The sequence below is a fragment of the Paenibacillus sp. JNUCC 34 genome (genome assembly GCF_058269055.1).
Genome location: NZ_CM177770.1, coordinates 710,172 through 825,514, shown reverse-complemented (window position 1 = coordinate 825,514; position 115,343 = coordinate 710,172). Strand labels below are relative to the sequence as shown.

Genomic DNA, 115,343 nt, shown 5'->3' with positions numbered 1-115,343 from the left:
AGGATGAGTGGCTTGCTAGGCCAGCATAGCTAACCCATTCCACAGCATCGTGGTTCTCCAGGTATTGTGCCACCTTAAGTGCATTCTGGCTATGGCGTTCCACGCGCAGATGCAGTGTCTCAAGGCCCTGCAGTAGCAGCCAGGAGTTAAACGGAGAAATGGATGCCCCGATATCACGGAGCAGCTGTACGCGAGCTTTAATAATATAAGCTATCGGTCCAACCGCTTCGGTGTACACCACACCATGATAGCTTGGGTCCGGCTCAGTCAAACCCGGGAATTTACCGCTTGCCGCCCAATCGAATTTACCTCCGTCTACGATGACACCGCCAATTGAAGTTCCGTGACCACCGATAAATTTAGTAGCGGAGTGCACAACGATATCAGCACCATACTCAATCGGACGAAGCAGATACGGACTTGGAAAGGTGTTGTCAACAATGAGCGGGATACCGTTCTCATGTGCAATCGCAGCTACCGCTTCCACATCCAACACGTTACCCTGCGGGTTGCCAATCGTTTCGGCAAATAAAGCTTTCGTCTTATCGTTAATGTGTTTACGGAAGTTTTCCGGATCTGTAGAATCAACAAAATGAACTTTAATACCCAGTTTCGCAAATGTATTGGAGAACAGATTATATGTGCCACCGTACAGGCTCGAAGAGGAAACAATCTCATCGCCTGCGCCCGCAATATTCAGAATCGAGAACGTGATGGCTGCTTGCCCGGAAGCTGTAGCCAACGCGCCCGCTCCGCCTTCCAGTGCTGCAATACGCTGTTCAAAGACGTCCGTTGTTGGGTTCATAATTCGGGTGTAGATGTTGCCGAATTCTTTCAGCGAGAACAGGTTGGCTGCATGCTCACTATCCCGGAATCCGTAGGATGTCGTCTGATAAAGCGGGACCGCACGGGACATCGTTGTCGGATCGATCTCCTGACCTGCGTGTACGGCTAACGTTTCAATAGAAAATTTGCGTTCCTCTGACATAGGTATTTCCTCCCTTTGCTTCCGATGGAAATTTTATGATGCAAATAATTTCTCCCATTCTCTCATACTTTCCATCGTTTGAAAAGAGGTAACTCCAATTAAATTCATCGGAATTATTATATATAACTTCTTCTTCCATCTCCGTTAAAATCGTGTGGTTTCCGATTTGTCCCTGATAGAACTTTTTAAGAAATAATGAAACATGGGCCCTCTTTACCCGTATTAATAGTAATTCGCGTAAAATAATCCCACAAAAGGGAGTGTGAAACGTTGGACATCACCATTTGGATAATTGCCGGCGTTCTATTTTTGCTGTTCCTTGTTATGATTCCTGTCCAATACAATTACATTAAGGCCTTGAATGAAGATCCTAGAAGAAAAGAAAAAACCCAGAATGAGTACTACGAAGACATGTCATTTCAGGAAGAACAACTTCATTTCAACTCACAAGGAGGCTTGTTCTGGCCATCATCTTTTGTCGCTTCTCTCATTTACAAATTCAAACATAAGAAGGAAAATCCGGAGTAAGTGCAAAAAAACATCTCCTGAACTAGGAGATGTTTTTTGTGTTTACGATCTTTGAGTGAGGGCATCCATATGAACGAAGAATGTATCCTCAAGTGTCGGTTCCTTTTCATAGAATTCCGGACCCGGAGCACTACTGCCCATCAATCTCACCCGGACACCGTGCGGCAGCATTCTGAAATGGATAATGTTCTGTTCTGGAATCTGTTCGAATTCCGTCAGGCTGACCTCTCCTTCCCATACCCGTAAGGGAGCGGCCAGCTTCCAGTTCCGTGGAGGCCCGTTGTAACGAATTCGTCCACGGTGAATCCAGATAACCGTGTCAGTGGCATCCTCCCACTCATTCAGCTCATGGGCGGCTACAACCACCATTCTGCCTTTGGCATACCGTGTTAAATAAGTAATCAGAAACTTCCGTTCTTCTGCATCCATACCGTTCAACGGCTCATCCAAAAATAAGAAAGACGGTGAAGCAAGAAGAGCCTGAACAACCGCGATCCTGCGTTGTACCCCTTGTGACAGGCTTTTGACTTTAGCTCGCCGATGCACTTCCAGACGGAAGTCCTCCATGAGACGCTCTATGACCTCAGGAGAATATACCCCTTTCATTTCAGCCAAATACGTCAGCAGCTTTCCAACTTTCATATCACCATACAATTCAATATCCGACGGAACATACCCGATCTGGCTGCGAACAAGCGGCAGGTGATCTGATGCCTTACGCCCTTTGTACAAAATTGTTCCCTCATCCGGAGCTTGAAGCGTCGTTAATATTTCCATCAACGTCGTTTTTCCTGCGCCGTTCGCGCCGACGATCAAGTTCAGCCCGGAATTAAATCTGGCATTGCCGATTTCAAGCCGGTATGTTCCAGCCTGGCGTGTAAGGTCCTCGATACTAATCATGAGCTGTTTCCCCGGGGAATATTATCTCTGCGGCTGTGTCCATAAGATGAAATTAGCAGAGCAGCTCCAATAAGGAGGATTGTTACATCTACGGGTATTTTAATGAAATGCGACACTCCATAGCCATTAATTTGTCCCTGCAGCACAATCCACATGCCGTACACCAGTATAGCTGACAGCATGGACGCCGCCATACCCTTTCGGAACATCATATACATCGCAGCACCGCCAGTTAAGAGCAGAACGCCCATCCATTCAAGTACAAAGGGCCCAAACAAAAAATGAGACGACTCCGCATTCATGGCCCTTATTCCGAGAACCAGCGTACTGATCAGCGCCATACCGACCACCATACCAGTAACCATGAGAAGTCTGCTGTATAGCACAAGCGCTGGTGGATAAGGGGTAATGGTCTCTACAGCCCTCATCCCCCGATCCCATGTCCGGCTGCTGAACAGCATTGATACGATCAGCAGAAGCGGTGTGATAAGCGGAAATATTCCTCCCGGAATGCCGCCGAAATTATCCAGCGGATACTCCGGATCAACCAGCAGAATCAGCATACTAAATACAGCCGCACTTGCGAGAAGGATCGACTTCTGATTGAGACGAAGCTGACTACGTAGCAACTGCTTCAATGAGGGGGGATCCACCTGAGGGTTAAAATCCAGCTTAGGAGGCGCGGCCTCCAGCTTAAGCTGGTCAAATTCCCCCTGAAGTGAGGCAATCAGCTGTGCAGTTTCACTCGGGAACGGCGGCGGCAAAACGGCACGGGTAAGCGGTCCTCTAAGCTCCTCTTCAAGCCTTCTTAATTCATTATCGGAAGGATGATCCATGGGAATACACCTCGCTTTCTTTTTGTTTGACTTGCCGGCCATCTTCAATCTCAGATCTCCCCCGGGTACCGCCCGGTGGTCCTCCTGAACGGGCAGTAATCGCCGGAGCATAGGAATCCTCTACTGTCATCACCTTTTTAAGCTTTCTCAGTCCATTGTATAAGTTTGTCTTCACTGTACTTAGGGGGAGATCTAGCAGCTCCGATATTTCCTGCAACTTCATGTCATGAAAGAACCGCAAGGATATAATGTTCTGCTGGACATCCGGCAGAGTTTCTAGAGAAGCCGCGATTTCCGCCGACGTTTCCTGCCTCTCGAACAGTTCTACAGCACCCGCTGAAGGATCGGAGCGTTCAGGAAACTCTTCACCAGCCAGACCTTCTGACCGGTAAGTCGAGCTTTTCCAATAATCCTTGCACTGGTTTAAGGCAACACGGTAGAGCCAGGATCTGACATGTTCGAGAGCCCCATGCTGCCTGAGATGACGGATCAGTCGGATAAATGTCTCCTGGACGATATCCTGCGCCTTCTGACGGTCCTGCAATTGATTGGATGTATAACTGAGCAATGGACCGTGATAACGGGTTACTAACATCTCAAATGCGTCCTGATCGCCGGCCGCCATTCTCTCAGACAACTGCTGATCGGAAATCATGCCTTACTCCCCCTTTCCGTGTTAATATGCTTTCTTTTTCCCATATCATTACTTCTATTATTCGTGGTTATGACTTCGCACGACCTGATTCCATTCCTGCCTCCATTCTTTATAAGAAATTGGCTGCTCTTTAAGGAAATAATCGTCTCGTCTACCCGGCTGGCTGATTCCCTGTTCATAAAAATGTTGCAGAAGCTCTTTAACTTCAGCTTCCTTTCCTCTATTCAGCGCTTTCGAAACCTGCCTCAGCATCTTACGGCCAATACCTTTTGGATCATAATCCGTATCTTTCATCGTTAACATCTGAATGGATCTTGCCCAACCATATTGGTCCATCAACTCTTCGTCACTTACACCTTGCGCTTCCCGGTAATATAAATACCAGAACAGACTGCTGATTCTTCCGCGAACATCTTCCTCTACATCTTCCCCTGAATACATTTGAAGTCCTTCTTGACCCCCAAAGAGCATGGCATTCATCCATTCCCCCGGCAGACCGCTTCCCGAATCGTAAAAAGAAGTTCGTGAAGCAAGGATTAATCCATTGTCCACCTTGCCGCTTTCATCCTGCAGGCTCTCTGCACTCGTTCCAAAATACATAATCTGTGTAGAGACAGGCTTTAATTCAGGAATCCATTGTGTAAAGTAATCATACTTTTCTTTTAATTCCGCCAGCTGTATCTGTGCATTCTCCCGGTTATAATGCGTTGTTACTAAGGTAACAGGTAAACCTTCCTCCTTCAGTTCAATCCAGCTTTCACTCCCGAGCAGAGTAAGGCCCATCACACCCTTACCTTCAAATTGCTGATATCCTACCTCTCGTTCAATCTCCGGCATTCCGGTATACAGTGGAACCGAATATCCCTCAACGGTAAGTTTCATTTCTGCGGGTGGAAAATACATGCCTGAATACCTGTTACCGGTATGAATCCGATTTGCCGGATCTTCAGTCTTCACATACACATCTTGATGTCCAGGAAGCGGATACCAAGCCATATATCTCGGAAGATAAACTTCACTTCCTACACTGAAAACAGGATACCTTTCTCTGTTATAGTCCGATAGGAAATCCTTTATATTCCCGGCATAAAACACTTCGATCTGGAGCTTATCAGCTGCTTCATTCGGAATCTCAACATTCAAACGTTCCCCTTGACGTTGGTAGGGTGTGTCCATTCCCTGAACAAGGACCTTATTCACTTGAAAGTTTCGGTGAAGTGTAAGCGGAAATGAAGATTTCCCCGACCATTCTTCCGTTGGGACCTCCAGCTTGACTTGGAATTGTAGCAGATTATCTGGTCTTCGCTTTAGGGTTATGTCATATTTAGATATGTTTAACCTTACGTCTTTTGAAAAATCCGTCTCAGATAATCGGATCGTAGAATCATTCAATTTCTCATTAATACTTGCATAACGTTCCTGCCAAATGGAGCCGTATGGAACAAAGGCCGCAACACTCAGTACCGCAGCGCCTACCGCTGCCAGCCAGCACCATTTGATGTTCATCGTAGGCCGAGTACGGTTCAGCAGTAGAAGACTGACCACCAACAATAGAAGCGTGAAAGCTAAGACGAACAGCCAGGAACTGAAGAGTTCTCCCCTGAACAATTCATATCCCCAGGTCTCATCCCCAAGCAGATTGTTTGTCACAAAGAACTGGTTAAGATGAAAGGTTTTGAGCGGTAAAAGCCTAAGTTGTTCAATAAGAAAAATATCCATGAAAAAGGTGCCGAACATCCAAGCACAAAATCCGATCAAGTACACCACCCGGTTCGGTATACAAACACCAAGTAGCATCGCAAGCGCAAAAGTGACCAGGTAAGATATCTCCGATTGAACCACAATATTCATGGTATGCCGCATGACGACGCTACTATCTACTCCAGCCCCTATCGAAATCATATAAAAGATGAAGGATGCCGACAGTGTAAATAGCGACATGTAAATGATGCCTACAATATATTTGGACGACAACAGCATCCCAAAGGAAACCGGCAAACTGCGGTTCCATTCATAGGAAGGCCGCCTAATATCACGGCGGACTGTCAGGATACCAAGCAGCATCGCCGGTCCAAGCGATATGGTATGAGCGAAGGAATAATACTGATATAGCATGTTATATATTTTGGGATTGGCATAATCTCCTGCTCCCAGAGCGAATAACAGAAATATAACGGCATAGATGACAGGGAACAGCACAAACAGAGGGTTGCCGAAAACCAGTCGGAGTTCAAGCACAAACTGCTTCAGCCATTTATTCATTACGATCCCTCCGCAGCAGCGCCAAATAACCATCTTCCAGGGTAGGTTCAACCGGAATCGCGTCATTCATCGGCGGTCTGTCTCCTGTCATTCTGCACACCGTCCCTTCCGGAACAGTACGGGTTGACACGATGAGGGCTGGATCAATCCTAGCAAATTGTACAGGGCTTAATACCGCCTCCCATACGTATCCATCTCCGCATGCCTGAAGCTCAGCCAAATCCCCTGTCATCAACAGGCAGCCTTGATTCATCACAGCAACCCGGCGGCAGTTGCTCTCAATGTCGGCCACTATATGTGTCGACAGCAGTACCGTCCGGTTTATACTGAACCGGGTTAGCAGATTGCGGAACCGGACCCGTTCTTGTGGGTCCAGCCCCGCCGTAGGCTCATCCACGATGAGCACATCCGGGGAACCAAGCAGAGCCTGAGCAATGCCGATACGCTGCTTCATGCCTCCCGAATAAGTACGGACTTTTTTGTCCGCTTTTTCTTGCATATTGACCATTTCCAAAAGCTTTGAAATTTCCTTACGTCGCACCGCTTTATCTGTGATTCCTTTCATTACACCGACATAGTCAAGATAATCACGACCGGTCATCTGTGGATAAATGTGAAAAAACTGTGGAAGATATCCAACCATTCTGCGGATTTCTTCCGGTCTCCCAAGTGGAATTCCATTTATCATCACTTGTCCTGAAGTAGGCGTCATCAGTGCGGCCAAAATACGCATCAGCGTCGTTTTACCTGCACCGTTGGGCCCGAGAAGACCCGTCATGCCTTTATCAAATGTAAGTGAAACGTCCAGAAGCGCCCATGCGCCTTTTCGGTAGGTTTTGGATAAATGCTCAATCGTAATCATGTACAATGCCCTTTCATAACTTCAAAAATAAAATAAGTCCGCGCGGTTCTTATTGTGGAAACGAAATGAACAAAAAAAAGTTTGCATTTATATCTTTTACCAGAGATAAATTTTCTATCGTAATGATCAGTGGTGCTGCTCATACCGATTCGCACGGCTAATAACCTGAATTCTCTGAATCTCCTGAGGCGTCAATTGCTCCGTTTCCCCTGCTGCAGCATTATGCCGCAGCTGCTCCACTGAGCTTGCTCCCGGGATAGCGCATGCTACTACGGGATGCGAAAGAGCGTAACGGATCGCTGTATGAGACAGATCGTGAGAGGAAGTAAACTCCTTATCCACTTGTCTTGTTACATCGAGCAGTTCTTCTTTCGTATAGTCGAGGTAGCCTTCTTCCGCTTTCGCTTCGCTTCGATCACTCAGGATCCCTTTGGCTAGCGGTCCTCGGACAATGACGGAAATTCCATGCTCTGCAAGCAATGGCAAGACCTCCTCCTCCGGCCGCCGGTCCAAAATACTGTACTGCATCATGACGCTAACAATATTCGAACGCTTCACATATTCCCGGATGACATTTGGGCGAATCGATGATATTCCATAGTGACGGATCCACCCTTCTTTTTTCAACTCCTCAAAAGCTTCAATCGTCTCGTCGATCGGATCGTCCAATGTCCCACCATGCAGTTGATACAAATCGATATAGTCTGTCCCAAGCCGGCGCATACTGTCTTTCACTGCTGACTTGATATACTCCTTCGATGGATCCCAAGCCCAGCCCTCTTGGCCAGACATACGGCGGTTTCCGACTTTTGTGGCGATAATAATATCTTGACGCCGCCCCTTAATGGCTTTCCCGACCAATTCTTCATTCATCCCGGCATCATACAGATCGGCGGTATCCAGCAGATTGATCCCCAGCTCCAGTGCCTCGTGAATGAGACGCACAGCTTGTTTTTCTTCGGTACCTAAAGACATACAGCCCAGCCCGATTTCACCTACATATAAATCCGATGAACCCACACGGTTTTTCTTCATCCTAATATCCTCCTTGTTCATTTATCCATTACCCTTGCAGTTATATCAAAATATCCATCCATATTTTCACGGCCGTTACTGCGATTAGAACAACCAGCGCATAGCGCAGTATCCTGACGTTCAATCTCCGACTTAGATAGGCACCGAGCGGAGCGCCAAGCAGACTGCCAATTACCGCAAATACTGCCGGCCATAGCGGTATGCCACCTGCTGCTATTTTACCAATTACACCGCCAACTGCTGACAGAAACACAATGGCGAGTGAAGAGGCTATCGTGATTCTCGTTGGGATTTTGAGCAGGGTCAGCATAATCGGAATAAGAATGAAGGCTCCGCCGGCCCCCACAATGCCTGAGACAATACCCACTAGGAAGGCTGAGATCACAGCGAGCAGCGTGTTATAGGTTACTTGTGAAACGGGCGTGTTTTCTGATGAAGCTTTAGTGGGGATTACCATCATGAAAACGGCTATAACCGCAAGGAATCCGTAGACCACATTAATCGTTTCGCTGTTGAGGTATAAAGAAGATACACTGCCGATCAAACTACCTATCAATGTGCTCAGGCCCATCTGAATGACAAGCTTTTTGTGGACAAGTGTGGTTCCTCCCTTGGCGCTTAAACGATTAGAAATTACGCCTGACAGTGAAGCGAAAAACACCTGCAGCATGCTGATTGAAGCAACCTCTTTAGGGGTGAAACCTGTAAATCCAAGCCACTCCGGTACATATAGCAGCAATGGAAAGTTAATAATAGCACCGCCTATTCCGAGCAGCCCGGAGAAAAATGACCCTACCAGGCCGATTAAAACCATAATGACATGCTGTATAACCATGATGACCGATCTCCATTCGTAATTTTTTAAATATTTGGGCAACTTTAATACTGTACGAACGATAAACTATGAATTATAATAAAACCAAGTAAATACATCGGAAAACCGGAGGTGCATATCATTTGTTCAGCAAATTAAAATCCCTGTTCCAAGACAGATGTCCCGAATGCGAACAAAAACTGGTTTCGCATCATGACAACATGTCGCTGACCAAGCACTGTCCAGATCACCACTATACCGAAGAAACCTATCGACATCTTGGCGTGACGATTGTATATAAAACGGACCATCAGGACAATGATATCCGTTGATTATTAATAGAGGTTGTTCAAAAAGCCCGCTTTTGATAAGAAAACCTCTAACGAGGCCATTCAAGGATGAGCGACCGCGATTCAAAGGTTGGTTTTCTTGCGATATAGAATTTCATCAGCGTAGCAAGATAACTTATAAATTCTATATCTAACACGAAGTGAATCAGGAAGTGGGCTCGGCATCGAATCTTGAATTCAGCCGGTCCTAAGTGGATGCTTCCGAAGTATGTTTCCTTCGGAAACATTTTAGGTGCTCACGTACCCAAAACAGCTGATGCTTCCGAAGACGTTTTCTACGAAAACGTGCAGCTCCGCTCCTCAGTCCCTAGCTTCATCCAACTCAAGCGTTTTGAAAAAACGCACATCGGAAGCATATGCTTCGGCGCTGAAAACCGACCTTTTTGAACACGCACTAATAATGAACGCTTTTTTAATGTTATCATATTTTTCAGGGCAACAAATTCTAACCCTTGCAGCTCTCCATTCCTTCCCCGCAGAACTTTTGAAATAAGCAGGACGGTTTTGGGTAATGACTACAAGTACAACTATTTTGTACAGAAGGAAGGTGTAGGAGCATGAAACATCCGCTGGAAGACGTATCAAAATGGCTACAGTCACATTCAAATCAAAATATACTTATCCAAAAACGCGAGCAGGATGATCTGGATCAGGTTCGCCTGATGCTAGAATTTATCGGGTACAGAGATGGCGATAATTGTTCAATTGATGACTACGTTGCTTGTAAAGCACTTCTGCTTCACGGAAGCGGAGTTGTCATAACAGACGGTCATGAGGCCCCCCTCCCAGACAGCACCTTTACCATTGCTGTGGACGGTCTATCCTCAACAAACGTTGAAGATCATCAGGTAACGCTGCAAACCGGACGGGGTGCATATACCATAATGCCTCAATAATAAATAATGTCCATATACAATAGCAGCCGGTAAGCCAGCAGGGACCTCCCTGCCGGTTTGCCGACTGTTTTGGTTATTTAAACATGAAATGCCCAGAACCCAGAACACAAAATATCCGACATCGCTATAGATGTCGGATTCGGACATATGAATTGCACACCTTCTGAATTTCGAAAAAATTATAATTTCGGTAAAACCGGAATGCTCTGGCTGCAGTTGCCATTAAGAGGCAGATTGCTGCATACATATTGGCCGGCACTGTTCTCTGTTGCTGCTCCCGTCGGGGCAGGTTGATGAACACGCTGTTTCCACAGCTGCCACAGCATGAATCCGTCATTAGCTCTTCCCTTGTTCTTAATATATTGAACCAGTGTTTCTACATTATAATACCGGGTTGCGATATTGTTCTGTCCTGTCAGCATTTCTGCATCATATACTGTACCCGGTTCTGCATTCAGCTTCAGGACGTTACCGCCGGAGCCTTCCGGAGCGATTTGCATCCCCATATTGATCGGCCCGTTATAAATGGCACGGTAGGATTCATATCCTTCCCGCGGATCAAAATATTGACCGCCGTCGTAAGACATCAGGTTGATAAAATCGATCTTGCTGCCATGATCCTTCACGACCCTGTACATGGTTCCTCCAAATGGTGAACCCCACTGTACTTTTCCTTCTTCAAATGGTGTTCCTTTCACATAATAAGCTCCTGTTGACCAACCCGCGATAGAAATTTGCAGATTGGAATTTCGAGTATTAATCTCTTGATCTAGACTTGTAATGATGCCTGCGATTTCTCCGTCCTTACTGCAGCTGAACTGGCTGTCTACTTGCTTGTTGCAGTTACTACTGCTGGACTCCCAATCGATATCTACTCCAGACGCCCCGAGATCCTGTGCCAGATCCACGATATTTTTAACGTTGAAACGAGACCACTGCGTACCTTGGCTGTATGACCATCCACCCACAGACAGAAATACCTTCATTCCGCGAGCTTTCAGAGCAGCAATATTATTGCGGAGATCCTGTGACTGCTCGGCTGTAAACTTCTTCTGTCCATTAGGCGTCGTAGCACCTTCGTAAAATTCCAATCCAGCAATCTCCTGGTCAAATGCATAAGAGCCTTGGGCATACGTCGTATCCGGTCTCACAAAAGCAAGATTTAAATGCGTTATATAATCTGGTATGTTCGCTGTACTCAGATCATAAATGCTTGTATTCCATGAGCTGGCATAAACTACATACATTCGGTCACCTAGAACCGGATTTACCGGTGGGTCTATCGGTGGGTCTATCGGTGGGTCTATCGGTGGATCTACTGGAGGATCTACTGGAGGTGTTCCGGTATCACAAGCTCCCAGGTCCTGCCACGCTCCCCACGACCCTCCAGAGCCAGGCGCTTCGCCCTGTGTCCACCATCTCGCTTTCCATGCATGCTCGTTGTCGGAGACTATATTTCCTTCGGTATAGATACCTGTGCTGCTCCAGGCTGGATCAGTACAGGCTGACGCTGCTGCTGACTGGGATGCAGGGAACACACTCAGCAGCAGCATTACAATCAACCCCAAAAGAAGCGCTTTCATTTTTATCGTCTGTTTGTTCGTCATTTCATCTCTCCTTCACATATTAAAATAAAAAGACTCCTAAGCCCTCTTTTAAACTTTCTTCCTCCACACCTCCCCATAAAAGTGTTAAACTTAAATAAGTTCAGTTTCAGTGTAACTCGGTAAAATTTGGAACAACAAGGATAAGATTTGCTAATTCGGGGGCAAAATTGTACAGACACCCGATCACCTTAGCCCTTCTTCAAATATCTAGCCAGTCAAAAAAGGCGCCACTCCAAATGCTGAAGGGCACCTTCCAATGATTATTTAGTAACCAGCTGACGATTGATTTTATAGAATTACGTCTTGCTCTCATAATTAGGATACATACGCATGAATGGACATGATGACAGCGAATTGCCACTGTCACGTAAAAAATATTGTCTCCACTCATAATTGTCTTCCGCCCCATACATCTTCAAATCCGGATGTGGAGATGCAGGGTCATAAGCGTAGAGCCGTCTTCGGATCATCTGTTTCGTCTTCTCCATCTGAAGCGGTGCCGAATTAAACTTCTCAAGGACCCATCGCGGCGTAAAGGCGAGGACCATGTAAGGAAAGCTGCGGCTCCGTCTAAGCTTGTGAGCGGGTGTTCCGCAGTATACAAAATAAGGTTCACCGTCATAGCAAAATTCCCAAAGATGATCTGATGGATCATCCGGTAAATGAGCAGGCCATGGTTTACGATCCATCGCTGTAGTACGGCTCAAAATAGACCAAAATAATCGTTCGTAATACTCTACACCGTCCTTTCGGTACGGCTCAGCTTTACTGTGAATAAATACGACCAGTGAAGTATACTGACCGAACACTCTAGATTGCTCACCATAGTTCTGCAGTAGAGCGGCCAGTTGCTCCGCTGCGGCGAAATCTTCAGCTTGTTGAACAAATCCGTACCTCAGATGATTAAAAGCATATCCTTGAACAGCCGGAATACAGGGGAACTTGGATTCGCGGTCCGTCATTTTTGCCGTCCATTTATTTATGGCATCCAGCTGCCAGGTGTTATGATTTTCCGGTACCAGAAGAATATCTTCAATCTTCAACGGCTTTATCATGGGCAGCCCTCCTCTTCCTACAGATTATAAAAAAGAGGAAAATGGGTGACTGTCCTTCGTCTGTTTGTGCTAAATTAACCTTTTGTCCGGGCTGTATTTTAGAAATACGTTTCAATAAGTTTGTACTTTCTGATATCTTAGTTAGAGGTACTTATCATTAAATCACATATATCCGGGCACTGCCCTTAATTACCATAGAGAGGAATACTTCTACATTATGTCTAAACCCCTTCTAACAGAAAAGATCCAGACGGTTCCTTCCAAAAAACCTAAGCCATCGTCACCTCCTGTACGCATATTTTCGCTCGGAGGTCTTGGTGAAATCGGCAAGAATATGTACGGTGTTGAGTTTAAAAATGAAATTATTATTATTGATGCCGGTCTTAAATTTCCGGACGCTGAAATGAGCGGCGTAGATTATATTATTCCGGATATCCGCTACCTGATTGAGAATAAGAGCAAGATCAAAGGACTGTTTCTCACGCATGGCCATGAAGACCATATTGGGGCAATCCCTTATGTACTACGCCAGATTCAGATGCCGATATACGGCGGCCCGCTAACGATAGGTCTTGTACGTGCCAAGCTGGAAGAGCACCGGTTACTGGATCAAAGCGATTTGCGTATTTTCCATGAAAGCGAGACTATCTCTTTCAAGCATCTTTCCGTCCATTTCTTCCGGACAACGCACAGTATTCCCGATGCTTTTGGCATCGTGGTCGAGACACCTTATGGGCCGGTCGTACATACTGGAGACTTTAAGTTCGACTTTACACCGGAGGATAAACCCGCCGATATTCACAAAATTATGAGCATCGGTCAGAGAGGTGTACTGGCTCTGCTTGCGGACAGTACAAACAGTGAGCGTGAAGGCTTCACCCCTTCTGAACGAACTGTAGGCGATTCCATACTTAAGCAGTTTCAAGAATGCCCTGGCCGGATATTATTCGCAACCTTTGCCTCCAATGTTCATCGGCTGCAGCAAGTTGTGGATGCTGCGATCCGCACGAACCGTAAAATCGCTATTGTCGGACGCAGTATGGAAAAGGTATTTGTCATCGGACAGGAGCTTGGCTATATTCGTGTTCCGGACGGTATGATAATTGACGTCAAAGCCGTTAATCGATACCGTGATGAGCAGGTTTTGATCATCTGTACCGGCAGTCAGGGAGAGCCGAATGCTGCGCTTACCCGAATTGCCTCGGGAGCACACCGTTCCATTCAAATTCATCCTGACGATACCGTCATCTTCTCATCTTCACCGATTCCGGGCAACACGCAGAACGTCAATCGCAGCATCGATCTGCTGATGCGTGCTGGTGCAGATGTACGTTACGGCTCCATACTGGACATCCATACGTCTGGGCACGGATGCCGGGAAGATCTGAAGCTGATGCTCAGCAGCTTGCGTCCAAAGTATTTTGTACCTATTCACGGTGAATACCGGATGATGCTGAATCACCGTCAACTGGCCATGCAGGTCGGTGTACCGGAAAATCATGTGTATCTTCTAAATATCGGCAACACGCTGTCCTTGTACCGGAACGGAGCCCGCAAAGGCCGAAATATCCCTTCCGGGGACGTGTATATCAACAATGGCGAACTTCGCACCCATGAAAAAGAACTACTAGAGGAACGAGTTCAGCTCGCGCATGACGGTGTTGTCATTGTTGCAATTACGATCAACCGTGAAACACGTAAGCTGCTTGCCGGACCTGAATTGATCACCCGCGGTTTTGTATACATGCAGGATTCCAAGCCGCTGCTGCGCCGTGCTGAGGCTATGTTGCGTAAGCATCTCAATAAGGCAGGTGATCAGCGGGAATATGACCGTGCAGCCTGGGAACAGATCACCACAACAACACTGAACCGCTATTTCAAAAGAGAATTGGGACGAAGTCCATTCATTATGCCTTCCATCATGGAGGTATAACAAAATACCATCACACAAAGAGGGGCGGCCTCAAGGTTTAATCCATGACCTTGAGGCCGCCCCTCTTGTTAGGTTATTCTCCTAATCTCCGGTTCGGTTATTCGCTAATCAGCTAACTCCTGCCCCTTTGTCTCCTTACCTAGCAGCATTACGCCGAATGCCCCGATCAAAATCGTAATAAAAAACATGATAAAAATCGATTCAATACTTGTGCCTCCGCCCTTCAGGAAACCGACCAGCAGAGGTGCGATCACACCGCCGATACGTCCGAAGGATGTTGCCAGCCCGACTCCAGTGGAGCGTACGCGCGTCGGGTACAATTCTGGAGTATACGCGTACAATCCACCCCAGGCACCCAAATTAAAGAAAGAGAGGCTAATGCCTGCAGCCATCAGAGTGCCAACGGAATCAGCATAACCGAACCATATGGCACTAAGAGCCGTACAAATTAAGTATGTAACAAGCACAAATTTTCGACCAAACTTTTCAATGAAGTAAGCAGCTGTGAAATATCCGGGTAGCTGTGCAAATGTCATAATCAACACATACTGAAAGCTTTTGACCAGGCTAAAGCCTTTGTCCAGCATGACGGTTGGTAGCCAAAGGAACATTCCATAGTAAGAGAATACAACCGTAAACCAGAGAAGCCATAACATGATAGTCGTTTTACGGTGTTCCTGAGACCAGACGGATTGTACACGTTGAATGAATGTCAGCTTGCGGGCGCTCTTTTGCTGGAGATACCTCGGGGGATCTTCAATCGCTTTCCGTAAGTATAGCGCGTAAAACGCAGGTAAAGCTCCAATGACAAATGCCATCTTCCATCCATAATCCGGAATGATAAAGTAAGCGATCAACGCTGACAAAATCCATCCCGCGGCCCAGAAACTTTCGAGCAGTACAACCGCTCTGCCGCGGTCTTCCACCGGCATACTTTCAGACACAAGAGTCGAAGCTACTGGCAGTTCACCTCCCAGCCCGAAACCTGCAATAAATCGAAAAATACAGAGCATAACAAAACCTGTGGCGAGTGCGGATAAACCACTTGCTGCTGAGAAAATAAGCAGTGTCCACAGTAAAACATTCTTCCGGCCGTACTTATCCGCCAAAAAGCCTGCAAGTGCAGCACCAAACACCATTCCGATGGAAGTGGTGCTTGTAAGCAAACCAATCTGCTGTGAGCTAAGCGACCATTCTGTAGCCAGTGCAGCTACAATAAATGAGATCATGCCGACGTCCATAGCATCAAACATCCAGCTGAGGCCGGCGCTGAACAGCAGCTTACGCCGTTTGGGATCGTTCATCAAGTGAGTATGACTCATGAACAGCCCTCCTTCTTCCTGTATCTTTCTATAATTTAGGATTAAGGATACATCTGGTCAAGAGTTTTATTAAACCTAAAACGTCAGAACATGTCAGTTACGTGTTCATTTGCCGTATGTGCAAGCGGTAGTGTAACCTTTATCGTTGTTCCCTCATTGGGCTTACTGAATACAACAACTTGACCGAAGTGATCCTCGATCATTTTTTTACTGATCATAAAGCCAAGACCGGTTCCTTTTTCTTTTGTCGTATAAAACGGTTCACCCAGGCGGGATAAAATAGATTCAGGAATGCCGCAGCCCTCGTCCACAAAAACAATGACAAGCTGATCTATACCGCTGCATTCGATATGAATTGTAAGTTTTCCCCCACCCGGCATGGATTCCACTGCATTCTTAATAAAATTTATGAACACCTGTTTCATTTGATTTTCATCACATTTCACATAAGCCGGTTCCGGGCCAAATCCCGTGATAATCTCTACATTGTTGAGGATGGCCTGTGTATTAAGGAGGGTTAGAACCTGTTCAAGCAGAAGCCGAATATCTTTCCGCTCATATTTGATACCCTGGGGCTTAGCTAATAACAGCAGTTCCCCGAGGATCAGCTCGATACGTTCAATTTCGGAGGATATAATGTCAAAATACTCCTCTTTACTTCCTGAGCCTGAACGCATAAGCTGAACAAAGCCCTTGATAGATGTCATCGGATTTCGGATTTCATGAGCTATACCAGCTGCCAGCTGTCCTGCCATCGACAGCTTGTCAGATTGAATCGTCACTTCCTCTGCGTAATGATAAGCTCTCTTCTGCGCCGTCAGATCGATTAAATGCACCACAAATCCGAGGATTCTTCCTTCGTCATCTTTTACCGCAGACAATGTGGAAGACACCCATAGCATATGACCCAATTTATGAAGCATCCTTAGCTCAACCTGATTGGTATGCTGATCTCCCTTTAACAGCTCAGTGAGGCGGGAATGAACCAACAAAGCATCATCCGGATGGATCCAGTCATGAATGGAGCGATTCATAAGCTCATCAGCTTCGCATCCCACAAGTAAACATGCGAAAGGATTAACATTTATGATGTATCCTTCGGAATTAAGAAATAACGTTCCGATCGGTGCCCTCTCTATAGCCTGAATCATGAGATCGCTGCATAGGCTTTTGCCATTAATCATCGTCTGAAGTTCCCCCAGTCTCTCGTTGTACAATTATTGTACATACAATTCTAGATTGGGATTCCGTTCTCCTTCAACGTGTTGCAGTAGCGGAGATTTTTTAAGAAAATCATCTGTTCTTGAGAGATTATCTCTTCCAGTGCGTGTTCAAAAAGGTCGGTTTTCAGCACCGAGAAGGTTGGAAGAAGCTAGGGACTGAGGAGCGGAGCGTACGTTTTGGGTACGTGAGCACCGGAAGGGCCGGCTGAATTCAAGATTCGATGCCGAGCCCACTTCCTGATTCACTTCGTGATCAAAAGCGGACTTTTTGAACAACCTCTCCAATAAACGCCGTTTAATTAGCTCTCTTCACCTTTTCGTCGCTCTTCTGAGAGCTCATTTTAAATAAGTGGTATAATAACTGATTTGAAAGAAAATGGTTTTTTTTAACTTGAATAGCACGCTCTTTTCGTTTATTGTGAAAGGAGCAAGCATATATATGAGTACAGGTATGGACCGTTAACAAAGGAGTTTGCGAGTATGTATACGGAACAAAATATTTGGATTGTGCTTACAGGCACAGGCACCTGGTTCAGCAGGATGATCCGATGCTTTACGAATGCCCCGCTGAATCACGCTTCTATCGCGTTTGATTCCGATCTGCATGAAGTTTACAGCTTCGGTCGTAAACAAGCGAACAATCCGTTCGATGGAGGTTTGGTCCGCGAGAATCTTAGAGCACCTTTCTTCCGCACATCAGAATGCGCTGTTTACCGCTGCCGTGTCAGCTGTGAAGATTACCAGCATATGTACAACCTGGTCAAAGAAATGATGCACGATCAGGATCGGTATAAGTACAACCTGCTTGGACTGCTGGGTATCCTATTTAGAATTCATATCGATCGCGATGATGCCTACTTCTGTTCCCACTTCGTAGCGACTGTCTTTGAGCAAGCCGGACTGCATCTGGTTAATAAACCTCCGCACCTCGTCACGCCAGAGGATTTCTCCAATTCACCGCAATTGAATGAAATATATCGGGGCCCTCTTGATGGTTATTTGAATAATTTGGTGAACTCATCGTTATCCTCTACTTCAACCTTCCAACCTGTGACGGACACCAAAGATAGAGGAAAAATTTTCAGATTCGGAAAGACTGGTTAGTCGGGCTTCGTAGCAACGATAATTTACCTTCTCTGAGACAGGAGATGCCAACCCAGGCTCTCTCCTGTCTTTTGTATTATGACGAAGGCAAATGGTATGATTTTGAGGAACTATAAAATGCAATCTGGAAGTTAAACAAATAAATATAAGCCAAAAACGCTTGGAAATTTGTCCAAGCGTTTTTGTATGCTAAATTATCACTAATTCAGCTTAAAAATCAACTGTGATTTTATGTGTTCATTATGCTGATGGAGTTTGTTGATCTGGGACTTTAGCTTCAAGGACGGGTTTCTCAGTCTTCGTCTCAGACTGAAGAACTTCATTACGTTTGCGTTTACGTCTCCGGTTCCAGTACACACCGAGCAGCAGTAATGGAACTGCTATGATGAATATATAAAGGGATACGTTCTTCACCATGCCTTCAGCTGCATTTCCGTATAAGTAGAACAGTATTCCCACGACATAAAATTTTGTCGCTCTGCCTATTGCAGCGTAAACCATAAGGCGCCATAGCGGAAAATTCAGACAGCCAGACAGAATCGTAAACACTTTGAATGGTATCGGCGTAAACGAACCGACCAAAATAGCAGCCTCGCCGTTTTTTTGAAATCGGTCAGTAGCAGCGTCAATCCACTCTTTTTTTAATATTTTGTAAAGTACTGATTTGCCTAGCAATTTACCGATTAGATAACCGACAGGCGTACCGAGCAGACAGCCGATAAAGCCGTAAGTTGCCAGCCATAGGGCAGTTGACGGGTGAACAATACTTAAAGAAACTTGTAGAAAGAACGCAGGAATCGGAAAGATTACAGCATCCAAAAATGAATGAATAAACAATCCCCATGGACCAAACTTCATTAAAAAATCCAGAACATCCTGAAACATATCTCAACCCCTAAACATTTTCTCAATTCTCTAGAAGACCCTTAACTTGAAGTATATCACATAATGATGGATGAGGGCGCCTAACATCTCAATTACGAATGAATCAGCAGTTGCCCTTCGTTGTACAAGTATATATATGCACAAAACTGCACAAAAAAACAAAAGCCTTTCATAAAGAAAGGCCTTTGTTTCGTTATCGTAGTCCAATGATAAACCGTCGGCTTCTACCGTTATCTATAAGCTACTCCGGTGTGCGGAGTGACGTGTTGGACCAACAAATTCGTTCAATTGGAAGCCGTTTGAAATGGCTTGAGTAATAAATACCTTAGCTTGCTGAACTGAATCCCGAACGGTAAGCCCTTTGGCAAGACCGGCTGTTACTGACGCGGAGGAGGTGCAGCCCGCACCATGCGTGAATTGCGTAACGATAGCATCCGCTTCAAACCACTCAAAGTTTTTGCCGTCATACAGAAGATCCATTGCTTTGCCTTCCTGGATCTTTCCTCTGTCTTTAATCAGGACGTTCTTGGCTCCCTTGCTGTGGATCACTGCTGCAGCTTCCTGCATTTGTTCCAGAGTCTTGATCGGACCGGATTTCGCGAGCTGCGAAGCTTCGAACAGGTTCGGTGTTACCAGATCCGCCCGCGGCAGCAGGAACTCAATCATCGCTTCCGTGTTCTCTGGTTGAAGCACTTCATCGGTGCCCTTGCATACCATCACGGGATCGATAACGACCCGTTTCAGGTCATAACGGTCAATATACTGTGAGACAAGCTCAATAATCTCAACGGAACCGAGCATGCCCGTCTTCATAGCGTCAATTCCGATTCCTTCAATCACCGTCTTGAGTTGTGTTTCCACAATATCCAGAGCCACTGGGAATACCTGATGATTCCACGTTTCCGGCTCCATGCACACGATAGTAGTCAGTGCCGTCATGCCGTAAACATCAAATTCCTGAAATGTTTTCAAGTCTGCCTGGATACCAGCACCACCGCTTGTATCCGAACCGGCAACCGTTAAAGCTTTTTTAATCGTCATGTTCTTTGTCCCTTCATACGTGAAATATAAGTCAAGTATAAGTCAAAACTTATACTTGATTTATATTTTAAAAAATTTAACGATTATAAGCCACTGAAAAGTGATTAAGCATCCTGTTCCGTAAGGATCAACGGGCCATCCTTGGTAATAGCTAGCGTATGCTCATACTGCGCTGACCATTTTCCGTCAACCGTCCGGGCAGTCCAGCCATCCGGATCGATCTTGCAGCCATAGGAACCGATATTGAGCATCGGCTCAATCGTAATGACCATTCCCTCTTTCAAGCGAGGACCGCGGTGAGGAGGTCCATAGTGAGGGACCTGAGGTTCTTCATGCATATCCTGACCGATCGCGTGGCCGACAAAATTCCGTACTACAGACAAGTTCTCCGATTCAGCATACGACTGGATTGCATGTGAGATATCTCCAATCCGATTCCCGATAACAGCCTGCTCAATGCCGAGGTAAAGTGCTTTTTTGGTTACGTCTAGCAGATGTTGTGCTTCTTCGGAGACGTTTCCGACAGCGTAAGACCAGGCGGAATCCGCCAACCAGTCATCCAGTTTAACGACCATATCAATGGTAACGATATCTCCGTCCTTCAAAGGCACATCACTTGGAAATCCATGACAAATGACGTCGTTTACCGACGCGCATGTAGCAAACGGATAACCATGGTAACCCTTCTGCTCAGGATGCGCTCCATGTTGTTTAAGGAATTTTTCGACAAACTGGTCGATTTCCATAGTTGTAACTCCGGGCTTAATCATTCCGGCGATTTGCCGGTGGCACTCGGCAAGCAGTTGCCCAGCTTTATTCATTTTTGCAATTTGTTCTTCCGTTTTAATGATGATCATGATTGCACTCCCATCCTTATTTTTCTCATATAAAAGCTCAAAAAAGCCTTAATGGCTAGCGTGCTTCGAACAGGCGCTTGCCTATTCCGAATACATCGGCCAATAAGGCTGGTTCACTTCTAAAAAGGTGTTGCCTGATACTAACATTCTACTCCTCTATTGTAGTAACCACAATAAGCACACGCCTATAAAAAATATTTCCTATACTCTTACAGGTTATGCAGCGACAAGTCATTATTCCAACTGCTTTTGTTCTGTCTTCGTAAGCTCGCTTTTGTCCTTAGACAAGAACCAGCCGAGGACAGCGATCAGGATCAGAACCCCCCAGAAAATGAGCTTCCAGCCTGTACTTTTCGGAAAACCCTTATCAATCATTGCGATGTCAGGATGTGCCAGCGTATATACGGCCAGCTTTATCCCAACCCAACCGACAATCATGAATGCTGCTGTTTCCAGACCAGGTCTTCGGACGAGAAGCTTGCTAAAGTATGTTGCAGCAAAACGCATAATAATAAGTCCAATGATCCCGCCAGCTAAAATAACAAGGAACTGTCCGCCATCCATTCCACCGATTTGCGGCAAACTCGTTTCCGGCAAGGTCAGCGCAAGCGCAACGGCTGCCAAGATGGCGTCAACCGCAAAGGCGATATCCGCTAGCTCTACTTTAAGTACGGTGACCCAAAAATTCTCTTCTTTTTTCGTAGCCTCTTTCATGTGAATCTTCTTCTTCACAAAGAACTGCTTCACGATATGATTGATACTGATATACAGTAGGTAAGCTGCCCCCAATGCCTGAACGTACCAAACATCCGCCAAATACGAGATAATAAAGAGGGAGGTAAAACGAAACACAAATGCACCAGCTAATCCGTAAAATAAAGCCTTCTTTCTCCGCTCTTCCGGCAGATGTTTAACCATGATCGACATAACTAGCGCATTATCCGCTGCAAGAATCCCCTCCAAACCAATTAACACCAAAAGAACCCATCCGTACTCCAGTAACAGTCCCGTGTTCAACAGCATCCTTCCCTTCTATGTGATAGTCCGCTCTTTTCAGATCAAGGGAAACAAAAAAATACCCTTACCCCGAAAAGTCGGCGATAAAGGTATTTACCCGTAAATATGAAGCAGGAATAGATACCTTTACCGAATACGGCAAAGGTCTCGCAAACAACTTTCGTTGCCAACAAAGCCGGAGACATGCGTTGTCACGTAATGACGACTTTGTTGTAGAGCTACTCCCCTTTACTAATTACGAGCATTATAGCATGTCGCCCAGAATCATGCCAAGAGAAAATCATTTAATTTTTATGGGTTTTTACCGGAATGATTTCGTATAGTTCTTCCACACGGCAGTCAGTCGTATCTGCGATCGATAAAGCAACCTTCAGCGGCATCACCCTCTTATTATCGATATAGTCGGACAATCGTTCAGGTTTGTACAGCAGTTTTCGGGAAAGGTCTACCGTCGTCATTTCAGCCTTCAACAGCACTTCGTTCAACAGACAACGGCCAAGCTCAACTTTCATCAAATCCCTCTCTTCCTAAAATCAGTTAAACATATTATGAACGCCTGCTTCTTATCTTAGTCAGACATAAGTTTTCGAACATAAAAAGACTCTCCCTATTCCCGCAACCATTGCGGAAAGGGAGAGTCTCTTTATGGTATTTCGTATTATGTTCCGTTTATTTAAATGAAGGCAGCCAGTTGCCGTGCGCTTCGATCAATTCGTCGCAAAGCCCCACGATATCGTCGAGAGACAATTCGGCTGCTGTATGCGGATCAAGCATAGCAGCGTGATAGATATGTTCTTTTTTGCCGGTGATGGCCGCCTCGACGGTGAGTAGCTGAGTATTGATATTGGTTCGGTTCAGCGCAGCGAGCTGCGGAGGCAGATCCCCCACGTACGTAGGCGTAACACCCGACGAGTCTACGAGACAAGGCACTTCTACACAGGCTTCCTTCGGCAGGTTCGTAATCAACCCAGTGTTCATGACATTGCCGCCGATTTTGAACGGAATGTTCGTCTCCATCGCCTCCATAATGTAGGAAGCATATTCCTTGGAACGCGAATGCTCGATACTCTGGCTTTCAAACAGTTTCCCGCGCATTTCCTTCCAACCGTTAATCTGGTTAATACAGCGGCGTGGATACTCATCCAGTGGAATATTGTACTTCTCGATCAATTCCGGATAGCTGCGCTTAATAAAGTACGGGTGATATTCTGCGTTATGTTCGGAGGATTCAGTCACATAATAACCGAAGCGAAACATCAGCTCATAACGGACCATATCCCAATGCTGTTCTTTCTGTTTCTCAGCTGCACGGCGTTTAATTTCTGGATACAGATCGATTCCATCCTTTTTGACTTCTAGCAGCCAGGCCATATGGTTAATCCCGGCAATTTTGGACTCTACACCGGTCTGATCCATGCCGAGCGATTGAAACAATCCGTCCACACAGACCTGAACGCTATGGCATAACCCTACCGTCTTAACGCCGCCTGCAGTATTCATGACATTCGTTAGAACTGCCATCGGATTCGTATAGTTAAGGAACCATGCATCCGGACAAACCTCCTGTATATCCCTTGCAAAATCAAGCATAACCGGAATCGTACGCAGGTTGCGAAATATCCCGCCAATGCCAACTGTATCGGCAATCGTCTGACGCAGACCGTATTTCTTCGGAATTTCAAAATCCGTAATCGTACAAGGATCATAACCGCCCACCTGAATTGCATTAATTACATATTTGGCCCCTCTCAGCGCTTCCTTGCGGTCTGAATATGCCTTGATAACACAGGTGCTGCCAAGTGTATTCTTCATGCTGTTAAGCAGCCGCTCCGAATCCTGAAGACGCTCGGGATCAATATCAAACAATGCAAGCTCAAAGCCTTGCAATGCAGGTGTTGCCATCACGTCACCTAGCACATTTTTGACAAATACGGTGCTGCCCGCACCAATAAACGTTATTTTAGACATGAATGATTCCTCCTAAGGTTCTGGCCTCACGCTTGATCTAACTATAACCGCCCTACAGCCCAAAAAACATGGAGAAACCCAATCAATACATGTCATAATCCCATTTCCGTATCCGCTTTCGGATGAGTTATTGGATATAAAGAAAACCCCCGGCACATAGATGCAGGGAGCAATCGAATCGATAGTATCATTGCACTTTCATTTTAATCATCTTGGTCCTTATCGTGAAGGTGGACACGCTCAGTCAAAAAGTCCACGAGGTGAACAGCTTCAACATGGTCCTGAACTCTAGCCCGTTCAATCCCCCACTTCATTTGAAGCAGACAGCCCGGATTGGACGTAATCACTACCTCCGCACGGGTATCTTTTACATGATCCATTTTATGATCTAGCAGATCCATCGACATTTGAGGCTGTGTCATATTGTAGATACCCGCCGAGCCGCAGCAGACCTCAGATCCCTGAAGCTCGCACAGACTCACACCCTGCATCTGATGAATCAGTTCTCTCGGCTGTCCCTGAACACGCATAACATTCCGCAGATGACACGAATCCTGATATGTCACTTTCACCGGTGCAGTCTCATCCGATTTATCCTCTATCGGTATAAGTGGGCGGCCAATATCCTGTAGCAGCTCGGAAATATCCTTTAACTGCCCAGCGAACTGACGTGCATCGGCTTGCTGCCCGGCATCGGCTGCATCCTTCATCAAGTGGTCGTATTCCTTCAGCAGCGCTCCGCAGCCGCCGGCATTGCTTACGATGTAGTCGACCGCTGCCTCCTTAAAAGCGATCAGGTTTTGTCCGGCCAAATCACGCGCATCCTCCATCTCACTGGCATGTGCGTGCAACGCCCCGCAACATACCTGACTGTCCGGGATCGCTACCTCGAAGCCAGCCTGACGCAACAATCGAACTGTATTCACATTCGTTTCAGCAAACATCACATCCATAATGCAGCCGCGGAACATGCCGACCCTTGATACCTTCTCACCCACCGCTGGAATGATCAGTAAATCCGATCCAGACGAGGTCTTCTCTGTACGTAGCGGGAACCCCGCTTTTTTCCAAAGATCTGCTAGGCCGTCTCCCGTTACCGTCGGAAGCACCTTCTCCAACTGACGGAGATGCTCAGGAAACATCTTCATTGCGCCAGAAGTACGGGCGAATTTCTGCAGACCTGACGTTTGATAAAATTTAAGAGTCTTGCCCATAAACTTCAGCCGGCCTTTATGCGGAAATATCCCCTGCAAAAAAGTCTTTCGGGCAAGCTTCACAGGTACGGAAAATTTCTTCTCCTTCACAATAGCTTCCCGTGTCTGTTCAATAAGCTGTCCGTATTTCACATCGGACGGACATGCAGGCTCACAGGCACGACAGCCGAGACATAGATCCATCTGGCTCTGGAAGCTTTCATCAGGTTCCATAATCCCGTCCACGACCGCTTTCATGAGTGCAATCCGACCCCGCGGCGATGCCGCCTCGAGTCCAGTCTCCAGAAAAGTCGGGCAGGCCATCTGGCAAAAGCCGCAACGCATGCAGTTGGTCAGCTGCTCTTCATCCAGCGTCAGCTTCATGCGCTGAGCGAGCGCGCCATGTGATTGTTCCATTCCAGTCATTCCCTTCATACTCCAGTTAACTTAGGCTGCTCCTGCATCACAATCCGTTTTCTCGTCTCCGCAAACATTTTGCCGGGGTTCATAATACCAGCCGGATCAATGGCATCCTTAATCCGTTTCATCATATCCAATCCGGCAGCGCCAACCTTCCACTCCAAATACGGAGCTTTTACAATACCTACGCCGTGTTCTCCTGTAATCGTACCGCCCAGCTCAATCGCTGCTTCAAATATCTCAGCAAAGGCTTGCTCTACTCTGTGGATCTCCTCGGGATTTCTCGCATCCGTCATAGCCGTCGGGTGAAGGTTTCCGTCCCCTGCATGGCCGAACGTACAAATCTGCACATCATATTTCTCAGCTATACGCTGAACTTCGAGCACCATATCGGCAATCTTGGAGCGCGGAACGGTCGCATCCTCTAGGATCGTTGTCGGACGCAGACGGGACAAGGCCGCGAGCGCACTGCGCCGGGCTTCCATAACCTTGGCCCCTTCTTCCGGCGAAGCCGCAATCTTCATCTGGGTAGCTCCTGATTCCAGGCAAATTTCTTCGATTCGTTTCAAATCACGTTCCACGTCTTCCTCACTGCCGTCCTGCTCAATCGCCAGCATCGCCTTTGCGTGCACTGGAAGACCAATCTTCGCAAAATCCTCCACGACCTGAAGCGTCGGCTGATCCATAAATTCCAATGTACATGGAAAAATATGATTGGCAATAATGTTCGACACTGTACGTGCCGCCGCATAAATGTCATCGTACATGGCGACCATTGCACGCCGGTACGGCGGCTTCGGAATCAGCTTTACCGTTGCTTCCGTCAATATTGCCAGCGTTCCTCCCGATCCGACCAAGAGACGGGTCAAATCGTATCCAGCCGCGTCTTTCACCAGCTTGCCACCCGTGCGCATAATACTTCCATCCGGCAGGACCGCTTCGAGTCCCAGTACGTAATCCTTGGTTGTACCGTATTTAAGTCCTCGCAGTCCGCCTGCTCCAAGCGCAATATTTCCACCCATCGTACAAATGATCATGCTGCTTGGATCCGGCGGATAAAATAGTCCAGCACGCTCTACTGTTTGATGAAATTGCTTCGTATTCAGCCCTGTCTGAAAGGTTGCGGTCAGGTTATCCGCATCAATCTCAAGCAGCTTGTTCATCCGGGTCATCACAATAATGAGCCCGCCTTGAAGCGGTACGGTTCCCCCGCACAGATTGCTGCCGGCCCCTCGTCCGACAATCGGAATTCCATTCGCGGCACATATTTTCACTATGTCGGAAACCTCTTGAGTGCTCCCTGGAAAAACAACACCATCCGGCATAGACTGATAAAGCGGTGTAGCATCGTAACTGTAAGAAACAAGGCTTTCCGCGTCGTCTTTCAGCCATTTTTCCCCCACGACCGCAGCCAATTGTTCACGTATAAGTGGCTTAAGCACAGTTTTTCATCCTCTCTTTTGTGGTACTTTCCTGATCCCTTCGGAATCCTCTATGGCAATGCCAATTTTCCCATGACTGTTGGACGCTCTGCACCTGTTGCCGCAGGCAAATTATTCGGAATGCCATGCATGAAATCATTACCCAGCAGTGCAAAAATGACGGCTTCTTTTGCATCATCATGAAAGCCAAGCTGTGCCGAGGTCAACACCGTCTGCTCCGGTAGCAGTCCGGAAAGCATCCGTAGCAGCTCTAAATTATGAGCCCCGCCGCCGGTAACGATCACTTCATCAATTTTGCAAACCGGAAACACATATTTCTGGTAACTGTCTGCTATCGAATGAGCGGTAAATGCTGTCGCTGTTGCAATGATGTCCTCATCCGAAAGGTTCCGCTCCTTGGCCTTGTCTAAGAACCAAGAAGCGTAGCTCTTACCGAACAATTCTCTGCCTGTGGACTTGGGAGGTGCCATATGAAAATAAGGGTGTGACATCATTTCAGCAAGAAGAGCATCGTCGGCCCTCCCCTGTGCCGCCCACCGTCCTTCTTCATCGTAAGACAGACGGCCCCCGGACAAGACATGAACGACTTCATCCATAACCATATTGCCCGGTCCTGTGTCGAACGCGAGCACTTCTGTGGGATCTGCACCACCCGGGATGGCCGAGCAGTTCCCGATACCGCCGATATTTTGGAGCAGACGCCCTTTACGCTCATCCCGAAACAGAATAAAATCACCGTATGGAACAAGAGGTGCGCCTTGTCCACCGACGGCCATGTCCGCAGGCCTGAAATCGCCCACGACCATTGTTCCGGTGTGCTTGGCTATAACCGATATATCACCGATTTGCAGTGTAGAAGGAACCGAGTAGTGATCTCCACTCTCTCCCACAGGAATATGCCACACCGTTTGACCGTGCGAGCTAATCAAATGAACGTCATCGATTTGAAGCTTGGCTTCCGAGACGGCTTGAAGAACTGCTTCACCGAACAGACCTCCCAAATAGGTATTCATGCTGCATATCGAAGCGCTGCTGGAATGCTCTACACTGCATAGTGCCTTCAGTTTCTCTCTGGTTGAAGCATCGTACGGTGTACTTGCGTAATGAATAAGCTCCACCTGTGACTGCAATCCGCTTCCGGTAATCCGCACAACAGCCGCATCTATGCCATCCAGGGAAGTTCCCGACATAAGTCCGACTACGATTACCGGAAGATCCTTTTCCCAACCGGATACGATCATGGCTTGCCCCTCCTTCTACTTTCAAATGACGTAAAAATAACGGCCAAACGTATATCAAAAATCAAAATTCGACAAATAAATGATATCGCTTTCAAAAAGTTAGATTGTGTTTATTATAGAATGTATGAAATATTATTTCAATTCATTATTATATTTTTAAAATTTTATTTTACATCACTATGGTTTTCTCCTATACTGAAATGGAAAGCGAAGTGATTAGCGATGGATATTTTTTTAGGCGTTGACGGAGGCGGTACTAAAACGGAAGCGGCCGCCATAGACAGCCATGGTAAGGTATTGTCCCGATACTCGGGAAGCTCCACCAATCCGTATGTCGTCACTTTTAATGGTGCCATGCAGGAGCTTTCGAATGTTCTTAACCGTGTGGTAGAGCCTTTATCCTTATCCTTGTCTGGTGCAGCAATCAAAGGTATATGTTTGGGTATGTCGGGCGTAAGTACGTCGGAAGAAAAAGATAACGTTATTTCCTTTCTCCGATCTTATCAGCAGCAGCATAACTTTTCATTTCCCATATCCATCACAACCGAGGCAGAAATATCATTAATGGCTTCACTGGAACGGGAGTATGGCATTTTGGTCATTTCAGGAACCGGATCCAATACATATGGAATCACCAAAAAAGGTGAGCGCTACCGCGTCGGTGGCTGGGGCCATATCCTCGGCGACGAAGGCAGCGGCTACCAGATCGGTCTTCTTACCCTGAAGACGGTAATCAAGAGTCTTGAAGGTATGCTACCGGCTACGTTGATGTCCCAGCGTATTACGGATGCTTATAACTTCGGACATATTTCAGAACTGAAAGCCTATGTCTATCAGTCTTCTATTGGAAGAAATGACATTGCTGCATTTGCCCGCTATTGCGTGGAGGCTGCGAAGGATGGCGATGATCTGGCCCAAGGCATTTTGAGGGATCAAGCGGTAGAACTTGCGGAGACCACGGCGGCCCTGATCGGGCGGGACCCAGAGCTTACAGAAACCGAGGTTGTTTGTACTGGCTCTATATTCAACCATTCCGCTATTTTCCGTGATGCCTTTCGTGAAGCTCTGTTAAGCCGCTTCCCCGGCTTGTCTTTCATGGAAGGGAAAAATGATCTGACACCGGCAGATGGTGCAGCTTTATTAGCCAGAAAGCTATACTCAAGAAAAGTTTGAGGAAAACAGACCGCAGGGCTAACCGATGATGCCTATCACTGCGGTCTTACAATTTCCGGATGAAACACAAAAAAGCTTTGCCACTTCCATTGGAAGGGCAAAGCTTTTTTTCTATCTTAGTAAATACGATATAACCAACTAAACTCCAGCTTCATTTAACGCAAGGATAATCGCTGTCAGACCAAAACACAGATTCAGCAAGCACAAAAAGATGAGTGTCTGCTTCTGGTTCAGTCCTGTCGCAAGCAGCCGGTAATGTGCCTGAGACGCGTCCGCTTGGTAGATCGGTTTGGACTCACGTAGTCTACGGATGACCACAATAATGTTGTCGAATATCGGTACGCCCAGAGCGAAGATCGGAACGAATAATGAGGCAAGCGTAGCACCCTTAAAAGCTCCGTCCAAAGCGATAATGCCGAGAATAAAGCCAAGGAACGTCGCCCCCGCATCACCCATAAACACTCTGGCCGGTGGTTTGTTATATCGCAAATAGGCTAGAGCCGCACCCACCAGTATGACGGCAAGCAGTGCCGAATCCCCTCTTCCCAGCGTCAAAGCGACCACGAACAAGGTTCCTCCCGAAATAGCCGAGAGCCCGCCAGCCAATCCGTCGATACCATCCGAAAAATTGATGACCGTGGTAACGCCGAAAATCCACAGAATTGTAAGCACAAGCTGCAGCCATTCCGGCAAATTGATGTACTGGCCGTTGAACGGATTGTTAAATCCCTCAAATGCAATACCGGAACTGTACACGATAATTGCTGCACATACCTGAACAATCAACTTCGGTAGTGAAGCCAGCTCCTTGCCATTGGTTTTATACCAATCATCCACAAGGCCGATCCCAAGTATTAGTACACTGCCGAGAAAAATCCCGACGGCTTCTGTCGTAATTGAGCCTATGAACACAAAATATGTAATAAAAAATCCAAGGAAAATCGCTATACCTGCGGTAAGCGGAATAGGTTCACGGTGAATTTTACGTTCACTGTCGGGCCTTGGTTTATCAACAAAGTCGATTTTGACAGCAAGCTTGCGAAACGGCGGAATTAGTAGAAGCACTAGCAATATAGAAACGACAAACGCTGATACATAGAGCATGACTTCCTCCTATGAATTGATGAAATATGGAGAACATTGCAACCACAGTATATGACTTTCTGCGAAATCTAGCAATATAGCACCAGGTACTAGAGTGGAAATAATATGAAGATAGCTTCAAAGAACACAAAAAGAAAGAGGGCAATATCTGCCCTCATCCGAACTTGCTTATGATTTGCTCTTGTTCACCACAAGTCCGATGATCATAACGATAAGTGCCAGCAAAGCAATCAACTGATCGATTGTCATAGCCGCCCGCCTCCCTAATCAGGATGGCTCTTACGGACGGCTTCTCTCTCCCATCAAACTGCCTTACTTACCTTTCCCCATTAGCAATATATGAGCGACGCGCAGACGATATGATCTATAAGCCAACAAAAAAACTGTCCCCCCGGAAATACAATGGAGGGACAATCATATTTCACATTTATGTTAAGACGGTTACGTCTATTCAGTTACGATGTCATGCACCAACATAGGAGCTTCTGCGTGATCCGAGATGCGGATGTTTGCATACAGCTTTTCTTTTACATCATCCACGTTTTCACGGTTTGCGTGAATCGTCACCAAGGAATCACCTTTTTTCACGGTGTCACCAATCTTCTTGTTCAGCATCAGGCCAACAGCCAGATCGATTTCAGATTCCTTCGTTGCGCGCCCTGCTCCGAGCAGCATAGCAGCTGTTCCGATTTCATCGGCAACAAGCTCGGCGACCATACCGTCTTCAAGTGCAGGAAGATCGATTTTGTACTTCGCTTGTGGCAGCTTTTCAGGGTTATCCACAACGGAGGCGTCTCCACCCTGGTTTGCGATGAACTCCTTGAATTTCTCAAGCGCCTTACCGTTACGCATAACTTCCTTCAGCTTCTCTTCGGCTTCTTCCAGTGATTCTGCTTTGTTCGCCAGAAATACCATTTGTCTTCCCAGTGCAAGACACAACTCTTCCAGATCCTTCGGTCCTTCACCTCGAAGTGTATCGATAGCTTCTTGCACCTCCAGAGAGTTACCGATAGCTACTCCAAGTGGCTGGCTCATATCAGAAATGACCGCCATCGTCTTACGGCCGACATTGTTACCGATGCTAACCATCGCATGTGCCAGTTCCCTCGCATCTTCCACCGTTTTCATAAATGCACCTGCACCAGTCTTTACGTCAAGTACAATAGCATCCGATCCAGCTGCAATCTTCTTACTCATGATAGAGCTTGCAATCAACGGAATGGAATCAACGGTTGCGGTAACATCGCGCAGTGCGTATAACTTTTTGTCAGCAGGAGTCAGGTTACCCGTCTGACCGATAACAGCAATTTTATGTGTATTAACGAGATTAACAAACTCATCTTTGCTAATCTCCACATGGAAGCCTTCAATGGATTCCAGTTTATCAATCGTTCCGCCGGTGTGGCCTAGACCACGTCCAGACATTTTTGCTACCGGAATATCGAGAGCAGCTACGAGAGGTGCTAGCACGAGTGTCGTCGTATCGCCTACGCCGCCAGTAGAGTGTTTGTCGACCTTGATGCCTTCAATCGCAGACAGATCGATCGTCTCACCAGAGTTCACCATAGCCATCGTCAAATCTGCACGCTCACGGTCTGTCATATCTTTGAAAAAGATAGCCATACCCATCGCGCTGACCTGATAATCAGGAATTTCACCCTTGGTGTATCCGTCGATAAAGAAATTGATTTCTTCTGTTGTCAGTTCCTTGCCGTCGCGCTTCTTCGCAATCAAATCAACCATTCTCATCGTACATTCTCCTCACTGTTCGCGTTGATATTCTCTATAAAATAAGTAGAATTTCAGTAATCTTTGGCATATTAAAGCGAAATTGCTGTATCCAAAGCCACTTCCATCATGTCGTTAAAAGTCGTCTGACGCTCTTCCGATGTCGTTTCTTCCCCGGTCAGGAGATGATCGCTTACCGTCAGAATCGTCAGGGCATTTACACCTTTTCTCGCCGCAATTGTATACAAGGCCGTCGTCTCCATCTCTACACCCAGAACCCCGTGATCCATCAGCTTTTGAACAGCTGATTTGTCTTCACGATAAAACACGTCGGAAGTGAATACGTTGCCCACATGCATATTCAGACCCTTTTCAACGCCACGCTCGTAAGCTGCTTTCAACAGCGGGAAGCTCGCAATCGGTGAGAAATCGTAACCTTGGAAATGATGGCGGTTCATTCCTGAATCCGTACAAGCAGCCTGTGCCAAAATGACATCACGAACATGTACATTTTGCTGCATTGCACCGCAGGTGCCGACACGGAACAGATTTTTCACACCATATTCGGAGATAAGCTCATTGACATAGATACCGATCGAAGGCACACCCATGCCTGATCCTTGTACCGATACACGTTTTCCTTTATACGTTCCTGTAAAGCCAAGCATACCGCGTACTTCGTTGTAGCAGTTAACGTCCTCCAGGTAGGTTTCAGCAATAAATTTCGCGCGTAACGGATCTCCAGGTAGCAGTATGGATTCAGCAATATCTCCCGGTTTTGCTCCAATATGTGTACTCATGTTCCATTCCTCCACATTCAGATATTATTTGAGATCATTTAAAAAGCTCGTACCATACTCAGGTTTTGTTACACCAAAGTTGTCGGCTACCGTAGCTCCGATATCCGCAAACGTCTTACGGAGCGGCAGTTCCTTCCCTTCTGCAAAGCGTGGAGAATATATGAGCAGCGGCACATATTCACGGGTATGGTCCGTTCCTTTATAAGTAGGATCATTACCATGATCCGCTGTGATAATCAACAGATCATCATCCGTCATTTTATTGAGCACCTCAGGCAGACGTACATCATACTCTTCCAGAGCCTGACCGTAGCCTTTCGGATCGCGGCGATGTCCGTAGACAGCATCGAAGTCGACAAGGTTTATGAAGCTTAGACCGTTAAAAGATTTATCCATGGTAGCCACCAGTTTGTCCATGCCGTCCATGTTAGAAACGGTTCTGATGCCTTCGGTAATTCCTTCTCCATCATAAATATCAGAGATTTTTCCAAGCGCAATTACATCAAATCCAGCGTCTTTCAGCTCATTCATCGTTGTACGTCCAAATGGCTTAAGCGCGTAATCATGACGGTTTGCCGTCCGCTTGAACTGGCCAACTTCCCCTACGAATGGGCGGGCGATAATACGTCCTAACATGTAAGGGTCCTCCAGCGTAATTTCACGGCAGAACTCACAAATCTCATACAATTCCTTCAAAGGTACAACCTCTTCATGTGCTGCAATCTGCAGTACAGAATCTGCAGAGGTATACACAATGAGTGCACCTGTCTTTACATGCTCCTCGCCGAGCTCTTCAATAATTTCCGTTCCACTGGCTGGTTTATTGCCAATCACCTTCCGGCCTGTCTTTTCTTCAATGCGGGTAATCAGCTCATCCGGGAAGCCGTCTGGGAACACCCGGAACGGCGTATCAATGTACAGACCCATGATCTCCCAGTGTCCAGTCATGGTGTCTTTACCGTTGGAAGTTTCCTGCATTTTGGTAAAGTAAGCACGCGGTTTCTCAGCTACAGGCACACCTTCAATTTCACGGATATTGGACAGACCAAGTGCTGACATATTCGGCATGTTCAGACCACCGCATTCGCGAGCGATATGTCCCAGCGTATCGGAACCTACATCATCAAATGCAGCCGCATCCGGTGCTTCGCCAATACCTACCGAGTCCAATACGATCAAGTGAATCCGTTTAAATTGCTCCATGTCCATATTCCCCCATTCAGATTACGATCAAGTTTCTTCTATAATCAATATCATTCGCTTTTTACAGGAACAATCCTGCAATGGTTGCGGACAACACGCTTACCAAGGTTGCACCATACAACAGCTTTAATCCAAAACGGGCAACCACATTCCCTTGCTTCTCGTTCAATCCCTTCACCGCACCGGCAATAATACCGATTGAGGAGAAGTTCGCGAAGGATACGAGGAACACGGAAACGATACCGATAGTACGCTCTGACATATCTTTAAAGTTGGCCAGATCCAGCATTGCCACAAACTCATTAGATACGAGCTTCGTAGCCATGATGCTGCCGGCATCGACGGCTTCTTTCCAAGGTACACCCATAACAAAAGCAAACGGAGCAAACACAAATCCCAACATTTCCTGGAAAGAGATGCCGAAGATTGCGTTAAACACGCCGTTAATCATGGCGATCAATGCTACAAAACCAAGCAGCATCGCAGCAACCGTAATGGCTACCTTGAATCCGTCCATAATGTATTCGCCGAGCATCTCGAAGAAGGACTGCTTCTCATCTTCTTGTACCTCGAGAATATCCTCTTCTTTAGGCACGGTGTAAGGATTCACGATGGAAGCAATAATGAATCCGCCGAACAGGTTGAGTACAAGCGCGGTTACAACATATCTCGGTTCGATCATCGTCATGTATGCTCCGACAATCGACATCGAAACTGTAGACATCGCAGAGGCACACAAGGTGTACATCCGGTGCTTCGGAATAAGGGCAATCTGTTTCTTAACGGAAATGAATACCTCGGATTGTCCCAAAATCGCCGATGCCACAGCGTTATAAGATTCCAGCTTACCCATACCGTTAACTTTACTCAATACGATACCAATATATTTCACAATGATCGGCAGCACCTTGATGTATTGCAATATACCGATCAATGCCGAAATGAATACGATCGGAAGTAGCACGTTAAGGAAGAACGGACCCGCTCCTTCATTGACTATACCGCCGAACACAAAATTAATACCTTCTCCTGCATAACCGAGCAGAGCTTCAAAAGTATTAGCAATACCTTTGACCAGGTATTCACCGATGCTGGTATTCAGCAGCGCAAATCCCAGAATTAGCTGCAGCACAATCATGACAGCCAGTGGACGGTAACGGATGTTACGCTTGTCATTACTAATCAGAAATGCCATTCCGAATACGATAAGCAGCCCCAATATCGCGATTAAATATTTCATGAGATGTTCCCCCGTTGATGAGCATTTTGAAATTCTAAGTTGTTGAAAATGATAGTGATCTTTTTCATTAAGCGCTTACAATCTTGGGATACAGTGATTGTGCCTAGCCCATAGATTATTTTTTATCCATATCTTCCGCTTGGAATGCTCCTGGCAACAACTGGGACATACTCCACTCTTCTGTGTTCCCGTGAAGATTCGTTAAATAAATTTTGGTGTCACTATCGCAAAACTCGGCGAGCACCTGACGACAGGCGCCGCATGGGGATACCGGTCCTTCAGTATCGGCTACGACAGCAATCGCATCAATCTTGCGATTTCCTTCGGATACCGCTTTAAATATAGCAGTGCGTTCCGCGCAGTTGGTGAGACCGTAGGATGCATTCTCAACATTGCATCCCCGGTACACCTTCCCGCCTGTCTGGATTGCAGCACCGACCTGAAACCCGGAATAAGGAACATACGCTTGTTTCCTAGCTTCGATCGCTTCCTGAATCAACTCTTCTTTCATGAGTTAGTCCTCCTTCATCGGCAGGGATAAATTTAATAAGATGATGTAGCTTGTCCACCTTCCATGATCTTTACGCCTGAACTTGCACCGATTCGGCTAGCTCCAGCTTCAATCATGCTGTTCATATCTTCGAGGCTGCGTACACCGCCGGAGGCTTTTACACCGACTTTATCGCCAACCGTCTTGCGCATAAGCGCTACATCAACTGCTGTTGCTCCGCCTGTGGAAAAACCAGTAGACGTTTTAACATAATCAGCACCTGCTTTAACAGCCAGCTCACAAGCGCGAACCTTCTCTTCATCCGTCAAAAGGCATGCCTCAATGATGACCTTGACCAAAGCTTTACCATTAGCAGCATCAACAACAGCCTTGATATCATTCAATACCAGCTCATCATTGTTTTCTTTCAGCGCGCCAACATTAATTACAGTATCCACTTCATCTGCACCGTTTGCGATAGCATCCTTTGCTTCAAAAGCTTTAACAGCTGGAGTATTAGCTCCAAGAGGGAATCCAATTACGGTACAAACTTTAACATTCGTGCCTGCAAGCTGTTCTGCTGAATAGGCAACCCATGCCGGATTTACACAAACGGAAGCAAAATTATATTTCTTCGCCTCTTCGGTCAGTTTCGTAATATCCTCTTTCACAGCATCCGCTTTCAGAAGCGTATGATCTATCATTCCTGCTATACTCATCTGTTTGACACTCCTTATTTATCATTAATAAAAGCGTTCTCAAACACCTTAAAATCTCTGAACGGCAACATCATATCACAGCTCTGAACATATGTAAAACAACAATTGAAATTATGTTCATGGGGTTTTGTGGCAATGATATATATCATTTTTTACTTGTTTACTTGTTATCATTCATGAATTAATTTCCTTTGCTCCATTTCAGTGAAATACAATCAACACAAAAAGGCACCTCTATCTGGGATAGAGGTGCTCCGTTGTTAATACCGTCCTTATTAACCTAATAACGCCTGTGCCGTAAATTGATCAATCACCAAAATGTTAGCATATCTTCCGATAAGAGCTGCCTTAATTGCATCAATCTTCTGCTGGCCTCCCGCAACAAGAATGGATTTGTCTTTGTGCCGGAGATCCTCCAGCTCGATACCAATCGTCCGGTTGTTGATCACCTCGCTGCATATGTTTCCTTGAGCATCAAAGAACCGGGAACAGATATCTCCAGCGCCCGTGCTTTGCAGCAGCTTTTGCTCTTTATCGCTAAGATAGCCCAACCGGAACAGAAGCGCATCTTCTTGTACCGTTCCAACTGTAAAGACGGCAATGTTCGCCTGCTTGCCCAATTGGATGATCCGCTGGATATGCCGATCTTCCTCCACCATCTGTTTCACCTCAATGCTGTCAAAGATGACCGGCAACGGCAAATACCTAGCAATCGTATGATAGGCATCTGCAAACAGATTGACGGTTTCCGCCGCATACGTATTTACATGGGAGTGGCTTACGCCTCCCTTCAGCTGTACAACCTCAACACCTCTTACCTGCTTTTGCTGAAGCTCCAGGGCGACGGAATGCATGGTTGTTCCCCACGTTACTCCGATGATATCGGCATCCTGCACCGTCTCATGCAGATACTCGGCTGTTTTTTTGCTGATATGCTTCTGTATTTCTCGGTATTCATTCAGCGGACTGTAACAGACCAGCACCTGATCCAGCTTGTAACGCTGCTTCACCTGCTCACCGAGTGCATCCAAATCTTCAAGTGGATCAACGATACTGATCCGGACATAACCCTGTTCCTTGGCATGCTGAAGCAATCGAGAGACTGTAGGACGAGAAACGCCCAGGCGAGTGGCTATATCCTGTTGGCTGAAATCCGAGAGATAGTAAAGTCTTGAAGCTTCTATGCTTAGTCGTTGCTTATCTTGATCCATACCATCCAACCTACTTTATATATTTAATCATTAACGGGATTGTATATTCCGCTCAACGTCATTACCTCAATCAAATCCACCGTGGACGGTTAACTAAGCGCAAGTGGCCCCTAGGCACTGCCCTGTGCTGATTATACACCATAGGCTCCTTAAACCATATCGGCTTATAGATTAATCTTTTCAAATGATTGTTTACGGCATCCAAGTGGGTCCCTACAATGGAGCCAGAACCTAACAAAGATTTAGGAGGCTAGGTGGACATGAATATAGAAGACCTTGGAACCATGGTGCACTCCAGTTTCGGACAAGGGGCGGCCATTCGCCAAGATACGGACCTGAAAATTTTCGAAATCGCTGAGCGCCTCCGCTACCAGAATTCCCAGAATTTCATCCGAACCTTCAAAAAAGCTCACGGCATGACGCCGGGAGACTATAGGGTAAGGGGCAAAATCAATTGTTGAAGGATTATGGCTTCACATAAACAGCGGAGAACCTTTATGGTCCTCCGCTGCAACATGATATGCTCGTCCACACCGCCAAAAGTACTGGATGGGGATAACATTTTGGTTGCACATACCCGGAAGGCATGTTATTCTAATATCTTTCCTGAAAATTTCTAATATGTTCATAACCTTGTGTATAATAAAAATGATGCCATTAAGCTTATCCACAGCAACAGCGTCAATTCTAAATAAACTCCTTGGGTTATCCCAAATTGGAGGTTTATTTGCTGTTTCTTCGGAAGTTATCCCACATGTTTTCCACATTGTGTTCACAAACTCTGTATAACTACGTGCAAAAACAGATTATTTATCACGGCAGACTTCCGAAGATGTTCATAACTTTGTGTATACACTTAATCTGAAAATACTTATTCACATATCCACTTCATGTAATTCCGCAGGTGGTATCTACCAGCTTAGCCGGAAACCAATCTCTTGATTCCCGGCACCCAAGCTAAATTTCCGGACAATTGCTAAACTTATTATCTAAATAATCAGCGCTCCCGCCGCACCGGGGGTGTTTAACTCAACCCACGCAATGTACAAGCCTATCAATGCAGCGATGACCACCAATACAGCGGCAAAAAAGGCTAATCCCTTCAAATTACCCGCTGATGGCCTCCTTTTAGTAATTGCTTTTACTTTTACCTTTTTCAAACGAGTATCATCCTCCTTCCTAGCAGGCCGTATTATATATTATGAGCAGCAGATCCTTAAGTTCCCAAAAATAGATTCCCCCCCATTTCATCCACATGTGCATAAAAAACACCCCGGGTTATTTCTCCGGAGCGCTAGGGTATATTTATTCAACTATTTACACACAAGCAGGGGATAAACTGTGCATGAACGCTTTACTTGCGTCCATAATCGGCTTTGATTTCTCCCCAGCTCTTCGTCTGCCATTTCAACACTTTATTTGGATAAGAATTATTCCTCAGCCAATGTTCCGCGCGGTCTACCAGATCCCATATTTCCTTGGTTGACGCATCCCGCGGCAATGTGGAGACAGCCTTTTTCTGTCTAACCCACTTCATAGCGTTCACTGAATCACTATAGACGGTCTTCGTACTTCCAATCTTCTTCAAATAAGCTAGTGCATGAACGATGGCGAGGAATTCACCTAGATTGTTTGTCCCTTTCTGAATCGGACCGCAGGAAAATATGACATCTCCGGTTTGTGTGTCCACACCTTTATACTCCACCGGGCCGGGATTTCCGCGCGTACCAACATCAACGGAAATACTGTCATAATCGATTTCGCCAGGTTCCTCTTGGGCAGTCGTACGGCTTTTCTTCGGTTTTGAGCCTGTACCCGAGCCACTTTGAGATTGCTGACCCCAGAAGCTTTTCCAGCCTTGTGCATATGCCTTTTCGGCTTCTGCCTTCGATTCAAAAGCTTTAAATTTTGCACCGTTGTACTGGTTCACCTGTAGCTGGCATTCACCCCAGCTAGTATATACGCCGGGCTGATTTCCCACCCATACAACATAGTATTTTTGCTTTGCCATAAAGCCCCTCCATCTTAAAGACTAACCTCTCTAGCGTACTATATCAGTAGTCTTGGGGAAGTGCAAAGCCACATCCATATAAATAAAAAAAGCGCCATCGTCTCCGATCCGCTTTTTGTGTTTGATCTTCTGTAATTGTTCCTGTTTCGTCGGCTTTACTCTCACATGTTGTGACAGAGCGCCATAATCCTTATTCGTCTTACGTATGCTTGCAGCACACCAGCTACCGGCACGATCCGCTTTGCGGATGGCCTTTTGAGTTTTAGTACGAGCCATCGTTCCCACACTCCTTTATGATAGTACACTCTTTATTCTACGATATAGAGCCGCCGATTGGAACTGTATCGGTTTATAACTCGTTCATGCTCATGATCTGCGACCTTCCGTAAGCCTAACCCAGAAGCCGCCTTTAAAACTTTTAGGCTCATGGGAGATGATAAATGCATGCGGTGACAGCTTTTTCAGTGTTTCCATTAATCGTCTTTCATTATTTCTTTTTACCAGTACCTGTAATACAAGCCGCTTTCCATCTTTACCATCAGCCGTCCACGAAGTGACGCCATATCCTTTTTCACGCAGCTTGGATGGCAGCTCCATCTCCAGTGAATCTACAAAAACCTGAACAACAAGATAACCTAACGCCAAGTATTCTTCTATAAGACTTCCAATATACACACCCATGCCAAATCCAAGGCAATAGGCGGCCATATTAAAAGGGTTATCCACATTTTGCAAAACGAGATTCAGACCCATCAGATAGACAAAAACCTCAATCATGGACAGAAAGGAAGCCAATCCTCTTCTTCCTTTAATCATCAAGATCAACCGGAGTGTAAAGATGGATACATATACGACGTTAATTCCGATGATAGAACCGATAAGAGCAATTGAAATCATCGTATACGAACTTCAGGCCGATAAATCACAAGCCCTATTCCCTTTAACAAAATCGATAGACAATTTCGGTTCACACGATCTGCTCCTTTTGTATTCCAAAGATTTTCCTTATCCTTTATACTACCCATTTGCACATGTAGTTAACGTTTTATTCTCATAACAAACAGAAAGGACCCTGCAAAGGGTCCCAATAATTCATAAATGTCGCTATATTTACTTAACCGCGCTAGCTGCCTCCTGCTGTTTCATCCACTTCACAAAGTTGTTAACAACTACATCCAGGAACAGCTCGGTTGCTTCATGATTTAAATTTCCTTCTTCGTCAATCTTCTCGTGAACCAGACCGACATACACTTCGTTTCCTGGCAGCAACGGAGAGGAAACACCTGGCGAGAACAGAATATCACGCAAATGCTGCTGCGCGCGAACTGAACCCAAACCTCCCATGGAAGCTCCCATAATCCATGAAGGTTTACCTACGAGCACACGCTCACCGCGTGACAACCAGTCAATCGCATTTTTCAGTACACCTGAAATCGAGTAGTTATATTCAGGTGTGACCCACAATACAGCATCCGCTTCAGATACTTTATGAGCAAGCTCTTTCACCGCTGCTGGAGGGTTAACCTCGATATCCTGATCATAAAAAGGAATTTCCTTCAGGTTCAAAATTTCAACATCCAACTGCTCCTGATATTTATTCTGCACATATTGTGCCAATCTAAGATTGTAGGAGTTTTTACGAGTGCTCCCGACTAAAGCTACGATTTTCATCTGCAAATCCCTCCAAATTATAGAATAATATCAATCACTCAGGCTCATCATTTAGTATACAACTAACTAGATTAAGTATCAAAAGTCTTAGCGCTTTCTGTAAATAGTAGGATTACCAAAGACCAGTTTGGAATTGATGAGCGAAAGTGCCTCCGGGGACTCCTTCATGCCCGAATCCAGCCAGTGCTGGATCACACCAAGCTGTGCCGAAATGGCATAGGCGGAAATATATCCAATGGGGACAATGAGTTGGGCCTCATCCAGATGGGTTAAAATCCCCTGAGACATATTGTCGCGCATTACTGTTTTAAGCTTTACATGAAAAGCCGGATTTCCCTTGGGGCCCAGAATAACCCTCATAAAGTCTGCGTTTTCCTTAACATACGTAAACAGCTCTGTAACAAAGGGTATCGGTTCATTCATGTAATCAAAAGTAGGGAGATCCTCCTTCGTTAATTGCTGTTTTTGACTTCGGATACTCCGAATACCTTCAATGATCTCCTCTTCGCTCTGCTCCAACAGATCATACTTGTCCCGATAGTGCAAATAAAACGTTCCTCTGTTTATATCGGCTCTGGTCGTTAAATCACTTACTGTAATTTCATCAAATGTAATTTCTTTCATTAATGCGGTAAGCGCATCCCGTAAAGCTTTTTTGGTACGAACAATTCTTCTGTCAACGGTATTCTCTTTCATTCAGCGTCACCACCATATGTAAAAATTTAAATATTAGACATCTTAACGTTACTTGTTCAGAAAATAACATTTACCCCCAAATTGTTTATTGCAATGAGACTTAACTGTATTATAATATACTTCATGACTTTTAATGAACAAGATGTTTATTAACATAAGCGTATTCTTGCATCATTTAGGACAAATAATATTGATAACTTGGATTGTCGTGATTGAAGGAGGGATAAACCCGGCGTCTTCCAACCTATGTGCATTATTTTAAAGTAATTGAATTATTGGAGGAGAAATTATGGAAAATGTTAACGGGCGATCTAGTCACTCAACCTCGCTTTTTGGAATTATAGCCATTCTTTTAACGGGTGCCTTCGTTGCTCTTTTAAGCAATACTTTGCTGAACATCGCACTGCCTTCGATCATGAAGGAATTTCACATTGACAGCCCGTCAACAGTACAGTGGCTCACAACGGGTTACATGCTCGTAAACGGGATTATGATTCCGTCAACCGCATTCCTGATCCAACGATTCTCGGTCAGACATTTGTTCTTGGTGGCCATGAGTTTGTTTGCATTGGGTACGATCATGGGCGGATTTGCACCTTCCTTTGCCGTACTGCTGACCGGCCGTATGGTTCAGGCTTCTGGCTCCGCAATCATGATGCCGCTTCTGATGAATGTGATGCTAACCAGCTTTCCTGTTGAAAAACGCGGTGGCGCGATGGGGATGTTCGGTCTCGTCATGATCTTCGCTCCTGCCATTGGCCCAACGCTCTCCGGCTGGATTATCGAGCATTATAAATGGAATTTGTTGTTCCATATTATTTGGCCAATCGCAATCGTAGTGTTGCTGTTCGCTTTCTTCAAACTGAAAGACAAAAAAGAAAAGATCGCCATCAACCTCGATGTCCTTTCGATTGTTCTATCCAGTGTCGGTTTCGGTGGTATTTTGTACGGTTTTAGTTCTGCCGGTGATACCCAGAAGGGCGGCTGGAGCAACTCCGAGGTATATATCACGCTTATAGTTGGTATTATCGCGTTGTTCTTCTTTATTATCCGTCAATTCAAACTAAAGCAGCCAATGCTTGACTTCCGGGTGTATAAATACCCGATGTTCGCTTTGTCGTCCGTGATTTCTGTTGCTGTAAATATGGCCATGTTCTCTGCCATGCTACTCATGCCGATTTACCTACAATCCATTCGGGGTATTTCACCTATGGACTCCGGATTGCTCATGCTTCCAGGTGCGATCGTTATGGGTATTATGTCCCCGATTACAGGGAGACTGTTCGATAAATTCGGAGCTAAGGCGCTAGCTTTAACCGGTTTGACCATTACAGTTGTCACTACTTATTTTTTCAGTCAGTTGACACTTGAAACGTCATACAGCACACTGATCCTCATGTATACCTTCCGGATGTTCGGGATGTCCATGGTCATGATGCCGATTATGACAAACGGGTTGAATCAGCTGCCTCTGAGATTTACTCCTCACGGTACAGCTATGAACAGTACCCTGAGCCAAGTATCCGGTGCCATCGGTACAGCACTGCTCGTTACTGTGATGTCAAACCGTACGAAAACGCATATTGAAACAATGATGGAATCGGCCATGTCGAAGCTGACCTCCAAGCCTTCAGCAGCAGAACTCGAAACGTTAACTCAGCAAATTACTGCTCAGGGTACTGTAGAAGGAATCAACGATTCATTCCTCGTATCTGCCGGGATCATCGTGGTTGCGTTACTGCTGGCACTGTTCATCAAACGTGCGCAGCCTGCTGCAGATCTAAACACAGACAATGCTCCAGCGGCTGAAAAAGCATAAAATACAACAACATTATCTATTAGTACCAGCTTAAACTGAAGGCTCCTGATTGCTCAGGAGCCTTTTTAATATCGTTTTATATAGGGTATTGTACATAATCATTCGTTTGCTGTGGAGTAAACTAAACTACCTCGGAAGCTGCCGGTTTCTCTTTCCACTTCACCGAAAACATCCAGGCAATAAGAAGCATGAACGCTGCGAAGGTATACGGAAAATTAATATTCCAATCAAACAACATGCCTCCAGCAAGAGGCCCGATAATATTACCAAAGCTCGTATAGGTCGAGTTCATTCCGGCAACAAATCCTTGATCCTCCCCTGCCATTCTGGACAGCAATGTCGTTAAGGCCGGACGCAGCAAATCAAAGGCGAGGAACATGACAAAGGTTGTACCTAAAATCAGCCAATAGCTTCTGACAAAGATGGAGATAATCAGGAATACAGCGGAGATCAATAGAAACATCTGGATCAGCTTTCTTTCCCCAAACATCTGAACAAGCTTACCAAACAAGAAGATTTGAGCAATGGTTCCCAGGATCGCACTTACGATCAGAATCGTTGCAATATCTTTAGGTGTAAAACCGAACTTGGAATCCACGAACAGACCGAATACCGTATCAAATGCAGATAGTCCAAAGGATAGAACGAAAATAATAATAAACGGGATAAAGTACACCGAATGCGTAGATTTTTTTAACTCTTCAAAAATGTTAATTTTCGCTTTTTTCTCTTTGTTAATCTGCAACTGCTCCGGAGATAACGGCTCCTTTAACATAAAGATAGAAAAAATCGCCGCACACAAAGCAACGGCAGCTGCTAGGAAAAATGGAACCCGGATTCCCAACTCGGCAGCATATCCGCCAATTCCCGGACCGATGATAAAACCCATACTGATCGATGCGGAAACGTACCCGAGTGCTTTAGGTCTTTCCTCCATCGTTGTAATATCAGCCACAAACGCAGTAACCGCCGGCATAATCAATGCAGCACTGATCCCTCCTAGTATTCTGGACAGGAAAAGAACCCACACATCGCTACCCACTGCAAAAATCAGCTCAGAAACGGAAAACAGAAATAACCCGATAACAATCAGTTTTTTCCTGCCAAATCGATCGACCCAAATCCCCGCGATAGGAGATGTAACAAGCTGGGCAATGGCAAAGAGTGAGATGAGATACCCCATGATTTCACCAGAGAAATGAAGCTCTCTCATGAGGGTGGGCATAATCGGAATGACAAGACTCATGCCCAGAAAAGCGATAAATAAATTCGTTAATAATAAAATTAATGGTCCTTTTTGCTTGATATTCATATTTTTAACCTCATTCTTAGATTAACTAAAGTACAAAAGACAAGATGCTCTGCCAGAAGGAGGCTGTCTTCAGTAATATTCCGAACAACACTTATCCACAGGAGAGCCCTCTCCAATAAATGTCCCAAGAGATCCGCAAAACCTTATCAAAGGCTTCCGGAGTTTCATAAAAAAGCTGTACCACGACGCCGTCCATAAACATAACAAACGACACTGCTGCATCTTCTGGGGAGACTTGAATAACATCCTTGTGGTCGATAAAAATTCTTTCCAACAGTAGCTCAAGGTGTGAATAATAATTTCGGCAGCTGGGCTGAAACACCTGGCATAGATGAGCAGGCGGCATAAATGCCATCAGAAGCATAAACGACAAATTGTCATTTGACAGATAACGCTTTTTATAGTCTATAAGAAAGGTTACCAAGATCTCATTCAACGGTTTGGTTGATTTCTCCCTAAAGTAACGTTTCAGGAATTCAATTTCTTCTTCTATAGCTTCCTCATTCATCTTAAGGACCAGTTCATCCTTGTTCTTAAAATAGTGATATAGAGATTGCTTCTTGATGCCAGCCTCTTCCGCGATTTTGGACAGCTTGGTTCCTTCATATCCATATAAAATGAAATGTTTCATCGCAATTTCTTTGATCATTTCTTCATTCATAGCTCTCACCACCTCACCACATCTATTTCAAAAATAAATCAACATCAAAAACTAATTCATTACAGCTTAACAGGGCATCGTTCATTTTGCAATTTTTTTCTTTAACATCGGTCAGTCTAGATTATAAATATCCCATACATATAGGATTATTTGTTATATAACATAGACTGACTATAGTCAGGTAATTCATGATATTCGCATAAGTATGCACTTTACTCCGATGTTTATACTTTCTTATCTTTTAAAAAAACTGAGCAGAATCAGGGTTCCCCCTGCTTCCGCTCAGTTATTACGCACCATTTCCCATTATTATGTTACAAGGATTCCATCATATCTTCGAGCATCAGCCACACGACTTTAGCCGCCTGCTCGCGTGTTGCCATTCCTTGAGGGTTAAATCGGTCATCTTCCATTCCAGTAATTATAGCCGCCTTGTGAAGACGTTCTACCGCTTGCTTCGCATAAGGACGAATGTCCGCACTATCACTAAAGTGTGCATTATATTGCTCCGACTTTTCAGCAAGCTCAATACTTGCAGCATCTGCGATCCGGCTTGCAATCACAGCCATCTCTTCTCTCGTGATCTGCTGATGAGGTTCAATTGTGGTTTGTCCCTGGATAAGATCAAAAGCTTCCATCATCAGCTTCAGGTACTCGGCACGGGTCACATGATCATCAGGCGCAAACTGGTTTTTCGTTCTACCTTCAACAATTCCTCTTGCGGACAGTTGATCAATGTACTTTCGGGACCAGCGGTTCTCTTCAACATCATGAAAGTTCACCTGTGCCTGTTTAGTAACATATCGACCGAGCTGATGACTAACCATATAAACTCTTTTCTTAACCGCATCATACCTTGAAGACTTTATAGGCTTAAGCTTGCCGTCCGGTTCAAGCAAGTACATGATCATCATATCTGGGGCTTCACCAGCTGCAAGTTCATAAGGAATAACAATCTCAAGTGCTCTCTTATGTGTGAAGTCAGTTACTTTCTTATTGTTCTGATAAATATAAAACTCGTATAACGGCACACCCTTAAGATGTGAAAGATTGCTGGCCTCCCCTTGTGTTCGGCTCAGCTCAAGCTGCAACACGGAGCCTGTAGCATTATTGATCGCATCCAGTTTCACCGCCATATCGGCAATCTCTGATGTCAGTCTGATCTTCCCCACCCTGTTGTTCTTCGCCGTTTCCACGGCCGTGACTGGAAGCAGAACGCTCCATCTATTCAGTCCTTGAACTGCAGGCAGCTGGATAACAAGCTCGTGAATACCAGCAGCGGCTGCTTGCTCAGCAGCTTTCTTATAAACATCATCCTTTATTTCTAGTTTTGCTACCCCATTTTGCAATTTAACACTAGCCGCATTCACTTGAATCCGGCCATGCGTCGCATCCTGCGCAGATGTCTCACTACCTTTTGACGCTGTTCCCGTCTCTGCAGGAGGATTTCCAGGGCCGGGTGATCCCGGAGCTCCTTCGCTATTTCCTCCGCCATGTTCGCCACCATTACCGCCGCTGCCCGTACCTGTAATCGTAATCTCGATTGAGTTCGACTCCACTACCGTACCGTTTAATCTTACGGCAGCCTGAATGCTGACATTACCCGGTTTTAGTGCCTTTATCATTCCTTGTTTGATAGACACCGCTGCCGGATCGCTAATTGTATACGAAATCTCGGCGCCTGACAGTTCCTTGGTGGTACGTCCTTTTTCCAGCAACGCTCTTAAGGATAACAGAGACTCTTCACCAACCTTGATAGTGGTATTCGAAGCTGAAAGTTCAGCGCCTGTCATTTTTAGAATGAGTTCAGGAATGGAATATTTATGAAGAATCGTTCCATCTGCTGTATACATATAAAAATGTCCAAAATCATCCTGTGCGACTTTCTGGACTTCAGTTGCCAACACGGTCACTTTTTTCGTATCGACATTCACTTTGAAGAAGTTCCCTCCAACCGTCGCATACACATGTCCGTCACTGCCTGTTATCATTGAGCCGTCAATCCAGCGCCCAGCTGCAGCCGGAAATTCATCCTTACTGTAAATCACCTTGCGCTGCTCCGGGTCAAATACGAACAATGCCCCGTTGGACAGTCCCCAGATGTTTCCGTCCGGTCCGATATGAAGTGCCGTAATCGATTTTTTGCCGGGGACAGGAACCATTTCAAATACTTTCTCCTTCTTGTGTACATCCCACATAAACAGAACAGCTTCCGAAGCTGCAGGTGTTCCTCCCTGTCCGCCATAAACGGAGCTTCCTCCGTACACAATCCCGCCTTTATATACAAGCGAGAGAATACTTTGATCCGGTACGAGGTTCCAATACACTTCCGGTGCTTTCCGCTCAGCAAGATCATATACCGCCAGCACCCCGCCAAGAAGGCTGTTCTTTGGAACGGTACCAACAAACAGCTTATTCAGCTCCTCTGAACCAGCCATTCCAAACGGCCGATCCTGTAAGGTGTAACTCGGAATCTGTTCGTTTTTCGACAGAGTGAACAAAAGGTTCGGATTCAGCTTATCGGAATTGTCACGATTCCATGGCTTGCTCAGATCATACTCGTATATTTTGGCATCCGGGTAGATACCAAAATACATTTTGTTATGAATGACGGTAGTTCCTTCGCTCTGACTCAAACCATTAAGATACATGCTGTCTCCAGTTGTCGGCGTATAGACTCCCACGTTACCGGCAAGATACCCGGTTGTATAGATTTTGCCATCGGGACCTTTCTCAATGTCGTGAATCTTCACAGGCTCCGCTGGCAGCATCACATCCGTCAGCTTCACATTTCCGGTCTCTAGATTGTATTTGAACATTTTACCGCCGTTGCCTGACAATCCGACCAGACTGTAACCAGGGAAGCCTTCCTCTTGAAGTTCCACATAGCCGTAGCCGATTGCAGCACCCTCGATGCTTACGCCAAGAGAGCGGTACGTGTCTGTACTCAGGTCGTACTCATACAGCATCCCGTTCAATCCCGCATAATATAATTTGTTCGCTATTGGAGACTTCGGGGATACACCGCGTGAATAGTTGATCAGCTCGAAGCCCTTCTCCCCAGTATCTCCATTCGTCAGTTGAATCTGTTCCCCGCTCTTAGCATCCAGCACAAACGTTTCAAAGCTATTGTTCGCTTCCTTGCGTGCAAATAACTTTCCACCGACCAAATTGAGATCATAGACCGCAATGATGTTCTTGTATTTGTCTGGCAAAAGGTCCCGCTTCACGCCAGTCGCAATGTCGTACTCCACAAGCCGTGCCTCATTGCCGACACCCGCGTAAATCTTATGATGCTCCGGATCATATACCGTAACACGCGTCCAGCGTTCGCCCTGCGTCTTGAACGCCATAGTGCCATAATCGGTGAACTTATTCGTGGCAGGATCATACTTATAAACGCTGCCGGACGGGTAGTTCCCTCCGTACATTTTTCCGTCCTTACCGCTGTCCATCGGGTACAGTACGGCATCCTTGGTTGGCAGCGGATGACCCAGATTGATCATCTCGTCCGTATCCGGCAAATAACGGTATAACAGTCCCTTATTATAAGCACCGAGATACACTGTTCCATCGGTTGATACTTTCACAGACCAGGCTCCCTCTGTGTTCTCAAGCGGCATGCTTTTGAGCACTTTCTCCGTTCTAATATCGATTACCGTAAATACGGACGGCGCCCCTTGTACAACCGTGTAAATCACATCGCGCCCATCGGCGTATTTTCCAATATCACCTCTCATAATAGTCGCCTTGCGAACCTGAACCCCTAGATTCTGTCCGACTTTAGAAATGGAGTTATCCGGAACCGGAACTTCTTTCTCTAGATGATTGCCCTTAATGAATTTCACATCATCCACGTAATACGTATACGATTTCTTCGCGCTGCCAGCGAACATAACTGCCGCGTAACTGGCTTCTGCCGGAACGACTGCCTCCACCTCATTCGTAAACCAAGCCGAGGTAGGCTCTGACATAATACTGTAATGCTGTTTGCCCAGATACTTGCCACTGGAATCAAAATAACGGACATACATATCAGCCGAGCCGTATTCGATAAAGTTCCGGGCTTTCGCCGTATACGTAACCCCCGGTTCTACTGGAATCAGATCACTGATCACATTCAGATAGACATCCGGTGTATTCTGAATTTTCAAACTTTTATTCCCAGATGACGATTTCTCATCGGTTACGCTGTAAGACCCGCTATCTGTAGCTTCGTTGAACTTTTTCCAGCCGGGAACGATGCCATTCGTCACGTCCTCTTCAAAACCTCCGTTCTGAACCGATTTCAGCAAGCTGACATCGTCGATATAAACCTGGAAGCTTTTCTTGGAACCTGTGATGACCGATACCTTTGCTGTCTTCCCGCCAGGCTGCACTTTGAACGTACCCTCAGCCAATCCCCATTTGCCGTCCGCCAACACGGGCAGCACATTAACATACAGATGGAAGTTCGAGCCTGTAGGTCCGGGAACCAGCTTTCCACTCTCATCATAAACATAGACGTAGAAGCCTTCCAGTTGACCGCTCTGCAAGAAAACGCTTGACGTCAGTGTGTAGCTCTCTCCCTCTTTCACATTCATTAATTCACTCTCTATATGAACAGCAGGACCAACATTAGCCTGATTTTCAAGGTACAAGCTGTTCTGCCCTTCAAAAGCAAGAGATTGACTTAGCAGGGCATGCCCCCCTTTTACTGTCCAACCGGGAATGGTTGACTCAGCGCCTGACTGTTCAAACCCTCCATTCTTCAAAAAAAGCCCGGGATCCGTCCCCATCTGCTCTCCCGGATTCGGATTTACTGCTCCACCTTTTTCCACGCTAATATCGTCCCAGTAGCTGATGCCCGATGCATTTTTGCCCGATACAAGAACGACAGACACAGACATCGCCTCAGCCGGTGCAACTGCCTTGACCGTCAACTGCTGCCATTGTCCAACTGGCGAGCTTGTAAAGTTCGGATCGTGTACTACGATACCTCCTTCAGAGGCTGGTATAAGAGAACCACCCTGTTTATAAAACCGCATCTGCAGCTGTACTGAGCCGCTTTCTACATAAACGTAAGCTCCTGTTCTATATTCGGTCAGCGGTGTGATGCCTATTTTACCGCTCTCTACACCCATATTGACTTTATCGTTATCTGTAATTTTTAAGCTGTATGAGCCTGAGTTGTAGACGGCATCGGTTACCGAAATCTCACCGTTCATACCCACGCCGAACGTCTGTGTCCAACCAGGTACAGCTCTGTCTGTGAGTGGCAATTCAAATCCTGGATTTTCCAGATTTAACGCATTTTCTGGTATAATTTCGGCTGCTTCCGCAGGCTTTACTAAGCCCATGGATGATAAAAGCATACAAAAACTAAGCATCAGACCGAATACCTTTGCGCTTAATGACCTGTTCAATATTAATATCCTCCTCTACCGTTACAAACTCTGATCCGGGCCATGCTCGAAAGCAATTTGGACCTCAAAAAGCTTATATCATCCCTACCTCACCTTCTTTCCTGATGTAAGCACTTACAATGAAGTACGAATAATATAGCATCGAGTTAAATACAGGACTTATACATGTATTTTATATAGATAAAACTAGCTAATGTTTGCCATGTTTTTAAGATTAGTGAATAACCCTAACCCCTTCCTCCGTGCAGCGTTCTGACGTTCCGACCACAACAAAAATCTCCCAAAGCTTAAAGCTTAGGGAGACCAAATTAATAATATGATTATCGATCCAGTTTTACAATCGTTTTGTATAGAACCTTTGCTGCTTTTTCAATATCTTCTTCATTTGTAAATTCTTTAGGATTATGACTGATTCCATCTTTAGATCGGACAAAAATCATGCCAACAGGGAAGTTTTTCTTAAATTGCATGGCGTCATGGCCGGCCCCGCTTGGTAGTGATACAACGTTCTCACCTATTGCTTGAATACTTTCTTTAATCGCATTTTGAATATTTTCATCACACTGAACTGGCTCTACACGCTGTAACTGGGTGACATGCAAATGTAATTGACGTTCCTTGGCAATGGTTTCAGCAAACTGCTTAATGTCATTTTCCAGTTGATTGCGCTTGTCTTCATCTATATCTCTAATATCAACAGTCCATTCAACCTCACCAGGAATTACATTTACGCCATTGGGTTTAACGATTAATTTGCCAACAGTCGCCACCGAAGAATGATATTGCTTCGCCATTTTCTCAACTTCAGCAATGACTAAACTTGCTCCCACTAAAGCATCTTGGCGTTGGTTCATTGGGGTCGCTCCTGCATGTTCAGCCAGCCCTACTAACTGAAATTTCAGCCATAAAGGTCCTGCGATTCCCGTTACATTTCCAACTGCCGTATCACTGCGCTCCAGCACTTTTCCTTGTTCGATATGAATTTCTACATAACATTTAACATTGTCTAATTTAGCGCTGGAAAGAGGTCTCCTCTCTAAACCATAGTTGGCGATGGCTTGCTCAATCGTTACTCCGTCTTCATCCATTCTCAACAAATCGGTTGTTGATAACGTCCCTGCAATCGCTCTGCTTCCAATCATGCCAAATCCAAATCGGGTTCCTTCCTCATCTTTAAAAGCAATGACTTTCACGGGATGTCTGAGAGCAATTCCTTGTTCCTTCAAAGAGTGAATAACTTCGATAGCTGTTAACACACCTAAGCTACCATCAAACCTTCCACCGTCAGGCACGGTATCTATATGAGATCCTAATAAAATAACAGGTAGATCTTCCGAGCCTGCTTGACTTCCGATAAGATTACCAACCGCGTCGTAATGAACGGTTAGCCCCGCTACTTTCATATATTGCGCAACAAGTTCGTTCGCTCTTTTTTCATCATCCGTATAAGAAAAGCGATTGATTCCCCCATCAGCCGTTCTTCCTATTAAGGACAATTGTTCGATATGTTCGCTTAATCGTTGTATATTAATCATTTGACTCAGATTCCTTTAATTTGAATCTAAAATGACAGTTGCCTTCTTTTAACACATACTGATCATGTTCGACTTCAAATTTATTGTTGTATCCGCGCGCAACAGCGGGGTCAATCATTTCACAATATAAAATACCATATTCGTGCATGTTGTCATCCGCCCATTGCTGACCAAAAGGACATGCCGTAAAGTTCTGCTCGATTTCCTCAGGCTTAATATCGGACGTATAGGTGAATAAATCACTTCTACCCATATCATAATTGGACAAGTAGTTATAAATTGTATTTTTCTCCCCATTCGTACGAGCCCTTTGCGCGATTCCTCGGCCGCGTTCTTCACCAAATGTGCGAACCCCTTCACGAATCGTATCCTTTCCTTCATCGTCAAATTCATCAACGACCGCTTTGCTCAGCTGCGCAAATAACTTAGCCATTAATGCATAGATCGTCAGATCTTTATATTTATTCTCAGTATGATGATAACTTGGAATATATTCGAATAATGTATGGTTTTCGCCATCAACAGTTGCTGTTTTAGCAATGTCTTCTGCATCTTTATATCCGAAACGTTCTACTGCTTGTTGCATAAGGTCTTGTCCTTGTTCACCGTATTTAGAAACAACTGCTCTTTCTACATGTGTAAAAAGTTTAGCTGTGATCGCGTACATCGATAGTGGCGGGATGATGATTTTAGTTTCATTCATAGTAGACACTCCCATTTATATTTTCTTATAAGCATAAGGGAACATTGCATTATATTAATAATCATTATTATATAGCCTATACTTATTAAATTCAATTTAATTCATATGAGTTTACTGAGAATTATTTTTTTATTTATTATATTAATTTATTGACAGATCATCGTACGTAGCTTAGATTTATATAAAATCATATAAGTTTACTATGAATTAAAAGAGGGGAATCGCATGAACGTTACAGGCAGCTTTGTGATTTATGCAGAAATCGTAATATATTTACTGGCTATGTTAGGAATCGGCGTTTATTTTAGTAGAAAAAAGTTAAATCAACATGATTATTTTTTAGGCGGAAATAAATTACCTGGTTGGGCATTGGCTTTTTCAGAAAGAGCAACAGGTGAATCTGCGTACATGTTTTTAGGCGCGGTTGGTTTTATTTATGTGACTGGTCTATCGGGTATTTGGATATTGTCTGGCATGTTTTTAGGGGTAGTTTTTTCCTGGCTATTTTTAGCGCGGAAATTTATGAATGAAAGAAAAAAATATAACGTCTTTACGTTGCCGGATTATTTAGCTGTTAAATTTCCAAACCACAGCAACATAATTCGGGTATTATCCGCTTTAATTATGGGGGCATTTTCCGTCTTTTATATTGCAGGCCAATTTTCAGGTACGGGTAAAACACTTTATTCGATTTCCGGTGTGGATATCACAATTGGAACTATAGTGATTGCATTAATTATCATTGCCTACTCGTGCATGGGAGGCTTTATGTCCGTTGTATGGACAGATACGGTACAAAGCTTTTTAATGGTGTTAACATTTATCATCGTTCCGATTGTGGCGTTTATCCAAATTCAATATCAGGATTTATCCATCTCTCATGCTTTGACTGAAATGGGGGATGGCGCTAATAACTGGTTTGGAGGATTAACAGGGTTGGCGTTAGGAGCCATGTTGATGACCAACTTTTCGTGGTTCTTTGGTTGGCTTGGCGGACAACCTCAATTAAGCTCTCGATTTATGGCGCTGACAAATGAAAAGGAACTGCGCACAGCGAAATGGGTCGCTTTTATCTGGACACTTATTGTTTATGTAGGCGCGTTTTTAGTAGGGATTTTCGGTTCCGTTCTTTATAAACAAGGCACGATAGATGATGCCGAAATGATATTGCCTTATATGGTTTCGGATTTATTGCCTCCTTGGGTAGCAGGAATTATTATATCCAGTATATTGGCTGCCATTATGTCCACAGCCTCCTCCCAACTATTGGTGGTAACTACATCAGTAAGTGAAGATATTATTCATAAATCAATGGGAATTAAGATGAAGAGCAGCACTTTAGTTAATTTATCTCGTCTCGTCGTTATTATAGCTGGGATATTAGGTCTTATCATTTCATTATGGTCTGATTCCATCATTTATGGTGTTGTAAGTTTTGCTTGGGCAGGCATAGGCAATACGTTTTCTGCTGTCATATTATTAATTTTCTTCTGGAAAAAGATATCGGGTATTGGGGTAATCGCAACGATTATTACAGGTTTTCTCAGTGCGATACTATGGTCGATTTCACCACTGGAAGCGATTGTTTCTGCGAAATTCAGTACTTTCTTCATCTGCCTCATAATTGGTATAATTGCAAGCTTAATATATCCCGATCGTAAATCAGTTTCTGTGCAAATTGAGCAAAGTACTGTTTAATTGATTAATTGATAAACGCCCTCGGCGTCCTTGAGAAGGACGCCGAGGGCGTTTGTAACAATGTGATTAAGCTTGATTGTGCTGAATGACTTTCAACATGCTGGAGATGTTTCCAACATGCATAGCTTCATGAATCAGAGCGAAGTTGACCAATTCTCCCGCGGTTTCAAAGTGCATCTTGCCCAAGTCAATTGGCGCTTTCAGCTGTTCTTCAAGAGCACTTGGGGATATGTCCGCCAAACTCTCAAGCTGACCGGAGAAATACTTAACAAGCTCTTCTTTTGTAGGAGGTGTTGTTGTCCATTCCGATGGTCTCGTTCCGGTTCCGAATAATCCACCATAAGATTCCGGGATCTCAAAGTTAAACGGAACAGCTAGAGAAAGAAAATAATTCAAGCTGGAGATAACGTGTCCTACATGCCAACGGATCGTATTATTGAACTGCGGAGGCTGGATATCAAACAGTTCCTCCGGAATAGCCTGAATTTGTTGAAGTGCCATGTTATGAAGTAGTTTGCCGGTATTCACAATATTTTGGGACATGATTAATTCCTCCATTTCAATATTAGGCTTACTTTATGTAACCTAATTTCATTTTAACCTTTTCATCTACAAACAACAAATTTACAGAAATGTAAGGACGATGAATAGAGCCGGGTGAAATCCAGGATACGATCCCAACTCACTCGGCTCTCTATTGATGTTATGATTCCATTTCTCTACTTATGCTTAAAGCGCTTTGTCATCCACACTGTTCAGCCAATTCTCAATGTCTCCAACAACGGAAGCTATACAGCCGTCTTCAAACGGAGATTTGAGACCGGCATATTTCACCAGTTCAACAAACGACTTGCTACCACCGACCTGGCACAGCTTCAAATAGTCAGCCCAAGCGGCTTCATAGTTCTCATGCAGGCGCACCCAGAACTGGAAGGCGCAAATTTGAGCCAGCGTATAGTCGATATAATAGAACGGTGATTTGAAAATATGACCTTGCCTATGCCAAAATCCGCCATTTTCCAGATACATATTACCCGCAAAATTACGATGCGGCAGGTACTTACGCTCGATTTCACTCCATGCTGCTTTACGTTCAGCTGGCGTAGCATCCGGGTTAGCATACACGAAATGCTGGAACTCATCCACGGACACGCCGTAAGGAATAAACTCCAAACCACCAGACAAATGGCTGAACTTGTACTTGTCGGTATCCTCTTTAAAGAACAAATCCATCCAAGGCCATGTAAAGAACTCCATACTCATGGAGTGAATTTCGCATGCTTCATATGTCGGGAAATTGTATTCCGGCACATCGAATCCGCGGCTCTCATACACCTGGAATGCATGACCCGCTTCATGCGTCAGCACGTCAATATCTCCGGAGGTACCATTAAAGTTAGAGAAAATGAACGGTGCGCGGTAGTCCGGAATAAACGTACAATATCCACCGGCTTGCTTTCCTTTTTTGCTTACCAGGTCCATAAGATCGTTCTCTATCATAAAGGTGAAGAATTCATTCATTTCCGGTGACAGTTCGCTGTACATTTTCTTACCGTTTTCCACGATCCATTCCGCATCACCCTTCGGCGTTGCATTTCCGGACTTAAAGCTAAAGCCCTCGTCGTAGAATAACAAATCGTCAACGCCAATACGGCTACGCTGGCGCTCTTTCAGCTTAGAGGCCATCGGCACGAGATAATCTTGCACCTGCTGTCTGAAGTTCGCAACCATTTCTGCGTTATAATCGGTACGGGCCATGCGCGCATAACCCAACTCCACGAAGTTGTTGTAACCAAGCTTTTTGGCGATTTTCGTCCGTACTTTGACCAGCTCATCATAAATCCGGTCAAAATCACCTTCGTGCTCTGCCATGAATTGATAACGCGCATCAAAAGCCCGTTGGCGTACTTCCCGGTCTATGGACACTTCATAAGGAGTCAGCTGGGAAAGCGTAAGCTCCTCACCATTGAAAGGGATCTTGGCTGATGCAATCAACTGCGAGTACTCGGTCGACAGTTTATTTTCGAGCTGAAGATCTTCAATCACTTCCGGACTGAACGTCTTCAGTGACAATTCAGCCAGGGAGAACAACTGCTGTCCCCATTTGGCCTCCAATTCGCTACGGAACTTGGAACCCATCAGCGCTCTGTAATAATCGGTTATGTATTCCTGAAACACTGGTTCGGCTTCATCCATAAAGTCCTGTTCTTCTTTATAGAACGAATCTGTGGTGTCGATCGAATGACGGATGCTCACCAGTGTGGCTTGGGTATCCATGTTATGGCGCAGCTCGTTAATCGCCGTCATCGCTTGATCCTGCTCTTCAAAAGTGGATGCTTCATTAAACGCTTTCAGTAATTCTTTAAACCGCTGTTCAATTTCTTTAATGTCGGGACGCTTGTACGGATATTCCGTAAACTTCATATGATAACCCTTCCCTTCTAGTTATAGAGTACATCTATTATACTAAAATTCAGGAGAGTTAATACCATAATTTTGAATTCAATCGGCTGCTTTGTTGTTTTATTCTCGTCTCATAACGGACGAAAGGGGGGCCCCTAGGTCAACAGACCTTTTGGGACGCCCCCTTTCCAATTTAATTAGATAGTTGTAATGATCGCAGCATTCTCATCACGCTCACCGCAGTCTGAGCTTTCGTTACGTTGGACTGAGGATCCAGACGGGTTTGGGAAACCCCGTTCATAATCTGTTCTTGTACGATAAAGGCCATTGATGATTTCGCATAAGAAGAAATAGCGGATTGATCAACAAAATGCCCCAGCACACCCGCTTTGGCTTCACCCGTTTTGCCTGCGTATTTCATTGTATTCGCAAGCATAACGGCGATCTCTTGACGGGTCACCAATCCGTTTGGATCAAATGTATCTTTCGTTTTCCCTTGGATTAAACCTAATTTTGATGCCGCTGCGATATCACCAGCGTACTTGGTCTTTACATCCACATCTTTAAACATAGAACTAGTTGAATCCGGTATAATCCCCAAGCCCCTAACGATCATTGACACGACCTCAGCTCGGGTAGAACTCTTGTTCACTCCGAAAATATTTGCACTCTCTCCAGAGGCAATCAGCTTCGCGGCTGCCAAATGAACATCCTTCTGTGCCCAGCCCTTTGCAGCGTCCTGGAAGTTAAAATTGGTTTTAATTAAAGCGTACATACCGCTGCCTTTTGTTTTCATTTCAACAGTAACGGTTCCATCGGCATTCACTTTAAATACCGTTGGAACAGGACGGCGCTCGTTACTTCCCGGCAAGAAGATCATACCAGAAGTACGATTCACATCGATATCCTTCGCATTTAATGTGAATATACGGCTAATATAGTATTTTCCGATATCGATAACGGGTTTGGCCGTTTGCCCTGAAGTGATCTCTTCAATCTTTAACTCAAACGGTTGAACCAGTCCCGTTATGCCCCTGGAACCAAGCCCTTTTTCCATCCGATCCAAGACGCTTTGCTCCGGCGTTTGGAACGAAATTTTAATGTCTGCCGTTCCATGAATTGCATGAATCGGAATGCTGTATTCCGCATCCTTCATACGAATCGAGAGTGTAGCTTTCTCTCCTTTTTTGGCAATTGCCGCAATGATCTGTTGAGGTAAGGTCAATTCCACAGGCTTTCCGCCGCCACTATCAATGACAATGTTGAATGCCGATGAAGCCGAATCATCAATCTTCTTAATGGCTGCTGCATCCGTTAGCAGCGTGACTACCGTTGTGTCGCCATTCTTGCTGACCTTAATTCCTAATTCGTTTTTGTCTTTATCTGCTGGTGGAGGTGTTGTTGATGGCGGAGCCGTTGTTCCTCCCCCTCCTCCTTCTCCTCCCCCAGATGATGGTGGAGTTCCCGGATCTGATGAGGTTGTCACTTTCAACACGTCACTGTTTCTGGATACTCTTTGCACGGTCTCATTAGCCTTCTCAATCGCCAATACATGAATGGAATATTCGGTGTCTGGCTTAAGAGCGTTTATCGTATACTGCGGCTCTGATGTATTGCCTACCCACTGTTTATTCACGTATATCTCATAGCCTGTGGCTCCCTCGGAAACATTCCATTTCAACTGTAGCGATCTGGCCTGCTTGGAAGTAACCGAGATTTGAGAAGGAGCGGTTAATTGTGACGTATTCACGGTACCGTTAATCGGTAAGTCATGTACCAATTGTGTAGTGAGTATCTTGTTGCGGTCACCGCTGATATCCCAGCTCATGACTCCCGCAATATCCAATGATTTTACGAGAGAAGCGCTGTATAACATCGACTCCCTATCATTGTAAGTAATATACACTTTGTTCTCATTGTTATACAGATAAGCTACCTTTGAAGCCTCGTTCCAATAACGGACATAGCCGTTTTTATTCACATAATTTCTTTCGAGATCGCTGTAATCAAAAAGATTGGCTTCCCATGTTCCCGTTTCCGTGCCCCCGGCACAGGTCTGGTATTGCCCATTTGGCAGACAATCCCTATAGCCCTTTCCATAGAATGGAATCCCAAGTACTAGCTTATGCTTCGGTACTCCACCGTTTAAATGTCCTAAAGCTCCACCCTGCACATTATTTCTAGGGGCACTCCTGCCTGGATGGTTCTTATCATAAAATAACGGCGCATTGTGATGACCAAGTGTATCATTCAGTCCGCTGTAATCATAGGTCATAATGTTAATAAAATCGAGATAGCTTGCGGAATTCACAAAATCCGCGTTCACAACAAAATTATCACCTTGTCCGGAAGCAATCGTCAGAAGATAATACTTACCATCTTCCATGCCAGCCGCATCTAAAGCATCACGAACCGTTTTCATCAATAATGTAAAGTTTTCTTTATCTTCCGGACGTTTAATATTGTGATCATGTCCACCCTCAACCGGGTATTCCCAGTCGATGTCTACTCCGTCCAATCGATACTCTCTCAGAAACTTCACAACCGAATTGGCAAAAGCGTGACGTGTCTCCTCAGTAGCCGCCATATTTGAAAAGTTCTTGGACCAGGTCCAGCCGCCAACCGAAATCATCATCTTCAAATGCGGATTCTGATTTCTAATATTTGCGAATGTTTCAAAATTGTTTATATCGAACTCAGGGTCGCCAATAATCATCTCACCATCGAATACATAGTCTTTTTGCAATGGAATATTCTCGTTCTGGCAAGCTGCAGCGCCTGTGCCGTACTTTCTCCAACACAGATCGGCAAAAGCATAATTAATATGCGTAATTTGAGATACGTCAATGTCAGTTGGTTTAAAGTTTCGCTTTTCAATTCCAGACCATGAAGTGTAGTACGTAACATTGGTATATTCGCTTCCTGGCACAACGGTCATTTCACTGCTTGCCGGAGACTCCCACAGATTATTTTTAGCCACGACGGTGAATGAATAGGTTTGCCCTTCTGTAAGTCCATTTGCTACAAAGCGATTCACATCGCTTGAACCTACAAGCTTACCATCCTGAAAAATATCATAAATTGTTGCTCCAGGTGCAGGTGCCCACCCCAGTGAAGCTGTTGTTCTCGTTGCTGTGATAACCTGTAAATCCTTAGGAGCGGAAAGCTCTCCCCAGGTAATCTTTACTTTATTGCTATTTTTTGAAGCCGGATGCGGAGGGTTTTGTGCTCCAACTTCAAAGGTGTATGTTCTACCTGATTCCATACCCGCTTCAGGTGCATAAGTAATCGAGGTTACCGTATTACTCCATACACCGTTAATCCATTGGCCATCCACATAAAAATCGTATCCTGTTGCCTTCGAAACGCCCCCCCAGCCGAGTGTTATAGAGTTATACGTAACATCAGTCACCGTTAAATGACTTGGTGGCGCTAGAGGCGGATCCTTGTATTCGCTTACATCCTCCAACGTTGTAAACGTCACTACATTGCTTTTTTGTTCCGGCTTAAGATTAACTGCCTGCACTCCATCCGGACCGACATAATACGAATAAGTTGTCAATGGTGTCAGTCCGCCAACGGTTTGGGCCCCATCGTTCGCCCAGAAAACCCATCCGTTATCCTTGGCATTCCAAATCTGATAGTGCTTGATGCCCGGTGCAGGATCCCACTCCAAAGAAACGGTGTTATGGGTTACCTCTACGACTCTAAGATTTTTAGGTCCAACATTTTCTGCCTTAATGGAATCCTTAGCTGCTTCTGGTTTCTGTGGAGCCGCCTCTGGATTCTGCGGAAGTGCTTCCGGATCTTGTGGAGTCCCTTCTGGGTTTTGCGGTTCCACCGGGGTAACCTCCTCAGGTGCAGCTTCTCCCGGATCTACCTCTTCAGGAGCAGTTGCTTCCGCTTCCGCAGGATTTTCAATAACATCTGTTTCAGCGTATGAGGTTGGAGCGTTAAACAATGTACCAAACGCTAATAGCATGCTCAGGAACAGAACCATCATGTTCGAATACTTCTTCCGGCCAGATCTATGCATATATTCACCTCTAAAAACTGAATTTTGTAAATAAGTTCGATTTAATATTTATAAATTAGCCCCTATCTGTGATGTTTTTTGTAAGCGATTACCATATTGTGTGAAAATATGTTCTTCCCCGCCTCCTTGTTAGTTTTCTAACGACTTTCCTGCTTACTTGTACGAACGCCTCACCTCCTATACAAAATAATGTTATGTATGTAAATTCAGTCATTTTTATAATGGAGTGAAGTTTATCATATAGGAAGGGGGATTATTTCATTCTAGAGGGATAAAAATGGATGATACATAAATGAACACGACCTACTGCTTTGATAATGAAAATGGGACTATCTTTTCTGCGCTTTAAATTGCAGAAAAGATAGTCCCAAACTCCCAAAACCTGTTATTCAACCTTCCTGCTAATCACCGGAAGCCTCTTCTTAATCTAATGGTGTTAAGCCAGCTTCAATTTCAGTACGTCTTCCTTCTAAAAAAGGTGGTAGATCGAGTTTTTCACCTAACTCCTCAACGCTAGAATCTGCTGTAAACCCTGGACCATCCGTCGCAATTTCAAACAAAATGCCATTGGATTCACGGAAATATAAACTTTTGAAATAAAAACGGTCGACAATACCCGACGAGTGGAAACCACGTTTTTTTACAGCTACATCCCAGTAAGCCAGCTCCTCTTCGTTGTTCACACGGATTGCCAAATGATGAATACTTCCTCGGCCCGGCTTTTCGCTTGGTCCATCTTGCTGCTTCACCACAATTTCACCGAGCACTTGCCCTATAACTGACTGGTAAATCGCTTCTTGTTCTGAACGCGAGACTTCGATATATTCGAGCACTTCTGTTAATGTTTTCGCCATTTTGTCCAAATTGCGCACGGTCATTTCTACCGTTCCCATCCCTAAAATGCGATGCTCCTGATCGACCAATGATTGTTTCCATGCCGCCCAATCCTCCGGCACTTCCGCACCGTTGTTGTTCATGAGAATGAGGCGCAGCCCTTCAAAGTCTTCAAATGGCAGTGCTTCTCTGCCTGCGTACGTGGTGATATCTCCATGCTTTACATCTAGTTGTTCAAAGCGCTCTTTCCAATATTCCAGACTTTCGGATGATGGGACAAGCAGACCAATCTGTGTAATCGCATTAGCGCCACGCACGGTTCTGCCTGCGGCCGGCATTTCAAAAAAGGACAACTCTGTGCCTGCGCTTCCGGTTAAATCCCCATAAAATAAATGGTACATGGAAGGATCATCTTGATTGACGGTCTTCTTCACTCTGCGTAAACCCAATATCTTTTGATAAAATTCATTATTCAATTGAGCATTTTTTGTCAGCATGGATATATGATGGTGTCCTGGAATTTGGTACATTGTAGCTCCTCCTTTTTAACTTGACTAATCAAGTAATAGTGTAAAAAAAATTACTGGGGTGGTATTTGTTTTTTTTGGCTATGCTTATGCACACGTGTTATTAGTGTATATAGTGTTTTCTTTTCTTCTTCATTTAATATGTCGTCAAAAAATGATGATTGGAACGCTAGCTGTGCCGGCATAGCTTCTTCCAATATCGCCGTCCCTTTGTCGGTTAAGGAAATTGTTTTGGTCTTCCACTCTTGCTTTCGCGCAATGTAACCTTCTTTTTCAAGACGGGCAAGCATGCGAGAAATCCCACCTTGTGTGACGGTTACTTTTTCAGCAAGCTCGATCTGTGTTAATGGCTGATATACATGTATTTGCGCAAGCACATCAAATTGTGCTGTTGTTAAATCAAATCGCTTTAAAAACTCATTCGACATTTGGTTACTCTGGTTAGTGAAACGAATTAGGCGTAACCAGATTAACGAACCAATCGTATTATTCTCCATTTCATTGCCCCTTCTCATCGTTAACCTTAACATCACTTTACTACTCAATTGATAAAAGTGCAAGGGGCATATCCGGAGATTGGAATATACAGTTTAACGGCGGAGACGGTATGGAATGATAAAAAACCGAGCAAACGTCAAGATAAAATCCTGGATCTGCTCGGCTTGATACGAATTTAGATACTGTTGTACAAGTTTAATTTCTTTTAACCGACATATTCTTTCCCAATCAAATTGTTTAAAGAACACCTGATCCTTTAATTATTTCTTCTGTACTAAGCAATGTAGCTTCTTGAATCGTTACCTTATTTCTTTTCATAAAAGATTGAACTACATGATAACCAACAGCATATCCCGCTCCTGAGGATAGTCCTACGGGCGGATAACCTTCTTTCTTGGCGAATTCATCCCCAAACATATAACTGCTGACTTCCGCAAATCCTTTAACATCCAGACCCTCCCGTATGACATTAATGGAGTATTCCAGTTCTTCCTGATCAATAGAAGTCACCCATGGACCTAAATATTCTTCTCCGTACAGAGCAGTTGCGAACGAATCCGCGAGCCCCTCAATAATAATATATTCGCCTACAGTGACATCCCCATGATCCCAATCAAAATAGGAAAAACGCAAATTATGATGAAACTCATGAGCAATCAGTGAGGGCATTCTCGGAATATTATATGCGTTTGGATGAATGGTTATCGTGACATAACCCGAAATACCGCCAAAACCGCAATAGCCATTTTCATTCTGGAGCTTTATAGGATCGGCAATATACATCCCGAATGTTAAATTCTCCGCCTTTACGGCTAAGCCTGATGCTGATGAAAATGCAATACAGTCTGCTATCGTTTTCTTCGCGATTTCAAGTGCGTTGATTTCTTTTAAATCCCTTAAAGCCTTCTCAGCGACATCGTTATTATGAATGTCTAAGTATCCCATCATTTGAGTGGCCATCAAAACATCATATCCATTCGACTCTTTAGCCTTCATCGGGACATTTATTGTCCTCCACATATCTTCCAGAGGCTTCATCATGGTGTACCTAAAGAAGTCCTCTCTTTTCTCATTCGGTAAAGAAAGCATAGTTTCGTACTGGGTTATCGTATCTTCTATAATAATATTCATCGTAAAATCCCTCCTACGACCACCTTAAGCTATGACGTAGCGTAAAGGTCAACAGCTTATCAGGAAATGAAAAAGAGCATCTTCCTTTAGGGAAGACGCTCTGCAGCTTATCATTAGTTACTCTACCGGAAACTTTCTACATACTCATGCAAAAAAGCATCAAGCGTGCGAGGCTCTCTGCCTAGCAAACGCCTTACAGTATCCATAGGCTTTTCTGGCACCGTCATAGCCATGGCTTGAATTTCTACAACGTGGTTCGCGATCCAAGGAGGCATGTTCCCGTGCTCAGTAAGATTGCGAAGTAATTCTTGGGGGTCCAAGTTGATATAACGGATCGGTCGATGAAGCAGAGTGGATAGTTTACTCGCGATCTGGGGATAGCTGAAAATCTCCGAACCCGTAAGCGTATATATTCGGCCTGCTACCTCGCGGTTGGTCAGAACCTCTGCGGCAACGTCTGCGATATCGCGACAGTCAATTAAATTACAAGGTGAGTCGCCCATGGAACCGAAGAAAATATCTTGTGTTGCGATCGTTGGTGCAAGGCGCAGTAAGTTTTGCATGAACGCATATGGACGCAACACGGTGTGAGTGAGACCCAATTCGGACAGGATCTTCTCGATTTCGTGATGCCAGCCCGCCACCGCCACTGGAGAGCTCTCCTCAAAGGCAGGACTGGATATTTTTACGATGTGTTCGATTCCAGCTTCGGCGGCAATCTGTATGATCGAAGTCTCCAATTCGATTTGTCTTGGACTATTGGACATTGCAAGGAAGAGCTGGCTAGCTCCTGTAAACGCACGGCGCAACGATTCGGGGTCAGAAGCATCAGCCGATACAACTTCGATAATTGACAGGCCTTTCTCTCCAATCTGAACACGCAACTTCTCAGGCTCTCTGCTTATCGCCCGGGCGGGCACGCCAAGATCAACCAAACGTTTCAAAAGCACACTTCCGATCGTACCTGTTGCTCCAATAATAACTATCATTTTTTATCTTCTCCTTTTGATGAAAAATTTGTTGTGACGTTAAGACGCCAACGCCATGTCATTATCGTGCTTGCTATCAATCCAGATAGCGGGAAATCGCTCCAGACACGATTGACCCATACCAAGTGATTGTTCGGAATAATAATTTCCATTAAACCAGATGTCACCCATGCGGCGAATAGACCAAACGCTACCCCCACCAATGAGAACATCCCTACCACTACCAAGTGAGGTGCGCCAATGATCCACCGCTTATGTCCCCCTCGGCTGCGCAACCAAAGACCAAGCATCCAAGCCACCAAGGCCGACGCTCCGCCGATTGTGGTTAATGCTCCTATTTGAAGGTCTCTGTTGGCAGTGATCAATCCCCCGATACCTGCCATAATGGCAGGAGCAGCATAGGCCATTACAACTTCACGCCAGAGTACAAACGTCTTTGCATTGGAAGCGCCAGCCTTAATGCCGTAATCATCATCTGTCTGATTTAGATATTTCATCTTGTTCATTTAGTTACTCCTTTCTTTTTTAATCGTTCAGCAAATGATTCATCAAGATATAATTAGGATCCTAACTATATAAGAGTGAAAATGGGCTAGTTAAACTAGCCCGTTCTACTCCTTGCTGATGTTTTCCTTTGGTTCGCCTGGATCGTCCGTAAGTGCTGAAATACCTTGTGTAATCCGACCTAACAGGTCGAGAAATACGCTACGCTCCTCGATACTGAGCAAGCCCACCATTGCTTCAAGCCTTTCGAAATGCTCAGGCGCCATATCACGGAGCTTCTTCGCCCCTTTCTCCGTCAAAATGACCGATTTCTGACGGCCATCTTCTGAACTTGATCGGCGGGATACTAGACCATCTCGCTCAAGAGTGTCGATAAGACCAGTCACTGTAGCGCGAGTAACACCTAGATGCTCCGCTAACTGCGAGGGTAACTCCTCTCCATCGTTATCTTCCAGGTCCGCCAATAAACGATATCGCCCTGTTGATAAACCGAATCTAGAGAAATGAATCTCCGCAGCATGTCCAAGCTTGGCTCCCGTCGCCATTAACCTAGACGCAACGAGAACAGCCTGTGCGTCTACATCTAGGTTATAGAGATCAATCTGACGTTTAGATTGTTCAAGCGAGGGAATAGCACCAATGTCTTTTGTTACTTTATTATTATTGTTCATGAATATAGTATGGATCCTAATCATTTTTGTGTCAATATATTTCCTCAACATCAGCTATACGTTCTGCTCATGATAGCTGTAGCCATTCATCGTAGTTGTTCGCTAATTGTTGTAGTTCATTCATGAATTGACTTGCATGATATCCATCACACACTGCATGATGTACTTGTAATGAAACAGGTAATAATGTTCGGCCGTCTTGGCAGAAATATTTACCGCCAGTCACGATGGGCAACAGATATTTACCATCGTTAAAGACGTTAATATTAAAGCCTGTGAAATTAACCCAAGGAATACTGGAAATCGGGAATGAATTCATAGGGACATTATTTTTTGCTACGATCCCTTTCACATCACCATATTGTTTCAAATCTTTCTCATAGTTATTATAAAAGATCTGAAAATCATCAGAAAACTCAGTCCAAATGCTCGAAAATGATTTATCATCATTATGAAATATCGTAAAATCCGGTATCATACGATCCCAATATCCTAATTCATTTTCCTCATTAAAGCATGTTCTAAATTCCACATGAGCATTGACTACCTTTGTAATCATATAAATAAAAGTTGGATATAATTTGATATGTTGTGCACGAAGCGTCACTAATAACGATGTGATATCAATATTGGTGGTGATGCTAAAAGTACACCTAACTTGATTTAAATAATGTTCAAAGTAAGGTTTTCTGTTCCAACTTTCCATATCAATTAAATTAAAATTCATAAGTATAACCTCCTAAAATTTATCGTTTCTCATTTTAGGAGGTTATTTCCTCTGATTTCACCAACACTCTCTCTCACCCCAGTGCATTCATTCATTTTTTTCAATGTAACACTTATTCAACCCTTGTTCAACTAACCTATAAGGCTTGATACCATTAATAATTTATATCGATTTGTAACGGAGACTATACTTTTTCACGGTGTTTACTTCCTCTGCCAAAGTAATTCGTACCAACGACCCCTATAATAATGACAACGGCACCAGCTAGATGGTATAAGTGGAATTCTTCCTTCAAGAAAATGACCCCAGCTAAGATCGTAATGAGCGTAGCAAAATTACTGAATACACTCATTTTAGTCGCCTCTATTTTTGATAAAACATAATTCGAAAGATACGAAGTTACGAGTGATGATAAAATACCTAAGAATAATATGGCTAAGACAAAATCGATATGCATAAAGGGTTGGAAAAATTGTTTTGTTGTACCGTTCATCACATGATTGCCAATCGCCATGGTGTTAAACACCAAAAATCCGAATAATGTCATGCTATAGGTTAATGTCATTAATGAATATTGCTGCGTTAACTTTCTTGCAAAAACGTTATATAGCGCAGCAGCTACAGCCGATAGTAGAATTAATCCACTGCCGATCAAATTCGTTATCTGAGCTCCTACTCCATTCATAAAGAGCAAATAGATCACACCCATAACCGATAAACTAATGAAGACTAACTGTCCGCGTGTTGCTTTCTCCTTTAATACGACCCTTGCAAACACTAACGTAAAAATAGGAACCGTAGCTTGAATAATCCCAGCTTCTGAAGAAGATGTACGAACTAATCCAAACACTTGTAAGGAAAAAAAAGCAATAGGATATAACAACGCTAAAGGAAAAATCCGGAGTAAAACTCTCCAATCTATCCCTAATTTGTTTTTGCTGATTCCTATAAAAATGGTGGCACCGATCAATGCAATCGTAAATCGATGCGCAAGTGTGTCCATTGGGGTCGCAACGGTTAGAGTCACTTTGACAAACATAAATGAAAGCCCAATAATGAATGCATATACAATTGCAGCGATATACGCTTTATTATTTTCTGACATATGATCCACTCCCTGTATTTTCTATCCGGCCGATAAAACTATCGTAATCAAAAATAACATTCTGCACGATATAAAAAATACACATCTGTACCAGTACAGATGTGTAAGGAGCTATAATATGCTTAAGTATGAACTAATATACGACGAACTACGTCATCAAATTCAAACGGGCAGCCTACATTCTGGCGCAAAACTGCCCTCGATTCGAAATTTATCACAACAGTTTTCTTGTAGTAAAAGTACAATACTAGCCGCTTTAAAGAAACTTGAAGACCAACACCTCATATATGCCATTCCTAAGAGCGGATATTATGTCGTAGACCATCAAATGCCACATGAACCATCCACTACGGATGTCATAGACTTTGCGACATCATCACCAACATGGCACCATTTTCCTTATAAAGATTTCCAACATTGCATCAATAAAGCAATCGATACGTATCAAGAAGACTTATTTCGATATGGTACACTAAACGGTTTACCTTCATTAATTACAGAAGCCAAAAAATTGTTAGAAACATATCAGGTATTTACACATACAGATCATATTTTCATTACTTCAGGCGTGCAGCAAGCACTATCCTTATTGAGCATCATGCCGTTTCCAAATCATCGTTCAGCCATTCTTGTGGAACAACCCAGCTATCACTTATATATGGATTTTATAAAAACGTATGGACTACAGGCTGTTGGCATTCAGCGTACAACGCAAGGGATTGATTTAGATGAATTAGAACAGATTTTTCGGCAAGGCGGCATTAAGTTTTTTTACTCGATGCCACGATTCCATAACCCCTTAGGCACTACTTATAGTAAAAAGGAGAAGGAATCCATTCTCCAACTAGCCCATAAATATGATGTGTACATCGTAGAAGATGATTATTTAGCGGATTTTGAACAGAATAAAAAACTGGACCCGCTATTTACGAATGATATAAACGAACGCGTTATTTACTTGAAAAGTTTTTCTAAAATTATGTTTCCTGGCTTACGCATTGGATTCGCAATATTGCCTGAGGCGTTAAAAAACACTTTCCAACAGTATAAAAATACGACCGATATTGATAGCTCGATGATCTCACAAGCAGCCCTAGAGCTTTATTTGAAAAGCGGCATGTTCGAACACTATCAAACACAAGTACGCGAGGCATATACGGTTCGTGCCAAAATCCTTCAACAATCCCTTAGGACACATTTACCAATGTATGAAACACCATCAGAAATTTGTATGCACAGTCATATTGTTCTGCCAAAACAAGTCAACATGAACTCGCTTCGTCGTCATTTATCACAACAGCATATTTTACTAGATACCATTGATCGAAATTATTTGGACGGATTTTATCGTGAAAGAATATTAAAGTTAAATGTTACGAATATCGATGAGCATAAAATTGAGACCGGTATTAAAGAAATTGCCAATGCCTTGAACAGCTTTAAAAACTATTTTATGTAGAGATTTTCTTTGGCAACGTCAATTCAAACCGCGTCGTGCCTTCGTCCGTGTCCAATATGAGCCAGCCTCCGTGTTTTTCCACGATATGCCTCGCGATCGTCAGACCAAGGCCCGTCCCGCCGTCGCTTTTTCTCGCCGCATCGCCACGGACGAACGCGTCAAATACCCGATCCCACAGATGGTCGGGAATACCGACGCCATTATCGGCCACTTCGATTCGCACCTCCGTGTCTCGCTCAGTGAGCGTCAGCCGCACAAGCGTCCCCGGCGGATTGTATTTCAGCGCATTCGCCAAGAGGTTGGAGACGGCGCGATACAGCAGCTTCCTATTAAACGGAACGATCACTTCCTGTGAAGGAATATCGCATTCAAACACAAAATGCTTCTCCTCGAACAAGTCATAATAATCAACCGCCATCTCGCGGACGAATTCAGCAAGGTCACAAGCTTCTTTGACGATCGGATAGTCTGGGCTTTCTAGCTTGGACAGTTCAAACACGTCGTCGATCAACTCGGCGACAAGCTCTGCCTTATCATGAATAAGCTTTACGGTCCGCTGCTTCTTCTCTTCGTCTTCAATCATGCCAAGCTGCAGTGCTTTGGCATAGCCCTGAATCGTCGTGATCGGCGTTTTCAGATCATGCGAAATATGAACGAGCATCCGCTGCTTGCTTTCCTCCAGCAGCTTTTTATCCGCTTCCGCCTTGTCCAGTTTTTCCGCCATTGCATTAAAGCTCTCCTGGATTTGCGCAAGTTCGTAATTCGCCTCGAAATGAAGTCTTTCGTAGTATCGTCCGCCCGCCACGTTGCGGATACCTGTCGCAATCGCGCTTAACGGATTCGTTAGCTTAACCGCGGTCAGACGGCTGTACACATACACATTGATTCCAAACAGTACGATGAACATTAGTCCCGTCTCCATCAAGGCTCTCCAGAAAAATTTCTGGTTGTCCTCCATCTCCTCGTCGAGGGAAATCTCTAATTTAATATTTTTTTTCGGCAGCTTAATGAGGGCATACCTAAGCTGCCCCTCATCCGTGTGGAACGGGGCGATGGAAGTATAATAAGGATTTTCCTTCATATTGTAAAATAATGCGTTCAGCTCTTTTTCCGTATACGAAGTCGGCTTGTCCAGCTTACTGCCCTTTACTTCAAATACCCGCAGACGTTCATCGAGAATTTCCACCCAGCCATGGAACGATTCAATCGTCTCCGTTGGCATGTCAGCCGTATTCGGCCGGATGATCTCGCTTGCTTGTAGTCGGGACAAATCCTGAACGGGCAGCATCTGGTTCGTTCGCATGACAAAAAAGAGCAGCAGTAATAACACACTTACGCCAACCGTCAGCGAAAAGAAAATGTAGTTGCGGAGGAGCATGCCGAACAATTTGGATTTACGGCGCATGCAGTTCCTCCTTCTTGGCAAACCGGTATCCAAGCCCCCGAACCGTTTTTAGATAAACTGGTACGCGCGGCGAATCCTCGATTTTGTCCCGCAATCGGCTGATTTGTACCATAATCGTGTTGTCGTCGGCAAAATACGGGTCCGACCATACGTTTTCGAAAATTTGCTTTTTCGTATAGATACGCCCCGGCTTGCTCATGAACAGCTTCAACAACTTATATTCAATGGCAGTGAGCGCAATCGGCTCGCCTCGTTTATACAACATGCATGCTTCGTGATCGAGCGTCAGATCGCCAAGCTGTGTTTCGGCCATCTCCGCCTCCGCCTGTGTTAGAGCTGGATCGTTGAATTCGTACGTTCTCCGCAGTTGCGCCTGAATGCGCGCCACCACTTCTAACGGACTGAAAGGCTTTGTTATGAAATCGTCCGCCCCTAGGCCGAGCCCGGTGATTTTGTCGGTTTCCTGATTTTTCGCCGACACGACAATGACCGGTAGCTTCGAATGCTTGCGAATCCATTGAAGCAGCTGGAAGCCGTCGAGATGAGGCATCATGATGTCGATAACCGCCAAATCGATCGAAGTCCGAGAGAACAGCTCTACCGCCGCGTGACCGTCGTTCGCTTCGAGCACGTCGAACTCTTTTTCCAGAAACAGCTTAAGCAAATCTACAATATCCGGTTCGTCATCGACTATCAAAATTGTCTTACGCATCGTTCTCCCTCCCTGTTATACGTATTGTTCGAGTCATGTTGACAATCTCCTGCAATGTAAGTTTAATTTAAGAGAAGTGAAAGTCAGTGGAAAGAAAACATCCCTATAATGGGCAATGTGTAATGTTTTGAGCAACACGAATTCATGAAAGAAAGAGGTCGTTACATGGCAAAAACAGAATTGACTCCGAATAAACCGATCAAAAAAAGATTTGCGTGGTTCACGAATCTGATTAAGCGTATAACACCCCTTACCCCGGGTTGGAAAGGAGCTTCCATCGCGCTGGCTTTCGTCACTTTATGTATTTATTTCGTGCAAGGATATCATCTTCTCGGGACGCGGGGCGCCTTCGATTATTTGACCGGAACCATACTATTCCTCTTGGCGATCGTACTCATAACCGGCGTTATTGCCGGGCTGCTTCACTGGGCGAAAAAGATGCCTTCGCGTTACGTTTGGCTGGCGCTTGCCTCGTTTTGTCTGCTGTTCATCAGCTTCATTGGCCCGATGCAGCTAATGTTTCTGGTGACTTTATCGGTCATTATCGCTTTTTCCTTATTTGGTTCACTCCTATTCCGATGGATAACCGGAGCATATCGTGAGGCGAAGACGATCTCGAAAGTGATGACTGGAGTTGTCGCAGCTGTGACGTTCGGCTACATCTGCATCGGCGGGTATTGGCTGCTAGACAACAGCAATACAGATTTGGCAAAGCCGTACCGGCTGCAAGCAATGAAACCGGCAGACCGTTACCCGACAACGATGGCGAATCCAGCAGAACAAGGATCGCTTAAAATCAAAACATTGACATATGGAAGCACGAATAGCTATCGAAAGGAGTTTAATGCGGAAGGATCGCTTGTAACGAAGCAAGTGGACGGATCGCATTTTGTAAAAAAATGGTCGTCGATTCGTACAAGCACGTTTGGCTTTGGACCGGACGCGATGCCGCTAAATGGGTTAGTCTGGTATCCCGATGGCGAAGGGCCATTCCCGCTTGTCGTTGCCGTTCACGGCAATCATCTCGCGACCGACTATTCGGATCCTGGTTACGAGTATTTGGGCAAGCTGCTGGCGAGCCGCGGGTATATATTCGTATCGATCGACGAAAACTTCCTCAATTCCTCCCCGTATGACGACTTATTTATGCTGAACGTGTTGGAGAAGGAAAATCCGGCCCGGGGATGGCTAATGCTGGAGCATCTGAAGGTATGGAACGAATGGAACACAACGAAAGGCAACCCATTTTACGGCAAAGCGGACATGAGCAGGATCGCGCTGATCGGTCACTCCCGCGGCGGCGAAGCGGTAACGGTGGCTGCGGCATACAACAAACTGCCGGCTTCCCCAGAGAACGGCAACATCAAGTTCGACTATAATTTCGGCATCCGTTCCGTCATTTCGATTGCAGGTACCGATGGGCAATACAAGCCTGCGGGACAGCCGACGGTGTTGGAGGATTTAAACTATTTGGCCCTACAGGGAGCACATGACATGGACGTCAGCTCGTTCGACGGAGCGAGCCAATACAGCCGGATCGGCTTTACAGACGACAGTGATTATTTTAAAGCGTCGGTGTATATGTACGGAGCGAACCATGGGCAATTCAATACCGTTTGGGGGAGAACCGACGGTACTGGACTAGGCAACAAACTGTATAACACGGCACAACTCATCCCTCAAGAAGAACAGCTGCAAGCGACGAAAGTGTTAATCTCATCCTTCCTCGATACGACGCTGAATGGGAGTAACGAATACCGTACCGTTTTCCAGGACCTTGGCTACGCCCGGGAGTGGCTGCCGGACACCATGTACATCGGCAATTATATGGATTCGCATACGAAAGTCATCAGCAGCTTCGATGAAGACATCGATCTTGGCACGACAACCTTGGCTGGAGGGCGGCTGATCGGGGAAGGATTAAAGGAGTGGAAGGAAGAAAAAGTTAAGATGAAATTCGCGGCTGAGCAGTACAGCGCAGTTCGCCTCGGATGGGATCGTGCGACAGCTTCCGGCATTCCTGGCTACACAATTATTTTGCCAGATGGCGGGGTCGATGTGACCAATCATAGCTCGATTGTTTTTGCTATGGCCGATGCGAATGACGAGAAAGAAGCTTCCGGCACGGATGCCCTCGTCGACTTAACTGTAAAAGCCGAGGACAAGAACGGCAATACAGCCGCTTTACCGCTAAGCAGCGAAGCTAACTTGCTGCCGATGTTCGAAGGAAACATTGTCAAATGGCCGTTTACCTCATCCTTGCCGACGAAGGAGCCGATATTTCAAAACTTCGCCTTCAGGCTGGACGATCTGAAAAAGGTCAACCCGAATTTTCTGCCGGAGCAGATGAGAAAAATCAGCTTCGTGTTCGATAAGACAGAGAAAGGAACGATACTGGTCCGAGACATTGGCATTCGCAACGATGAAGCCGTGAGCCGCCCATAAATCGGAACGACATCAACCATCCTAAATTTAAAGTGGATGAAAAAGCTTTGGAAGATGGCGTTAAGTTCTTCTGTATGGTTGCCACTGAAAAATTGTTACCACTGTAAAGAAACTATTTTATCTAAACAAAAAGCCGAGCAATATCAGTAAATAATCCTGATTTGCTCGGCTTTTGTATGATTTTATTGGGCCTGTTGTTTATCATCGGCTGATGGGCCGTAGAGGCCCGGCACCGGTATATCAAGAAGCCGCAGATATACCCCCAGCTGTGCACGGTGATGGATCATGTGGCTTATTCCGAAGGTGCGAAGCGCAAGCCCCCGCGGCTGACGCTGGATAATCATCTCTCCGCGTCGCAGTATCCACTCCTCACCCAGATACTCCTCATTGCATTCGGATAGTAGCTTGCTGATTTCACCAGTTCTCGTATCAAATTCCTCCAGAATCACTTTGCGGCTCTCCAGTGCTGCTCGACTTGGCGGCGCCTCAGCTAAATCGAACTCCGGATAACGAAGGATTGCCTCCTGCCAGATGAACAAGTTGATGATATGTGTAGCTAACTCACCGAGGCTCAGCGATCTCTCATGCGGCTCCCACGTCAAGTGCTCCTCAGGAATGCTCTCCAATATGCGACGCGTACCGGCAAACTCCTGCATAACGTCCCCGACCATCAGCTCTTTACCCATATATCCCGCTCCTCTCTCGCACCAAAAAAATGACTAATAAATCAGTGCAATTACAATTTTTATTATGTGAATAACTTCGTTAGATGCCTCCTTCATTCCTTCACCTGCTCGGCTTGTGTAATCCCGAATTGACAGAAAAATAGTAAAGTGCTAGATTGAAGTTAATATTTTTTGAACGGAGGGTGAATCATTTGAGCAATTGTTTATTTATTAAAAAAGCAAATAACTTAATAAATAAACAAGAAGCTGATTTCACCTACAATCATATTTAACAAATCTATATATGGTGTTTTATTCCCCATATAGTATGTTTTATTTCTATTTTTGAAATAGATTTCGAACGAGATGCTTCTGTTTATGAACAGAAGCATCTTTTTTTGTTGAAAAAAATTTGGGGTGATGTATATGAACAAATAATAATAAAACCTCTAAAACAATTTGAAACGGAATGAGGTAGCAAAATGATTGAAATCAAAAACATAACAATCCACACAACAAAAGACAGTCGGACACTAATACAAGACTTTAATTTAAGTATTCAAAGTGGAGATAAATTAGCATTCATCGGTGAAGAAGGAAATGGAAAAAGTACATTATTAAAATTAATTTACGATGAGCAATTAATCGCAGATTACTGCACCTACGAAGGAAAAATTATTAGAAATGATTATTCATTGGGATTCCTTTCACAGGAACTAACAGATGAAGAAAAGCAAATGACCATTACCGACTATTTTATAGAGAATAATTGGAATAAGGATCTATTAAAAGCGATGAATGACTTTGGTATCGAATCATTGGTTTCAGAACAAAAGATAGGCGTTCTTTCAGGTGGTGAACGGTTTAAATACCGCTTTTTACAGCTGTTAGCCTTAGACCCCGATGTCCTTCTGTTAGATGAACCAACGAATGATTTGGATATTCAAACGATGGAATGGTTAGAAGCATTTATTCAGCAGACGGCTAAACCGATCTTATTGGTATCGCATGATGAAACATTTATTAGTCATACAGCAAACGGCATTATTCATATGGAACAAACACAACGCAAACAAGTACCAAGGTATACGATTTCGAGAGAGCCATATGAAACATATCTCTCCAATCGAGCGAACCATTTGAATAAACAAGAACAGGTAGCGAAAAAACAAGCTTCTGATCATAAAAAACAAATGAATAAATGGAATGACGTATGGCAAAAGGCAGAACATCAACATCAGAACGTGTCTCAGTCAGATCCAAGATTGCAAAAGAAAGTAAAGTCATTAAAAAATCAAAAGAAACGCATTGAAAAGGCAACTGAAGCATTCCAAGATGTGCCGAGTGTGGAAGAAGCAAGCGAATTTCGATTCGACTCAACGATTCATGTGCATAACAGTAAAAACATACTCGACTTTTCACTGGAAACACTACAAATAGCAGACAAAAAATTATCGCAAAACATCCATTTATCCATTACCGGACCAGAAAAAATAGCGATCATTGGAGAAAATGGTGTTGGGAAAACGACGTTGTTAAAAAAAGTGAAAGATGCGTTAATCCAACATTCTTCATTAAAGATAGGCTACATGCCACAAAACTATGAAGACTTATTAGATTTATCAAAAACGCCGATTGAATTTTTAGAAACAACAGGGGAAAAGGAAGCGATCACGAAAGCTTTCACGCATTTAGGTAGTATGAAATTTACATCTGATGAAATGCATCATTCAATGGAAAACCTAAGCGGAGGGCAAAAAGCGAAATTGCTTATATTAAAAATGATATTAGATCAGTGTGAGGTACTTATTTTAGATGAACCAACAAGGAATTTCAGTCCATTAACGACGCCCGTTCTATGTAGTGCATTAACGGCTTTTGAGGGTGTTATTATTAGTATTTCACATGATCGCCGGTATTTAAATGAAGTAGCTACGACTATTTATGAACTAACTTCTGAAGGTTTAACAAAAATAAAATAGGATCATATTCCATCTCCCCAAAAGTATTATCTATTAAAATTCATCCTAAAAAAACATCCGTTCGCTAATAATCAAATAAGCAAACGGATGTTTTTGTGTAATTTTCAAACAACTTTATTATTCAGCGATAAACCATTTGTTAGCTTGGATAATATATCGTCATACTTAATCGGGTTAATATTTCACCAGAATTATAATATGTGTGAGGTCTATCAGCTCTAAATCTGATTGAATCACCACTTTTTAATTTATATTCACATTGATTGACACGAATAGTTAATTCTCCATCAAAAACAGTGATGAACTCCTCCGTTCCCTCTCTATGGGAATCAGAACTTAATAGCCCTTCTTTTTCAATTTCAACAGAGTACACCTCAAAGCGTCTATCCTCTTGGAATGGAAAGTTGGGGTATACTCTATACCTTCCATTGTCTTCAGACAATACTTGAATTTCATTTCTTAGAACAACTTTAGTATCCGGCTGCGGATTATTTATTAGAGAAGTAAAGGAAATCTTTAATCCATTAGCTATTTTCCAAATTGTTGTGAGACTTGGACTTGACTCTCCTCTTTCAATTTGCCCGATCATCGTTTTGCTTACTCCACTTAGTTGAGAGACCTTTTCCAAACTTAATTTTTCCTTCTCTCTGAAAGCTTTTAAATTTCTTGCAAGAATAAGATGAATTTCCTCCATAAACTCACTCCCATAATATGTACAATATAACGACCATTATGTATAATAAAAAGCACGACGTTATATTGTCTATTTCGGACATTATAACATACACGGTAAAAAGGAGATCCGAAAATGCCCCTATTTTCATTTTTGTTATTTGTTTTTATTACCAGTTTTACCCCAGGTCCCAACAATATCATGGCCATGGCGTTTGCGAATAAACATGGATTAAAAAAAACCATTATATTTAGTTTAGGCGTAGGTGTCGGATTTTCTGTTATCACATTATTGTGTAGTTTTTTTAATATCATGCTTACAAGTGTTATGCCAATAATAGAATTTCCTTTGACCCTTTTTGGTGTAGGCTATATGTTATATTTGGCTTATAAAATACTTACCAGTAAAGATATTGGCGGCGGACATGATGAAAATAGTAGAAACTTTTTCTTAATAGGAATCTTGTTACAATTTGTTAATCCGAAAGGTATTCTCTTTGGGATTACAGTAGTAGCAACCTACATTCTCCCCTATTACAATTCATATTCCAGCTACCTTCTCTTCTCATTATTTTTAGGAATGGTTGGTGTAATGAGTACATTTAGTTGGAGTCTATTTGGTTCGATTTTTCAAAAGTTCTTATTAAAATACAAACAACCGTTTAATATTATTATGGCAGTTTTATTGGTATATAGCGCTTTTTCAATTCTATTCCAATGAAAAACCCCCTTCACATGTATCTGATAAGTCAGATCCTGCAAAGGAGGTATTATCGACTTCTACGTGAAATCCTATGTACCATAGTTGAATGTGACCTCAATTTGATCATGGTTCTATGAATTTCAAATCATTGATGATACTTGTTCCGTCTCAGCTTCCCACTTGGCTACTTCCTCCCGAACTCGGGGTGCTACCTCTGTTCCTAACAGCTCAATAGCTCTCATCACTTGGTCATGCGGCATCGTACTTAACGGTACATACAGCATAAAGCGTGTAACACCTACATTTTTGCGAAGGTGAATGATCTTCTGGGCAACCGTCTCGGGATCGCCGACATACAGTGCACCTTCAAAGCTGCGCGCGGCATCATAGCTAGAACGATCATAATGTGTCCAGCCCCGCTCCTTGCCCAATCTATTCATACCTGCCATGGTAGAAGGAAAAAATGTATCGGCAGCTCGTTCCGTATTCTCTCCAACAAATCCTATCGAGTGCGATCCAACCTTAAGCCGCGATTCATCATGACCAGCGTGCGCTGCCGCTTTCTTATACAGCTGCACGAGCGGTTCAAACTGCAGCGGATTTCCACCAATGATCGCCAGCATCAGTGGTAGTCCTAGCAGACCAGCACGGACAGCAGACTCCTGTCTACCTCCGCTGCCAACCCATATCGGTAAAGGATTCTGAACGGGCCGTGGATATACGCCCAAATGGTTAATCGCTGGCCGATGTCCGCCTTTCCAGGTTACTTTTTCGGACTCCCGTATTTTAAGGAGCAATTCCAAATGTTCTTCAAACAGCTCATCATAGTCATTCAAGTCATATCCAAACAAGGGAAAAGACTCAATAAAAGACCCTCGGCCCGCCATAATCTCCGCGCGTCCATTTGAAATGCCGTCGAGCGTAGCAAAATCCTGAAACACGCGCACCGGATCAAGGGATGAAAGCACCGTCACAGCGCTGGTCAGCCGTATCCGTTTCGTCTGCGCTGCAGCCGCAGCCAGTACAATAGCTGGTGAAGATGCCGCATAATCCTCCCGATGATGCTCACCTACGCCAAACACATCAAGTCCCACCTGATCGGCAAGCACAATTTCCTCTACCACTTCACGCAATCGCTGTGCGTGGCTTATTACTTCACCAGTCTGAACATCCGGCTTTGTTTCTACAAACGACGTAATACCTATCTCCACGGTCAATCTCTCCTTTTTTCAAAATTCCCCTCTTTAAATCAGCTTTGAAAGCAACAACTTTCGATGTTATATATCTTCACTTTAATGCGGAGGCCGTAGCGCGCCTGGTCATTGCCCAAAATAGAAGAGCTAAAACACTAACAGAAGCCCCGAGCAAAGATACTCCGTCCCAGCCATAATGTGCATATATATGGGTCGAAGCAATTGAACCGCTAGCACTGCCGATGGAATAGAAAATCATGTATCCGGCAGTAAGCCGACTACGTGCCTCCGTACGCAATGGAAGGATCATAGTTTGATTCGTGACATGTACGGCCTGCACCGCCAAGTCAAGAAGAACAATACCAATGACCAATGCGAACAGCGACTGTTCTGTATAGCTGATGAACAACCATGAAATCAACAATAGGATCAAAGCAATGCCCGTCGTTCTCTGTCCGTAACCTCGATCAGCTAGCTTCCCCGCTCGTGCTGCAGCTAACGCTCCTGCTACTCCTGCAAGACCAAATGCTCCAATTGCACTGTGAGAAAGAGATAATGGCGGCGCGCTAAGGGGCAGTACGAGTGAAGTCCACAAAATACTGAAATCAGCAAAAATCAACAGGGCCAGAACAGAACGGATACGTAACATCCGTTCTTGTATAAACAGCATAAGCACCGATCTAAGTAACTGAGGATAGGACAGTGACTTTACCTCGCGCTGAGCATTGGGCAACACCCTAAAAAACATATAAACCATAAAAAGCATCAGCGCAGCAGAGACTAGATATACGGAACGCCAACCCGCAAGATCCGTTAATATTCCTGCAATGGACCGCGCAAGAAGTATGCCGATGACAATCCCGCTTGTTACAATGCCAACGACACGTCCTCGTTCGGCAGGGGCAGCCATCGTTGCTGCGAACGCCACAAGAGTCTGAGTCACAACCGCAAGCAATCCCACCAAAGCCATGCCTGCGAATAGTACCGTGCCGGTAGAGGCAGTTCCAACTATAACCAAAGCTATTATGGATAATAACATCTGGCCGATAATCAAGCGGCGCTGGTTCAGCAAATCTCCAAGCGGTACCAGCAGCAGTAATCCCAATCCATAAAAGATCTGAGTGATGGTAATAACAATGCCAATGATGGAATGGCCAATACCAAACTCACTCGACAGCTGATCGAGCAGCGGCTGTGCGAAATAGATATTAGCAACTGACATCCCGCAGGCTGCCGCAAATAATAGTGTTACATAGCGAGACATGGAAGCACGATGATCTGAATCAGACCTATTCAGCTGCGCCTGTGGCGAATCCGCCTTTATATTGGTATTGACTGCTACTTTTTCTATAACCTCCTCCATTTTGCGCACACCTTACCTCCATTCATTTTAGATGCTGAGCATTATACTGTACCGATCGGTATGTTATAATTCCCAGTAAATATATCTCACGGTTACTCTTACTGTCAACAATAATATTTGATTTTTCTTTATTTCAATTGATTATACGTCTTCTCTCTTCAGGATAAACTAACCTACATTTGACAAAGTAAATGGCCAAATATAAAATCATAATATACTGTTCGGTACGTAAATAGAGACAGTTGACAGTTACCTAAAATCGGAATCATTGAGTAATGAAAAAAATCAAGAATAACGAGAGGTATTCATAATGGCAAGAACCCGTGAATTTGACGAAGAAAAAGTATTAGATGCAGCTATGCAACTATTTTGGGAGAAAGGATATGAGGCTACTTCATTAAGTGATTTAACTTCCAGAATGGGCATTCAACGTCCAAGTATATATTCTGCCTTTGGAGACAAAAAAGAATTGTTCGAAGCCGCGCTCCGCAAATACACGATGTCCCGTGCTTCCGATATGCGAACTAGACTTCAAAACCATTCATCGGTAAAAGAAGCATTTTCCACTTTTTTTGAAGGTGTAGTTGATGAGGAATATTCAGAAGATCGTAGTCGGGGCTGCTTTTGCATTAATACAATGGTCGAACTTGCGCCTCATGATGAGAAATTTGAAATTTTGACCAGGGAACATCAAATGTACCTATCTGTTGTATTTCAAGAAACCATTGAACGTGGTATACAATCAGGTGAGCTCGAGGCCAATACAGACGCCAAGGCTTTATCACAGGCGTTAATCGTAGCATTAATTGGACTGACCGTAATGATGAAGTCTCGTCCACAGCGATCATTTGTTGATAATGCGATAAAAGCGACACTTACATTACTTAAGTAATTCGGAATAGTTTCATATCGGCGGAAGCTCCTTCAGCAGCGGATTATTTCGGTAGTCCTCTAACAAAGGAGCTTTTCCACTTCTTTTATTTGCGCATGGGATGAGTTTATATAGTCGTCAGAACACCTTCCAACTAGAGGAATTAGCGAGTCAGGGTTATGTTGTAGTAGCTCTTAACTTTACAGGGGATGCGGCAACAACGGTTTTTCCAGATGGAGACCGTGTTGATTTTACACCGATTGAAAATACGATTACATTCTTGAACAATCGTATCAAGCTTTGGGAGCAGGATGCTTCTTTTGTCTTAGATGAAGTCATTAGAGGAGATTTTGATAAGAATTTCAAACCCATTGCGGAGTTAATTGATTATGACAACATTGGTATGCTAGGTCACTCTTTTGGTGGTGCAACTTCTGCACAAATGTTAGTGAAGGATGATCGAATTAAAGCAGCAATTGATATGGATGGCGGATTGTATGGAGATCCTATGCCGAAAAATGGTCCCGGAAAGCCATTCATGCTGATGAATGCTGAAGCATCAATTAACTTTATGAAGGAAGCATATGGTCAGGAACCAGGTAATCGTGATGAACTGTTTGTAGAATCCTATTTAAGAAATAAAACAATTGAAAAGTCTGGTGTTTACACAACAATCATTCCAAAAACGAATCATGGTAGCTTTACAGATTTAGCAGCCGTTTCACCGATAATTAATGAATCAGGGGCAGATGTTAATGCGATTTATAAACTGATTAATGAAATGGCGCTTGGCTTCTTTGATAAACATTTAAAAGGGACAAATGAAAATAAATTAGAAGAAATTCAGAAGAATCATCCTGAAATTAACTTAAGCAAGTACTAAAAGAAGGTTGTTGATGAGCACAAACACTCGTCAGCAACCTTTTTGTTAGAAATTTTCCAAAATACGATACTTAGATTTATTGCACTTTGTACATTAAATAAATTTGATTTGCAATATAATCTGAACTAAAATGAAGCCCCTTCCTTATCCACCACATGATGATGCCAACCAATGAGGCTGTTTTAATATCAACCGCAACATAATCATCAGGTAAATCTTTCTTGGTATTCTTTCTTCTTGTTTCTACTAATTGTTTTAACAATAAAAACAATTGCTCCTCAAATTGATTCATTTTAAATAAAATAAGTAAATAATTCCGATGGATATATAAATAATCAAGAAATTGTGTTAGCTTTTGTTTTTCTGATAAATCTTTTGCATGTATTAAATCAATAACTTTATCAGAGATCTCATTTAAAATCTCATTGGTGATTTGCGTTAGTAAATCGTGAATATCCTGATAATGTAAGTAAAATGTTGTCCGATTTAATTCTGCTTTAGCTGCGACTTTCTGAACCGTTAAATTTGAAATATTGGGGTCCTCACATAAGAGAGAAAAGACTGCATTTTTAAACATTTCTCTTGAACGAATTGTACGAGGATCTTCTTTTTTAGATGTAGACATTTTTAACCCCTTTATAGATTTTCTTTGACTTTCTCGACATCACATATTTTCAATGTCTAGTAGTGAACATTTCCAAAAAAACTGTACATGGTCAAGGAATTTATATTTTGTTACTATTGATTTTATCGACACAATGTCGAGGATTCAAGTCTAAAATGAAGGGGTTTATGAATGCAGAAGGAAATAACGGAAAGAAATAAAAAAATCTTATTAATTGTCCTGATTGCTGGCTGTTTTTTATCAACATTAAATCAGACGCTATTAAATGTAGCAATGAGTAGTTTAATGGAGGTCTTTGATGTTACGGCTGCAACTGTACAATGGCTATCAACAGGCTTTATGCTCGTAAACGGTGTTCTAGTGCCGATTACTGCGTTTTTAATGAAACGTTTTTCAACAAGGCAGCTGTTTATTACCTCGATGTTCTTTTTGTTTATCGGTACTGTTCTATGTGCTTGTGCCATGAATTTTGGCATTCTGTTAACAGGAAGAATGATTCAAGCAATTGGTGCAGGAATTATTATGCCACTAATGATGACGGTTATTTTATATTTATACCCTATTGAAAAGCGTGGAAGTATTATGGGAACCATCGGCTTTGCCATGATTTTTGCGCCAGCCATCGCTCCAACATTATCTGGCTTTATCATTGAATATGTATCATGGAGATGGCTATTTATTGGATTAGCTCCATTTGTATTAATCGTCATGATTTTTGCACTTAAATATTTAATAAATGTTGCAGATACAACAAAAGCAAAATTAGATATCGTAAGTGTCATTTTATCAACAATTGGCTTTGGTTGTATTTTATTTGGGTTTAGTAGTGCTGGAAGCAAGGGATGGGATCATCCAGTTGTTATTACAACAATTATCATCGGAATAATCGTCACAACTCTATTCTGTTTGCGTCAAATAAAATCTAACGATCCATTATTAAATTTATCCGTATTTAAGTATAAAATCTTTACTCTTACATCAATCCTTAACGTACTCATTACAATGATTATGTATGCCGATTTAATTCTTTTACCCATTTACTTGCAAAATGGACGAGGTTTTACCGCATTTGAATCAGGTTTACTTCTATTACCTGGAGCTGTAATCAATGCCTTCTTATCACCTATCACAGGTAAAATGTATGATAAATACGGGGCGAAACCACTCTTTATTACAGGTTTAGTATTTATCATTATTTCGATGTGGGGTGTAATTGATTTGACCGAATCCACAACTTATATGTATTTGATGGTTCGTACCATTATTTTACGAATTGGATTTAGTTTCATTTCGATGCCTTTAAATACAGCAGGGTTGAATACTTTACCAAGAGAATTGGGTTCACATGGTTCAGCAGTAAATAATACTATTCGCCAATTAGCAGGTGCTATTGGAACAGCAGTTATCATCACAGTGTATACAATTCAAGCAACTTCACATGCTTCTGAGTTATCTATGGAAAATGGAAACATTTCAGCTATGCAACTAGCGAAATTGGCTTCTATCTTCAGCTCAAGTTATGCCTATGTATTTATGTTAATCTTATCTTTTGTGGCATTAATTTTTACATGTCTAATGCCTAAAAAAGTAGCAATCCAAAAATACGAAAGTGAATCACATAACTAAAATAATTAACATTATTATTTATTGTATTTTAAATAAAAGCATATCTGAGATTTCTCAGATATGCTTTGTTATTTTTCATAAATCACTTATGTTCAGCTTACCAGAGGAACCGTTGCGCTTAACTTCTGGCAGAAGTTAAACGGAACGCATGCTGGTTAATTCACCCTCTAGAAAAGATGCTTGAAAAGATATCTGTTACTGCTTTTGCGAGTATAGCAATAACGCAAATCACCGTGCACATATTAAAAAATGGGAAGCTATATGGAGTGATCCATTCCGTAAAAAGCTTCGATTGTAAAAGCCTACCTGCTATGTTACCCGAATCGTTTATGTTCGGTTCCAATGATGTGCCATCAATGGCGATAAAGATTAATTGCACAATGAGAAAAACACCAAGGGTAATACCCCAACTTCTTATTCGATTAGGACGACCTTTTTTTAGTATGTCTGTCATTTGACTAGTCTCCTTTCACTTGATGATTATTAAATTCCATCTACCTTTTTCCTTATCTTTTTCCTTAGTTTAAAACTAATGCGATTAGTATACTCCTCATTTTTAGCTAGAAGTTTATATCCATCCAGTATGGTTGAAGTGCGACTTAAAATGAAAACACCGACTGCAATCAAAGCGATACAAATCGGATAATATTGTATGAAAAAGCCTGAAGTAATACCTCTTCTTTCGAATAGAATGGGTAATAAACCTGCAATAAATAAACAAGTCCCAACTAACATGAGAGCAGCATATTTCTTCTTCATTTTTTCATATCTCACTTTCAGCTCTTTAAGGTATTTTTCGTCAAACAGCAAAGGTTCCTGCTTCAGTATTTTATATTGATCTTCTTCTAAATAATTGGCTGATACAGTTATTCCAACTCCTACTGTAGCAATAATAATAGTTGGAAGTGCATACATTGAAGGATCCTGGTTAAAAAAGAAATAAGGTATAAAAGATAAAGCAACAACAAAAAGTCCTAAAGCAATATATTTACTGACTTTACATTTGTTCAACAAATACCCTTCAGCCATTTCTTTGCTTACATAATACCCTTCATCATTTTCCTGGCTTGGCTTAGCGGTATCTCTCAGCAAATAGTCGATAGACACCTCAAAAATACTTCCAATCATCAAAAGCTTTTCTGTTTCGGGATACCCCTGGCCATTTTCCCATTTACTTATTGCCTGTCTTGTCGTGTTTAATTTCTCAGCCAAAGCTTCTTGAGAAAAGCCTTTTTCTTTTCTTAGCTTAAAAAGTTTCTCGCCAAAAGTCATTAACTTCAATCCCTTTCGTTTTGTTAGCTATATTGTATGAAAACATTGCCTTTCTTTCTATCTCGCGGCAGATGCACTTTGTCAACTTATGGTTGCATTGTTGTTACTACTCCATAATATGGCACCCGATTGCGGAACGATTTTATTGTTACGGAAAATAACCGAACCTCGCCATGATATCAATTGCACCATTTCGCAACCTCATCCGTATCAATTAATTATTTTTTAATCCTTGTTAAGAATCAGTGTTGGTGGTATTATACGAATATATAATACGAATATTCATAAAAATTATTCATAAAGGAGGTATTCGCCTATGGCAAGAGGAAAAAAAGTTTTTTCAGAGGAAGATAAAATTCTAATTAAAAGTAAATTGAAAGATGAGTGTATGGCATTTTGGATTTCTCTGGGTTATAAAGAAACGAGTATTGGTGCCTTATGTAAAAAAGCAGAAATATCAACGGGTACTTTCTATAATTTTTATTCAAGTAAGGAAGAACTTTTTTATGAAGTTTTGTATGACATTCTAGATATTATTTATGGGAATTTTATCAAGCAAATAAATCAATGCCCTGAAAAGTCCGGCTTTGAAACAGCAATAATCCAGCTTTACTATGAATACGAAAGCAAACCATTTCTTTATGACGTAAAAACGGTCGATTTCATATCATTTTATAGTAAACTTTCGGAGGAAATGAAAGAAAAACTAACATTTGATAGTAGTGATCTTTTTCGTACTGCAATCAAACAAGCAAATCTTAAATTAAAGGTTTCTGAGAAGTTAGCATTTTCGACTTTCACCGTACTTCTTTCAAGTATTGCAAGTAAAGACGGAATTTCAAAGAACTGTGATCATTTTGCCGCATTTCAATTTATGACTAAGCAGTTGGTAGCAAGTATTTTTGAGTAGAGGCTCAATTTCAAATATAAAATTGGAGGATAGCAATGACTTTATTTTGGAGTATTATAGACTTTCTTAAAGGAACAGCACCTTTTTTTATCGTGTTTAATATCATTGTAGCAATTGGCCTACTAATCTCAGGGTTAATTTTAATATCCAAAAAGAATAGAGAAATGAAGACGAAAAAGATTGCCGGAATGGTTTGTTTATCAATTTCATTGTTAGCTTTTTTGGGTGCTCTGTCCAATGCTTTGTTTTCTTTCTTCGTATTTTAAAATTAAAATGAAAGAGGGATAAAAAGATGTTAGACAAATTACATAACATCATGGATACGGCTTGTAAATGGGGAAATAAAACTCTGGGAACCTCTATTCGATTCCCTAAACCAACAAAAAAATCCATGGTATCCAGTGCATTTTCAAGTGGAATTATTGGTAGTGCAATTCTAATGTATGGACTCTTTTTCAACAACAAATGGGTTTTGTTATTTGGTGGACTTGGAATAATAAGCAGTGTTTTCATATATCGACAAAGTGTAAAAAACGATTAGATAAGTAACATTATCTTTTTGTATAGAAGTGAAGTATAGACTATAGAAATATAGTCTATTTTAATTATGGATATCCTATTCCAATATCATTTGTTCATTTCATTTTCTATATATTTCCCAAAATAGAGGATATATTTTTATAATTTTCGGCAAGCCAAATCATTTCTTTTGCGAAGCGTGCTGGTGGTACACTGTGGAGATCCATTTTAAAAGATATGTTGAATATATCCAAACTTATTCAAGCTCACTCATCCATTAATCTAAGTCTTCAAGACGTCTGTTATTGAAAACTACCAGATACCTTAACACCCGACGCCAGTCTACAACTTTATTTTCTGAGTCTAATACTTTATTTTTTAGTCTAACACTTTATTTTCTCAAGACAAAAAGCTATGTCCCGAAAATAAAGTCGTATCGATACATCCCGGCCACCTTAATTCGTCCAAACCCTTGTCCCGCCTAGTTTTTCTCGCTCTTCCCCTTCAATTGTCCGACAATTTGAGCAAATTAAAGTCGTATCAAAAGGCAGGAAAAGGACAGGGACAAGATCGGGGCTAAAGGGTCAGAAATAGCCTGGATAAAAGCCTGAGCAAATGCCTGAGTTGGACACACTCCAATGCCTGGGAAGCCCTGAAACGCCTGATAAAAGCCTCTGAGATAGGATTCGAGAATAACCCTGTATTCTCCTGCCTTCCCCCTAATTCTGGTCCCCTGCCCCAAAAAGAAAAGTCGAGCAAATGTCAGGAAATAATCCTGGATCTGCTCGACTCTGATACGACTTTTAATTGCTCAATACGAGTTTAAGTTGCTGGTGAACGACTTTATTTGCTTGTTACAGCAGTATCAGGTGATAAAAATGTGTGGAACTAATTGTGTGGATTTTATTGGGTTTGCAGAGGCTTTTAATAAACGCGAAAAAAGAAAGTCTGGAACCGCTAGAAAATACCATGAAAAGAAAGTTAGGAACCTGTTTTTAAAGGTTTCACTTGACTTTTTGCTTACAATAAATTTGTAGATTAATTTGTTTTTGTTTACAAATCGTTTTTACTTCTGATAGTAAGCCTGAAGGCCACGTCCAGAATTTGGGGCAATTGCTGCTCTACTTTCGATCTTCTTTCTGGATTGGGTCAATAGAATTACTTAGAGACGGTAAATCCCTTCCTCTGGGAATTTGCTATCTAAGTTGAACGAAAGAAAATAGCAATCAAAGCCGAACGCATAGGCGGTCAATTATGGCATGAGGGTGCTTCATAATTTCATCCATAAACTGCCCGACACGCAGACGGATTTCGGGAACGGTGGAATAGAATACATTGTTGATCACACTGGACTTGAGCCATTTCCAGAGTCCTTCTACGATATTTAACTGTGGACTGTAGGGTGGCAGAAACACACGCTCAAGCCGATTTTTTTGCTCTTCCAGAAATGGCTGAAGCAGTTTTGCATGATGAATCCGAGCATTATCTAACACAAGAACCAATTTCCCCGTCGGATAAGCTACGAGGATCTTCTGGAGAAAGGAAAGAAAAGTTTCAGCGGTATATTGTTCGTCTTCTTGCCAAACGATTCGTCCCGTCTCGTAATCAACCGTCGCGAGCAGCTTGACCCCGCGATGCTTGCCCGTGGTTGGAATGATGCGTTGCTTCCCGCGAAGAAACCAGGTCTTCTGAATCGCTTGATAATCTCGAATCATTGATTCATCCTCGAACAACAAGTGATCGATTTCATCGTTCATTAACTTTTTTTCAAGTCGGGAAAGGTCATTTCGGCAAACTGACGTTGCTTTTCGGGATCTGCTGCCGCGAGCGTGTATGTTGGTTTCGTATAGCTGAGCCCTAATCGTTGCATTACCTTGGAGATGCCTCGGAGCGAGTAGTGGTGGCCCCATTCACGTTCCACATACGTGGCAATAAAGCTCAAGCATCCAGTTGTGCTTGGCCGTAAAGCCGACCTCATGGGGAACCAAATAGGCGATGGTCTGTTTCAACTGATCCTGCTGTTCCTTTGTTAACCGAGTAGGAGCACCCGATGAGTACTTGAGCTGCAAGGCCGCCAATCCACCGTAATGTAACTCCTCACCGTCATCCGGTTTCGATTTAGAATGTCAGCGATTGCCGTCATGGATGTGGCTTTTAAATGCAAATAGATGGCTTGATAGTGTTCATACATGCGCCGCTCTTTGGTTTGTTTCATGGCTTCTGTTACTTTTTCCAGTTCGGTGTACTTATCCATGGCGTTCCCCACTTGTCCGTTTCTTGAACTGTTTCTTATTCGACAAACGGTTTATTTTTCCTCCCCAAGGTTTGCTAAGAACTTTGATTCAACTTATATAGAACTGAGTGTACACAGAACTCTTCGAACATATTGACGCTTTCATGAAGCGTACGCTCACCGCATGCTATGTCTGTGTCTATTTAAATGCGACTTACATTGCGGTGAAGCGAGAGACCGTCTCGAAAGAAGCAGTCTATCTTGCTGTAGGCATTCGTGAAGACGGTTCGAAAGAAGTCTTAACTTACTCGATTGCTCCAACCGAGTCGGCATACATATGGAAAGAGCTGCAGATGTCCGATGTTCGGGAACGCGGCGTACAGGAAGTGCCTTTCTTTGTTTCTGACGGTTAAAAGGCATTGTGGATGCAATTAGAGAAGTGTATCCGAAGGCCAGCTACCAGACCTGACTTGTTCATTTAGCGCGAAACCTCTCGCATATAAGGTTCGTGTATCGGATCGCAGCTAGATTTGTGACGACTTCAAAGCCGTATATACCGAGCCGACGATGAAAGCGCCGGTAAAGACGCTTTAAAGACCTTCTGTGACAAGTGGAAAGCCACCTATCCCAAGGTGGTGAAATCGCTGCAGGAGAACCCGCATATCTTCACGTTTTACAGCTTCCCTAAGTCCATCTGGAAATGCATTTATTCAACCAATCTAATCGAATCGTTCAACAAACAAATCAAGCGATACACCAAGCGAAAAGAGCAATTCCCTCATGAAGAGGCGCTTGAGAAATTCTTGGTGGCCCAGTTCGAAGGCTATAACCAACGCTTTGCTACCCGCTGTCACATGGGCTTTGACAAGGCTCGGGCTGAGCTTTCGGAGATGTTCTCCGCTACCAGAGACTGACTTCATATTCTACAAGATAAGGTTATATTCATTTAGACAAATTTCTTGACGCTACCTATTTGGCTGCCCTATCCTTCACACTACCAGTAGGATTCGTCATATCTAACTTAGCAAATTTGACAAAAAACACCTCACTTGTTTGGTATCATGGAAGTACGACCAACCATGCCAACAAGAAAGGTGCGTAACTCTATGTTACAACAACATTCTCTATCTGAACAGTCTCGCTTTTCCAAACTTTTTGCTACTCTTCACATCGGGAAAGCCTTGCGGCACGCGGGCATCTCCAAATCCTTTGGTCTTTCGAGTCTAGCGATTTTTCAAATCGTGTTCTCCTTGGTCTTCGAAGGAAAGAACTGGTTTCGACTCCTGGAAAGTGATCGTGGAGCAGATCTTCCCGGCAAAGATGTCATCTATCGATTCTTGAATCAAGCTTCTTTTGCTTGGCGTCGCTTTTTGCATACCTTAAGTTTTCGTATCGTGCAGGGTTTCGAATCGCTTATTTCATCTACGCGTGTACGAGTGTTCATCATCGACGATTCCGTTTTGAGTCGAAACCGGAGCAAAAAAGCAGAGTTACTTGCACGAGTCTTTGACCATTCCACGGGCAAATTCACCAAAGGCTACAATATGCTAACCTTGGGCTGGTCGGACGGTTTTAGCTTCGCTCCCCTTGACTTCGTCATGCTGTCTTCAGCCAAACTGGCTAACCGGCTGTGCGAAATGGCTTCGAATCTCTCAAAACACAGCAACGGGTACAAACGCCGGATGGAAGCCTTTTCTCGGAAGCCGGATGCCGTTGTTGCCTTGCTGGAACGGGCTTTGAGTGCAGGATTCACCGCCGACTACGTGCTTATGGATAGCTGGTTTACGCAAGCGCCTCTGCTTCGTCAACTCACTACCAAAGGTCTTTCTGTGATTGGTATGGTGAAAGAGATGAAACAACGCTATCTCGTGCAAGGAAAGCGAATGACGCTACGCGAAGTCTTTCAAAGTCTTCCTCCATCGAATGCAAAAGACATCAAAGGCTCCATCATCGTACACACCACCTGTGGGTTGGCCGTGAAGCTTGTTTTTGTTCGCAACCGGAATAAGAAACGAGAATGGCTTGCGATTTTAAGTACAGACGTCACGCTGGATGCAGCTGAAATCGTACGAATCTACGGCATGCGCTGGAGTATTGAAACCTTCTTCAAAGTCACCAAAAGCTATTTGAAATTGGGAACCGAATTCCAGGGCCGTTCCTTCGACCAATTGATTAGTCATACCACGATAGTATTCAGCCGTTATTTGGCGATGGAATACGAGCGGCGTCAATCAAGCGATGAACGGACACTGGAAGGACTCTTTTTTCTCTTTGCAGATGAAGTCCGTGATCTGGACTTACAGACCGCGCTTCAGCAACTCATGAGTTTATTTCTCGAAATGACCCAAGCCAAAACCAAGAAAAACAAAACAACTATTTTTTGTCAACTACAGGATGGGATCTCTAGTTTACCCAGCTATATCAAGGGTTTGTTTGGAGATTTGAGCTGCGAAAGTTGAGTTATGTATTTTAAAGTTTTTTAACATTTTCATTTTTTATCATAAAATAACGCCTCTAACCTTTAATTGATATTATAAGCTAAGGAAGACAGTCCTAAAAAGAGATATTTAGACCCTGGCTAGCAGTTGTAATGATCTGATGATCAGCAGAATCTTTTTGCTGGCACATTTCATATTACAAGTCATTATTTATAATTGATGAATTGTTACAGTATCTTTCGGAATTTTATTTAATTGAATATCTACATTTTCAAGCTTATTTTCAATAATAAATCGAGTAACACCTGGTGGTAATAGATAACCTTTTCTAACAATATCGGCTATATTTTGAAACGTAAGAGCAGGATATTCAACTATAACTTTGTCCAACTCAAGTGGTCTATGTTTAAGGCCCTCAATACGTATCACTTGGTACCGATTTATATATAAATTAGTTATACCATTCCAACTAACTACCATATCAAAAATAGAGTTATTATTTTGACTTTTTTGTATTAAAACCGATTGTTTTTCAGCTTCATTTGAAACCCATACTTTAATCCTTTTTATTTCTGAATCAAAACAATCATTATTAATTTGGGTTACTTTTTCCCACAATTTATCTAACCATATGCCTCTTTGCACCAAATGACACCATGACTGTATAATATATTGTTTATTATCTATAACCTGACAAGGCATATTCTTAAATCCTAACCTTTTTAGTGCGAGGTATCTGTGCACCCCGTCAAGAATCAAATAATCTTGACCATATTCTAGTTTTGTAACAGTAATCGGATTTCTCAAAATTCCATCCTTTTTTAAAGAGTCTAATACCTCATTGATTCTGTTCACCTCAAAGTTTTCATGTAATTGCAGATTGTTTGAGCTTATAAAACATAATTGTCGTAGCAATATAATAATCCCCTTTAAATAAATTATTTAACTTCAATAATAATCAATAAGATGGAATGTTTAACTCTTATTATAGTCGGGTACCAATCCCTTTATTTAAGGCTTTCGAATAGAAACTGTTACCTATTCTAACATCGAAAACAGCCATTCCCATTTGATTAAAAATAATTGAATCTTTCAAATTCAGAAAAACAATTATTCCCATACTACATCAATGATTAACCACGTAAGCCAAATGACTTATGCATTCGTTCAATACTAGTATTTTCTCAGCAAACTTCATTCTAATTATCAACAATAATAGCCATTGAATACTTACTTATTTCCGGTTTTAAATCTCGCAATGAAATGTTTAAGATTAATGAATTACTTTTTGGTTTCGAATCAATATATCCTTCAGAAGCAGTCGTCGCAGTAATAAAAATATCTGCACTTTCATAAACTTTTTCCCATGTATTTGAAATAGCGACTTTCCCCAGCAGGTCGCGATAAGCTTTGCGGCTAAGCAGAGCGAGCGGCTGCATCTTGGCCTGCCCGGCGATGATGGAGAGGTTTCGTCAAGCGTAACCGAGCTGCCGCCTGATCGCTGTGCGATCACTTTCGGTCAAGGCCTGCGCTGCTTGGACACCACCAGATACTGCTTGTGTGCTTTTTCTCGGTACGTTCGCGCTTTCGCCGTTTGTCCGATGACCGGCGCATGCAGCGTATCGATGATCGCTTCGAGCTTCTCCCGCGCTTCATTCATCAAATTCAGATCTGTCGGATAAGCCACATCAGCTGGCGCACAGGTGGCGTTCACCAGCATCGTTCTTTGATTCGGCAACACAGGCTCATCCGATTCTGCGGCCGCTATCCGATGCACTTTGGTCACAGGCGTGTTCGCTTCAGACGCCTCTGGCTCGGTAAGCGTCTGCTCGACGGAAGGCGCTGTTTCGGACGCTTCGACTGGCGCTCTACGAACATCGTTTGCTGCTCAACTTCCGTAGCAGGGGTGCGCTTCTCAGACCGCTTCCCTTTGCCGCTGCTTGAGTTGTTGTTTATGGTCGTCGTTCTTCGCTCCTAAAGAGGCGACGCTCTCATTCAGTTCAACAAGTACCTCTGTCAGACGTTTCCGCAAATGAGTCATCATGGAATGATGAAAGGGCTGCTTCATGACAAATCCGGATAGACCAATAAAGTATTGCATGTATGGATTTTCGCTGAATCAACTCCAAAGTTTCTCTGTCGGTCAACTGCATTCTCTCTTGGATGATGAGCGCGCCGAGCCCCAAGCGCAGAGGGAGCGCTTGTTGTCCGCAGAAGGTGTCTTTGAAAAACTGTCCGTATTTCTTCTCAGCTTCTGCCCATGGTACTAGCTGCGTCAACTGAACCCAACGATTTTCTTCGTTCAGCTTTCCGCCGAAGGGCAGAAAGAAATGGCCTTGCAGAATCATTTGATTTTGGAGATGAGCGGTCGGCTTGAACATTTTCGTCACTACATCTGCAAAGTTTTCGAACCCTTTTTCAATGTTTCCTTTGCATATGAATTTGACAGAAAGAGATCAACCCCCTTGTTATTATGCTGTTTTTAGTCATTTTTTTAGTTTTCAGCAAGCCCGAATTAACAATTGTTCTCTCCACTATAAGTAAATATTTTCTCTTGTTTACTCACTCGTTCTTAGATTTTCAGCCATTGACTTGATAAGAGCTGGAGAAGTCATGTAAAGATTTCATTATTTTCCTGCTGATCCGGTTGCCTTAAATTCAGCGTTCTTTGCCACCTTGGGCATGACCGTCCGGAACAGTAGCGCCCTTAGGCGTGCGCGTCCACGTTTGGTAATGCTGGACTTGCCTTTTTTCTTTCCCGAACTGTTTTCTTTGAGATTCAGTCCGCCCAGCCGAATAATCTGCTGTCCATGCTCGTAACCGCTTAGATCCCCCACTTCCGCAATGAATCCCGCCAACGTAACTACTGCCACGCCCGGCACGGTAAGCATCTCTTTCGTTCCTGGGATTTGCGCGAGTAGACGTTCCACCTCGGCCAGAATTTCTTCGAGCTGTCTTGCGAACAGGTCGTACTGCTCCAGGAGCGTTTGGATCTCTATTTTCGCTGCGGAGATCCCTTCTGTAAGTCCGATGGAACTTCTCGCCTCGACCAGTAGTTTGGCTCGTTTCTTCCCTACGGCTCGTTTCACGTCTTTCTTCCAGCGCTCCACAATGCCGTCTACCCTCAGGTCTACGATCTCTCCAGGCGTGGGAAACTCCTGTAAGGTGAGGAGAGAAGCTTTGCCTTCCCAGTCTTTAAACACCTGCGTATATTCCGGAAAAAATCGATCCTGCCAGTCCTGTACCCGTCTTTGTACCTGTCCGAGGTTGACCATGATTTTCTCGCGAAGATTCATGAGAATCCGCAGATCTGCGTAGACACTCGTCGGTAATTTCAGTCGCTGTACTTCCCGTTTCGCACCAAATCCGCAATGACTTTGGCATCCTTATAGTCGTTTTTCGTCGGTGAATTATCTTCCAGTTCTTTGCTTTTGTGTACATGATGCGGATTGACCACGACCAAAGAAATGCCTGGCTGTCCCAAATACTCCACCAGGGTAAACCAGTAGTGTCCGGTGGGTTCAATGCCGAAGAGGACGTCGCTCTTGGCATTCCCGCTGAAGCTCCTTCATCCACTGAACCAGTTGCTCCATTCCGGCGCGGGTATTGGAGAACACACAATCTTTCCCCAGTTCCATTCCCCGAAAGTCGATCGCGCGCGCCACGTGGGTCTCTTTAGCAATGTCTGCGCCTACGACAAGGGTCTTGTCGGAAATTCTCATAATCCGTTGATTCTGTTTCTTCGATTGTTTATACTTAATAGTGAGCGTCCTCCTTTTAATTCGGGCATGAATGAGACTGCATTCGAGACCCAGCATACAGGAGACGCTTTTTTTGTTCAAACCTCAAATTAATTCATTACAGGAGTGGCTCCTTTATCTAAAATTCCATTTATAATCTGGGCATTTAATTTTGCAATATCACCATCAACCATTTCACCATGTTCCCCATATCCTTGATAAAGTTTGAAGCTTTTTCTTGTTAAGTCCGCCCATTTTTTCACCCTGTTTAATTTTAAAGCCTCTTCATCTTTATTTTTACTAGCATTTAAAATGAAATGAATATTTGCATTTATCTCACCATTATTAATAAGTTCATTCCAATAAGGTATAAAGGCTTCTACTTTCCTTTGAACATTTTCGCTGATATGCTCTACTATATAAGGTATATTTAAATTTAACTGGGCATTTTCAATTACTTCATCAAACACCTTGAAATTTTCTGGGGTTAACCTAAGTTTTTTATCTCTCAGCTCACTATCCAATAATATTAGATTACTTACCTCATATCCGCTCTTCTCTAATTCTTTTGCTACTTCGAAGGCTAAATTCCCACCCGCTGAATGACCCATCAAGATATATTGACCTTCACTTTGAATATTAGTGATTTGCTCAACATATTTTTCGACTCTATTTTCATCCTCAATAAAATCAAAACTAAAAACAATATGATTCTTAGTATGTTTTGCAAAGTCGCTATATACATATCCAAAACCAAGTGTAGGAGGGAAAACGAATATTTTTTTAGTATTCGTTTTTAAATCATTGAATCTTGTTACTATCTGATTTTTTGAATAACTTTGATATTTACTAAAAATCTCTTTATTTAATAGACAACCGGATATATCTTTAATAGTTGGTATTGTAAAAATAATATTAAACGGTATTTCCAAATTGAATTCTTTATATATTTTTCCAACCAACATGGCAACCTTTAAAGAATCTCCTCCTAATTCAAAGAAATTATCATTTATACCTACATTTTCAATCATTAAGATATTTTTCCAAATCGCCGCTAGTTTTTCTTCTACTTCATTTGTCGGTCTTACATATTCCGTACCTGTTCCAATATTTCGATTTGGTTTTGGTAATAATTTCCTATCTATTTTTCCGTTTGATGTTAATGGCATTTTTTCTAACTTCGTAAAATACGACGGTATCATATAATCCGGAAGATTTTTTGATAAATGCGCTCTTAACTCTCCTGTTTTAAATTCATTTTCTGAAACTATGAAAGAACTAAGATACTTAACTCCATTTTCATCATCTTGATCAAGGACTACAGCCTCTTTAATTCCTTCATATTGCAATAGATTATTTTCTATCTCTCCAGGTTCTATTCTAAATCCTCTTATTTTGACTTGGTAGTCTATTCTTCCTAAACATTCAATATTACCATCGGGTAACCATCTAGCTAAGTCACCTGTTTTGTACATTCTAGAATGTTCTTTAAACGGATTTTCTACAAATTTCTCATCGGTTAATTCCGGCCTTTTTAGGTACCCTTCAGCTAATCCATCACCTGATATGCATAACTCACCTGCAACACCTAGAGGCTGCATATTTTTGTATTTGTCAATTATATATATCTGTGTGTTGGATATTGGCTTGCCAACATTTATAGTTTTACAGTCGGTGAGTTCTCCTGCGGATGACCATACTGTAGTTTCTGTAGGTCCATACATGTTATATATCTTTAGATTCGGATAATTATTTAGCTCTTTAAATAGGTATATTGGAAGACTCTCTCCCCCGACCAAAATTGCTTTTAAAGTTTTCAAACTAACCTTAAAGCTTTCATCCAACATTAACAACATTAACCTTGAAGGGGTGATTTGTAATACTTCAATTTCATTTCTAATGATCATATTATTTAATTTCAAAGCATTCGTCTGCTCTTCTTCGCCTCCTAAAACTATTACCATTCCTTTCATCAAAGGAACTAATGTTTCAAGAGCAAATATGTCAAAAGTAATTGTAGTTAAGCAAAGTATTCTTTTATACAACGATAGTTCTATTTTTTCACATACACCTACTCCAAAATTGTTTAGTGCCTTATGACTTACCATAACCCCCTTCGGATTTCCAGTACTACCTGAAGTATAAACAACATAAGCTAAATTCTTCGATGTACTCATCAAATTTAGATTATCCAATGTACTCGAGTACATACCTTCATCTTGTATATTTAATAATTCTCCATTAAAATCTATTTTTTTCAATAAAGATGTTTGCGTCAACAAAATCCCAGCTTCACTATCGTCCAACATATATTTTATTCTTTCTTGCGGGTATGCTGGGTCTATCGGCAAGTAGGCTCCTCCTGCTTTTAGGATGGCCATGATTCCTACGATCATTTCTAATGATCTTTCCACCATGATTCCTACAATCGTATCTGGCCCTACAACTTTAGTTCGCAGCGTTCTGGCCAATCGATTGGCCTTCTCATTCAGTTCTCTGTAAGTGAGTTTTTCTTCTTCGAAGATCACGACTATATGATCCGGTGTTCTTTCTACCTGTTCTTCAAACAGCTGCTGTATAGTCTTTTCTCGCGGGTAATCCGCATACGTATCATTAAATTCATAAAGCAGCAACTGTTTTTCTTCTGCTGTCAGCATGTCTATTTCATGTAGCTTAATCTTTCGATCCGCCGTGATAGCTTTCAGTATATTTACAAAATGCTTTATCATTCTTTCTATGGTTTCTCTGTTGTATAACTTCGTGCTGTATTCAAAATCTAATTCAATGGTTTCTTCTATCTCTTTTGCGGTTATGGTTAAATCAAATTTGGATATCTTATGTTCCTGCTCATAATCCTTAAATGCCAAGTTTTTGAGTTCCATATATTCTGAATCGAAGTTTTGCATCGTAAACATGACATCAAATAATGGATTTCTGCTGATATCCTTTGGAATGTTTAGATGGTCTACCAATTCGTCGAATTGATAATCCTGGTTTTCATATGCTTGTAACGCACTTTCCTTGACTTCCTTGAGGAATTCTTCGTATCTCATGCTTCCTGCTGGGTAGTTTCTCAAGGCAAGCGTATTTACAAACATCCCTATAATATTCTCTAAATCTGCATGCGGTCTTCCCGCGATGGGGCTGCCCACAATAATATCTTCTTGTCCGCTGTATTTTGACAGCAAAATGTTTGCTGCCGACAAAAGCACCATATACATTGTACTTCCGGTTTCTTGCGTTACTTGCTTTAATAACTGTGTTAATTCCCGATCCAGCTCAAAGCGGATACTTTCCCCTTCAAAACTTTGCACCAGCGGTCTTGGATAGTCTGTCGGCATGTTTAACACAGGCACTTCATCGCTGTACCGGCTGATCCAATATTCTTTTTGCTTTTGCATTTCTTCGGATTGTAAGATGTTGTTCTGCCATGCAGCATAGTCTTTATATTGAATTCGCAAAGGTTCCAGTTCATGACCTTCATACAGCTTTGCGAATTCGCCGATTAATATCCCCATGGATACGCCATCGGATATGATGTGATGCATATCAAACAGTAAGATATGCTTATCTTCTCCCTGTTTTATCAGCCCTACTCTCAGTAACGGTGCCTGACTTAGATCAAATGACCTTACAAAATCTTCAATGATAGCCTCTGCAGCTTGCTCGGTATCGGCTTCATAACGCTCGAGTGTAACATCAACATTTTCATTTACCCTTTGAACGATCTTATCTTCTATCATTTCAAATGATGTCCTTAAGGTTTCATGTCTCTTAATTAAGCTTTTGAAAGTTTCCTCTAGTCGGTCTGCATCGAGGGCTCCTTCTACCACCAGGGCTCCCGGCATATTGTATCCTGTATTGTTCAGGTCAAATTGCTGAAGCAAATACATTCTCTTTTGTGCCGGAGATGCTTCATAGGTTTCTTTCTTCTCTACCGCCTGTATGGAGGAATACATACTCGCTGTTTCCATACTTGTGATATATTCACTGATCCCTTTGATTGTCGGTGACTTAAACATTTCTCTAAGCGGTACTTCCATATTGAGCTCTTTGTGTATTCTGGAGATAAGCACTGTTGCTTTTAAGGAATGTCCTCCTAATTCAAAGAAGTTATCGTTGATCCCTATGCGTTCTGCCTCTAATACTTCACTCCATATCCTTGCCAGTTCCTCTTCCATTTCATTTCTTGGTGCTTCATACTCTGTACCTGTTGATATACTGCCATCTGGCTCTGGTAGTGCCTTTCGGTCGAGCTTCCCATTGGGTGTAACCGGCATTTTATCCAACTGTACGAAATAGGATGGGATCATATATTCTGGTATTCTTTCGGAAAGATATTCATACAAGTAACTTGAAGTTAATTTTTTATCGGAAACTATATATGCACACAGATAATCCTGGCCTTCTGTATCTTTTTTACCTAAAACTACTGCTTCCTTCACAATTTCATTTTTCAACAAATTGTTTTCAATTTCCTCAACCTCTATTCTATAACCCCTTATTTTCACTTGTGAGCCCTTACGCCCTATAAATTCAATATTCCCATCTACTAGTAATTTCCCTAAGTCACCAGTCCAATAGGTTTTCCCCACATTTGGACTATATTGAAAGGATTCTCTTGTTTTTTCTTCATCCTTCCAATATCCAAGAGCAACATGATCGCTTAAAATGACAATTTCGCCAATATTCAACGGTGATACTTCTTCTCTATTCTCATCCACCACTAAGATTTCTGTTCCCTGTACCGCTTCCCCTAATGTTACTTTCTTAATTTCAGAATCAACAGTATATATTTGTGCTGAGTTAAAAGAAGATTCCGTCTGTCCATATAAGTTCACTAACTTAGCATTTAAAAATATATTTCGGAACTTTTCTACATCATTTAATAGAACATTCTCTCCGCCCAAAACAATATAACGTAATGCACTAAACTTTTCTTTTCTAGTTAGTGAATTAATAAAATATCTATATACTGTTGGAACCGAGTGCCAAATTGTGATCTTTTCCAGCTCGATCCATTTAGAAATATCAGCAATTTCCATATCATACTTAATATTAAGTGGGTATAACGTAGCCCCGCTTAATAATGCTCCGAAAATGTCCATAATTGCAGCATCGTGACTAAATGCAGAAAACAAAGTCATTCTATCTTCATTAGTTATAGATAATGCATTTTTATAACATTCTATAAAATGTAATACATTTCTATGCGTTTGAAAAATTCCTTTTGGTTTTCCTGTTGAACCAGACGTATATAAAATATATGCGATATCATCACTACAAATTTTCCTGTTTACAATTTTTGTGAAATAATCCAAATCAATTTCATCCAGATTAATAACTTTCAATTCTAGCTTTGCTTCTTTGATTAGGCATCTAGCCAGCTCTATGTTTTTATTATTTGTTACAATGAAATTTGCTTCAGAATTCTGAAGCATATAAACTAACCGTTGTATTGGATAACTTGGATCTAATGGTACATATATTGTTTGTGCTTTTAATGAACCTATGGTTCCAATAATCATATCCTTACCATGCTCAAACAGTAGAGCAGCAATATTTGCTTCAAAATTAATAGAATGATAGTGAATGATTTTATTAGCCAATGCATTTGCTCTTTCATTTAACACTTTATATGTAATTTCATCATCCAAAGTTTTGATAGCTATATGATCTGGATATTTCTCCACTTCCTGCTCAAATTTTTGAATTATCACATAGTCACATCCATTTCTCTTTTTTCAAAAAGTACAAAATAGTAATTATCCCATGAAAATGCTACCCTTCATGGGATAATTAAATATTATTTAGATTTAGATTTTTCTTTTTGTCTTATCTACAACATATTCTCCAAGTAACTTACTTGTATCTGTTAATACTTTATCCAAAAGCAATACATATCTTTGCATCATATATTCAATTGTTAAAGGTTCAAACAATCCTAAAGGATAATTACACATAATTTCTATTCCATTTGCATACTCAGTAACGTACCATACTAAATCAAATTTAGTATCTTGCACTCTTTCAACATGATAAAAACTAAAATCATCAATATATTCCTTGGTACTCCCCCCCATATTCAACATGTTGAAAAACGCAGATATCTTTGGATAATTAATCTTTAATTCGTCTACAATTAATTCCAATGGGTAGCTCTGATTCTCTAATGCACCCAATGTGTTTTCATTTATTCTTTTCATTAAATCAACAAGACTTTCTCCCATATCAATTTCGTTTCTAAGAATTGTGGTATTTATAAAATAGCCTATTACGTTTTGTAAATCTGCATGTTCTCTACCAAATGCCGCAGTTCCTATTAATATATCTCTCTGTTTTGTTAGATCAGATAAAAAGAATTTAAAAGTGGTTAGCATTACTACAAAAAGGCTAATACCATTTTCTTGAGCTAGTTCCTTTAATTTATCTTTTGTTGCTCCCTCAAGAGCAATTCTGTATCCACTACTTTCTTTTTCATTCAGGTTATTAGAATGATAATCTACTGGTAACTTTAAAATCGGAACTTCTCCACTTAACTGTTCAAACCAGTAGGTCTTAGCCAGTTGTGTCATTTCCTTATTTTCAATCAACCTGTTCTGCCATGCTGCAAAGTCTTTATATTGTATTTTTAAAGGTTCTAACTTATATTGCCTTCCTTGCTTATATGCTTCGTACATTAAGAAGAACTCTTTTTTCAATACTTCTAAAGACCAACCGTCAGAAATAATATGATGCATACAATAAATCAAATCATATTCATATGCAGTTATTTTAACTAACTTTACATATATAAGCGCTCCTTCATTTAGATTGAATATTTTATTAGCCATTTCTTCATATATTCTTGTTCTTTCCTTAGCTTTTTCTTCTTGCCCCAGGGTGGATAAGTCTTCCTCCTCAATATTGACATTAACATGTTCATCAATGATCTGAACTACTCCATCATGATCTACAAATCGTGTTCTAAACGCCTCGTGTCTTTGCAGAAGAATATTAAATATGTTTTGTATAACTGTAGGATCCACCTCTTCGAACAGTGTGAAATATTCAGACATATTATATGCTGGACTGTTTGGTTCCAACTGATTAAGGATCCATAATCTCTTTTGAGCGTAAGAAAGTTCATACGCATCTTGTTTTGGCAAAGGTGTTATTTCACTATAAATAGAGACATGATTTTCACTACTCTTTATTTTTTCAGACAAAGATGAAATATTAGGGGAATTATAGATATCCTTCAAAAATATCTTAATATCAAATTCCCTTTGTATTAAATTAATTAATTGTACTGCCTTTAAAGAATGGCCACCCAGTTCAAAAAAATTATCATTTATTCCTATGCGTTCTACCTCTAATATTTCGCTCCAAATACATACCAGTTTTTCTTCTATTTCATTTCTTGGTGCTGCATACTCTGTACCTGTTGCTATACTGCCATCCGGCTCTGGCATTGCCTTTCGATCAATCTTCCCGTTGGATGTGACTGGCATTTTATCCAACTGTACAAAATAAGATGGAATCATATATTCCGGCAGTTTTTCGGATAAATGTGTCCTTATCTCTCCTATAGTTAATTCATTCGCTGAGACGATATAGGCACAAAGATATTTATTCCCATTTTCATCTTCTCGGTCTAGTACAATCACTTCTTGTACGTCTTCATAATTAAGAATGTTACTTTCAATCTCACCAAGCTCTATTCTAAATCCGCGAATTTTCACTTGGTGGTCTATTCTCCCTAAATATTCAATATCTCCGTTTGAAAGAATTCGGCCTAAATCACCTGATCTATAAATTTTCTCATTTGTTTTGTACGGATTTTCCAGGAACTTTTCTTCAGTTAGTTCTTTTCTGTTTAAGTACCCTCTGGTAACCCCTTCTCCTCCAACACAGATTTCTCCGGCTACCCCTATTGGTTGGAGATTCAAATTATTATCCATTATATACACAGTTAATGTTGGAATTGGATTTCCAATATTACTAATTCCTCTTTCTATGTCCTCAGTTTTTATCTCTTTATAAGTAACATGTACAGTTGTCTCTGTTATCCCATACATATTCACCATTTTTATTTCAGGATACTTTTCTATCCAATCTTTTAAAACTTCCGGTTTTAACATTTCCCCACCGAATATTACATATCTTAATTTTAATTCTTTATCACTACACTTTAATTCCTGATTCATTAGTCCATAAAACGGAGTTGGTATTTGATTAAGTATGGTTACTTTCTCTTTTTTTAGTATCTTTAAGAATTCTTCTGAATCAGTCGCACTTTCTTTCGATACTAAAACAAGTTTTCCTCCATAAAGCAAGGCTCCATACATTTCCCATACTGAAAAATCAAAACAATATGAATGAAACATTGTCCATACATCATTCGCATGAAAGCCATAGCGATTGTTATCATTAAACATGAGTCTGACAACGTTTCGATGTTCAACCATCACTCCTTTAGAATTACCTGTTGTTCCTGAAGTATAAATAATATATGCCAAGTCTTTCGGGCTGTTTATCAGCTCTGGATTACTCGGATCACCATTAAATGAGTCCTCAACAGTCAGATCGATCACTTCACCATCGTATTCCATAGCTTCCGTTAATGCAGCGGTACTCAACAACACTTTGCTTCTGCTGTCGTCCAGCATATATTTTATTCTTTCTTGCGGGTATGCTGGGTCTATCGGCAAGTAGGCTCCTCCTGCTTTTAGGATAGACATGATTCCTACGATCATTTCTAATGATCTTTCCACCATGATTCCTACAATCGTATCTGGCCCTATAACTTTAGTCCGCAGTGTTCTGGCCAATCGGTTGGCCTTCTCATTCAGTTCTCTGTAGGTGAGTTTCTCTTCTTCAAAGATCACTGCGATATGATCCGGTGTTCTTTCTACCTGTTCTTCAAACAGCTGCTGCACGGTCTTTTCCCGCGGATAATCCGCATACGTATCATTAAATTCATGAAGCAGCATCCGCTTTTCTTCTGCTGTCAGCATGTCTATTTCATGCAGCTTAATCTTTCGATCTGCCGTGACTGCTTTCAGTATGTTTACAAAATGCTTTATCATTCTTTCTATGGTTTCTCTGCCATATAACTTCGTGCTGTATTCAAAATCCAATTCAATCGTTTCTTCTAGCTCTTCTGCGGTTATGGTTAAATCAAATTTGGATATCTTATGTTCCTGCTCATAATCCTTAAACGCCAGGTTTGCGAGTTCCATATGTTCTGAATCGAAGTTTTGCATCGTAAACATGACATCGAATAACGGGTTTCTGCTGATATCCTTTGGAATGTTTAGATGCTCTACCAATTCGTCGAATTGATAATTCTGGTTTTCATAGGCTTGTAACGCACTTTCCTTGACTTCCTTGAGGAATTCTTCGTAGCTCTTGTTTCCTACCGGGTAGTTTCTCAAGGCAAGCGTATTTACAAACATCCCTATAATATTCTCTAAATCCGCATGCGGTCTGCCCGCGATCGGGCTGCCCACAATAATATCTTCTTGTCCGCTGTATTTTGACAACAAGATGTTTGCTGCCGACAAAAGCACCATATACATGGTACTTCCGGTTTCTTGCGTTACTTGCTTTAATAACGGTGTTAATTCCCGGTCCAGCTCAAAGCGGATACTTTCCCCTTCAAAACTTTGCACCAGCGATCTTGGATAGTCTGTCGGCATATTTAACACAGGCACTTCATCGCTGTAACGGCCGATCCAATATTCTTTTTGCTTTTGCATTTCTTCCGATTGTAAGATGTTGTTCTGCCATGCAGCATAGTCTTTATATTGAATTCGCAAAGGTTCCAGTTCATGGCCTTCATACAGCTTGGCGAATTCGCCGATTAATATGCCCATGGATACGCCATCGGATATGATGTGATGCATATCGAACAGTAAGATATGCTTTTCTTCTTCCTGTTTGATCAGCCCTACTCTCAGTATCGGGGCCTGACTGAGATCAAATGACCTTACAAAATCGTCTATTATGGAATCTGCAGCCTGCTCGGTATCCGCTTCATAACACTCAAGTGTAATATCCACATTTTCATGTACCCTTTGAACGATCTTATCTTCTATCATTTCAAAAGATGTCCTTAAGGTTTCATGTCTCTGGATTAAGCTTTTAAATGTTTCTTCGAGCCGGTCTGCATCGAGGGCTCCTTCTACTACCAGGGCTCCCGGCATATTGTATCCTGTACTTCCCAGGTCGAATTGCTGAAGCAAATACATTCTCTTTTGTGCCGGAGATGCTTCATAGCTTTCCTTCTGCTCTACCGCCTGTATGGAGGAATACATACTCACCGTTTCCATACTTCTGATATATTCACTGATCCCTTTGATCGTCGGCGACTTAAACATTTCTCTAAGCGGCACTTCTACATGGAATGCTTTATGCATTCTGGAGATCAGCACGGTTGCCTTTAAGGAATGTCCTCCTAATTCAAAGAAGTTATCGTTGATCCCTATGCGTTCTGCCTCTAATACTTCACTCCATACCTTCGCCAGTTCCTCTTCCATTTCATTTCTTGGCGCTTCATACTCCGTACCTGTGGATATACTGCCGTCTGGCTCTGGTAATGCCTTTCGATCAACCTTCCCATTCGGTGTGATTGGCATTTTATCCAACTGTACGAAATAGGACGGGATCATGTATTCCGGAAGTTTTTCAGATAAATGTTTTCTTAGCTCTCCTACGGTTAATTCATTCGCTGAGACGATATAGGCGCAAAGATACTTTTTCCCGTTTTCATCTTCCCGGTCTAGAACGACCGTTTCTGTTACTCCTTCATAATGAAGGATATTATTTTCAATCTCACCCAACTCTATTCTAAATCCGCGTATTTTAACTTGATAATCCATTCTTCCTAAGAATTCGATGTTTCCGTCAGGCAGCCATCTTGCCAAATCTCCGGTTCTATACATCTTTGTACCAGCTTCAAATGGATCATCCGCAAATTTTTCTGCAGTGAGTTCCGGTTTGTTAAGATATCCTCTGCCTACACCAATTCCCGAAACACATAATTCACCAATGACTCCCACAGGACATAATTGATTCTGATTCAATATATAAATGTTCATGTTTTGCACAGGTTTCCCTATTGGCACTACATCATTCTCATATTTGGAATCGATCAAATAATGCGTGATATCATCCGAAGCTTCTGTCGGGCCATATGCATTGACCATTTTTATATCTGAATACAAACTAAACCATTCTTTTGTAGACTTTCCTTGCAGCACCTCTCCGGTGACCAACAGATATTTCAGAGAGGGCAGTTCCAGTTTTGCTTGCTTCATTTCTGTGAGCATCGCCGATAAATAGGTTGGAACCACTTCTAAAATACTTATTTCATCTTTAATCACCTGTTTGATGAAGTTCACTGGACTTAATATCAATTCATCTGAATAAATCACTACTTTTCCGCCAACGACAATAGAAGCCAGGAACTGCCAGACCGAGATATCAAAACAATGCGATGCATTTTGTGCAATCACACTTGTCTCATCTATTTGGATATCCTTTATTTTCGCATATAAATGGTTCAGCATTCCGGCTTGTTCGATCATAACGCCTTTAGGCTGGCCCGTACTTCCTGATGTATAAATCACATAAGCTAAATCATGAAGTTGGCTTACCGGTTCCAAATTATGTGCGTCTTGTTCATCCAGCTCCAAACGGGTGAAGGATACCGCTTCAATCCCAGAGCTCGCTCTCATTTGCTCCCGATACGGATCTTTGGTGATTACCAATCGGGTTGTGCTATCTTGCAAGATATAGTCTATTCTGTCCTTTGAATACTTCACATCTATTGGCAGATAAGCCCCGCCAGCTTTCATGATTCCTAGAATAGAGATAAGCATTTCCAGAGATCGTTCCATCATGATTCCTACGATCGTGTCTGTCCCTACTCCTTTGGTTCGCAGCGTTCTGGCCAATCGGTTGGCCTTCTCATTCAGTTCTCTGTAGGTGGGTTTCTCTTCTTCGAAGATCACGGCTATATGATCCGGCGTTCTTTCTACCTGTTCTTCAAACAACTGCTGCAGGGTCTTTTCTTTCGGATATTCCGCATACGTATCATTAAATTCATGAAGCAGTAACTGTTTTTCTTCTGCTGTCAGCATATCTATTTCATGTAGCTTAATCTTTCGATCCGCCGTGATAGCTTTCAGTATGTTTACAAAATGCTTTATCATTCTTTCTATGGTTTCTCTGTTGTATAACTTCGTGCTGTAATCCAACTGGAAAATAATAGTCTCTTCCATCTCGCTTGCTGAAAATTCCAGATCGAATTTAGAAATTTTACTTTCCTGCTGATATTCTTGCAAGACCAAGCCTTCTAGCTTAATCTCATTTGAATCAAAATTTTGCACCGTAAACATGACATCAAATAATGGATTTCTGCTGATATCCTTTGGAATGTTTAAATGCTCTACCAATTCATCGAATTGATAATCCTGGTTTTCATAGGCTTGTAACGCACTTTCCTTGACTTCCTTGAGGAATTCTTCGTAGCTCTTGTTTCCTGCCGGGTAGTTTCTCAAGGCAAGCGTATTTACAAACATCCCTATAATATTCTCTAAATCCGCATGCGGTCTGCCCGCGATCGGGCTGCCCACAATAATATCTTCTTGTCCGCTGTATTTTGACAACAAGATGTTTGCTGCCGACAAAAGCACCATATACATGGTACTTCCGGTTTCTTGCGCTGCTTGCTTTAATAACGTTGTTAATTCCCGGTCCAGCTCAAAGCGGATACTTTCCCCTTCAAAACTTTGCACCAGCGGTCTTGGATAGTCTGTCGGCATGTTTAATACAGGCACTTCATCGCTGTACTGACCGATCCAATATTCTTTTTGCTTTTGCATTTCTTCGGATTGCAAGATGTTGTTCTGCCATGCAGCATAGTCTTTATATTGAATTCGCAAAGGTTCCAGTTCATGGCCTTCATACAGCTTGGCGAATTCGCCGATTAATATGCCCATGGATACGCCATCGGATATGATGTGATGCATATCGAACAGTAAGATATGCTTTTCTTCTTCCTGTTTGATCAGCCCTACTCTCAGTATCGGGGCCTGACTGAGATCAAATGACCTTACAAAATCGTCTATTATGGAATCTGCAGCCTGCTCGGTATCCGCTTCATAATGCTCAAGTGCAACATCCACATTTTCATGTACCCTTTGAACGATCTTATCTTCTATCATTTCAAAAGATGTCCTTAAGGTTTCATGTCTCTGGATTAAGCTTTTAAATGTTTCTTCGAGCCGGTCTGCATCGAGGGCTCCTTCTACTACCAGGGCTCCCGGCATATTGTATCCTGTACTTCCCAGGTCGAATTGCTGAAGCAAATACATTCTCTTTTGTGCCGGAGATGCTTCATAGCTTTCCTTCTGCTCTACCGCCTGTATGGAGGAATACATACTCACCGTTTCCATACTTCTGATATATTCACTGATCCCTTTGATGGTCGGTGTCTTAAACATTTCTCTAAGCGGCACCTCTACATGGAATGCTTTATGCATTCTGGAGATCAGCACGGTTGCCTTTAAGGAATGTCCTCCTAATTCAAAGAAGTTATCGTTGATCCCTATGCGTTCTGCCTCTAATACTTCACTCCATACCTTCGCCAGTTCCTCTTCCATTTCATTTCTTGGCGCTTCATACTCCGTACCTGTGGATATACTGCCGTCTGGCTCTGGTAATGCCTTTCGATCAACCTTCCCATTCGGTGTGATTGGCATTTTATCCAACTGTACGAAATAGGACGGGATCATGTATTCCGGAAGTTTTTCAGATAAATGTTTTCTTAGCTCTCCTACGGTTAATTCATTCGCTGAGACGATATAGGCGCAAAGATACTTTTTCCCGTTTTCATCTTCCCGGTCTAGAACGACTGCTTCTTTTACTTCTTCATAAGCTAATATATTTCTTTCGATCTCACCCAGCTCTATTCTAAATCCGCGTATTTTAACTTGATAATCCATTCTTCCTAAGAATTCGATGTTTCCGTCAGGCAGCCACCTGGCTAAATCTCCGGTTCTATACATCTTTGTACCAGATTCATATGGATCATCCACAAATTTTTCTGCGGTGAGTTCCGGTTTGTTGAGATATCCTCTCGAAAGTCCATCTCCACTGACGCATAATTCTCCATAAATCCCTACTGGCATAAGCATGTAATTTTTATCTACTACGTAAGCTCTTGAATTGGATATAGGTTTGCCAATCGGTATATTAGTCTCATCTGTTTCTTCTATTAAATAAGTAGTCGAAAAAGTTGTATTTTCAGTTGGACCATATCCATTTATAATTTTAAGTTCTTTACACTCTTTTCTTACAAGGTTAATATACTTGGGTGATAAAACATCCCCGCCAACCAATAAGCACCTCAATTTTTTGAACATGGTTATATTTTCTTCTGCTATTTGATTAAAGAGCTCAGATGTTAACCATAAAATGGTGATATTCTTTTCGATAATAATCTTCTCTAGAAGCTCTGGAAAAATAATAGTTTCCTTTGGCGTTAAATGTAATTCTAAACCGTTTAATAAAGCACCCCAAACTTCAAACGTAGAAGCATCAAATACCATAGACCCAGTTTGGAGAATTTTATCATTTTCTTGAAATTCTATATAATTCGTACTTTTAACCAATCTAACAATATTCTTATGTTCACACATTACCCCTTTAGGATGACCAGTTGTTCCAGAGGTATAGATAACATATGCCAGATCACTTGAATTATTTATTTTATTCAGATTGCTTAACTCTGCATAAGTCATATCCGTTCCAAGCAAATCGATTATTTCACCGTCAAATACTATATTTTCATCTAATGCTTCTTTACTCAATAGCAATTTACTAGAACTATCTCTTAGCATATATTCTATTCTTTCATTCGGATAATTTGGATCTATCGCAAGATACGCTCCCCCAGCTTTAAGAATTGCTACGATCCCTACTATCATTTCAAGAGAACGTTCCACCATTATTCCAACTATCGTATCTGACACTACTCCTTTGGTCCTTAATATTCCTGCAAGACCATTTGCTTTATCATTTAATTCCCTATAAGTTAATTTCTCATCTTCAAATACTACAGCTATATGATCCGGAGTTTTTTCTACTTGTTCTTCGAATAATTCCTGTATAGTTTTATCTCCTGGATACTCCTTTCTAGTGCCGTTATAATGAAGCAAAATCTTATCTTTTTCTTCTCTTCCAATCATTTCAATATCTTCAATCAATACTTCATCATTTTCCACCACACATTTTGCTATATTTTCAAAATGACGGCCTATCATCTCAACCGTTTTCTGATCATATACAGCCTCATTAAACAAGAATTCTAAATCCAACGTACCTTCCATAAATATCGTTATATTAAAATCATAATTTGTGCGTACGCTAGTTGTAATATTTTCTACAGTAAACCCTAAAGAACCGTCCCGGCTGTTATTTTTCACTTCCTTTTCCATAGGGAAGTTTTCAAAAGCTATTATATTGTTTATTAATTCATTCCTTAGGTTTGAAAAAGCCTGTATTTCAGCAAGTGGATAATAACTATATTTAGTCGCTAAAATAGACTCAGTATTCAACTTTTTAATAATGTCCTTAAATTTTACAGACTGGTCACATTTCACTCTGACGGGAACTGTATTTATAAATAGTCCCACCATTGTTTCGATTCCCTCAACCTCTGGATTTCTTCCTGAAACTACAGATCCATATATAACATCATTTGTATTGTTGTATTTTTGAAGAAGTATTCCCCATATAGCTTGAACTATTGTATAATCGGTAACCTGATTAGCTTTCGCTACTTCCTTTATTTTATTTGTTAAATCCTCCCCTAAACTGAAGCATGATTTGTGTAGTATGTAGCCGGATCCGTCCTTATTACGCTTCTTGCAAGGAACAATTGCATTATTATCGTAATCTACAAGGTATTCACTCCAATATTTCTTAGCCTCTTCCTTATCTTGATTATTCAGCCATTTTATATAGTTCGAATATGGATAAACCGGATTTAAGTTTGGTGTACTGCCGTTTTTAAGACCATTGTAAATGGTGAAAAATTCACCAATGATGATCCCCATACACCATCCGTCCATAAGTATATGGTGATGACTTAGCATCACCATATACTCCTCTTCGTTTGTCTTTAGTACGGATATTCTCATTAAAATATCTTTGGAAAGATTAAAGCCCTGATTCTTATCATTTTCAATTAACATTTCAATGTGCTTTTTCTTCTGCTCATTCTCTAGTTCCGTTACATCTTCAAAATATATCTTGGCATTCCTCTTCTTAAAGACAAGTTGCCTTGGCTTACTTAGATTTTCATAAACAAATACTGTTCTTAATATGTCATATCGCTCAATCAATTTATTAAAACTATTTTCGAAAATATCTACATCCAGTTGCCCATGAATAGTTAGCACTTCACTTGTAACATACACATCATGTTCTTCATCAAATAGAGAATGAAATAACATCCCTTCTTGCATTGATGTTAACGGGTAGATTTTTTTAATGTTTGGATTCATCCCCATTATTCTTCGCCTCCAAAACTACTCAAATACTCAAGTTCTTCTAATGTGAGTTCGTCATCCCCGAGGTCAGTTGGAGTTAGTTCTACTCCTTCCTTTAATGCACAATGTTCAATTATTGTACATAAGTTATCCCTATACCCCTGCAAAATATTCTGCATTGTAGTCTTAGAGTAATCACCTGTATTAAATTCCACAGATATATTCAATTTGTTATCTATAACAATTCCAGTAAAACTCAGGTTAGTTAAAACATTATTACTATCGCCCACAGATATCCCATTGTTTACATTGGATATTGTAAATAATTCTGTTGGTACATTCTGATCAAATTCTCCTAAATAGTTAAAACTTATTTCAGGATTTTGTTTGAAAAGCATTCCATTCAACTGATCTTTATCTGTTAAATATTTCAGTACACCATAACCTATTCCTTTATTAGGAACATGTCTTAGGTTCTCTTTAACGCTTTTCACTACATATCCTATATCTTTAGAATTTGTCATATCTAGTATTACTGGATATTGGGATGTAAACCATCCAACGCTCCTTGATATATCAACATTTTTTAATATCTGATCCCTTCCATCTCCTTCAATATTTATTATCGTTTTGTCTTGCTTCATATAATCTTTAATTGTTAATCCCAAAGCTGCAATCAATAGATCATTTATTTCAGTATTGTATGCTACGTTAGCTTTGTGTAATAACATATCTGTTTGTTCCATTGAGAACACAATATCCAGTTTCTTCGTATGGGTTATTGTATTCACGCTACATTCATTATCTTTTTGCAGTAACTCAATTTCACTATTTTCTATCTGCTTCCAATACTCAATTTCTTTTAATAGTCCTCGGTTTAAAGAATAGTCTCTTAATTTTTGAGCCCATTCCCTGTATGAACTAGTCTTATTCGGGAACACAATTTCTTCACCATTAATATACTGGCTGTAACCTAATGAGAAATCTTCGAGTATTATTCTCCATGACACGCTATCTACTACCAGGTGATGGATAACTATCAACATATGATCTCCGTCATCTGTTTTAAATAGTCCAACCTTAACAAGAGGTCCTTCATTAAGATTCATACTCGCTTGGAGAGTATTACATGTCTTCGTAATCTCTTCTTCGTAATTTCCCTTTCCCCTAAAATCGAATATATTAAATTCATAGGTTTCGCTATAGTTACCTTTATTCATTTGGATTATACTGTCTCCATTTTCAACGTAAATCATTCTTAGTGCATCATGATGTAACAGTATTTTCTCAAACACGGTTCTGACTATTGTTTCATCAAATGTTTCCTTTCTGTAAAGCATTACAGATTGGTTCCAATGATGTGGAGCAATAAAGTTTCTTTCGAAAAACCATATTTGAATTGGAGTAAGAACAACATCTCCTTCTACAGTCTCTTGACTATAGAATATCTCTAAATTTTCAACATGCTGTGCAATTTCTTTAATTATTTGATTTTTGAATATATCTATAATTTCCAATTTGAATCCATAATTATATACTCTCGATGATATTTGTATAGCTTTTATCGAATCCCCACCAAGTTCAAAGAAACTATCATTTATACTTATTTTTTCTCTCCCGAGTACCTCTTCAAAAACTGAACAAAGCTTTTCTTCAATCTCATTTCTCGGTGCTTCGTACTCTTTTCCTGTGGCTATACTTCCATCTGGTTCTGGTAGCAGCCTTCTGTCTAACTTTCCGTTTGATGTGATTGGCATTTTACCCAACTGTATGAAGTAGGATGGGATCATATACTCTGGAAGCGTCTTTGATAAATATGTTCTTAACTCTCCAATTGTTAATTCCTGTTCCGATACTATATACGCACAAAGATATTTATTACCTCGTTCGTCTATTCTATCTAGAACTATGCTTTCCTTAACGTCCATATAAGTTAATATTTTGCTTTCTATCTCGCCAAGTTCTATTCTAAATCCACGTATCTTAACCTGATGGTCTGCTCTTCCCAAAAACTCTATATTTCCGTCTGACGACCATCTTACAAG

At 42.6% G+C, this 115,343-nt stretch carries 82 protein-coding genes and 6 pseudogenes (2 of these 88 cut by a window edge); 21 read left to right on the top strand and 67 right to left on the bottom strand.

Annotated elements, in window-relative coordinates:
- Nucleotides 1–988: the 5' portion of a homocysteine synthase gene (locus AC2TF5_RS03635; RefSeq protein ID WP_491300908.1), read on the bottom strand. 305 nt of this gene lie to the left of the window's left edge; 988 of the gene's 1,293 nt are visible here — the first part of the coding sequence; it begins with the start codon at nt 986–988; its stop codon lies off the left edge, out of view.
- A 324-nt stretch (nt 989–1,312) separates the two neighbouring features.
- Between AC2TF5_RS03635 and AC2TF5_RS03630 the strand changes: the two genes are divergently transcribed.
- Nucleotides 1,313–1,516 (top strand): DUF3949 domain-containing protein, encoded by a 204-nt coding sequence (locus tag AC2TF5_RS03630; protein ID WP_491302798.1) that lies wholly within the window; start codon nt 1,313–1,315, stop codon nt 1,514–1,516.
- A gap of 42 nt (nt 1,517–1,558) precedes the next feature.
- Here AC2TF5_RS03630 and AC2TF5_RS03625 read toward each other — a convergent pair whose 3' ends face one another.
- The 7 genes from AC2TF5_RS03625 to AC2TF5_RS03595 form a co-directional block, all read right to left on the bottom strand.
- Nucleotides 1,559–2,416: an ATP-binding cassette domain-containing protein gene (locus AC2TF5_RS03625; protein WP_491300907.1), complete on the bottom strand. Its 858-nt coding sequence runs from the start codon at nt 2,414–2,416 to the stop codon at nt 1,559–1,561.
- On the bottom strand, nt 2,413–3,252 hold the full coding sequence (locus tag AC2TF5_RS03620; protein ID WP_491300906.1) for a hypothetical protein: 840 nt from the start codon (nt 3,250–3,252) through the stop codon (nt 2,413–2,415). The genes AC2TF5_RS03625 and AC2TF5_RS03620 overlap by 4 nt, the downstream gene beginning before the upstream one ends.
- Nucleotides 3,233–3,907 carry an RNA polymerase sigma factor gene (locus AC2TF5_RS03615; protein ID WP_491300905.1) on the bottom strand — a complete coding sequence of 225 codons (675 nt, stop codon included), beginning with the start codon at nt 3,905–3,907 and terminating at the stop codon, nt 3,233–3,235. The genes AC2TF5_RS03620 and AC2TF5_RS03615 overlap by 20 nt, the downstream gene beginning before the upstream one ends.
- 57 nt (nt 3,908–3,964) lie before the next feature.
- Complete coding sequence (locus tag AC2TF5_RS03610) at nt 3,965–6,169, bottom strand: ABC transporter permease (RefSeq protein WP_491300904.1); 2,205 nt, start codon at nt 6,167–6,169, stop codon at nt 3,965–3,967.
- A complete protein-coding gene (locus AC2TF5_RS03605; RefSeq protein WP_491300903.1) occupies nt 6,162–7,031 on the bottom strand; it encodes an ABC transporter ATP-binding protein in 870 nt (289 codons plus the stop codon). The genes AC2TF5_RS03610 and AC2TF5_RS03605 overlap by 8 nt, the downstream gene beginning before the upstream one ends.
- A 126-nt stretch (nt 7,032–7,157) precedes the next feature.
- Nucleotides 7,158–8,066, bottom strand: a complete 909-nt coding sequence (locus AC2TF5_RS03600; RefSeq protein WP_491300902.1) for an aldo/keto reductase — start codon at nt 8,064–8,066, stop codon at nt 7,158–7,160.
- Between the two features lie 40 nt (nt 8,067–8,106).
- A complete protein-coding gene (locus tag AC2TF5_RS03595) occupies nt 8,107–8,901 on the bottom strand; it encodes a sulfite exporter TauE/SafE family protein (RefSeq protein ID WP_491300901.1) in 795 nt (264 codons plus the stop codon).
- Nucleotides 8,902–9,023: 122 nt separating this feature from the next.
- On the opposite strand from AC2TF5_RS03595, the gene AC2TF5_RS03590 reads away from it, so the two are divergent.
- Together AC2TF5_RS03590 and ymzB are read left to right on the top strand one after the other, a co-directional pair.
- Nucleotides 9,024–9,212 carry a hypothetical protein gene (locus AC2TF5_RS03590; RefSeq protein WP_491300900.1) on the top strand — a complete coding sequence of 63 codons (189 nt, stop codon included), beginning with the start codon at nt 9,024–9,026 and terminating at the stop codon, nt 9,210–9,212.
- Nucleotides 9,213–9,787: 575 nt separating this feature from the next.
- Entirely contained in the window at nt 9,788–10,126 is a 339-nt protein-coding gene (ymzB, locus tag AC2TF5_RS03585; RefSeq protein WP_491300899.1) for a protein YmzB, read from the top strand.
- A gap of 179 nt (nt 10,127–10,305) precedes the next feature.
- Here the strand turns inward: ymzB and AC2TF5_RS03580 are convergent, their stop codons facing one another.
- Both AC2TF5_RS03580 and AC2TF5_RS03575 read right to left on the bottom strand, forming a co-directional pair.
- The gene (locus AC2TF5_RS03580; RefSeq protein ID WP_491300898.1) at nt 10,306–11,733 is read right to left on the bottom strand and encodes a glycosyl hydrolase family 18 protein; all 1,428 of its coding nucleotides are present in this window, start codon (nt 11,731–11,733) and stop codon (nt 10,306–10,308) included.
- Between the two features lie 296 nt (nt 11,734–12,029).
- Nucleotides 12,030–12,788, bottom strand: a complete 759-nt coding sequence (locus AC2TF5_RS03575; protein ID WP_491300897.1) for a YqcI/YcgG family protein — start codon at nt 12,786–12,788, stop codon at nt 12,030–12,032.
- 217 nt (nt 12,789–13,005) lie between these two features.
- Between AC2TF5_RS03575 and rnjA the strand changes: the two genes are divergently transcribed.
- Nucleotides 13,006–14,721, top strand: a complete 1,716-nt coding sequence (gene rnjA / locus AC2TF5_RS03570; RefSeq protein WP_491300896.1) for a ribonuclease J1 — start codon at nt 13,006–13,008, stop codon at nt 14,719–14,721.
- 104 nt (nt 14,722–14,825) lie between these two features.
- Here rnjA and AC2TF5_RS03565 read toward each other — a convergent pair whose 3' ends face one another.
- Together AC2TF5_RS03565 and AC2TF5_RS03560 are read right to left on the bottom strand one after the other, a co-directional pair.
- Nucleotides 14,826–16,043 (bottom strand): MFS transporter, encoded by a 1,218-nt coding sequence (locus AC2TF5_RS03565; RefSeq protein ID WP_491300895.1) that lies wholly within the window; start codon nt 16,041–16,043, stop codon nt 14,826–14,828.
- A gap of 83 nt (nt 16,044–16,126) precedes the next feature.
- On the bottom strand, nt 16,127–17,227 hold the full coding sequence (locus AC2TF5_RS03560) for an ATP-binding protein (protein WP_491300894.1): 1,101 nt from the start codon (nt 17,225–17,227) through the stop codon (nt 16,127–16,129).
- Between the two features lie 519 nt (nt 17,228–17,746).
- Here AC2TF5_RS03560 and AC2TF5_RS03555 point away from each other — a divergent pair.
- Nucleotides 17,747–18,370 (top strand): hypothetical protein, encoded by a 624-nt coding sequence (locus AC2TF5_RS03555; RefSeq protein ID WP_208917721.1) that lies wholly within the window; start codon nt 17,747–17,749, stop codon nt 18,368–18,370.
- A gap of 240 nt (nt 18,371–18,610) precedes the next feature.
- Here the strand turns inward: AC2TF5_RS03555 and AC2TF5_RS03550 are convergent, their stop codons facing one another.
- From AC2TF5_RS03550 to AC2TF5_RS03510, 9 genes are all read right to left on the bottom strand, one after another.
- Complete coding sequence (locus tag AC2TF5_RS03550) at nt 18,611–19,255, bottom strand: YqaA family protein (RefSeq protein WP_491300893.1); 645 nt, start codon at nt 19,253–19,255, stop codon at nt 18,611–18,613.
- Nucleotides 19,256–19,489: 234 nt separating this feature from the next.
- Entirely contained in the window at nt 19,490–20,296 is an 807-nt protein-coding gene (gene pdxK / locus AC2TF5_RS03545; RefSeq protein WP_491300892.1) for a pyridoxine/pyridoxal/pyridoxamine kinase, read from the bottom strand.
- Nucleotides 20,297–20,400: 104 nt separating this feature from the next.
- Entirely contained in the window at nt 20,401–21,153 is a 753-nt protein-coding gene (gene map, locus AC2TF5_RS03540) for a type I methionyl aminopeptidase (protein ID WP_491300891.1), read from the bottom strand.
- Nucleotides 21,154–21,387: 234 nt separating this feature from the next.
- On the bottom strand, nt 21,388–22,170 hold the full coding sequence (locus AC2TF5_RS03535; RefSeq protein ID WP_491302797.1) for a TerC family protein: 783 nt from the start codon (nt 22,168–22,170) through the stop codon (nt 21,388–21,390).
- A gap of 284 nt (nt 22,171–22,454) precedes the next feature.
- On the bottom strand, nt 22,455–22,682 hold the full coding sequence (locus AC2TF5_RS03530) for a helix-turn-helix domain-containing protein (protein WP_491302796.1): 228 nt from the start codon (nt 22,680–22,682) through the stop codon (nt 22,455–22,457).
- Nucleotides 22,683–22,839: 157 nt separating this feature from the next.
- Nucleotides 22,840–24,138, bottom strand: coding sequence for an alpha-glucosidase/alpha-galactosidase (locus AC2TF5_RS03525; RefSeq protein ID WP_491300890.1), 1,299 nt, complete (start codon nt 24,136–24,138; stop codon nt 22,840–22,842).
- Between the two features lie 203 nt (nt 24,139–24,341).
- Complete coding sequence (locus tag AC2TF5_RS03520; protein ID WP_491302795.1) at nt 24,342–25,748, bottom strand: (Fe-S)-binding protein; 1,407 nt, start codon at nt 25,746–25,748, stop codon at nt 24,342–24,344.
- Between the two features lie 14 nt (nt 25,749–25,762).
- Complete coding sequence (locus AC2TF5_RS03515; protein WP_491300889.1) at nt 25,763–27,193, bottom strand: FAD-binding oxidoreductase; 1,431 nt, start codon at nt 27,191–27,193, stop codon at nt 25,763–25,765.
- 50 nt (nt 27,194–27,243) lie between these two features.
- Nucleotides 27,244–28,434, bottom strand: coding sequence for an anhydro-N-acetylmuramic acid kinase (locus tag AC2TF5_RS03510; protein ID WP_491300888.1), 1,191 nt, complete (start codon nt 28,432–28,434; stop codon nt 27,244–27,246).
- Nucleotides 28,435–28,656: 222 nt separating this feature from the next.
- On the opposite strand from AC2TF5_RS03510, the gene AC2TF5_RS03505 reads away from it, so the two are divergent.
- Nucleotides 28,657–29,607 (top strand): BadF/BadG/BcrA/BcrD ATPase family protein, encoded by a 951-nt coding sequence (locus tag AC2TF5_RS03505; RefSeq protein ID WP_491300887.1) that lies wholly within the window; start codon nt 28,657–28,659, stop codon nt 29,605–29,607.
- 138 nt (nt 29,608–29,745) lie between these two features.
- Here the strand turns inward: AC2TF5_RS03505 and AC2TF5_RS03500 are convergent, their stop codons facing one another.
- From AC2TF5_RS03500 to deoR, 8 genes are all read right to left on the bottom strand, one after another.
- On the bottom strand, nt 29,746–30,711 hold the full coding sequence (locus tag AC2TF5_RS03500) for an MraY family glycosyltransferase (RefSeq protein ID WP_491300886.1): 966 nt from the start codon (nt 30,709–30,711) through the stop codon (nt 29,746–29,748).
- 447 nt (nt 30,712–31,158) lie between these two features.
- Nucleotides 31,159–32,460 carry a pyrimidine-nucleoside phosphorylase gene (locus AC2TF5_RS03495; RefSeq protein ID WP_491300885.1) on the bottom strand — a complete coding sequence of 434 codons (1,302 nt, stop codon included), beginning with the start codon at nt 32,458–32,460 and terminating at the stop codon, nt 31,159–31,161.
- A 71-nt stretch (nt 32,461–32,531) separates the two neighbouring features.
- Nucleotides 32,532–33,239 carry a purine-nucleoside phosphorylase gene (gene deoD, locus AC2TF5_RS03490; RefSeq protein ID WP_491300884.1) on the bottom strand — a complete coding sequence of 236 codons (708 nt, stop codon included), beginning with the start codon at nt 33,237–33,239 and terminating at the stop codon, nt 32,532–32,534.
- Between the two features lie 24 nt (nt 33,240–33,263).
- Nucleotides 33,264–34,442 carry a phosphopentomutase gene (deoB, locus tag AC2TF5_RS03485; protein ID WP_491300883.1) on the bottom strand — a complete coding sequence of 393 codons (1,179 nt, stop codon included), beginning with the start codon at nt 34,440–34,442 and terminating at the stop codon, nt 33,264–33,266.
- 61 nt (nt 34,443–34,503) lie between these two features.
- Entirely contained in the window at nt 34,504–35,682 is a 1,179-nt protein-coding gene (locus AC2TF5_RS03480; RefSeq protein ID WP_491300882.1) for a NupC/NupG family nucleoside CNT transporter, read from the bottom strand.
- Nucleotides 35,683–35,797: 115 nt separating this feature from the next.
- Nucleotides 35,798–36,193 carry a cytidine deaminase gene (locus tag AC2TF5_RS03475; RefSeq protein WP_241930806.1) on the bottom strand — a complete coding sequence of 132 codons (396 nt, stop codon included), beginning with the start codon at nt 36,191–36,193 and terminating at the stop codon, nt 35,798–35,800.
- 32 nt (nt 36,194–36,225) lie between these two features.
- A complete protein-coding gene (gene deoC, locus AC2TF5_RS03470) occupies nt 36,226–36,891 on the bottom strand; it encodes a deoxyribose-phosphate aldolase (protein ID WP_491300881.1) in 666 nt (221 codons plus the stop codon).
- A gap of 275 nt (nt 36,892–37,166) precedes the next feature.
- Nucleotides 37,167–38,102 (bottom strand): DNA-binding transcriptional repressor DeoR, encoded by a 936-nt coding sequence (gene deoR, locus AC2TF5_RS03465; RefSeq protein ID WP_491300880.1) that lies wholly within the window; start codon nt 38,100–38,102, stop codon nt 37,167–37,169.
- 347 nt (nt 38,103–38,449) lie between these two features.
- Between deoR and AC2TF5_RS03460 the strand changes: the two are divergent.
- Nucleotides 38,450–38,563, top strand: a pseudogene (locus tag AC2TF5_RS03460) (helix-turn-helix domain-containing protein); the annotation flags it as partial.
- A 528-nt stretch (nt 38,564–39,091) separates the two neighbouring features.
- On the opposite strand, the gene AC2TF5_RS03455 reads toward AC2TF5_RS03460, so the two are convergent.
- The 6 genes from AC2TF5_RS03455 to AC2TF5_RS03430 form a co-directional block, all read right to left on the bottom strand.
- Nucleotides 39,092–39,262 carry a hypothetical protein gene (locus AC2TF5_RS03455; RefSeq protein WP_491300879.1) on the bottom strand — a complete coding sequence of 57 codons (171 nt, stop codon included), beginning with the start codon at nt 39,260–39,262 and terminating at the stop codon, nt 39,092–39,094.
- Nucleotides 39,263–39,456: 194 nt separating this feature from the next.
- A complete protein-coding gene (rnhA, locus tag AC2TF5_RS03450; RefSeq protein ID WP_491300878.1) occupies nt 39,457–40,113 on the bottom strand; it encodes a ribonuclease H in 657 nt (218 codons plus the stop codon).
- A 30-nt stretch (nt 40,114–40,143) separates the two neighbouring features.
- Nucleotides 40,144–40,389 (bottom strand): ribosome rescue factor BrfA, encoded by a 246-nt coding sequence (brfA, locus tag AC2TF5_RS03445; protein ID WP_491300877.1) that lies wholly within the window; start codon nt 40,387–40,389, stop codon nt 40,144–40,146.
- A gap of 90 nt (nt 40,390–40,479) precedes the next feature.
- On the bottom strand, nt 40,480–41,010 hold the full coding sequence (locus AC2TF5_RS03440) for a DUF2179 domain-containing protein (protein ID WP_491300876.1): 531 nt from the start codon (nt 41,008–41,010) through the stop codon (nt 40,480–40,482).
- Between the two features lie 213 nt (nt 41,011–41,223).
- On the bottom strand, nt 41,224–41,784 hold the full coding sequence (locus AC2TF5_RS03435) for an NADPH-dependent FMN reductase (protein WP_491300875.1): 561 nt from the start codon (nt 41,782–41,784) through the stop codon (nt 41,224–41,226).
- Between the two features lie 87 nt (nt 41,785–41,871).
- Entirely contained in the window at nt 41,872–42,480 is a 609-nt protein-coding gene (locus AC2TF5_RS03430; RefSeq protein WP_491300874.1) for a TetR/AcrR family transcriptional regulator, read from the bottom strand.
- 289 nt (nt 42,481–42,769) lie between these two features.
- Here AC2TF5_RS03430 and AC2TF5_RS03425 point away from each other — a divergent pair, with 289 nt between their 5' ends.
- Nucleotides 42,770–44,299, top strand: coding sequence for a DHA2 family efflux MFS transporter permease subunit (locus AC2TF5_RS03425; protein WP_491300873.1), 1,530 nt, complete (start codon nt 42,770–42,772; stop codon nt 44,297–44,299).
- Nucleotides 44,300–44,420: 121 nt separating this feature from the next.
- Here the strand turns inward: AC2TF5_RS03425 and AC2TF5_RS03420 are convergent, their stop codons facing one another.
- The 5 genes from AC2TF5_RS03420 to AC2TF5_RS03400 all read right to left on the bottom strand — a co-directional run bounded on the left by AC2TF5_RS03420 (nt 44,421) and on the right by AC2TF5_RS03400 (nt 53,915).
- Nucleotides 44,421–45,611, bottom strand: a complete 1,191-nt coding sequence (locus AC2TF5_RS03420; protein ID WP_491300872.1) for an MFS transporter — start codon at nt 45,609–45,611, stop codon at nt 44,421–44,423.
- A gap of 91 nt (nt 45,612–45,702) precedes the next feature.
- Complete coding sequence (locus tag AC2TF5_RS03415; RefSeq protein ID WP_491300871.1) at nt 45,703–46,272, bottom strand: TetR/AcrR family transcriptional regulator; 570 nt, start codon at nt 46,270–46,272, stop codon at nt 45,703–45,705.
- Between the two features lie 314 nt (nt 46,273–46,586).
- Complete coding sequence (locus AC2TF5_RS03410; RefSeq protein ID WP_491300870.1) at nt 46,587–51,677, bottom strand: S-layer homology domain-containing protein; 5,091 nt, start codon at nt 51,675–51,677, stop codon at nt 46,587–46,589.
- A gap of 320 nt (nt 51,678–51,997) precedes the next feature.
- Complete coding sequence (locus AC2TF5_RS03405; protein ID WP_491300869.1) at nt 51,998–53,212, bottom strand: Zn-dependent hydrolase; 1,215 nt, start codon at nt 53,210–53,212, stop codon at nt 51,998–52,000.
- Nucleotides 53,205–53,915: an L-2-amino-thiazoline-4-carboxylic acid hydrolase gene (locus AC2TF5_RS03400; RefSeq protein ID WP_491300868.1), complete on the bottom strand. Its 711-nt coding sequence runs from the start codon at nt 53,913–53,915 to the stop codon at nt 53,205–53,207. The genes AC2TF5_RS03405 and AC2TF5_RS03400 overlap by 8 nt, the downstream gene beginning before the upstream one ends.
- 225 nt (nt 53,916–54,140) lie before the next feature.
- On the opposite strand from AC2TF5_RS03400, the gene AC2TF5_RS03395 reads away from it, so the two are divergent.
- The gene (locus AC2TF5_RS03395) at nt 54,141–55,613 is read left to right on the top strand and encodes a sodium/proline symporter (protein ID WP_491300867.1); all 1,473 of its coding nucleotides are present in this window, start codon (nt 54,141–54,143) and stop codon (nt 55,611–55,613) included.
- Nucleotides 55,614–55,679: 66 nt separating this feature from the next.
- Here AC2TF5_RS03395 and AC2TF5_RS03390 read toward each other — a convergent pair whose 3' ends face one another.
- The 11 genes from AC2TF5_RS03390 to AC2TF5_RS03340 all read right to left on the bottom strand — a co-directional run bounded on the left by AC2TF5_RS03390 (nt 55,680) and on the right by AC2TF5_RS03340 (nt 69,038).
- Nucleotides 55,680–56,156, bottom strand: a complete 477-nt coding sequence (locus AC2TF5_RS03390) for a DinB family protein (protein WP_491300866.1) — start codon at nt 56,154–56,156, stop codon at nt 55,680–55,682.
- A 186-nt stretch (nt 56,157–56,342) separates the two neighbouring features.
- Entirely contained in the window at nt 56,343–58,037 is a 1,695-nt protein-coding gene (locus AC2TF5_RS03385; RefSeq protein ID WP_491300865.1) for a M3 family oligoendopeptidase, read from the bottom strand.
- 172 nt (nt 58,038–58,209) lie between these two features.
- The gene (locus tag AC2TF5_RS03380; protein WP_491300864.1) at nt 58,210–62,052 is read right to left on the bottom strand and encodes a glycosyl hydrolase family 18 protein; all 3,843 of its coding nucleotides are present in this window, start codon (nt 62,050–62,052) and stop codon (nt 58,210–58,212) included.
- A gap of 422 nt (nt 62,053–62,474) precedes the next feature.
- On the bottom strand, nt 62,475–63,416 hold the full coding sequence (locus AC2TF5_RS03375) for a ring-cleaving dioxygenase (protein WP_491300863.1): 942 nt from the start codon (nt 63,414–63,416) through the stop codon (nt 62,475–62,477).
- 50 nt (nt 63,417–63,466) lie between these two features.
- Complete coding sequence (locus tag AC2TF5_RS03370) at nt 63,467–63,910, bottom strand: MarR family winged helix-turn-helix transcriptional regulator (protein ID WP_491300862.1); 444 nt, start codon at nt 63,908–63,910, stop codon at nt 63,467–63,469.
- A gap of 238 nt (nt 63,911–64,148) precedes the next feature.
- Nucleotides 64,149–65,042 carry a DUF2268 domain-containing putative Zn-dependent protease gene (locus tag AC2TF5_RS03365; RefSeq protein ID WP_491300861.1) on the bottom strand — a complete coding sequence of 298 codons (894 nt, stop codon included), beginning with the start codon at nt 65,040–65,042 and terminating at the stop codon, nt 64,149–64,151.
- Nucleotides 65,043–65,164: 122 nt separating this feature from the next.
- Complete coding sequence (locus AC2TF5_RS03360; RefSeq protein WP_491300860.1) at nt 65,165–66,031, bottom strand: SDR family oxidoreductase; 867 nt, start codon at nt 66,029–66,031, stop codon at nt 65,165–65,167.
- Nucleotides 66,028–66,537: a hypothetical protein gene (locus AC2TF5_RS03355; RefSeq protein ID WP_491300859.1), complete on the bottom strand. Its 510-nt coding sequence runs from the start codon at nt 66,535–66,537 to the stop codon at nt 66,028–66,030. The genes AC2TF5_RS03360 and AC2TF5_RS03355 overlap by 4 nt, the downstream gene beginning before the upstream one ends.
- A 105-nt stretch (nt 66,538–66,642) precedes the next feature.
- Nucleotides 66,643–67,206 carry a MarR family winged helix-turn-helix transcriptional regulator gene (locus AC2TF5_RS03350; RefSeq protein ID WP_491300858.1) on the bottom strand — a complete coding sequence of 188 codons (564 nt, stop codon included), beginning with the start codon at nt 67,204–67,206 and terminating at the stop codon, nt 66,643–66,645.
- A gap of 67 nt (nt 67,207–67,273) precedes the next feature.
- A complete protein-coding gene (gene catA / locus AC2TF5_RS03345; RefSeq protein ID WP_491300857.1) occupies nt 67,274–67,933 on the bottom strand; it encodes a type A chloramphenicol O-acetyltransferase in 660 nt (219 codons plus the stop codon).
- A 184-nt stretch (nt 67,934–68,117) separates the two neighbouring features.
- Entirely contained in the window at nt 68,118–69,038 is a 921-nt protein-coding gene (locus AC2TF5_RS03340; protein WP_491300856.1) for a DMT family transporter, read from the bottom strand.
- 118 nt (nt 69,039–69,156) lie between these two features.
- On the opposite strand from AC2TF5_RS03340, the gene AC2TF5_RS03335 reads away from it, so the two are divergent.
- Nucleotides 69,157–70,497: an aminotransferase-like domain-containing protein gene (locus AC2TF5_RS03335; RefSeq protein ID WP_491300855.1), complete on the top strand. Its 1,341-nt coding sequence runs from the start codon at nt 69,157–69,159 to the stop codon at nt 70,495–70,497.
- Here AC2TF5_RS03335 and AC2TF5_RS03330 read toward each other — a convergent pair.
- Both AC2TF5_RS03330 and AC2TF5_RS03325 read right to left on the bottom strand, forming a co-directional pair.
- On the bottom strand, nt 70,490–71,902 hold the full coding sequence (locus AC2TF5_RS03330) for a sensor histidine kinase (RefSeq protein ID WP_491300854.1): 1,413 nt from the start codon (nt 71,900–71,902) through the stop codon (nt 70,490–70,492). The two genes, AC2TF5_RS03335 and AC2TF5_RS03330, sit on opposite strands and share 8 nt — an antisense overlap.
- The gene (locus tag AC2TF5_RS03325) at nt 71,892–72,614 is read right to left on the bottom strand and encodes a response regulator transcription factor (RefSeq protein ID WP_491300853.1); all 723 of its coding nucleotides are present in this window, start codon (nt 72,612–72,614) and stop codon (nt 71,892–71,894) included. The genes AC2TF5_RS03330 and AC2TF5_RS03325 overlap by 11 nt, the downstream gene beginning before the upstream one ends.
- A gap of 165 nt (nt 72,615–72,779) precedes the next feature.
- On the opposite strand from AC2TF5_RS03325, the gene AC2TF5_RS03320 reads away from it, so the two are divergent.
- On the top strand, nt 72,780–75,059 hold the full coding sequence (locus AC2TF5_RS03320; RefSeq protein ID WP_491300852.1) for an alpha/beta hydrolase: 2,280 nt from the start codon (nt 72,780–72,782) through the stop codon (nt 75,057–75,059).
- Nucleotides 75,060–75,241: 182 nt separating this feature from the next.
- Here AC2TF5_RS03320 and AC2TF5_RS03315 read toward each other — a convergent pair whose 3' ends face one another.
- Nucleotides 75,242–75,745, bottom strand: coding sequence for a DinB family protein (locus AC2TF5_RS03315; protein WP_491300851.1), 504 nt, complete (start codon nt 75,743–75,745; stop codon nt 75,242–75,244).
- Nucleotides 75,746–76,206: 461 nt separating this feature from the next.
- Here AC2TF5_RS03315 and AC2TF5_RS03310 point away from each other — a divergent pair, with 461 nt between their 5' ends.
- Nucleotides 76,207–77,706 carry an ATP-binding cassette domain-containing protein gene (locus AC2TF5_RS03310; RefSeq protein ID WP_491300850.1) on the top strand — a complete coding sequence of 500 codons (1,500 nt, stop codon included), beginning with the start codon at nt 76,207–76,209 and terminating at the stop codon, nt 77,704–77,706.
- Between the two features lie 139 nt (nt 77,707–77,845).
- On the opposite strand, the gene AC2TF5_RS03305 is transcribed toward AC2TF5_RS03310, so the two are convergent.
- Nucleotides 77,846–78,400 carry a helix-turn-helix domain-containing protein gene (locus AC2TF5_RS03305; RefSeq protein ID WP_491300849.1) on the bottom strand — a complete coding sequence of 185 codons (555 nt, stop codon included), beginning with the start codon at nt 78,398–78,400 and terminating at the stop codon, nt 77,846–77,848.
- A 114-nt stretch (nt 78,401–78,514) separates the two neighbouring features.
- Between AC2TF5_RS03305 and AC2TF5_RS03300 the strand changes: the two genes are divergently transcribed.
- Entirely contained in the window at nt 78,515–79,099 is a 585-nt protein-coding gene (locus tag AC2TF5_RS03300; RefSeq protein WP_491300848.1) for a LysE family transporter, read from the top strand.
- Nucleotides 79,100–79,221: 122 nt separating this feature from the next.
- Here AC2TF5_RS03300 and AC2TF5_RS03295 read toward each other — a convergent pair whose 3' ends face one another.
- Both AC2TF5_RS03295 and AC2TF5_RS03290 read right to left on the bottom strand, forming a co-directional pair.
- A complete protein-coding gene (locus AC2TF5_RS03295) occupies nt 79,222–80,292 on the bottom strand; it encodes an LLM class flavin-dependent oxidoreductase (protein WP_491300847.1) in 1,071 nt (356 codons plus the stop codon).
- 76 nt (nt 80,293–80,368) lie between these two features.
- A complete protein-coding gene (locus tag AC2TF5_RS03290; RefSeq protein WP_491302794.1) occupies nt 80,369–81,637 on the bottom strand; it encodes an MFS transporter in 1,269 nt (422 codons plus the stop codon).
- A 310-nt stretch (nt 81,638–81,947) separates the two neighbouring features.
- Between AC2TF5_RS03290 and AC2TF5_RS03285 the strand changes: the two genes are divergently transcribed.
- The gene (locus tag AC2TF5_RS03285; RefSeq protein WP_491300846.1) at nt 81,948–82,529 is read left to right on the top strand and encodes a TetR/AcrR family transcriptional regulator; all 582 of its coding nucleotides are present in this window, start codon (nt 81,948–81,950) and stop codon (nt 82,527–82,529) included.
- A gap of 64 nt (nt 82,530–82,593) precedes the next feature.
- Nucleotides 82,594–83,391: pseudogene (locus AC2TF5_RS03280) on the top strand (alpha/beta hydrolase family protein); the annotation flags it as partial.
- 76 nt (nt 83,392–83,467) lie between these two features.
- Here the strand turns inward: AC2TF5_RS03280 and AC2TF5_RS03275 are convergent.
- Nucleotides 83,468–84,016: a TetR/AcrR family transcriptional regulator gene (locus tag AC2TF5_RS03275; RefSeq protein ID WP_491300845.1), complete on the bottom strand. Its 549-nt coding sequence runs from the start codon at nt 84,014–84,016 to the stop codon at nt 83,468–83,470.
- A gap of 171 nt (nt 84,017–84,187) precedes the next feature.
- On the opposite strand from AC2TF5_RS03275, the gene AC2TF5_RS03270 reads away from it, so the two are divergent.
- Entirely contained in the window at nt 84,188–85,642 is a 1,455-nt protein-coding gene (locus AC2TF5_RS03270; RefSeq protein ID WP_491300844.1) for a DHA2 family efflux MFS transporter permease subunit, read from the top strand.
- Between the two features lie 160 nt (nt 85,643–85,802).
- On the opposite strand, the gene AC2TF5_RS03265 is transcribed toward AC2TF5_RS03270, so the two are convergent.
- Together AC2TF5_RS03265 and AC2TF5_RS03260 are read right to left on the bottom strand one after the other, a co-directional pair.
- On the bottom strand, nt 85,803–86,096 hold the full coding sequence (locus tag AC2TF5_RS03265) for a YfzA family protein (RefSeq protein WP_491300843.1): 294 nt from the start codon (nt 86,094–86,096) through the stop codon (nt 85,803–85,805).
- A gap of 29 nt (nt 86,097–86,125) precedes the next feature.
- Nucleotides 86,126–86,914: a helix-turn-helix domain-containing protein gene (locus AC2TF5_RS03260; RefSeq protein ID WP_491300842.1), complete on the bottom strand. Its 789-nt coding sequence runs from the start codon at nt 86,912–86,914 to the stop codon at nt 86,126–86,128.
- A 316-nt stretch (nt 86,915–87,230) separates the two neighbouring features.
- Between AC2TF5_RS03260 and AC2TF5_RS03255 the strand changes: the two genes are divergently transcribed.
- The 3 genes from AC2TF5_RS03255 to AC2TF5_RS03245 are packed head-to-tail and all read left to right on the top strand — an operon-like array spanning nt 87,231 to nt 88,365.
- Nucleotides 87,231–87,824: a TetR/AcrR family transcriptional regulator gene (locus AC2TF5_RS03255; RefSeq protein ID WP_491300841.1), complete on the top strand. Its 594-nt coding sequence runs from the start codon at nt 87,231–87,233 to the stop codon at nt 87,822–87,824.
- 35 nt (nt 87,825–87,859) lie between these two features.
- The gene (locus tag AC2TF5_RS03250) at nt 87,860–88,090 is read left to right on the top strand and encodes a hypothetical protein (protein WP_491300840.1); all 231 of its coding nucleotides are present in this window, start codon (nt 87,860–87,862) and stop codon (nt 88,088–88,090) included.
- A gap of 26 nt (nt 88,091–88,116) precedes the next feature.
- Nucleotides 88,117–88,365 (top strand): hypothetical protein, encoded by a 249-nt coding sequence (locus AC2TF5_RS03245; protein ID WP_491300839.1) that lies wholly within the window; start codon nt 88,117–88,119, stop codon nt 88,363–88,365.
- Between the two features lie 1,204 nt (nt 88,366–89,569).
- Here the strand turns inward: AC2TF5_RS03245 and AC2TF5_RS03240 are convergent.
- Nucleotides 89,570–90,597, bottom strand: a pseudogene (locus AC2TF5_RS03240) (IS630 family transposase).
- A 143-nt stretch (nt 90,598–90,740) separates the two neighbouring features.
- Here AC2TF5_RS03240 and AC2TF5_RS03235 point away from each other — a divergent pair.
- Together AC2TF5_RS03235 and AC2TF5_RS03230 are read left to right on the top strand one after the other, a co-directional pair.
- Nucleotides 90,741–91,490 (top strand): annotated as a pseudogene (locus AC2TF5_RS03235) (IS256 family transposase).
- A 192-nt stretch (nt 91,491–91,682) separates the two neighbouring features.
- Nucleotides 91,683–93,035, top strand: a complete 1,353-nt coding sequence (locus AC2TF5_RS03230; RefSeq protein ID WP_491300838.1) for an IS4 family transposase — start codon at nt 91,683–91,685, stop codon at nt 93,033–93,035.
- Between the two features lie 189 nt (nt 93,036–93,224).
- Here AC2TF5_RS03230 and AC2TF5_RS03225 read toward each other — a convergent pair whose 3' ends face one another.
- The 6 genes and pseudogenes from AC2TF5_RS03225 to AC2TF5_RS03200 all read right to left on the bottom strand — a co-directional run.
- The gene (locus AC2TF5_RS03225) at nt 93,225–93,929 is read right to left on the bottom strand and encodes a ParB N-terminal domain-containing protein (protein ID WP_491300837.1); all 705 of its coding nucleotides are present in this window, start codon (nt 93,927–93,929) and stop codon (nt 93,225–93,227) included.
- 476 nt (nt 93,930–94,405) lie between these two features.
- Nucleotides 94,406–95,395: pseudogene (locus AC2TF5_RS03220) on the bottom strand (transposase); the annotation flags it as partial.
- 267 nt (nt 95,396–95,662) lie between these two features.
- A pseudogene (locus AC2TF5_RS03215) lies at nt 95,663–96,775 on the bottom strand (IS110 family RNA-guided transposase); the annotation flags it as partial.
- An 89-nt stretch (nt 96,776–96,864) separates the two neighbouring features.
- On the bottom strand, nt 96,865–102,474 hold the full coding sequence (locus AC2TF5_RS03210) for an amino acid adenylation domain-containing protein (RefSeq protein WP_491300836.1): 5,610 nt from the start codon (nt 102,472–102,474) through the stop codon (nt 96,865–96,867).
- 96 nt (nt 102,475–102,570) lie between these two features.
- Nucleotides 102,571–113,319, bottom strand: a complete 10,749-nt coding sequence (locus AC2TF5_RS03205) for a non-ribosomal peptide synthetase (protein ID WP_491300835.1) — start codon at nt 113,317–113,319, stop codon at nt 102,571–102,573.
- Nucleotides 113,319–115,343, bottom strand: the end of a protein-coding gene (locus tag AC2TF5_RS03200) for an amino acid adenylation domain-containing protein (RefSeq protein ID WP_491300834.1). Its footprint extends 11,886 nt past the window's final position; only the last 2,025 of its 13,911 coding nucleotides appear in the window; the start codon falls outside the window, past its right edge — the gene reads right to left on this strand; its stop codon occupies nt 113,319–113,321. Before AC2TF5_RS03200 ends, AC2TF5_RS03205 begins: the two co-directional genes overlap by 1 nt.

Bases quoted from the DNA above. Each gene is read 5' to 3' on its own strand.
- rnhA (WP_491300878.1), bottom strand. From the start codon at position 40,113: ATGGCAAAGCAAAAATACTATGTTGTATGGGTGGGAAATCAGCCCGGC.
- AC2TF5_RS03380 (WP_491300864.1), bottom strand. From the start codon at position 62,052: ATGCATAGATCTGGCCGGAAGAAGTATTCGAACATGATGGTTCTGTTC.
- AC2TF5_RS03550 (WP_491300893.1), bottom strand. From the start codon at position 19,255: ATGTTTCAGGATGTTCTGGATTTTTTAATGAAGTTTGGTCCATGGGGA.
- AC2TF5_RS03250 (WP_491300840.1), top strand. From the start codon at position 87,860: ATGACTTTATTTTGGAGTATTATAGACTTTCTTAAAGGAACAGCACCT.
- AC2TF5_RS03335 (WP_491300855.1), top strand. From the start codon at position 69,157: ATGCTTAAGTATGAACTAATATACGACGAACTACGTCATCAAATTCAA.
- brfA (WP_491300877.1), bottom strand. From the start codon at position 40,389: ATGGCTCGTACTAAAACTCAAAAGGCCATCCGCAAAGCGGATCGTGCC.
- AC2TF5_RS03270 (WP_491300844.1), top strand. From the start codon at position 84,188: ATGCAGAAGGAAATAACGGAAAGAAATAAAAAAATCTTATTAATTGTC.
- AC2TF5_RS03285 (WP_491300846.1), top strand. From the start codon at position 81,948: ATGGCAAGAACCCGTGAATTTGACGAAGAAAAAGTATTAGATGCAGCT.
- AC2TF5_RS03630 (WP_491302798.1), top strand. From the start codon at position 1,313: ATGATTCCTGTCCAATACAATTACATTAAGGCCTTGAATGAAGATCCT.
- AC2TF5_RS03205 (WP_491300835.1), bottom strand. From the start codon at position 113,319: ATGGGGATGAATCCAAACATTAAAAAAATCTACCCGTTAACATCAATG.
- AC2TF5_RS03315 (WP_491300851.1), bottom strand. From the start codon at position 75,745: ATGGGTAAAGAGCTGATGGTCGGGGACGTTATGCAGGAGTTTGCCGGT.
- AC2TF5_RS03605 (WP_491300903.1), bottom strand. From the start codon at position 7,031: ATGATTACGATTGAGCATTTATCCAAAACCTACCGAAAAGGCGCATGG.
- AC2TF5_RS03440 (WP_491300876.1), bottom strand. From the start codon at position 41,010: ATGATTTCAATTGCTCTTATCGGTTCTATCATCGGAATTAACGTCGTA.
- AC2TF5_RS03575 (WP_491300897.1), bottom strand. From the start codon at position 12,788: ATGATAAAGCCGTTGAAGATTGAAGATATTCTTCTGGTACCGGAAAAT.
- AC2TF5_RS03230 (WP_491300838.1), top strand. From the start codon at position 91,683: ATGTTACAACAACATTCTCTATCTGAACAGTCTCGCTTTTCCAAACTT.
- deoD (WP_491300884.1), bottom strand. From the start codon at position 33,239: ATGAGTACACATATTGGAGCAAAACCGGGAGATATTGCTGAATCCATA.
- AC2TF5_RS03290 (WP_491302794.1), bottom strand. From the start codon at position 81,637: ATGGAGGAGGTTATAGAAAAAGTAGCAGTCAATACCAATATAAAGGCG.
- AC2TF5_RS03525 (WP_491300890.1), bottom strand. From the start codon at position 24,138: ATGTCTAAAATAACGTTTATTGGTGCGGGCAGCACCGTATTTGTCAAA.
- AC2TF5_RS03580 (WP_491300898.1), bottom strand. From the start codon at position 11,733: ATGACGAACAAACAGACGATAAAAATGAAAGCGCTTCTTTTGGGGTTG.
- AC2TF5_RS03430 (WP_491300874.1), bottom strand. From the start codon at position 42,480: ATGAAAGAGAATACCGTTGACAGAAGAATTGTTCGTACCAAAAAAGCT.
- AC2TF5_RS03365 (WP_491300861.1), bottom strand. From the start codon at position 65,042: ATGAATATTATTATAGAAGATACGATAACCCAGTACGAAACTATGCTT.
- AC2TF5_RS03505 (WP_491300887.1), top strand. From the start codon at position 28,657: ATGGATATTTTTTTAGGCGTTGACGGAGGCGGTACTAAAACGGAAGCG.
- AC2TF5_RS03420 (WP_491300872.1), bottom strand. From the start codon at position 45,611: ATGAATATCAAGCAAAAAGGACCATTAATTTTATTATTAACGAATTTA.
- AC2TF5_RS03340 (WP_491300856.1), bottom strand. From the start codon at position 69,038: ATGTCAGAAAATAATAAAGCGTATATCGCTGCAATTGTATATGCATTC.
- AC2TF5_RS03330 (WP_491300854.1), bottom strand. From the start codon at position 71,902: ATGCGCCGTAAATCCAAATTGTTCGGCATGCTCCTCCGCAACTACATT.
- AC2TF5_RS03555 (WP_208917721.1), top strand. From the start codon at position 17,747: ATGTATACGGAACAAAATATTTGGATTGTGCTTACAGGCACAGGCACC.
- deoR (WP_491300880.1), bottom strand. From the start codon at position 38,102: ATGGATCAAGATAAGCAACGACTAAGCATAGAAGCTTCAAGACTTTAC.
- AC2TF5_RS03300 (WP_491300848.1), top strand. From the start codon at position 78,515: ATGCCCCTATTTTCATTTTTGTTATTTGTTTTTATTACCAGTTTTACC.
- pdxK (WP_491300892.1), bottom strand. From the start codon at position 20,296: ATGACGATTAAAAAAGCTTTAACGGTTGCCGGTTCGGATACAAGCGGT.
- AC2TF5_RS03245 (WP_491300839.1), top strand. From the start codon at position 88,117: ATGTTAGACAAATTACATAACATCATGGATACGGCTTGTAAATGGGGA.
- AC2TF5_RS03565 (WP_491300895.1), bottom strand. From the start codon at position 16,043: ATGAGTCATACTCACTTGATGAACGATCCCAAACGGCGTAAGCTGCTG.
- AC2TF5_RS03305 (WP_491300849.1), bottom strand. From the start codon at position 78,400: ATGGAGGAAATTCATCTTATTCTTGCAAGAAATTTAAAAGCTTTCAGA.
- deoC (WP_491300881.1), bottom strand. From the start codon at position 36,891: ATGAGTATAGCAGGAATGATAGATCATACGCTTCTGAAAGCGGATGCT.
- AC2TF5_RS03255 (WP_491300841.1), top strand. From the start codon at position 87,231: ATGGCAAGAGGAAAAAAAGTTTTTTCAGAGGAAGATAAAATTCTAATT.
- AC2TF5_RS03560 (WP_491300894.1), bottom strand. From the start codon at position 17,227: ATGATTAATGGCAAAAGCCTATGCAGCGATCTCATGATTCAGGCTATA.
- AC2TF5_RS03595 (WP_491300901.1), bottom strand. From the start codon at position 8,901: ATGGTTATACAGCATGTCATTATGGTTTTAATCGGCCTGGTAGGGTCA.
- AC2TF5_RS03260 (WP_491300842.1), bottom strand. From the start codon at position 86,914: ATGACTTTTGGCGAGAAACTTTTTAAGCTAAGAAAAGAAAAAGGCTTT.
- AC2TF5_RS03370 (WP_491300862.1), bottom strand. From the start codon at position 63,910: ATGGAGAATAATACGATTGGTTCGTTAATCTGGTTACGCCTAATTCGT.
- AC2TF5_RS03405 (WP_491300869.1), bottom strand. From the start codon at position 53,212: ATGATTAATATACAACGATTAAGCGAACATATCGAACAATTGTCCTTA.
- rnjA (WP_491300896.1), top strand. From the start codon at position 13,006: ATGTCTAAACCCCTTCTAACAGAAAAGATCCAGACGGTTCCTTCCAAA.
- AC2TF5_RS03395 (WP_491300867.1), top strand. From the start codon at position 54,141: ATGAACGTTACAGGCAGCTTTGTGATTTATGCAGAAATCGTAATATAT.
- AC2TF5_RS03620 (WP_491300906.1), bottom strand. From the start codon at position 3,252: ATGGATCATCCTTCCGATAATGAATTAAGAAGGCTTGAAGAGGAGCTT.
- AC2TF5_RS03495 (WP_491300885.1), bottom strand. From the start codon at position 32,460: ATGAGAATGGTTGATTTGATTGCGAAGAAGCGCGACGGCAAGGAACTG.
- AC2TF5_RS03610 (WP_491300904.1), bottom strand. From the start codon at position 6,169: ATGAATAAATGGCTGAAGCAGTTTGTGCTTGAACTCCGACTGGTTTTC.
- AC2TF5_RS03600 (WP_491300902.1), bottom strand. From the start codon at position 8,066: ATGAAGAAAAACCGTGTGGGTTCATCGGATTTATATGTAGGTGAAATC.
- AC2TF5_RS03480 (WP_491300882.1), bottom strand. From the start codon at position 35,682: ATGAAATATTTAATCGCGATATTGGGGCTGCTTATCGTATTCGGAATG.
- AC2TF5_RS03475 (WP_241930806.1), bottom strand. From the start codon at position 36,193: ATGAAAGAAGAGTTGATTCAGGAAGCGATCGAAGCTAGGAAACAAGCG.
- deoB (WP_491300883.1), bottom strand. From the start codon at position 34,442: ATGGAGCAATTTAAACGGATTCACTTGATCGTATTGGACTCGGTAGGT.
- AC2TF5_RS03320 (WP_491300852.1), top strand. From the start codon at position 72,780: ATGGCAAAAACAGAATTGACTCCGAATAAACCGATCAAAAAAAGATTT.
- AC2TF5_RS03615 (WP_491300905.1), bottom strand. From the start codon at position 3,907: ATGATTTCCGATCAGCAGTTGTCTGAGAGAATGGCGGCCGGCGATCAG.
- AC2TF5_RS03350 (WP_491300858.1), bottom strand. From the start codon at position 67,206: ATGAACAATAATAATAAAGTAACAAAAGACATTGGTGCTATTCCCTCG.
- AC2TF5_RS03360 (WP_491300860.1), bottom strand. From the start codon at position 66,031: ATGATAGTTATTATTGGAGCAACAGGTACGATCGGAAGTGTGCTTTTG.
- AC2TF5_RS03355 (WP_491300859.1), bottom strand. From the start codon at position 66,537: ATGAACAAGATGAAATATCTAAATCAGACAGATGATGATTACGGCATT.
- AC2TF5_RS03415 (WP_491300871.1), bottom strand. From the start codon at position 46,272: ATGAATGAAGAAATGATCAAAGAAATTGCGATGAAACATTTCATTTTA.
- AC2TF5_RS03310 (WP_491300850.1), top strand. From the start codon at position 76,207: ATGATTGAAATCAAAAACATAACAATCCACACAACAAAAGACAGTCGG.
- AC2TF5_RS03275 (WP_491300845.1), bottom strand. From the start codon at position 84,016: ATGTCTACATCTAAAAAAGAAGATCCTCGTACAATTCGTTCAAGAGAA.
- AC2TF5_RS03530 (WP_491302796.1), bottom strand. From the start codon at position 22,682: ATGAAAGTTGAGCTTGGCCGTTGTCTGTTGAACGAAGTGCTGTTGAAG.
- AC2TF5_RS03500 (WP_491300886.1), bottom strand. From the start codon at position 30,711: ATGCTCTATGTATCAGCGTTTGTCGTTTCTATATTGCTAGTGCTTCTA.
- ymzB (WP_491300899.1), top strand. From the start codon at position 9,788: ATGAAACATCCGCTGGAAGACGTATCAAAATGGCTACAGTCACATTCA.
- AC2TF5_RS03510 (WP_491300888.1), bottom strand. From the start codon at position 28,434: ATGATCGTATCCGGTTGGGAAAAGGATCTTCCGGTAATCGTAGTCGGA.
- AC2TF5_RS03265 (WP_491300843.1), bottom strand. From the start codon at position 86,096: ATGACAGACATACTAAAAAAAGGTCGTCCTAATCGAATAAGAAGTTGG.
- AC2TF5_RS03385 (WP_491300865.1), bottom strand. From the start codon at position 58,037: ATGAAGTTTACGGAATATCCGTACAAGCGTCCCGACATTAAAGAAATT.
- AC2TF5_RS03625 (WP_491300907.1), bottom strand. From the start codon at position 2,416: ATGATTAGTATCGAGGACCTTACACGCCAGGCTGGAACATACCGGCTT.
- AC2TF5_RS03325 (WP_491300853.1), bottom strand. From the start codon at position 72,614: ATGCGTAAGACAATTTTGATAGTCGATGACGAACCGGATATTGTAGAT.
- AC2TF5_RS03400 (WP_491300868.1), bottom strand. From the start codon at position 53,915: ATGAATGAAACTAAAATCATCATCCCGCCACTATCGATGTACGCGATC.
- catA (WP_491300857.1), bottom strand. From the start codon at position 67,933: ATGAATTTTAATTTAATTGATATGGAAAGTTGGAACAGAAAACCTTAC.
- AC2TF5_RS03520 (WP_491302795.1), bottom strand. From the start codon at position 25,748: ATGGAACAATCACATGGCGCGCTCGCTCAGCGCATGAAGCTGACGCTG.
- AC2TF5_RS03390 (WP_491300866.1), bottom strand. From the start codon at position 56,156: ATGTCCCAAAATATTGTGAATACCGGCAAACTACTTCATAACATGGCA.
- map (WP_491300891.1), bottom strand. From the start codon at position 21,153: ATGATCATCATTAAAACGGAAGAACAAATTGCAAAAATGAATAAAGCT.
- AC2TF5_RS03375 (WP_491300863.1), bottom strand. From the start codon at position 63,416: ATGTACCAAATTCCAGGACACCATCATATATCCATGCTGACAAAAAAT.
- AC2TF5_RS03425 (WP_491300873.1), top strand. From the start codon at position 42,770: ATGGAAAATGTTAACGGGCGATCTAGTCACTCAACCTCGCTTTTTGGA.
- AC2TF5_RS03435 (WP_491300875.1), bottom strand. From the start codon at position 41,784: ATGAAAATCGTAGCTTTAGTCGGGAGCACTCGTAAAAACTCCTACAAT.